The organism is Clostridium tanneri (genome assembly GCF_033659955.1).
In the GTDB taxonomy this organism is placed as follows: Bacteria; Bacillota; Clostridia; order Clostridiales; family Clostridiaceae; genus Clostridium_AM; species Clostridium_AM tanneri.
Window position 1 is genome coordinate 1 of sequence record NZ_JARUJP010000017.1, and the last position, 92,014, is coordinate 92,014.

Sequence of the window (92,014 nt, forward strand, 5' to 3'; positions counted from 1 at the left end):
GGGTATGTCTATAATTCTTGCTGCTTATAAATCAAGATTAACTGGAATGCCTGTAAAGTTCCCAATGGAAAGCTTCTCAACTATGGAAATGAAAAATATAGATAAGATCAAATAGAGGATTTAGATATGCTAAAAAAGATATTGGATACATTATCAACAAACGTTCTAATTTTTATTATAAATTTTATTATAAGTATATTTATAGCTAGAGCACTCGGACCGCAGGGGCAGGGGGAGATTACTTTTGTGTTACTAATACCTAACACTATGTATATGTTCTTATCAATAAATTATTTTGGCGATAATATTTATTTTTTAAGAAAAAAGATATTTTCCAATGAGAGTATTTTTTCAGCAAGCGTAATATTTTTCTTTATTCTATCAAGTCTAGAAATTTTTGCAGTATCTATATATGGAATTTTTAATATTGTTAGTAATTTTGTATTCATAATAATTTTTATAATTACTTTTAATTTAAATAATTTTATTGTGTCTTATTTATTTGGTATAGGGAAAATAATTTTTAGAAACAGGGTAATGTTTGGTCAGTCATTTATATATTTTATATTCATAATTATTTTATATTATGGTAATAAGCAGTATTTAAACGTAACAAATATATTAGTAATCCAATGTTTATTAAATATCTTTTCCTCAATAATATGTTTTTTTATAATCAAAAAAAGCTTTAATTGTAAAGTCGAATTTGCCTTTAAGCAATCAATGAAAATAATCAGAACTACATTAAGTATAAGCAGACTAAATTATATTTCTAATTTAGCCAACTTTTTAAATTATAGACTAGATCAGTGGATAATAGTTTTTTTATTAGGAAAACCTGACTTAGGTATATATTCTATAGCAGTTAACATAGCTGAGAAGTTTTGGATAATCCCAGACTCAATTGCGTCTGTAATATATCCTGAAATTGTAGGAAAAGATAATAATGAATTAAAAAGAATTATAAAAAAAATTGATAGAATAATAGTACAAAGTATTTTGCTCGGAACTATAGCTTGGATAATTTCATTGTTTATCTTTGACAAATTAGTGCTTATGGTATACGGTGATAGGTACTTTTCAGTTTCAAAGATTTTTAAAATTCTATTTCCATCAATAGTTTTATTTGCAATTGTAAAAGTTATAGCTGGTTTTTTTGCAGGTTTAGGAAGACCTGATATAAGAGTAAAAGCATCTATAATATCAACTGTTGTAAATGGTGGATTAAATTTAATTTTGATTCGTAGATATGGAATAAGTGGAGCAGCTATTTCTTCAACAGTTAGTTATGCATTGTATTCTATAATAATTTTACATAAATATATGATAGTTAGAAAGCAACCAGAAAGTTTTAAAGATACAATAGTTAACAATCTTATATGTAAATAGTTAGACTTCCAGTAAATTTAGTTATAATCAAGTTCGGGTATTTTTAGTATCATAAAGAGTGTTATGACCACAGAAAATAAACATATAAGCGGGACTTTGGTGTTAGTATAATATTGTAGACACAGAAAGCCGAACACTTTAAAATATAAGAAAGAAAAGGAAGTGTTTATAATGGCAAGAGGTCAAAAACAATATACAGAGGAATTTAAAAATACAATAGTAGAACTTTATAACTCAGGAAAGAACCTAGCAGAGTTAAGTAGTGAATATGCCATATCAAAATCAACAATAATTGGCTGGATAAAGAAAAATAAACCTATTTCTGTGGATAAAGATACAACTATAACAGCAGAAGAATATAAAAATTTATTAAAGAAAAATGCAAAGCTTGAAGAGGAGATTGAAATATTAAAAAAAGCTATGGGCATATTCGCAAGGAAATAACTACTGTATTTGAATTCATTACTAACAACAAGAAATATCATGATATTAAACTCATGTGTAAAGTTCTAAAGGTGTCTAGGAGCTCTTATTATAATTATTTAAATAAGAAGCCAAGCAATCGAGAATTAGAAAATAAAAAGATAGAAAAAGAAATCATAAATATCCACAAAATGAGTAAAAATCGTTATGGAGCACCAAAAATAAATAAATCACTAAAAGCATTGGGGATAACTATTAGTCTAAAGAGAACTCAACGTTTAATGAAGAAACTGGGGATAAAATCTATAATAATAAAAAAATTCAGACCATCACCATCCAAAAGGAAAATAGTAGAGCAAGAAAACGTTTTAAAAAGAAACTTTCAAACAACTACTATTAATGAAAAGTGGGTCACAGATATCACTTATATCCATACAATTAAAGACGGTTGGTGCTATTTAGCTTCAGTTATGGATTTGTATATTTGTATAGTAGAAAGATAATTGGGTATTCCATGTCTAAGTTTATTGATACCTCATTAGCTCTGCAGGCTGTAAAAAACGCCGTAAGGCTTCAGAAACCAACTAAGGCTTTAATCTTACATAGTGATTTAGGATGTCAATACACAAGCTTCGCTTTTAAGGAGTACATAGATAGTACTAAATTAATTACCCATTCCTTCAGTTCAAAAGGCTGCCCTTACGATAATGCTTGCATTGAGTCTTTTCATGCCTCTCTAAAAAAGGAGGAAGTCCATCTTGTTAAGTACTTTGACTTTGATACTGCAAGGCTAGCAATATTTGAATATATAGAAGCTTGGTACAACAGAAAAAGAATACATAGCAGCATTGGTTATATCTCACCACAAAAATGTGAAGATTTAGCTAGAAGAATTGCATAAAAAGTTCAACTTTTTGTGTCTAAGATATTGACATAGATCCACTTCAGTGATGAATAAGCTTTCAATTTACAAAAGTACAATAGTAGATTGTTGTAAGGAAAATAATATAATACCATAATAGATATATCGTCAGAGGAGAAAATTAAACTAAGTGCCTGTTTAAGCTTTGAATACTATAGATATCTGAAAATCTTCAGCTTCGCATGGTTATAGTGAAGAAACAAGAATTCAAATTAGAACTGCTTCAAAATCTAAGACAATAGAAGAAAAAATTATTACTAACAATATAATGAAAAAATTTTAAGCCCTTGAGAAATCAAGGGTTTTATTATAAAACATATTTTCAGGAATCTTATTAGACCAAGGAATAAGGTTCTCTAAGCTTTCGCTATCAGATATATCTATCTTTAATAGATTGTCAAACAAATAAAATAAGTAACTTTCTACAACTAGCTTATTAGCCTTGGCAGTTTCAACAATACTATAAATATTGCTACTTGCAGTGGCTCCTTTAGCAGTATTGGCAAAAAGGAAGTTCTTACGACCTATAACAAAAGGTTTAATTGCTCTTTTGGCAGCATTATTATCGACTTCTAAGGAACCATCTAGTAGCACATTTTTTAATCCTGGTAAATGCTTTTTAGCATAATCAAGGGCTTTACCTAGCGGACTTCTTGGAAGAGCATCTTTAATTTCTCTTTCAACATAGTCAATAAAGTCATCTATAAGCGGAGCTAGTTTCTCGGATCTTATTTTAAACCTAATATCATAATAATTTTCATCGCTTGAATAAGCTTCTCTAAGCTCTTTTTCAAGTTTATAAATTTGCTCACAATAATTAAAACCTATTACTCCTCTGGAACTTTTTAAGGCATGAGCTTGATCTAGTGCTTTGATAATCGTACAAAACTACTGGCTTTGAATTGATGCTACTCTCATGTGAAACTATCTATAACATAGTAGAAACAACGAAAGACAATAAGTTAGTAGTAGAAAAATTTTTTTATTCCATATGTCAATTCTCTGGTTCTTATCATTGGCTCTCTATGTAGGCCTATATAAACTATTCTAGGAGCAAAGGCATTATAGCAGTAAAGCCAACCATCCTTAGTACTTATAGTTTCTTTGGAATGAATTAGTACTTTAATACTATTTCAGCTATCCAGAGAAGATGATAAAGACAGTATCTAGCACCATTTTTGGGTATGTGGTATAATATTTTCGGATACACTATCAGTTTGGGTAAGGGGGATAAAATGGGAAGAATAAAAAAAGCAGTTATACCAGCAGCAGGTTTAGGAACTAGGTTTTTACCAGCAACAAAAGCTCAACCAAAAGAGATGCTTCCTATAGTGGATAAACCAACTATTCAATATATAGTGGAAGAGGCAGTACAATCTGGGATAGAAGAAATCCTAATAATTACTGGAAGAAATAAGAGATCTATAGAGGATCACTTTGATAAATCAGTAGAATTAGAACTTGAATTAGAAAACAATAATAAGAAAGAATTACTTGATATCATAAAGGACATAAGTAGTTTAGCTAATATATATTTTATAAGGCAAAAAGAACCAAGAGGCTTAGGTCATGCTATAAACTGTGCTAAAAGCTTTGTAGGAAGCGAACCTTTTGCTGTTATGTTAGGAGATGATATAGTAGATAGCAAGGAACCTTGTCTAAAGCAGCTGATAAATTGCTTTAATGAATATAAAACTTCTATATTAGGAGTCCAGCAAGTAGCAGATAGCGAAATATCTAAATATGGAATTATAAAAGATTTGATTATAGAAAATAGAGTTCATAAAGTTAAAGATTTAATAGAAAAGCCTAGCTTGGAAGAAGCACCTTCTAATATAGCCATTTTAGGAAGGTATATACTAATGCCAGAAATATTTGATATATTAGAGAACACTGAACCAGGGAAAGGAAACGAAATTCAGTTAACAGATGCACTTAAAACAATGTTATCTCATCAAGCTATTTATGCCTATGAATTTGAAGGAAAAAGGTATGATGTAGGAGATAAGTTAGGGTATTTACAAGCAACAATTGAAATGGCTTTAAAGAGACAGGACTTAAGGGGGCCATTTATGGCATATTTATCAGAACTGAGCAAGAGTGGTGCTTATCAAGAAGCTGCTAGTTCTAGAGTATAAAGATCACAGAGTAAAAACTATAGAAATTTATCGCAGATAAGTTTCTGTAGTTTTTAGTTTTATCTTTGGTTCTAAGAAACTACACTTGTTTTGTTGTAAAACATCTGATTTTCAGCAGCTAAAGTGTTAAAATTTAAGGCTAGAATCATTAAAAGTATTTCTAGAATTATGGTATACTCTAATTGACAATGCAAATTTTATGGAGGAATAAATATGTTTACATCTTTTAAAATAGCTACAAGATTTATAAGAAGCAGTAAAGTACAAACCTTTATTATAATCTTAGGAATTGCTATAGGGGTATCTGTGCAAGTTTTTATAGGACTGTTAAGTCAGGGACTTGAAAAAAGCCTTTTAGATAAAGTAACAGGAAGTTTAGTCCATATTACAGTTAATCCAAATAGCGGAAATATAGAGAACTGGCAGGATATAAAAGATAGGATAAAAAAGCAAGATGAAGGCATCAACATAGTAGCACCAGTAGCTGAAAAGAATGCTTTTGTAAAAGTTGGTGATAAAAAGGAAAATATACAAGTGAGAGGCTTTGTTCCTGAGGATATTAACTCCTTATACGATATAAAAAGTAAGATTTACTTGGGAAGTATGGTTAGTGAAAATGAACAGACTATCCTAGGTAAGGATTTAAAAAAGAAATTAGGAGTAAATGTAGGAGATAAAATAGAGGTAAATACTATTGATGGAAAGAAAACTGAACTTACAGTAGTTGGTTTTTATGATTTAGGAGCTGTTAAGATAAATAGTATTTGGGTTATAACAGATTTAAAAACAGCACAGGATTTATCTGGTAGTGGAGATAAAATTAGCTCTATAGAGATTTCTGTTAAAGATTCTTATAATGCAGATATTATCGGAGATAGGATACAAAAGCTACTTGGAAATAATGATTTTGTAGTTGAAAACTGGAAGGGACAGAATAAGTTTTTGGCTAGCGCCATGGTTGCTCAGAAGGTATGCTCAGTTATAATTCAGTTTTTTGTACTTCTTGCAGCTGTGCTAAGTATAATAAGTATACTCAACATAAGTGTAATACAGAAATATAAACAAATAGGAATTCTTAAGGCTATGGGCATAAAAGATGGTTCGGCAGCTCTTATATTTTTACTACAAGCTTTCATTTTAGGAGTAATAGGAACTGCAGTAGGTATCTTATTTACATACATGTATATAAAAGGCTTTAATAAATACATAGTTACTTCCGATGGAAAGCCTATTGTAAAAATACTTATAAACCATAACTTTATATTGGTTTCAGCTTTCATTGATATAGCTGCGTCTACCTTAGCTGCAGTGTTTCCAGCTTTTAAGTCCTTTAGACTAAATCCTGTAGAGGTAATAAAGAATGGATAATAGACTGAAATTTAAAAAAGCCATAGCTATAGTTTTATGTCTAATATGGATGTGGGTTATTTTTTATAATTCATCGAATACAGGAAAGGTTTCAAACGATAGGAGTTATGCAGTAGAGTCTTACTTGAAAAAGCAGTATAATAGGGCAAAAGAATTGCTTAATGCTTTTGATAAAGAAAAAACTATAAACAGCGTTAATGATAGCCAGCATAAAAACCAAGATAAAAAGGTTAGTTCAGACTATAAGCAGAAAACTTCTATCGTTAATAATGGTATAAAACAACAGGCTAATAAAAAGGACATAAATGTATTAATAAGAAAGAATGCTCATGCCTTTGAGTATTTAATATTGTCACTGCTAATAGGTAATTTGCTGTTTATTTTTGATTTTAAGGGAAGAAAGGCGATTATTTATATACTGTTTATTTGCTTGTTTTATTCTGTAACAGACGAGTTTCATCAGTTATTTGTACCTGGAAGAACATCTTCTGTAGTAGATGTTCTTATAGATTTTTTAGGAGCTGTTATAGGTACTACATTATTTTATTTAGGCTACTATTTCCTTAATAAACATCTGAATAAGTTATATAATCCTTTAAAGGAGAAGTCAAGTTAGCCCCATATTTTAAAAAATATGGGGGTGTAATCAATCTGAAAACCTACCTATTGGTAGGTTTTTACTATTTACTTAGCTTATCTAAAACTAGCACTTTATCACTACTATAGTCACCATCAATATCATTCTCATCGATGGTATCGTAAGCTGATTCAACTTCAATATAGGAGATATTGTTAACATCTAAACCTGGAACTTGTCCGTGAAGAATCAGTGAATTATGTTCCTTGTCAAATTCAAGTGTACCATCTGCTATGGATAAACTTGAATAGTTTTGATGTAAGAAGCTGCCTTCATCAACTTTATCTACTGATACTTGAACTCCATTTAAAAGAGGAAGTTCAATTTCTTTGTCTCCAGGAAACTTTGTATGGTTTGCCCATAATATATATTGATTTTTCCCATCGCTTATTTTAACTTCCCATGAATACTCAATGCGATTATCCGGTGTGCTAATACTATTAAACACTAATTTGTCTGGTATATGCCTTAAGGCTAATTTAGCGGTAACATCATTACCATCAAAAATAACTTCCCCGGACTTCAGATCAATAAACTCTTTCTTGTTCAAGTCTTCGTCACTAGTAAATACATATTTATTACCTATGTTACTTGAGCTTTCGGTTTTTATATTAAAATCCATCACCCTTTGTTGTTTCATAGCCTTTCCCTTTTTAGAGTGGGCAGCTGTATCTACTAATATTTTGTATGATTCACCAGGTTTATAGCCATTTTGTGGTGGTATAACAATAATACTCTTATTATCCGCTCCTAAACCTAAGGTTACGTTAATAGCATTCCCTTCTTTATCTAAAACCTTAATTCCTTTTTTAGTAAGATCATCAAAACCAACTTCATCAGTAAATGTAATTGTCCAAACTTTATTTGCATCTACCGTCTGGTTATTGTTAACTTGAAAAGCTTGTACTTTACCTGGGATTAAAAGAGTACCCCCAATTAAAGATGCTATAATAAAGCTTTTTAGTTTTGTCTTTAGCACTTAAATTCCCCCTTGTATCGTTAATAGAAAGATTATACCATAATAACCAAATAAACTAAATTACTACTTTTAGATTAAGGAATATATTGACACCCATTAATAAATTTTTTATAATTAGTATATGAATAGTTAATATGTTTACTATTTATATATTTACAATAAATATGCTAATAAATATAAAAATTCTTACATAGGAGGCGATCAGGTGGGGGAAACAGAAAATAAGAGCTTATCCCAATCAATAAGTGATAATTCTACTGAAATTGATTCGATGAGGTTAATTGAAGTAATAGTTAGGCTGGGAGGATCAATAGAACAGTTATTTGATAAGTTCTATAAAACCTTTAAGTTATCAAAACCGCAGTTTACTGCTCTTTATAAAATTTACCTAACTGAAGAGGAAGGAATTCAATTGTCTGTTCTTGGTGATCAAATGTCTGTAACAAGGGCAAATATCACATCTTTAGTGGACAGGATGGTTGCAAGAGGACTTATAAAAAGAATTACAAATGAAAATGACAGAAGAAGTATAAAGGCGGTAATAACAAAGGAAGGAATAGAGATTTTAGAAAAGGTACTCCCTGACAAGGAAGTATTTACTTCGGAAGTTCTAAACTTTTTATCAGACAAGGAGAAGGAACATTTTTATGAATTACTTATAAAGGTGGAGAAATACTTGATTGCAAATTATTTTAATAAGTAAAAGCATATGCCATCTCAATTTCTATTATGTTTTATACAGGGGGGTTTTTCATGAAACGCAAAAATATTGTACTAACAACATCTTTATTAGCAATGGTAAGTCTTTTTACAGCATGCTCCACTAATGTACGCAGTTTAACGGGAGATAAAGTAATAAAGCAAAGTAATGGACACCTAACAGTTCAGGGAAATGTAGAAACTAAAGAGGTAAATATAAATTCCAAAACCTCAGGAAGAATAACCGCAATAAATATAAAAGAGGGAGATAACGCTAAAGGTGGACAAGTTTTGATAACTATCGACAATAGCACTCTGCAAGCAAAAGAGGCTCAGACAGAGGCTCAAATTCAAGCAGCTACAGGGCAGAAAAAGGCGGCAGAAGCAGCAAAACAGGCAGCGGAGGCAGTACTTCAAAAGGCAAAAAACGGAGCAAGACCGGAAGAGCTTGCGCAGCTTAAGGCTCAATATGATTTGGCTAAGGTAACTTATGACAGGGTGAAAGCATTATCTGATCAACAATTTGTACCTCAAGCAGATCTTGATAAAGCTCAAACTCAATTCGAACTTGCAAAACAACAATATGAACTTGCAAAGAATGGAGCGAGGGCAGAGGATATAGCTGCAGCACAGGCTCAGGTAAGTCAGGCAGAGTCTACAATACAGGCAGCTGAAGGACAAATTAAGCAGGCCCAAGGTGGATTAAGTGAGGTTCAGACGTATATTAATGATACTACTATAACTGCACCATTAGATGGAATAATAACTCAATTAAATGTTGAAGTAGGAGAGTTAGTAACCCCAGGAATGCCTTTAGTTGTGTTAACTAATACAGCTGCACCTTGGATTGAGTGCAATGTGAAGGAAACAGATCTTTCAAAGGTTAAGTTAAATGGAGAGGTTTCTGTAAAGTTCTCAGCTTATCCTAATCAGCAGTTTAAAGGAAAGATAGTTAGAATAAATGAAAAGCCTGATTTTGCAGTTAAAAGAGCTACAAATGATAATGGTGAGTTTGATGTATTATCCTATGGTGTGAAAGTAGAGTTAACTAGTATAGATAAACCACTTCATGCGGGAATGACAGCTATTGTTGACTTTGGAAAGTGATGTGAGAATTAATCATGAATGAAAAGTTATTAAAGCTTATAGGTCTAGGTGTAAAAATTAAAAGCTTATTTTTTTCCTTCTTATTTGTACTTGGAATTCCTGTTATCTGCAGCTTTATATTAGGTTATCAAATGGAGCATCACCAGATTCAACATATTCCAACGGCTATTGTAGACCATGATAATTCTCAATTTAGCCAAATGCTTATCAAAGAAATAAAAACAAATGAAATATTTAACGTAACTAATTATAGCGATAGAGATGAGGATATTAAGACTTTAATAGAACAGGAGCAGATAAGAGTTGGAGTAATTATTCCAGAGAATTTTTCAAAGGACTTATTTAGTGGTAATGGACCTAGGGTACTTGTATTTTATGATGGCTCACAAATGTCCGTTACCAGTGCTGCCAAGGCAAGAATGAGTGAAATCTTACTTAGCATTAAAACTGGGTACCTGAAAAAGATAATGGAAGGAAAGCTTAACATAATGCCTGAGGTATCTCAAAACTACGTTCTTCCAATGTATTTTAATTATAGACTTTTAAACAATCCAACTAGAAACTATATAAACTTCCTTATTCCAGGAATGATTATCTCTATTATCCAGGTAAGCCTTGTAATGCTAGGAGTAGATATAGTTAGAAAGGATGAAAAAAGCTACTTATGGCTATGGCTGAAAGGGATCTTAGGAGGACTTTTCGGAGTAATTTCTATAGGAATAAGCCTAGGAGTTCAGTTTAAGTATTTTGATGTACCCTTTAGGGGAACAGCAGAGGGAGCTATCATATTGACCCTTTTATACTCTATAGGGTTAGTGAGCTATGGTGTCTTAGTAAGAACTATTTTGCCAGATAAAATAGCTGCTCTGCAGGTAGGAGCAATATCCATTCTGCCAACAACTATTTTAGCAGGTTTTACTTTCCCCGTTATGGGAATGCCAATCTTCTTTCAGAAACTGTCAGAATATCTTCCATTCTTGCACTATGGGGAGACTATGAGAGATTTGTGTTTAAAAAGCATTGGAATGGAATATATTCTGCCTCAAATACACTGGTTATTTAAGTTTGTATTATATATGTGGGTAGCAACCTTGGTCATCTTTATGTTAAAGAAGGTTGTTAAAAGGGAATATAATCGTATAAGAAGCAATAAAAATCAGCAGCAACAAGCCGAAGAGGTGATTCAAGCATGAAGAAAAAGCTACCTTTTAGAGTTAGACCAGTAACATTAAAGAATATTTTTTTACTTACTTTAGGACCAGTACTTTTTATTTCCCTTTTAGGATTGGTTTTTAGTAAAATTTTTGTTGAGGAAATCCCTATGGGGATTCTGGATATGGATAATTCCTCTATATCAAGAAATGTTGTGAAGCAGTTTGAAGAAACTTCAAAATTTAAGGTTGTTTATCGTGCTCAGACTGATGAAGAGCTCAATGAAGCTATAAAGACAAAAAAAGTTAGTGTAGGGCTTATTATACCTCATAATTTTGCTAAGGATGCAAATGCTATAAAAGCACCTAAAACTTTGTTATTAATAGATGAAACTAATATAGTAATAGGAAATAATGCCTTGTCCTATGGAAGTGAAATATTAAATACTATTAATGCTGGCATTCAGCTTAATGTTTTAGAGGCAAATAATATGGTGCCTTATGCAGCTCAAAAGTCTATAGGAGCGCTATCCTTTACGGAAAGGATACTTTACGATCCCCAGTTAAGTTATATGAGATACCTGCTTTATGCTATGATAGGAGCTGTTGTTCAGCAGGTGTATATTGGAGCCTTAGCACCAGTATTAATTGAAGAAAAACTAAGCATGGTAAAAATGAAGCTTCGTTCAAAGGAAGGAGTAAGAAAGCTTCTAAAAATTTCTTTGAAAATTTTAGTTTTTGCTACAATGGCAGCAGTAGGAGCTACTGGCAGTTTGTACGCAGCAGGAAAGTATTTTTATCTTCCACTTAAGGGAAGCTTAATAGATTATTTTATTCTTCTTACTGTATTTCTTTTAGATCTTACAGCTATATCCTTCGTCTTTGCCTTCGTATTTGATGCCATGGACCAATGCGTTCGGTTTAGTATGTTTTTATCTGTGCCTACATTCCTTACGGCAGGGTACGTATGGCCAGAGTATATGATGCCAGCAGGTTTCTTCAGTGTGGTGAAAAAGATATGGCCTTTGGTGTACTTTATTAATCCGCTGAAGACTATAAATTTAAAGGGCGTAGATTTTGCTGTTATTGCACCTTATGTGCAGGGCGGAATCTATTATGCACTATTTTGGCTGCCTGTAGGAGTAGGATTATACTTGTTTAAAATCTTTGGTTTTAAAGTTGTACAGAGAAAATTAATGAAGCCAAAGGAAAATGTAAGTGATTAATAATTAAAAGAGACTAGTAGATTATTCTAAATGACTACTAGTCTCTTTTAAAGACCGATAAAGTTATATAAAGCTATTTCTTAGGTAAAAGGGGAGATATACATAAAAATGGGCAAAGAAGTATAAAATATTATAACAATAAGTCTAATTATAAAAGCCAAGAGAATAATTTGCAGGAATAATAAGAAAAAGTTACTTCTATATAATATGTAAATTGATTTTACAAAATCATTATGATATATTAAACTAGTAAAATATAATGTAGAAATAGGTGTAGTTACTATCGAAGTTTGTAAGTGAGGTCTTTTATTAAGTAGTAACTATTGTGAAAGTATATTAATGAAGGAAACTTGGAGGTATAAAATGAAAAACAAAAAGCAAGAAGCTAATAGCAGTGGAAGTGTAAATAATGATAAATTATATGTATCTACGGTACTTTCGCTTTTAGATCATGATGAGAATGTAATGTCTGATGTTCAAAAAGAAATTTTAGAAGAGGAAATAGCAGAGCTTCCAAAAATAGTTGAAGGACAACTTAACGTAACTGGTATCTATGCTTATGATCAAGGTGAAAAATTTGAAATTAAAGCTTATATAAGAAATGGACTTTCAACAAAGGTCACTCTTGGAAAAGTTCCTTTTTATATATTAGATTCCAAAGATGAAGTATTAGGAAAGCAAATGTTTAATTTACAGTCTTTAGGGGAATTACCACCACATTCTGCAAGACCAGTAAAGCTTTACTTTGAAAAGAAGAATGTAAAAGTTGATGCTATACCAATTGATAACTGGAAGCTAGCTTTTGATTCAAGGCTAGAGGCTTCTAGAACTGTCAAAGTTCAATTTGAAGATTTACCAGAGGATATAGATATAGCTGATAAGCTTGTTTATGATAACTTCTTAAATGAAGTTCCAGATATTAACGAAGGGGAAATTTCTGTATCTACTTTTAGTATAGGAATACAGAAGAATGGAAACATTTTAGTTACACTAGTAGTAAGAAATGGTAACAACCAAGCTGTAAATATGGAGAAAATTCCTGTTACTTTAAAGGATCCTAATGGAACTGTAGTAAAATCAGAGCTATTTAAATTAGATAATTTTACAATCAGCCCTCTTAAGGCAAGAATCTGCAACCTTGTTTTCCCTACAGGGGTAAAAGTAGAAGAGGATATGGCTTTAAATAACTGGACTGTGTCCTTTAAATTAGAGGAGCTTGGAAGCAAAAGCTAAGTTTAGGATTACATCCATTAAAAAAGAACCGTCAGTAATGATGGTTTTTTTGTTTACCCGATGACTTAGAATTTTGTTTATAAACTAACAGTTAATAAATAGTTAAGAAAAAGTTAAGAAATATTACCATAAATGTAGATTATAATTGAAATGTAGAAATACGTTTGAGTTAATGATAAGCTTATGTAGTAGTTTGAATATTACTACAAAAAAGGAATTATAATCTAAGTAAGAGGGGAAAGAGTATGGGAGTAAAACTAAAGTCTATTAAGATTAAAAAAAAGGTAGTAATTATAGGAATTGTTGCCCTAGCTGTTATAGGCATGGGGGTATCATCCTATACAAAGGCAAAAAAAGCTAAAGTTAAAGAGGTAACTATATCTAAAGTGACAAAAAAGAAAGTTGTACAATCCGTATCTGCAGAGGGTAATGTAGAAGCGAATTACAGAAATGATATAGCACTAAATCCATCACAGAAGGTTGTGAAGGTTTTAGTGAGCGAAGGGCAGCAAGTAAAAAAAGGGGACATACTAGTAGAGCTTGATACATCTGAGTATGAAAATCAGCTTGAAAAATCAAGGTTGAGTTTAGCCAGTGCACAATCTACATTAAATCAGCTGCTTGGAACAGAAATAGCAGCAGATAGAAGTAATGCACAAAACGATTTGGCACAATCACAGATAACTCTTGAAAATGCACAAAGGAATTATGAACATCTAAGTAAGAAGTATAAGCAAAATCAAGAATTACTCAGCGGAGGACACATATCACAGAGTGACTTCGATGCTGCTAAAAAGGAGTTTGAAGATGCTTCTAATGCTGTCAAGTCTGCTAAAGCGACTTTATCAAAGTCACAGGTGGCTTATGGCAATGTAAACTCGTCTAATAACGATAAAGTAACCGCTCAAAGAAATCAAATTGCATCAGCACAGGCGGATATAGATAACTTTAATAAAAAGATAGAGGAAAGCAAGTTAAGAGCTAATACTGATGGAATAGTAATAAAAATGGATGCTAAGGAAAATCAATTTCCTAAGGCTGGGGATATGGTTATCGTAGATGATAATTCACTATATAAGATATCTGTAGACATGAATCAATATGATGCAGTAAAGGTTGTTAAGGCCCAGAAGGCAAATATTAAAGTAAAGGGCTCAGATAAAAAGTATACTGGTCAGGTAACAGATATAGGGGAAATGGCTCAGGCAAAAACTAATGGTGCGAATCAAGAATATAAGGTTAATATTAAGGTTACCATGGACAATCCTGATGATAAAGTGAAGGCTGGTTATGAAGCTGATTCAGAGATTGTAATAAATGAGAAGGACAACGTGCTTACAATTGGCTTTGATGGCATTAAAGATGAAAAAAGTACAGGTAAAAAATATGTTTATGTAGTAAACAAAGAGAATAAAATTGAGAAAAAATACATAAAAACTGGTATTGAGACAGAATATGATGTAGAAATCAAAGATGGCCTTAAAGAAGGAGATAGATATATTGTAAATCCTTCAGAAAACCTTCATGAGGGAGATGTGGTTACAGAAGGAGCAAAGAAAAGTGAGGGGACTAAAAAGTGATAATTAAGCTTGAAAATCTCGTTAAAGTATATGATACTGGAGCAATTCAATTAAAAGCTTTAAAAGGTGTAAATCTTGAAATAGAGGAAAAAGAATATGTGGCTATAATGGGGGCTTCCGGTTCAGGAAAATCTACATTGATGAACATACTAGGATGTTTAGACAAGCTTACTGAAGGCAAATATTATTTAGATGAAGTTGATATATCCTCTCTTGACGATAATAGTCTTGCTAGTATTAGAAACAAAAAGATAGGCTTTGTATTTCAGGCATTTAATCTGCTTCCGAAGCTTACTGCCATTGCTAATGTTGAACTGCCAATGATGTATGCAGGTTTGCCAAAGGCTGAAAGAGAAAGACGAGCAAAGATAGCTTTAGACAGAGTTGGACTTTCTGATAGAGTACATCATAAGCCAAATGAGTTATCGGGAGGACAGAAGCAAAGGGTAGCTATAGCAAGGGCTCTTGTAAATGATCCAACAATAATACTTGCAGACGAGCCTACAGGAAACTTAGATAGTAAATCCAGTGAGGAGATAATGGGTATTTTTCAGGAACTTAATGATGAAGGAGTAACTATAGTTATGGTTACCCATGAGCCTGATATAGCCCAGCATACTAAAAGAGCCATTGTCTTTAAGGATGGAAATATTATCTCAGACAATCTAGTGGAAGATAGAACTATAGTTAGGGGGTAAGGACAGTGAATATAATGGAAAGTTTTCAATCTGCACTGCAAAGTGTAAGATCAAATAAAATGAGGTCCTTCCTCACTATGCTCGGTATAATTATAGGAATATCTTCTGTAATTACAATAGTATCTATAGGTGATGGAGCAAAGCTTTATGTAACAAATCAATTTCAGGATATTGGTACTAATATAGTTAATGTTAAAATGAACTTTAACACAGATGAAGGGGTAAAAGAAAGAGACTATTATACTCTAGAGGATATGGATCTTTTAAAGGAAAAAGTACCTGAAATCACATCTGTTATAACTAACATTGGAGATATGGGCTCTCTGCAAACTGAAAATAATAAGTCAAAACGTATGTATGTTTCAGGAACCAATGCTGGATCTATGAAGTATTTTAATGTGAAAATAGCAAAAGGACGATATCTCAATGAAAATGATGTAGAGAGCATAAAGAATGTTGCAGTAATAGATGATAAAACTGCAATAAAACTTTTTGGTAATATTGATGCAGTAGGGGAAAGAGTAAAGATAAACGTTGAAGACAAAAGTATTAATGTAACTATCATAGGTGTGTCGGCGGATCCTAATGCTGCTCTTGGAGAATCTCTTAATCCTGATATGCCTGGAACTATGATAATTCCTATAACTATAGGAGAAAGAATATTTAAAGATACGAAAATATCAAGCTTAACAGTAACTCTTTCAGATATGAAGAATGCAGATCAGATAGGCACAAAGATACTAAGAATTCTTGAAAGTAAACATCAAAATAAAGGTAAGTATATTGTTGAGCAGGGATTCAAAGAGTTAGACCAGGTAAATAAGATGTTAAGTATGTTAACCTTAGGCCTTGGAGCTATAGCAGCTATATCTCTATTAGTTGGAGGTATAGGAGTTATGAACATAATGCTTGTATCTGTTACCGAAAGAACTAGGGAGATAGGTATAAGAAAAGCAATAGGAGCAAAGACAAGAGATATTAAGATACAGTTTCTTATGGAGTCAGTAATACTCTGCTTAATAGGGGGAGCTATCGGAACTATACTGGGGATATCCTTAGGCAAGCTTGCAAGCTCCTTTATGCACATACAGATTCCTATATCTATGAGGGTAATACTAATATCCTTTGGATTCTCATCAGCAGTTGGTATTTTCTTTGGAATGTATCCTGCAGGTAAAGCAGCGAAGCTTGATCCTATTGAAGCCTTGAGATATGAGTAGACAAACTAGGGACGGTTCACAATTTTTCAACAAAAAATAAGCTAGGGACGGTTTACAATTTTTTAACAAGAAAAACTAAGGGTGCTAAAAAATTGTGAACCGTCCCCAAATTCTTAAGGAATAAATTTAGCATTATAACCTAAAAGTGACTTTAAGTTTAAGGTGGTAACTTGTAAAATATTAAGTATAGTTGTCATTTTTTATTATATTTGTATATTCACCCTGTGATAAATTAATGGTATAATTACATAGTATGGAAATAGACATGATTTATCACATGAGGTGAACTATGCTAAAGTTATCGTTATTAGAATTTTTCCTAAGGCTTATTCCTGAAACATGCATACTAGTTTTATCTGCATATGCTTTTTCAGGCAAAAACATTGATAAGATAAATTTTTGTATATCTACTATATTACTATCGATAGCAACTTACTTAGTAAGGATGCTTCCAATTCATTTTGGAGTACATACAATAATACTTCTTATAATTTATGTTTTAATAACTATTAATATAAATAAAATTGACATCATTAAAGCAGTATCTGCTGGATTGACTTCAGCGACCATACTGTTTATTTGCGAGTGGATTAATGTTTTTATTATAACAAGTTTATTTAAAGTAAATGCTGAAAGTGCATTTAAAAATGCTTTTCTAAAAGTAATATATGGTATCCCATCTCTGCTGCTATTTGCTATAATTATTTTTGCAATATGGAGTAGAAATTCATACTCAAGAAAGGCTGGTACAAATGTTTCTAATAGAGAAGTTATCAAATAATTTAGCATTTAAGGTCGCTTCTACTCTAAACTTAGACAAGGATAAGAAAGAGATTATTGCCTATGGTGCATTTAACTTTATCCAAACAATTTGGTGCATCATTATGGTTATAATCCTTGGGATGATATTTAAGGTTCCACTAGAGGCTTTAGTTGTTTCCTTTAGTATTAGCATATTGAGAAAGTATTCTGGAGGAGCTCATTCTACCTCTCCTAATCGTTGTGCATTAATAGGTGCATTGGTATCAGTTGGACTAGCACTATTTGTAGAATATACCTATAAGTTAGTAAACTTAAGCTGGCTTATTACTATAATAGTAGTTGTTTTCCTATTTGCATACTATAATATTTACAAATATGCACCAGTAGATAGCCCAGCTAAGCCTATTGTGAAGGAGAAATCCAAACAACGTATGAAAAAAGGGTCAATTTTTACTGTTAATGTATTAGTTATTCTTGTAGCAACGTTATTAGTTGGCCACTTTATAATAGGAAATAATCAATATCTAGTAATTGCTATGTGCATTTGCTTAGGTGTTCTATGGCAGGTGTTAACACTTACACCGAAAGGGTATCTAGTGTTATCAAATATAGATACTTTCTTTGAAAAAATTATAAATATATTGGGGGGAAAAAAATGAAAAATTTTAAAATGAAGGCATTAAAGAGCATGATGGTACTAGCAGCATCATTGTGTACATTTTTTGCACTTTCAACTTCAGCGTCTGCATGTGGATGGGGATTTTATCAACCAGAGGAGCCAAAGTGCTTAAGAGAGGAATAGTATAAAGGCCGATTTTTCGGTCTTTATACTTATTGCTTACAAACTTAAAATACAATAGGTGTGCGAATATGAATGAAATCATTAATAATAGAAAGAAAAAAGTATATGAAATTATATCAATTGTGAAGTTAACCTCTCTGCTTTTCTGTGGCATCATAATTTTTAATAGATTCTCAAGGGTAGTAAGTTATGGATACATAGATGCAAATGACTACTTAAGTATGATCCCATTAGGAATGAGTATTTTAGTATTAGCACTAATTTATTTGGTTTGGGTATTTTTTTGGACAAGGAAAGTAAAGTTTAGTGGTATTAAGTGGTTACAAGTAATTGAGGATTTTATATTCATTTTATTATTTACAGTTCTAATAATTCTATCAAGGGCGTATATCAGTCAATATAAGTTATTGTTTTTATTTATTATCATAACAGCCACAATACAATCAAAGATGAGATACGGAATTATCGTAGCTGTTATATCATCTTCCATAGTACTAACTATTGATTTAATTTATGCAAAAGGTAAGATTATCAACAATTGCTTTGAAAATGACTTGATTTTATGTGGAATTTTCATATTAACAGCTTGGTTATTAGGGTATTATGTTAAAATTGAAAATGAGTATATTGATAAACTATCCAACCTAGCTAATATAGATGGATTAACTGAGGTTTATAATCACAGATTTTTTCAGGATGCTTTAAAAAGTATACTTGAAAAAGCAAAAGAGTCAAAATCTTCAGTTTCACTAATACTACTAGATATTGATTACTTTAAGCATTACAATGATTTAAATGGACATCAAAAAGGTGATGATGTTCTGAGGCAAATAGGCTATATACTAAATAATAATGTAAGAAAAGGCGATATAGTTGCTAGGTATGGTGGAGAAGAATTTGTCATTATACTGTCCAATACCGATGAAAAAACTTCAATTACTGTAGCTGAAAGAATTAGAGCAGAAGTGGAAAATTGGGAATTTGAAGGGGAAAAAAACCAACCTAATGGAAAAATTACAATATCAGTAGGAGTTTCAACTTTTCCTAGTAAAGCCAAAAATGAAGTGGAGTTAATTAACAGTGCTGATGATGCACTGTATAGGGCTAAATTCTTTAACAAGAATAGAGTGGAAACCTACCATTCTGTACTAGAAGAACTAAAGAAAGATATTGAAGAAGAGCACATAGACTTAATTACATCAATAAAAACCTTGATTAGTATAATAAATAATAAAGATAGGTATACATATGGACATATTGAGAGAGTTGTAATGTTTGCTAAGCTTTTGGCAAATAAGTTAGAACTTACTGATGAAGAAAAGAAAACTTTAAAGTATGGTGCTTATTTACATGATATAGGAAAGATAAGTATTGCAGAAGAAATATTAAATAAAAAGATGACGTTAACCAATGAAGAGTGGGAGATACTAAAGCACCACCCAGCAAATGGAGCTAATCTTATAAACTCTGTAGAGTCTTTAAAAGAGGTAATTCCTTTAATTTTATATCATCATGAAAGATATGACGGAAAAGGGTACCCATCTCAGCTAAAAAAAGAGGAGATTCCATATCTTTCCAGGGTGCTAACAGTGGTAGATAGCTTTGATGCAATGACATCCAATAGGCCTTATGGTCATAGAAAAAACTATGAAGAAGCTTTATTAGAAATCAGAAGGTGTTCAGGTACTCAATTTGATCCTGATATTGCAGAAAAGTTTATAGAAGTAGTTGAGGAAAACAAGGACAAGTTTGACAATTTGGTATCCTTTAATGAAAAATAGAGTATGTCCTCACTATAATATAGGCAATTAATAAGGGACTGTTGCATTAAGAATATACTATAATATATTGTGATAATTTTAAGTTTGTTAATTAATATATTGCATGTAAATTCCTTAGTGAGACAGGCCCTTATTATGTATTGCATGTTATTTTAAGCAGCTTTCAGCACAGACGTTTATCTATGTCTTTGTCTACGATTACCATCAAATCTTGGACTTAAGTTATCTCCAAAGTTGTCGTTTGGAGCGTTATTTTTATTATACTCTTCACCTGGGTAGATTTCTTTTCCATCATATCTACCTGAATTATTAGATTCATCGGTAGATTGGTTACCACTTTCTTTTGTTGCACTGCTTTCACCAGAACCACCAGTTTTAGCCTGGCTAAGTGCATCTTCTACTGCTTCCATTATTCCGTTACTTGTCCTAGTTGCACCGGATATGGTATCTACATCCGTTGATTGTGAATCTATAATTTCCTTAGGTATTGTATCAAAAGGGATTGTAGTATACCTAGGCGTTTCGTTATTTGATAATATTTGAACATCAGTAATTTTATCATTTTTTATTGTAACAGAAACCTTTAAATTCGGTCTGTAGCCGCGGCCTGTCCCTTCATAAGTTCCATCCTTATATTTTTTTCCTTCTGTGCTGCTTGTACTATTGTTATTTTCTGATATTGAATTCTCCGTTTTTGATAAGTTAGTATCGGTACTTAAAGCTACATTGCTTTTAGCAACAAGAATTGTTGATAAGGAGTATATAGCTATAAAGCTCAATATTATTGCACCGCTAACGAAAGCAGGGTTGACTTTTTTCCCTACTATTTTTAGTTCAGTATTGCTTCTAGGACAAGAACTTATACATTTCATACAATTTATACATTCCCCACTGTTTACAACATCTACTTCATAAAGCTTTATTCCCATGGAACAATTATTTGTACAGATTCGGCATTTGCCACACTTTTCTCTATTCTTATTTATTCTCAGAAGCCTAAGCTTAGAAGTTATAGAGAAGATAGCTCCTAGAGGACATAAGTACCTGCAGAAAAACCGTTCTATAAATATAGTGCCTACAACTATTAATGCTAGTATTCCAAAGCCTACTGGATATAAAAATATTGTTTCAGTGAACTCAGTAGACTGGGCAAAAGCATTCCAGGGGCTATAGCTATCAAGAGAGATGCCTTTTATCCATGCAAGAAATATTATAAACAACAAAACTACATATTTTAGATATTTTAATACTGAGTCTACTTTTTCCTTTACTATGAATTTCGTCTTAAATAATCTATTAGACAAAAGATAAATAATATCGTTGAAGGTACCAAAGGCGCAAATCCATCCACAAAAGAATCTGCCCAATAATATTGTTGCCGGTATAACTACAATTGCTTCCAGTAGTTGTGGAAGAGCTGCTGTAAAATTGAAATTACCTGAAGCAATCATTGAGTAAAGCTGCTTTAATTCACCAAAGGTTAAAGTGAATAAGCTAGGTAAGAAAAATAAAAATCCTATTTGGATAACAAATCTTAATACTTGAAGTTTAGATATTTTCTTCATATATTCGGACCCCCTTTAGTTAGTTCCATCAAGAATTCATTTTACCCTTAGATTGTTACAGTATAATTACAATTTAGTTATAATTTTGTCTAATTATATTTTGGATCTTTAAAAGAGCGATTAAAGAATAAAGTTATATGAAATGATACACATTGAAAAGAGTAATTGAGGTGTTATCTTTATTAGTAGTTTTGTATAGTGCATTAGGATAAACAATAAGCTTATCAGAGAGATTAGAAACAAGGTTTTTGCTTTTAAATAAATACCATTAGTGACATAATAAATGATTAACAAATAAACTTAAAAATATTTTTCTTTACCAGCAGCCTTGCATAATGCTAGAGTGAGAACGATTGTACCTATAATAAGCAATAATAAAACAAAGTATAAAAAAGTTTTCACTTTTAAATCTCCTTTTTAAATTATAATATGTTGAAATTCTTTCCTTAAATTTATTTTTTATACCTACTTAAGATTAAATAAGCAGGTGTTTTTTACAAGATTAATGTTAGAGCATTATCTTGTCCACATTATTCGGTAAAGTATTAGGTGCTCAACTAGAAAAAAAGGTGAAGCTAGATCAAAGTGAAGACATCTGATATGAATAGAAATTAAGAAAAGGGTAATAAAAAATAAGAGAAACTACAAGAATTTACAATAGGTAAATCCCTGTAGTTTTTAATCTAAATAAGTATTTTGCTAAGTTAAATTCAATGGTTGAAAGCACTTTATATAGTTAAAGTCTATCTAAAGTGCTTTTTAAATTTTAAAAATAGCAGTGCTCCTATTATAGAGCCAAGTATAATTCCGAGCAAAAAGGTACCTAAAAGAGACTTAATTAGTTGAGATAGTGACATAAATATCTTTGCTTCCATTAAAACACCTATAAGCAAAATTGATAATCACTAATATATTATTCAAGATACTTAAGATTTATTAATAGATTATAATAAATCCTAAGCTATGTATAAAAGTTATTATATTTCTCTGGTTTATTTGTCATCTATGGTTTATCCTATAATTGCTTTCTCTTCCCTCCATTTCAATTATATAGTCCTTACACATCTCAATAATTCTGCTTCCAACACCCTCATCAAAATACAGCAGTCTCTCTGAGGTAAACTCTGAAGACACAATAATGGGAAGGTTCTTCATGTACCTATAGTTAATTATTTCAAAGATTATATTTATATCCGATTCATTGATTTTACCCTTAAACAGATCGTCAATAATTAAAACCTCTGCAGATTTGTACTTTCTTATGCAGCTGGCATAGTATTCCTCGTCTAAAATGTTCTGTTTTAGTTTTAAGATTTCATCTCTATAGGACATATAAATTACATGAAGGCCCTTTGCTAAAAGGTTTAAGCCAATGGCAATGCTTAAATGGCTCTTTCCGCTGCCTACCTGTCCTAGAAAAGCTGCACTATTTTTTCTTGTAGCTCTTATGTTCTTAAAGTTTTTAAAGTAGTTTAGAGCAGTATTTTTTGCCTCCTCAGTGAATTGATTATAGGGCCTGTAGTTTGAGAAGGTAAGTCTGTTTTTTTCTGATTCTATTCCTGAGTTTTTCCACAGGGCACGGGTTTTGTCCATCTCTTTGCATTTGCAGAAAATTATCGTATCCTGGGCATTTATATTATGCTTTATTATAAAACCCTTTCCTAAACAAAGAGGACATTCTCCAATAGGGTTTTCTCTAGATACTGGAGAGAGTTCTTTGTTATTTATAGAGGAGGACTTCTTAGATAAGTCCTTCGATGTGGATGTCTGCTGGGTGATTTCCTCTTGGAGGCTTGTAGCCTGACCATTTACTGTGTTTTGCCGAAGTCTTTGTATAATAACATTTATCCTGCCAATACTTTTCTCTAGAGTATCCATCTATCCCATCTCCCTTATATTTTTTATAATCAGCAATAAATTTTTCTGCTGCTTCTGCAGTTTTTATGCCTTTATCCAGCCAGTTGTAAAGAACCTTTTCAGCGTACCTTAAGTTCCGTGCATTACTTTCTATGGACTGCTTAAGGGCAAGTATAATAAGCTCTGGCTCCTTAAATTCTTCTAGGAGAGAGTTGAATATTTCGAGTTCATAGGAGCTTGGCAGTCTTATATTACTGCTGTAAAAGTTTAGTACACTTTTAAGGGCACTATTTTTGTCATTAGCTTTTTCAAGGATATTTGGTTTTGGTAATGTCTCCTCAGGGGCCTTATTATCATTATCATTAACTTCTGTAGTAATATCTGTAGTATTATCTGGTATTGGTCTGTCAGAATCAGCCACATGGACTGTCATCTTTGAACAACCAATTCTTCAATTTCAACCCCTCCACTTATAATTCACTTATAATAGTTATTTATAATTCTTCAAAAAATATCTTTTTAGTTTTCCTAATGCTCTGCTTTTTCGCTTTACAACAGTGTTAACATTTATGTCTTCTTTAGCAGCATACTCTTTTAAGGATTTATTATTTAGGTAAAACCAATTAATAATTTCTCTTTCATCTTCAGGAAGATTATTAATAGCCTTTTTAAGCATAGCTATTTTTTCCTTTAAAAGAACAGTCTCTTCTAAATCCTCTGGTGAATGTAGTATTTCTATAAACTCTATGCCGTCTTTGTTCAAGCTGTTTAGGCTGCATTTAAAGTTTTCATCCCATTTCTTGCTTATGACTTTTCTTAACTCTTCATTAAAGGTATTTTTAATAACCTTTGCAGCAAAGATTGTAAAGTTAGCGCCTCTATCAGCTTGGTACTTATACACAGCTTTCACAAGAGACAGGCTGCCTATCTGTATTAAATCTTCTGTTTCATATCCATTTATGTAAATCTGTCTGGCATTTTTTAGAATAAGGGGCTTGTACAAATTTAATATTTTTTCTAAGGAGTCTTTATTACCCTTCTGTGCTTCCATAATTAAGACATCAATATTGTTTTTTATCATAACAACCACTCCCCACTTATATTAGAAGAAGTAAAACAGGGCAAAACCTCTATTATAGAAGTTCTGCCCTGTTTTTATCTTCCGACCTCTGAAGCTAGCAAGTTTTTTATAGTCACTGAAAGATCATTTATGCTTAAGGTGAGCGCTTCAAGTTTACTTTCTAATCTAACCAGCAGGTACACGGATACCGCAATGGGAAATCCCATATTACCTATCATAGTTAAAAGGTCTGTATTCATTTAATCACCTACTATATATCCCCAGTGCAAAAGATATTACACCGGGGAGTTTGTTATTTTAATGGGTTTATTTGACTTGAAGATCTGTAGTGCTCTTATCCACTATCTCTGCAGAGTCCTTAACTTTTAAGTCACCGCCGGTAGAGGTAAATATGTTTTTGGATATTATAAGATCCATGGCAGTTTTTACCTCTAGGTCAGTTACGTCTTCTCTGACGTTACTTACTCTAATTGCTGTTTTTTTACCTTCCTCATTTAAAAAGTTCATTACCAGTGTTTTACTCATTTACACAGCCCCCTTTTTATTTAGTTGATGGTGGACAGTTAAGGTAAGTTTATTAACTGTCCATTGATTCATTCTCTTAGTTTTTGGATAAGTACCCTTCTAAATGTTAGTTATTGAATTTTGATCTTCCCTTATAACTTCATCTAAAGTTTTGCCGATAAGCTTTTCTATTTCCTTTGCTACGTCAAAGAGATCTTGCTCTGCAGCAGAGGTTTTTATTTTTGAAAAGCTCTGCTTTTTCACTATTTCCTTTCCCTTTGAGTCCATCCCATCGATGTACTTAATGATTAATGAACTACTTAATTTTGTTGCTGTTGCAGCCATATTTATCAACTCCTTTCACCTAATATATACCGGGAATTTTTAAAAAGGTGACAGGATTCTTAAAAATAATTACAAACTCATGTTCTATATTTATTATACGGAACATAAGTTCTTATGTAAAGAGAATTCTTTCCCTAATTTTTGACATAAGTAAAGGAGAGTTTTTATTGTAAGGAGATGAAGCCTGAGAATTTTTAAAGGCTTGGTAATAGATTTAAAGGAAATATTTTAAGGGGTTGTCTTATACGCTGTAAGACAACCCCTTTCTCTTCTATTTAATTTCATCAAGATTTACATAAAAGTCTTCTGCATTAGCTTTTTCCTTTAGCAGACCTTTTTCTTGAAGCCAGTTTATATTGTTTTCCCAAACCTTCTTGTCTTGATATAAGAAAGGTTCGTCCTTTGATTCCATCTTAGGAAGAAGAATATCTATACTTTGTTTTTCCACTGCCTCTATAAGAGGGAAATTATCCTTTTGCTGATTATTTAGCAATATCTTTAAGGATTTATCAGGGTTATTTTTTGTGAATTCAAAACCTTTTTTTGCAGCCTTCATAAACTTTTTCAAGGTTTCAGGTTTTTCCTTTAAAGTTTTATCACTGGTAACAAAGACTTCTTCGTAATAATTAGGTACTCCATATTTAGATGGATCAAAGTAGTTTATTTCATGACCTTCATGCTGCATTACTGGAACTTCATGGTTTACAAGGCCCCCAGTTGTAGCATCTACCTTTTTTGTTACCATTGATGAAAGAAGTTCAAAGCCTACATCTATTACTTTTACAGAGTTTGGATCTCCCCCATCTGCTTTTACCATGGTTTTAACATATTCTGTATTTAAAGGATTTCCTGAAAATCCAATGGTTTTTCCAGATAAATCTTTAGGTGAATTTATATTTTTTTCCTTTAAGGATATTATTACGTTTAATGGTGTATGTACTATTGCTCCAATAGATTTTACTGGAACGTTTTCATTTGCTCTTGCAATTACTATATCTGGTTGATAGTAAATACCTAAGGTTGCTTTGCCTGCAGCTGGTAGTGAAAGTGGGTCTGTTGGGTTAGAAGGGTATTTGATATTAACCTTTAAGCCTTCTTCTTTAAAGTATCCATTTTCCATAGCTGCATATATAAAGGTATGTATTGCGTTTGGATACCAGTCCAGCACTAAGTCTACCTCCTCTAGTTTTTCTCCATTAGTTTTAGCTGCTTCTTTATTTGAGCAGCCTGCTGCCATAAAGGTTATAAATATAAAAGTTAATAATAGTGAGAGATATTTAAGTTTTTTCATTACTCGTTCCTCCATTTTATTATTTTATTTTCTAAGAGATTAATTATAAACACAAGGATAACTGCAGCAAGGGATAAAATCACTATTGGAGCAAAGACTGCTGCTCCATCTAACTGGGTCATCATCCTTTTACTAAAATAGCCAAGGCCCGATTGAGATCCAAGCCATTCACTGATGGCAGCACCTATTACACTAAGAGGCACTGCTATTTTTATTGCTGAAAAGAAATAGGGAAGGGCAGAGGGAAATTTTAATTTGATAAATATATCCCTTTTGCTTGCTCCATAAGTAATCAGCAGTTCCTCCATTTCCCTTTTAGTAGAACGAAGACCATCATATAAATTCACCGTTATAGGAAAGAAAGTAATAAGTATAGTTACTACCACCTTACTCCAAATGCTGTATCCAAACCAAAGCACGAATATCGGTGCCAAGGCAGTAATAGGTATGGTTTGAGTTACTACTACAATAGGATATATTGCCTTTTCTATTTTCTCATTTAAGCTCATGGTTATAGCTAGGCCTACACCTAAAACTATTGATATAGCAAGACCTATAAAAGTAACCAACAGTGTAGAGGGAAGATGTACTAAAAAGAGAGGTTCTCTCAAAAGCCAAATCTTTTCTACAATTCTACTGGGAGAAGGAAGTATGTACATAGCATCTATATATCTTGCTAGAGCCTCCCATATTATAAAAAATACAATACTTACAATTATTGATGATTTATATTTCTTCATAGTTCAATCCTCTGCTTTAATTCATTGACAAGTTCTTCTTTTATGCTAAGCATTTCAGGTTTACTTAACATATGCCTGTCCCTTGGGTAACCAAAAGGTACTACTACTTCCTTTAATTTAGTTATAGGCCTTTCGGAAACTACAAATATTTTATTAGATAAAAACAAAGCTTCTTCAACATCGTGGGTTATAAATAATATAGTTTTATTAAGCTTTGACCATTGATTTAAAAGCCATTCCTGCATGGAAAGCTTTGTTATGGCGTCTAAGGCACTAAAGGGTTCATCTAAAAGCATAACCTCTGCACCGGTAAGGAGAGTTCTTATAAAGGAAACTCTCTGTCTCATTCCTCCAGATAAATCCTTTGGGTACTTGTTTTTATAGTTGTCTAATCCAAAGGTTTTTAAAAATTCTTCAGCCTTCTTTTTTGCATCCTTTTGTTTTTTGTTACCTACTTCTAGGGGAAGGCAAGCGTTTTCTAAAATAGTTCTCCAGGGTATCAGCAGGTCACTTTGAGGCATATACCCTATAGGATCGCTAATAGTATTAATGTTGTTATCATTAATATAGATTTCTCCATTAGAGCTTCTTTCAAGTTTAGAAATCAATCTAAATATTGTGCTCTTACCACAGCCACTGGGACCTATTATGCTTATAAATTCACCTTTATTTACATTGAAGCTTAGGTCTTTTATAAGGGTATAGGAGTCCTCTTCGTATTTAAAGGTTACGTCACAAAACTTTAACATTAATAATTACATCTCCTTGTTATAAGACATATCCCAAAACATTGCTTCATATTTGCTGGTATTTATAAATATTTCTTTTAATCTTTCCTTATCCTTTGGTGAAAGATTTTCTGAAAGTTCATCTACTAAATCTATAAGCCATTTAGTACATCCCACATATTCCTTTGATATATATCCTCTAATCCATTCACCATAAAATTCGTGGTCTACAGCACCAGGGTTTTTGCTTAAGTTTCTGCCAATTTCTAAATAGCTCCACATACAAGCCAGTAGAGAAACGGATACCTCTGGCAGCCCGCCTATTTGTGACACAGCAAGCATGTAGTTGGTGTATGAGATATTTGCAAGAGAAGCCTTTGTATTTTCAATTTCTTCATAGGTAATGCCCAGTCTTTTCATATAGGAGCGGTGAATACTCATTTCTCCATTTAGAATGTTGTTCACCATGCTGGAAAAGCCCTGCATTATATCTTCTCTATCTGCCTTTACTATGCCTAATGCATAAACCTTGGCATAGTCTAGAAGGTATATGTAATCTTGAATCATGTAAAATTTAAACTTGTCTATTTCTAGAGTGCCATTGCCTATTCCCTTTACAAAAGGATGGGTATAATAGGATTCCCAAATTTCTTTAACGCTTTCATACAAGCTTTCTGAAAACTTCATATTAGTGCCTCCTAATTTATAAAAATTTGAAAAATAAAAAAGGTACAAACCAGAGGAGGTTTGTACCTATGTCTTTAAAACTATAAAGGTATTTTTAAAATACATGAAACCTCTTCCTACGCTGGCATTATCCAGATCAGGTTATAGGGTCAAAGAATTACATTCTTAATCTCAGCTGATAACATCAGCCCCCCTGGGATTGGTAAATTATTAAATTTTCCTACAAGGTCATATTACTACAATGAATTGGTAAGGTCAAGATATATTTGGGGACGGTTTGCAATTTTTCTTTAAGTTTCTAATTGATGAAAAATTGCAAACCGTCCCTTAATCCTTGAATAATTGTGGACAATGCCTTAGATTTTTATGATAGAATATAAATACTAAGGAAATATTATTTTGCGTCATGTCAGTATTATGTCGTAAAAAGCTATAAGTCATAATTAAAACTATTGGGGGTCACAGAAATTGAGAGATATTATACGACTAGAAAATATAAATAAAACTTATGGAAAAAATGCTAAGACTCATGTACTTCATGATATTAATTTATCAATAAAGGAAGGATCTTTTAATTCAATAATAGGGGCTTCCGGCAGTGGGAAAACTACTTTGCTAAATATAATAGGAACTTTAGATAAGCCTACTGATGGGCAGATTTACATAGATGGCAAAAGGACAGATAACATGAGTAGAAGGGCATTGGCAGGTCTTAGAAATAAGACCATAGGTTTCATATTCCAATTTCATTATTTATTGCCAGAGTTTAATGCTCTAGAAAATGTTCTTATGCCTCATACTATAAGCAAGTTTTTCTGTGGAAGAAAGACTAGGGAAAAAGCTGAAGAGCTTCTTGATCTGGTGCAGTTATCAGATTTTAAGAGTAAGAAAGTCTATGATTTGTCCGGTGGACAGCAGCAGAGGGTAGCTATTGCTAGGGCGCTTATGAACGAACCTAAGATTATACTGGCAGATGAACCTACAGGAAACCTAGATTCTAAGTCTGCTAAGGGAGTTTATGATATATTCAGGAATGTTAACAGAGAGTTTAATACTACTTTTGTAATTATAACTCACGATGATAGGATAGCAAAAAAGGCAGATAGAATAATAAAAATAAATGATGGTGTAGTTTTCGATGTAGATAGAAGTATAGAAAGGGAAAAGAAAGATGTTTGCATCCTTTAAAATAGCCTGGAGATTTTTGAAAAATAATAAGGCACAAACTTTAATTATAATATTAGGTATAGCAATAGGTGTATCAGTCCAAATATTTTTAGGACTTTTAAGTAAGGGTGTTGATGCAACATTGCTAGATAAAATTATAGGAAGCTCTTCTCATATAACAGTCTATTTTTCAAAGGGAGGAATGGAAGAATGGGAGAGTAAGAAGGAAAAAATTCAAGCCTTAGGCAGTGATATAAAAACTGTGCTGCCGGTGGCTGAACATCAGGTTTTTATAAAGTTGAAGGACATGAATGAGCCTGTTAGATTAAGAGGAATTACATCAAAAGAAGCTAATCTTTTATATAACTTAGAAGACAAAACCTACGAGGGAAAGATGATAAAGGAAGCTAAAGAGGCTTTGGTTGGCAGGGAGTTAAAGGAGAGATTAGACTTAAAACTCGGAGATAAGTTTAATATAGTAACTATTGATAACAAAAATTTAGAACTTACAGTGACAGGGTTTTATGATTTAGGTTCTGCTAAGCTTAATAGACAGTGGGTCTTTACAGATTTAAAGACCTCTCAGGATTTAATAGGATTTGGAAATAAAATAACTTCAATTGAAATATCTGCAGTTAACCCTTATAACGCAGATATCTTAGAGAAGAAGGTAGAGGAAAGTTTAAATAATAAAAACTTAAAAGTAGATAACTGGAAAAGTCAAAACAAGCTTTTAGTAAGTGGTATAATTGGACAAAGAGTTTGCACTATTATAATTCAGGTTTTCGTATTACTTGCAGCGGTGTTAAGTATAATGAGTATATTGGGAATAACAGCAACCCAAAAGTATAAGCAGATAGGAATATTAAAGGCTATGGGTGTAGAAGATAGTTCTGTAGCTAGTATTTTCTTTGTTCAAGCTTTTATATTAGGGGTAATTGCAACATTATTTGGAGTAGGGCTTAATATTATGTATATAAAGGCTTTTAATAGATACATAACTTTAGAAGGGAAGCCCTTGGTAGATATAGTTATTGACAACAAGTTCATAATAATATCCTCTTTAATTGATATAACTGCTTCAACCTTAGCGGCCTTTTTTCCGGCAGCAAAGTCCTATAGATTAAGTCCTGTTGAAGTTATAGGAGGACAGAATGCTTAAGTTTAGAAGTAACAATTTAATAGATATTAGTAGTGAAGACTTTACTGTCAATCATACACTGCTCTAGAATAGGAGCGTTGCTAAGGGCAGTTAAGTAAAGTGACGCCAAGATTCATATAGATAATAAGCAAAAATGGGAATCAGGAGTGATGTAATGAGTAAGATGAAAAATAAAAGAGGGTTTCTTATAGTTATTACTCTAATAACAATATTAATACTATCATTAGGAGCGTTATTTAGCTTAGTATCGTGGAATCATTCTTACGTTGTTCCAAAGGTAAAAGTATCCTTTGATCTTATTGATAAGGGAATAAAAGCTCAAAGCAAAGGTGTAATGGAACTTAATAATGATGAGCTAAATGGCATTATAGCTTTTTATTCTAGTGGAAAGAAGACTTATGATGACTTAACTATAAAGGGAATCCACGGAGAGATGTCTGGGGACAGTTTACAATTTTTCATACCTTCCAGCTATAAAGGTATTAGTTTTCTATTGCGTACAGAAGGAAACTTAGGATTCAAGGAAGGTAAAGCTCAGTATATTGTGAATAAGGTCTATTTAGGTAAGCTGCCTATTTCTAAGGACTTTGTTTTAAATAAGCTTAAAAATGTTATGACAGGGACTATGGCTGCAGATAACTCTAGCATTTATTTAGATTTAAGTAGTATGCCTGTTAAGATTAAAGATGTTAAGGTTAGGGGTAGTATACTTGTTGTGGAAGTAGAGAAGGTTTCAGGGATTTATGAGGAGAGATTAAAGTTTTTAGAGAATATGATAAAGGATTTTATTAAATAGAGGTATGGGGACAGTTCACAACTATTCGACAAGCAAGGGGACGGTCTACAATTATTCCATTGATGAATAATTGTAGACCGTCCCCTTGTTTTTGTTGTTGAATAGTTGTGAACTGTCCCACATAGACTTCACTATTTGATAGCAAAAAGGTTGTCTTATAAATTAATATTAATAACCTCATTATGTAATTTGTAGAAGAAAGTTATCGATTATTTTCTTAAAATATAGCACAAAGAGGCTTATATCAATGATTTCAGTCATTTGCATGCTTGTACCAAAATATGAAGGAATAAATTCATATTCCATTAGATGTGCAAGCTAGAAATTTCTTTGTATAGATAACTATATTCAAATGTAATACAATAAAACACGTAGCAGATACAAGATAATAACTAATAAAGAGAACAGTTTAGAAGATATTAAAAATTTTGTATGTAAAATATTAAATTATTAATATAATAAAAAAACTTAGGAGGAATCATTTAATGAATAAAAAAAGTATAGGTACAATTTCAGCAGTAGCTTTTGCAGCAATATTATTATCTAATTCAGCAACAGCGGTTAAGGTTTCAGCAGAGGAAGTAGTTGAAAGCAGGTTATTAAGAGCTGGAGGAGAGGATAGATACGGGACTTCTGTAAAAGTGTCTCAAATAGGCTGGTTAGATGGTACTAAGAATGTAATCATTGCTAGTGGAGAAGGTTACGCTGATGCTCTTTCTGCCGCGCCACTTGCCAAGGCGAAGGATGCACCGATACTTTTGACTGAGTCAAAAAGCTTAAACTCTCAAACTTTAGAGGAGCTTAAAAGATTAAATGATAAGGTTAAGATAGAGAATATATATGTTATTGGGGGAACTGGTTCAGTATCTGAGGGAGCTTATAATAAGTTGAAAAGTGAATTTGGCAATGCAAATGTAGACAGGTTATGGGGAAATGACAGATACGAAACTGCCGTTGCCGTTGCAGAAAAGTTAGGTGTAACAGATAAAATAGTTCTAGCATCTGGTGATGGTTATGCAGATGCACTATCAGCAGCGCCTATTGCAGCTATGAAGGGAATGCCAATTCTTCTAACAGAAAGCAAAGAACTTTCAAAGCCTACAGAGGAATTTATAAAGAAACATTCAAGTATAAATAAGACCTACGTAATAGGCGGAACTGCTTCCGTTGGTGATGCAACTAAAGACAAAGTGCCAGGGGCAGAAAGACTTGGAGGAGCAGATAGATTTGAAACAAATACAGTAGTAATGAATTATTTTGCTGAGGATTTTGACTTAACAGGAGTATTAACAGCTCTAGGAGAGGGTCCTACTGGAAATGAGTTTGCAGATGCTCTATCAGGAGCTGCTCTTGCAGGAAAAGCTAATTCTCCTATAATACTTGTGAACAAGGAAGTGCCAGAGACTACTAGGAACTTTATACAGTCCAGGCTCTCACCTAGCACTTATATATTAGCCATTGGTGGAGAGGGCGTTATATCAGATTCATTAATACTATCCATGAGTATAAATGCAGATTTCTTAGATGAAGCGGACAAAACTTACACAGATAACTATGATGGAAATGTAGATATTATAGCAGACAATGTAACTCTTAAGGGAAATGTAAAGGGTGACTTATATTTAGAAGGAAATAATGCTACTGTTTCTGACATAACTGTAGATGGGACTATCTATGTAAATCCAGGTGAGGATGGAATTGTAAATATTAAGTCAGTAACTGCAAAGAAGATAGTTGTACTTTCTGGAACAAAAGAAAACATCCATTTAGAAGATGTTAAAGCTGAGGTAGTTGGTCTTGAAATTGACAATGACACACAAACTAAACCAGATGAAAGTACAGGAGCAGTAAATGAAGTAGAAGATACAACGGTAGATTCAACTAAGCCAGATGTGATAGAAGATAATTCTAATCAAAATAGCACTGATGTAAAAGTTGAAGAGGAAACTCAAATCAATAATTAGAACTTTATGGGGACAGTCTACAATTATTACACATTTATTGTGTTAAAAATTGTAGACTGTCCCTTTTCTTTACGCAGATTTTTCATACTAAACTTAATTGCATTAAATAATTGTTTAAATTAAATGAGACTAATCTCTATAAATACCCTTGTATCTTTAGGGGACAGTCTACAATTATTTGCTAATTCACTATAGCTGAAAAGTTGTAAACTGTCCCCAGTATGTCCAAAGATGTCCACAAATAACTATTGTAACCCAAATTTACCAATGATATAATTACACTATCAGAGACAAGGGGGTATATAAAATGAACGTGAAAAAAATAGCTTGCTTACTGTCATTAAGCTTGTGCTTAAGTATTGGAGCAGGTGCAAAGGCTAAGGCAGCATTTACGCCGGAGAGGATATCGGGAGCAAATAGATATGACACTTCTGTTTCTATCTCAAAAAATGGATGGAATGCTACTTCAGACTATGCAGTAATTGCTAATGGGGAGGATTTCGGAGATGCGTTGAGTGCAGCACCTTTAGCAAAGAAATACAATGCTCCTATATTATTAGTTTCTAAAGATAAGTTGGACAATCAGTCAACAGTAGATAATGTAACTAGTGAGCTTTCAAGACTAAAAGTAAAGAAGGTATTCTTAATTGGAGGAACTGGTGCAGTATCAGAGGTTGTTGAGAACATAATTAAAAACAAAGGCATTGAGCTAGAGAGAATTGCTGGAAAAGATAGATATGATACTTCTATTGAAATTGCAAAAAAGGTAGGAGCTGATAAGGGAGTAGTTGTAGCTACTGGAGAAGATTTCCCAGATGCTTTATCTATGGCACCGATAGCAGCATCTAAAGGTATGCCGATAATATTAGTACCAAAGGATGAAGTGACTTCAGAACTAAAAGATTACCTAACAGAAAACAACAACATATCTAAAACCTATGTTATGGGTGGAAAAGATGTAATAAGTGATAAGGTATCAAAAGAATTTAAAAATGTAGAGAGAATTACAGGTAAGGATGAATATGAAAGAAACCTAAATACTTTAAATAAGTTCTCTAAGGATATGGACTATGATACAGTTTACTTAGCAAGCAGAACAGGATTTGCAGATGCTCTTTCTGGGTCAGCTCTAGCTGCATTAACTTATTCACCAATTATATTAGTTGGAGATAACGCACAAGCTAATGTTCAAAGTTATATTAATGATAAAACTAAAGACATTGGACAGGTGAATGTACTAGGTGGTGAAGGGGTTGTAAAACCAGCTGTATTAGAAGCATTACTGCCTGTTGCTAAAAATCAGACTATTAATAGCGGATTATTAAAGGCTTCTTTAAATCAAATGAACATTACTTCTATGCAAAGTGATAATACTTTGGGAGTAAATGTTACTGCAAAAGACCTTCCAAAGGAAGCGCAAGAAGTTGCTGATAAGGCAATTCCAGTAATAAATGATGCCAAAATGGGATTAAATATAAAACTTAATAGCAATAGTGCTAAAACTATAAGCAATGTTCAAGAAGATGTAACAATGCAAATAGCAGGAATGAACATAAATACTACAGTATGGGTAACTACAGATTTTTCAAGTAATCAGCCTAAGATTAAGGAAATTGTAGAAATTCCTGCGATGGCATCACCTTATCTTCCACCAGAATTAGCTGGAAAGAAGTATATGGTTATGGATCCTATAGCTATGAATAAGGAAACAGGAGTTCCAGCACCAGACTTCAATGGTTTAGTAAATTTCTCAAAGAATTTCCAACCACAATTCCAAAGTTTTATGCAAAAGTATTCAGAAAACTGGAATCCAGGGATTAAATTCATAAGTTATAAGGGATTGGCAAGAGTAGAAACTAAAGAAGGAATGAAGTATGCACAAACTTATCAATTGAAACTTGACGATATGAAATTAAAGGCTATATTAAATTATACTGCTAATGATTTTGTAACAAACAAGGAATATATGAATTTTGTTAAACAGTTCATGTTGTCTTGTGTTGATCTATCAGCAACACCAGATAAAGATGTTCAAAAGCAGCAGATAGAAAAGGTATTTAATGATATAGCAGCAAATCCACAGGAAGCTATGAAACAGATAGAAGTGTTCATGGATGCTATAAAGGATTTAAAAGTAATTGGAGATAAGGGAATTGACATAACATACAAGGTTTGTGATGGATATATTATCGAAGAAAGTGGAGTTGTAGATCTTCAACTTGACATTAAAAACTTTGTATCAGTTATGAGCAAATTAAGCAATAGTCCAGTAGATAACACTTCAGAGGATATTAAAGGTATGCTAGGTTTAGGATTTAACTATACTACTGAAAATTACAATATTAATAAGAACGTTAAGATAGAACTACCTAAGCTTACAAAGGAAAATTCCTTTAACTATGCTGACCTGTTGAAGGCAACAACTGGAGAGTAAGGGACAGTTAACAACTTTTCAACTATTTGAGACAACCTCCTGTTAGATGAAGAGTAGGTATTAGATTAGATAAGGTATTAAAAAGTTAAAAACTTTTTAGTACCTTATTTTTATGGGGAAAATTGTAAACCATCATTAAAGATGGTGAAAAGTTGTAGACCGTCCCTTAATTTGGTTATCAACTATTGTATTGTAGAAATATATTGTAGAAATATAATCATAAGTTCGAAATATCAAAAGTTGGGCGGAAAATAAAGCTAATAGTGAAGCAACAGTTATGTGGTATGGATTTTGCAGATAGATTATCTGCAGTACCTTTTACGCACCTATTATTTTTCCTAATGATTTTAAGAGAAGGAGATGCGCTTAAGTACCTGAGGATTAGAGGGGACCTTTATATAGAATCTCTAGGTGCAGTACTTGATAGCGTAACTGTAGATGGAGCTATTTATAAATTATTAGATTTTAATAAAGTAGGAAATGATGTATAATCTTAATAACATTAAATTTATAATTTTTTATGACAAAGGTTTAGGTTAAAATTATTAATTAAATAAAAATAAGAAGGAGGAAACAAATGAATAAGAAAAATAATTTAAAGCAGTATATTTCTTATGTAAAAAAGTGTAGAGCAAGTAGCATCTTTAATATAGTATTCTTAATGCTATTCTTTATAAGTAGCTTTTCATTTAATGTACAAGCTTCCACTACAGCTTTAGATGAGGCTAGAAGTATAATTAAAGAGAACTATATAAACCCTATACCAGATAGTATTTTAAATAGGTCCACTGTAGAGGAAATTGTAAAGGGGCTGAATGATCCTTATTCACAGTATTTCTCCAAGCAAGAAGAAGAAGATTTTGTGAACTCAATAGATAACAGAATGTATGGAATAGGAATACATGTACAAATGGTAGCTGAAGGGGTCAAGGTTCAGTCTGTAATTGAAAATTCTCCAGCTTATGATGCGGGTATTAAAGATGGAGATATAATAGTATCTGCCAATGGAAATTCTTTAGCAGGGTTGACAGCGGACCAAGCTACTTCCTATATCAAGGGAGAAGAAGGTACTATGGTTAACTTGGTAGTAAATAGAGGGGACGGTTCACAAGTTTTCGATGTTATGAGAAAAGAAATTAGTTTGCCAACAGTAACGGGAAAAATGCTTAATGACCAAACAGCGTATATAAACATATCATCTTTTGGCACCGACACTTCACAGTTATTTACAAAAAAACTTCAGGAACTTAAGATGAGGAATCCAGAGAACTATATAGTTGATTTGAGAGACAACGGTGGAGGATACATGTATTCGGCTCTAGAGATAGCTGGAAACTTTATTGGTGAAGAACCAGCGATAACCATAGAAAATAGAGATGGGGTTCGACAAAGATATTTAGCAGAGGCTAGTGAAAATGTTATTGACAAGCCAATTATTTTTCTTGTTAATGAATATACGGCAAGTGCCTCTGAAATATTGTCAGCAGCAGTTAAAGATTATAAAAAGGCGTTTTTTATAGGAACTACAACCTATGGAAAAGGGGTTGCTCAACAGATATTCCCGTTAACTGATGGCAGTTCAATTAAGCTAACGGTACAGAAATTTTATTCACCAATGCAGAATGAGATAAATAAAGTCGGCATATCTCCAGATTTTGAGGTTAAAGCTGACTATTCCTTAGCAGTTGCAGAATTATTTTCTGGGAAATATGTAAGTAATGTAGATAAAAGAGGATATGTGAAGGTAAGTGCTGGCGGAAAAGAATTTAATATAGATTTGAAATTAGCAAAAGATGAAAATCACTGGGCAGCATTTAAGTATATTATAGATAATGTTTCAAAAGAAGATGTCTATATAGGTACTGAGAATGGATGGGCAAAGGCTCCAGAAGATTATTTCAATAATATTTATAAGTTCTTATACGGTAATTACAAAACCTTTGAAACTCTAAAAAACGTAGACGAAAATAAGGTTTTCACTGTAACATTCAATAAATCCGTAAACATAGATACTATAAGACAATATACGGATATTGAGGTTATAGACTCAGAGACAGGCAAACGTGCAGCCTTTGATATTAATAAAGTTGATGACAGCAAAATAAGTTTAGCTCCAAAAGAAAGTCTAGAAAAGGGAAAGACTTACTATATAAAAATAAAAAATGTTATAAAGCCTTTTACTGTAAGAAATTAGGGTGAGATAATGGGGACAGTTTACAATTATTCACCTTTTAACTATAAAATAATAAGAAGAAAGAGAAAAACTATTGGCATTAAGATAACAGAGGAAGGTGAGATTGTTGTTATCTCTCCTTTAAATATTGATAAAAAAGTTATAGATGCTGTGGTTAAAAGTAAGGAAAAATGGATAAAAGGTAAGCTTACAGAAATAAATGAGGCAAGGCTTACTCACAAAAGCATAGAGTTTAAGTCAGGAGAAGAATTGCTTTATCTAGGAGAAAATATAGCTTTAGAGATTTTCCAAGCTAATATTATGGATTCTAGCATTTTAATTTCGGATAAGCTTATGAAGGTATTTATAGGTAGTAACCAAAGAAGCAAGGGGGAAAATATAAGAGATTTAGTAATAAACTTTTATAAAAAAGAGGCTAGGAGAATATTTTTAGAAAGAACTATTGCTTACAAGGACATAATTGGAGTATATCCAAAGCGAATAACAGTCAAAGATCAAAAAACTGTTTGGGGTAGCTGTTCATCTAAAGGAAACTTGAATTATAATTACAGACTTTTAATGGCCCCTATAGAAATTATTGATTATGTGGTAGTGCATGAATTATGTCATTTAAGGCACATGAATCACTCTAAGCAATATTGGGGCGTTGTCCAGTCAGTATTGCCGGATTATGAGGAACGAAGACAATGGCTTAAGGTTAATGGAAATAAACTCAGGATCTAAGGGACGGTTAACAATTATTTTTCATAGAATAATTGTTAACCGTCCCTTATTTTGATGAATTTAGTTAGATGGGTTAACCATTTTAATAGCTTGTCTTATAATTGCATAAATAAGTTTAATTTAAATTTTAAAGGGTTATAGGATTATTTTTGGTAGGTGAAAAATTTTTAAGCAGTTTTACTGTATTCAATAAAATCATTTATAATATCTTTATATCTCTCATCAGTACTTACTAGAGAAACTCCCTTTTCATATAGCCGCCAAATGTTAGAAGTTGTAGTGTTACCAATAACATCACAAATCCCAGTTAAGCTGAAGCCACATAAAGCTCTAAGTAAAAATACACATACTGATTTTAATTCTGAGTTTTTGTGTGTATATTTCGCATGTATACAGAAGGCTTTCTTGGTATATTTCGAAACGAAGTCCACAACATTTTCAGGCTTAAAATCTCTAATAAGCAAGTGCCTTTCTGCTACATAACACTGCTCTTTTTCTTCAAATTCTATTTCCTTTTCAATATCTGAACTTGTAGACCTAAGTACTAGTTCCAAGTATGTTTTTCTTGCCGTATTAATATTCTTACCAAAGCGTTCTAATATAAAGTTTATATTTATAATATCAGAAAATGGAGACTTATTTACTAGATAAGTTTTTAAACTGGAATAAGGATAGTCTTGTATATTATTAGTATACTCCTTTATATCCTTTGGATTACTATGTATATATACTGATGCAGTAACAGCATAAGCATCTTCTTCTATAGGCTTACTCTTAAATCTATCTGCAAATACATGACCATGCCTTTCATATTTTTTATTGTAATATTGAGCATAACTTTGATTAATTGACTTCATAAACTTGGAGATATCAGCACCATTATCACAAATCTCCAAGTGATAGTGCGTATCCATAAGTACAAATGAATAAACTAAAAATTTATTAGCTTTTTGATACTTTCTAACGATACTCATAAACTTATCTTTGTCACTAGACTCTCTAAAAAGCTGAATTTCACTTATACTTCTACTCATGATGTGATGTATGTGGCTTAAGCCCTTCTTACGAGCTGTTCTTGGCATTTAGTTTCACCCCTTTTATATGTTAATTAAATTATTGACATATTATAGTAATATAAACGTATATAATTAGATGTAAGATAATTAATTATTGTAATTACTCCATAGTATCCTGTGTTAATCAAAATAGAGTGGTATCAAAGAAAAGTTGTTAACCGTCCCCATTCCAGAACCCCAAAAGATTGTTAACTGTCCCATAATTTAGAGTCTGTCGTATAGACAATATTATGGATATAAAGTAAAATATAAAATAGTATCACTGTGAAAAGAAACTAAAATCAAGGAGAAAAAGTATGAGTTTGTATTCATTATTCGTAATAGCCTTAGCTCTTTCATTAGATGCCTTTGGCGTGGCGCTTTGTATAGGACTTAACAATGGAATAAAAAGAGGTACTAAGGTATTATTTGCAAGTTCATTTGGGTTTTTCCAGTTTCTATTTTCCTTAGTTGGAGCCTATGCTGGCTTTTTGTTTAATACATATATAGCATCAGTGCCAGAAATAATTGGTGGGGCACTAATAGCTATAGTTGGAGGAATGATGTTAAAAGAAGGGCTTGAAAGCAAGGATGAATGTCCGTTGATAAAACCAGGCATGTTTATAGTTTTGGGGATATCTGTAAGTATTGATGCCATGGTTATAGGGTTTACAGCTCTTGATAATATATCGAGTAACTTAGTAATTTTACAAAATACATTGTTTATAGGTTTTATAACTTTATTGATGTCAATGACAGCGTTTATTATTGCAAGGTATTTAAAAAGAATAACTGTGGTAAGCAAATATGCAGACTATATTGGCGGAATAATATTAATCATTTTTGGGATAAAAATTATGTTTTTTTAAAAATTTGGGGTGAAAGTATTGGAGATAGAACAATATTTAAGACAGCATGGTATAAAGGTTACAAAGGGAAGAATAGCGGTATTAGATATAATATGTAAAAGTGATGGTGCTGTAAGTGTAGAATATATTTTTGAAGAGTGCAAGAGGTGTGGTATGAATATTGATTTATCCACAGTTTATAGGTCTTTAGAGTTATTTGAAGGTAAGAATATTGTAGGTAAGTTTGATTTAGGAAAGGGAAAATACAGCTACGCATTAAAAAAAGAAGATCATAAGCATGTACTGCAGTGTAAGTTATGTCATAAGGAAGTTGAAATAGACTGTCCAATGCAACAAATCAAAGAATTAATTAAAGATAAGACTGGTTTTGTTTTTGATAAGGAAGAACTAGATATTAAACTAGAGGGAGTATGTGAGGAATGTAGAAAACAAGAATAGAAGGAGTTTCTATTCTTGTTAATCTAATTAGTATTCATTTTTTGCTGCAACTTCATCAGGATATACCTTTTTAACTTTCCATGTGCCGCGGCTGGTTTTCTCTAGAAATACGCTGTAGGCTACTTTTTTATGTGGAATCTTTTTTTCAGTTCCATCAATCTTAACTACAGCAACAGTGCCATTTGAAAAAGATAGATCAGAGGAACTTATTTGATACATTTTATATTCATTAAAAATCCCAGTAGTAAAATAATTTTCAACAGCATAGTTAATATCCTTACTTTTATTAGAAATGTAGGTGTATTTAATTAGCCCGCCAACTAGGACTACTGATAAGCAAAGTAATAAAAGTTTCCTCATAGCCTCACCCCTTTTGGGAAATATATCCAATACTATAATAACTAAATTTTATAAATAAGTAAATACTAAATACTATTAAATTGATTTAAGGCGGTGTTTATATATGGAATTTTCATCTTTAGTATTAATGGAAAAAGATAAAGAAACTGGTTTTATGGTAAAAGAATTAGGAAGTTATGAAGTTAGCGAAGGTGCAGAAAATATATCTAAAATGTTTTATGACGGCGAAAAAGTAAACGTATATTTTGATACAAATAAGGACGTTGAAGACTGGGAGTATTCTGCAATATTTGACTTATTTAACGAAGAGGAATTTGTAGAAAGTGGATATAATATAGAACAAGTTGACAGTGAATATAATCCAACTTGGTTAGTAAAGTTTGATTATGATGAAGAACATTCTGTTGTGGCTGAAAAGCTTAATAAATTATGTGCTTTAATAAGTACTTCTATTAGCAAAGTTATTGTAGATATAGAGGGAAAAGAGGAAGAATATAGGGAAGACTAAAGACTATAATTTATAGTGAAAATTGAAATAAATAATAAAAGTTCTCAAAAGATAAGTGTTAACTATTTAACTTTTTATGATATCATGTTATAGTTTAAAAGGAGAAAAGTTAGAAGTTCTAGGAAACTTTATTGAGGTGGAAAGATGAGGTTGGAGTATATAAGTAGAGTGAAGGAAGATGACACTCTAGGCAAAAGCATATTAACTAATGAAGGTCATGTCTTACTGAAGGCTGGTGTAAAATTAAATAATACTTACATAAATAAACTCAAGGAATTAGGAGTTTTCTATATTTATGTAGAAGATGATAGATTAGATGATGTAGATGTAGAAGATGAAAGGCTTTCTGAACTTAAACAATTAACCATAAGAAGCATGTCTCATGTTATGAAAAATGTACATAATTGTAATGGAAAACAACTTAAAGATTCCTTAAACTATGTTAAAGAAATGATAGATTATATAATAGATGTAGGGGATGTTAACAAAAGTCTTTATGATATAAAAACCCATGATAACTATACCTATGTTCATTCCTTAGATACCTGTATAATGGCTACGTTTCTAGGTATTAATTCAAGGCTAAATGAGTGGGAAGTAAAGGATCTAGGAATAGGAGCCATACTACATGATGTAGGCAAAACACAGATTTCTCTTAAGATATTGAACAAAGAAGGCAAGCTAACAGATGAAGAGTATAGTGAAATAAAGAAACACACAATATACGGTGCTGAAATTCTTAGAAAAAATTTTACAATACCGGATCCAATAATAAAGATTGTAGAGCAGCATCATGAAAGAGTTGACGGAAGAGGATACCCATACGGCTTGAGTTCAAATCAAATATCTAAATTTGCAAAAATTGTTTGTATCTGTGACGTATATGATGCAATAAGCAATGATAGATGTTACAGAAAGAAGTTTAGTCCAAATGATGCTTATGAGTTGATTCTTTCTGGAAGTGGTTCTAGTTTCGATGAAAAGCTAGTTAAAAACTTTAAAGATACTTTTTCTATTTATCCTTTGGGATGTTGTGTTAAGCTTTCAAATGGAGAAGAAGGGTATGTTATCAATCAAAATCAAGGATTTCCGGACAGGCCTGTTATAAGAGTTTTATATGATACAAAAACCAAAAGTCCTATATCTTTCTATGAGGTAGATTTATTAAAAAATCCAAGTATTGTCATAGTCGATATTGCATGATAAAGTATATGCACAACATAAAATAAACTAGTATACCAGTTTGTTTTTATGCTGTGCATTTTTATTTTATAAATTAAGGAGAAATTTTTTATGGATGTTTATATAAGAAAACTGATTCAAGAACTATTTAATAGATATGGATATAGAATTGTAGAATTTGGGGAAATAGCAGGACTCAGCAGTTCATGGGGAGTAGTAAAAAGCACAGGGGACGGTACACAATTATTCTTCTTTTCTGACTTAGAGAGCAATGACTCGCTAGATATTAACAAGGTAGTTCAGTACGCAGCTTACAATTTTCAATTAAAAAATATAAGGCCTATTCAGATTTTAGTAGATAAAAAGCTTCATTTGGAAATTGGAACAGATGGGGAAGGGTATTTAAATCATAAAATTTATCCACAATGTGAATTGATTTTAATTAACAATGTGGATAATAAAATATTATATTACAGTAAGGAATTGGAGAATGAGGTTCATGAGGTAGCAAACTCTATGGGGATTATGGAGAGTGAAAGAAACGAAATCTCAAAAACAGAAAAATCTATTATAACATATCTTCTAATAGGTGTAAATTTATTGGTTTACGCTATGACTGCTTATTTGTCAGGAAGCATAATGGATAGTGATATAAATGTGTTGATATTTTTAGGTGCAAAGGTTAATGAACTAATAAGCAGTGGTGAGTATTATAGACTACTTACCTGTATGTTTTTACATGGTGGAATTGCTCATATAGGTTTTAATATGTACGCTCTTAGTTCACTAGGGCCTCTAGTTGAAAGTGTATATGGAAAAATTAAATATATATTTATATACTTTTTAGCTGGTATAGTGTCATCAATCTTTAGTTATATGTTTTCTACAGACATTTCCGTTGGGGCTTCAGGAGCAATATTCGGCTTACTGGGAGCGGCCTTAGTTTTTGGCGTAAAGATGAAGAATGCAGTAGGAAAAAATTTTATGTTTAATATAGCTTCTGTTATTGTAGTTAACTTAATTTTAGGTTTCTCTATGCCTAATATAGATAACTTTGGGCATTTAGGTGGATTAATAGGTGGTATTGCTGTATCTTATTTTTTTATGAAGTCAGTTTAATATAAATGGGGACAGTTTACAACTATTCTCATATCTCAAATAATTGTTAACTGTCCCCAGACCTCAAGACTTCAAACCTTAGTTTAAAACTAAGTCCTCTGCATATAGTGTTTCTTTATCTAAAAGCATGTTTGTTATATTATCTAAGTTATTCTTTTCCTTCAGTAACAACTCTTTAACTTCCTCATATAGAGAATCAACTAACTCTTTAGATTCTTTAATAACATCATCTTGATTTAGGTTAAGTTCCATAAGTTCTTCCATGTTTAACAAACCTAAAGTTTCCCCCATACCATACTGAGTTATCATATTAAATACCATGCTTGTAATATGCTTTAAATCATTGTGAGCACCGGTAGTTATGCTTTCAGCACCAAATACAATTTCTTCAGCAGCTCTTCCACCAAGTAATACCATTATTCTTCTTCTTAGATAATCCTTAGTTTTGTACAAGCTATCCTCAGGAATACTTAAAGTATATCCACCAGCACCCTTAGTTGTTGGAATTATTGTTACCTTTGATACCTTTTCCTCTGGAAGGGCTTTTAAGGAAACAAGAGCATGTCCAGCTTCGTGATAAGCAGTTATCTTCTTATCAATATCCTTTATGTGAACTCTCTCTTTCTTTTCATATCCAGCCAATACAATAGAGTAAGCTTTATCAATATGGACATCTTCAATAGTTGGACTATTGTCTTTACATGCCAATATAGCAGCTTCGTTTATTAAGCTTTCCAGCTTAGCTCCTGAAAAGTAAGAAGTTTTGTGAGCCCATTCATTAATATTAACATCACCTACAGGCTTGTTTTTTAGGTGAAGATCAATAATTTTTTCTCTTGCACTTACATCTGGAAGCATTATTTCTACATGTCTATCAAATCTTCCTGGTCTTAAAAGGGCAGGATCTAGTATGTCCAATCTATTAGTAGCTGCCATTATAATTATACCTTCTTTTTCATTAAATCCAGACATCTCTGTAAGAAGTGCATTAAGTGTTTGGTCTCTTTCATCGGAACCACCAGTACCTCTAGCTCCATCTCTCTTCTTACCTATAGCATCAATCTCATCTATGAAAATAACAGCTTTACCAGTAGGATTATTTTTAGCTTTTTTAAACAACTGTCTTATACGGCTAGCACCAACCCCTACATAAACCTGTATAAAGTCTGAACCAGATACAGCATAGAACGGAACGCCAGCTTCACCAGCTACAGCCTTTGCAAGAAGAGTCTTTCCTGTTCCAGGCTCACCGTAGAGGATAATTCCCTTAGGCATTCTTGCACCATATTGTGCATATTTTTCTGGGTTCTTTAGAAAATCTACGATGTCCTTAACACTTTCCTTTGCCTCTTCATTTCCAGCAACATCTTTAAAGCTAAAGCCAGACTTTTCTACTGCAGTTGCATCTAGTGCATCTACGGAAAGCATTCTTTTAGAAGTAAGGGTAGATGATTTTATAACCATAGCCAATAAAGAAATTATTGAAGCTATTAAAACAGTTATAGCAATAATCTGTTTAGAATCAGTAGGTGTTTCTTCAGAAACAGTAATTCCCTTTGTCAACAATGTTTCCTTAAAATCGCTTGTTCTAGGGTTGTCTGTATCGTACATTTTACCATTAGTTAACTTAACTTTAATCTTTGGAGAAGGAGTTACGTACACCGTTGAAACGTTTTTACTAGACACATCCTTTAAAAATAACACATAGGATTTATATTCACTGGAACCAAAGCCAAGATTAAAGACTACTAAAGAAGCAATAGACAATATAGTAGTAATTATCGGTATAAGTATAAACTTATTCTTCATTCTATTTTTCAAGTTTGTTACCCCCCTAATAATTTTATTATTTTTTATATTAAAGTAATTGTTTTAGAACTCTATATGATGAATAATTGTGAACTGTCCCCAATATGGTATGTCTTATAAGAAATCACGATAAATTACGAGTTGTTACTGAAGGTCTTATCTAAATTACAATAATGATATTATAATATTTTTTATTTAAAGTCTAATGAAAATCATAAAATTTGCTAAAGTAATTTATGGTGCTTATGGGTAAAGTAATATAGAATGTCCTTATTGTATGCATATAATTGGATTTTACCAATAGCAGCTACCCCCTAAAATTTATAAATTGGCCTCTACACCTGCAGTAAAACAACCAAAGAGTATTAGCTAGCCTTAATTAGCTGAATAGTTGCAGACTGTCCCCAGTTAAGCTGTTAAATAATTGTGAACCGTCCCCTAAATACTTATTGCACATAAACTAATTTGTTGTATACTTTATTTATAAAGTGAAGAATTTTCCAGGGGACAAAAGGAGGACAAGATACTATGAAGGTTTCATCAACTAATTTAGTGCTAACTGAAGAAGATATATTAAGTATAATAGAAGAGTATATAGACATAGAAGGACTTGTAATAAATAGCATACAAATAAGGGAACTCATAACGGTAAAAGGAAGTTATAAGAGGAAAGTAACAATTCCTTTTACAGCTCAGATAGGCTTGGGAAACATACATGGAAATATAGTAAATTTAAAATTATTTTCGGTTAAAGTATCTAAAATAGGTATATTTAAAGGCATTAAAAATATTGCTCTAAAAAAGATACTTAGTCAATTTCAGGAATATGGAGTTAAAGTGGACAAGGATACTATTACTTTAGAGTTAGATACTGTATCTAAACTTGTACCGTACTTCTACTTTAAGCTGAAGGGTATAAGACTAGCCCAAGGCGTTATAGAAATAGAAGCACAGGATGTAATCTATTGTGAGAGAAAACCAATAGTCAATATGAAGAAAAATTGTGAACCGTCCCCAAGGAGACCCCTTCAGGATGAGTACAGCAAGGTTAGGGGAGAAATATTACGTAAGATTCCACATAAATATGACAGAGTTGTCCAATATGCAATGCTTATACCGGATATAACTGCACTGTTTTGGAGATTATTTAAAGATAGCAGAGTAAGTGTAAAGGTTAAAATAAAGGCAGCAGCAGTAATAGCTTACCTGGCAAGTCCCATAGATATTCTTCCAGATTTCATACCTTTAGTAGGAGGAATTGATGATGTAGCTATAGCTTTTTTTGGGCTGAATGCTATAATTAATGAAGTGCCAAAAGAGCTTATTTTACAAAATTGGCAGGGAGAAGAAAATATCATATTATTGACGCAATCTGCAGTTAGGCATATTTCTAAGATTGTTGGAAGCCAAAATGTTAACACTTTATTGTCCTTCATAAAAGAAATATTTGAGAGAGAGGACAAAAGGGTTAATATATAAAATATATTGAAGATAGGAGCAAGTGTTATGGCAAAGAAGGTTTATGCAATAAAGGAAGGCTTTAATTTTGAAAAAAATGAAAAAGTAGAGAATAAGATAGTTAACACTTGGGCAGAGTGTTTGAAATATGTAAAGGGCGTTAAAGGCGCTAAGTACAAAAGTTTTGAAGATATTAATGAAGCTAGGGCGTATCTAGAAGATGGAAACAAGTTATTAAAGAAATCAGAAGATAACTATCCAAAGGATTGCCTTCATGTTTATGTTGATGGAAGCTATAACATTAGCACAGAAAAATACTCCTATGGAGTTGTAGCAGTTAGAAATAATGTTGTTGAATATATTGAAAGCGGTTCAGCTAAGGATACCTCTCAAAAAAATATTAGACAGATAGCAGGAGAATTAGAAGGTGCAATTAAAGCGGTGCAATATGCGCTAAGCAAAGGTGATAAAAAAGTGGTTATATTTCATGATTATGAAGGAATCAGCCACCATGCTACAGGCTTTTGGGAGAGAAGAGAGGAGTCTTCAATACAATATTATAATAAGATGAATGAATTAATTAAATCTGGAATTGAAGTGATATTTGTAAAGGTAGATAGCCATACTGGAGATCTTTTTAATGAACTTGTAGATGAAAAGTGCAAAGAAAAACTATCCGTGACCTCAGATAAAGTTATAGAAAAATGGCTTCTAACCAATACTTTAAAAGTATCAAATGAAAATGTAAAAGAAGAGATTTTAAAAATAGCCCCTAAGGGAGAGAAAAATATAATAGTGTGTGATGAAAGTACATTACCAAAGGATAAAGCAACTACTGCTTCAGAAATAAATCATCAATTTAGCAATCTTATTAGTGAGTATAGGAAAAGCCCAGAAAGAGGGAGAGATCTAATACAAAACTTAAGTGAACAAGAGAAGACAAGGTTTATTACTTTTTTACTAGATTAAATAAAAACTATAATCTAAAGTCGTCATAGCTTAATTTGTTGTTATAGTTAACACTATCGAAGAAAAATACAACATTTTGTATAAAAAGGAAGCTGTTATATTTTTCTTTGTTTAATAAATGTAAAATTGCATATTCTATATATGAAGTATAAAAGCAAAAGGAGTGATTAGAATATGCGTGGAAAGTTTATAGCAGGAGCTATAGTTGGAGCAGCAGTTGGAATGATGATGATGCCAGACCTTGACAGATCAACAAAAAGAAAAATAAGAAGAACAGCAAAGTTTATGAAAAATGTAGCAGAGGATGCCTTTGATGGAATGAAAGGCAGAATGGGATAAAAATTTAACTATGATATATTATAAAACTGCGTACTTTAGCATCCTATCAGTGCCAAAGTACGCAGTTTTTCTATATAAAAATTATGTAGATATTGGGAGATTGTTGAAGAAAATGCCAATATAATGAAAAATATCACATTTTATTAAAAAATTTTATATTATGATTAAAAAAATATGTTATAATAAAATAAGCAACCTATAGTAATTTTTATCGAAGGGTTAAGTTTTTATCCATCTAATATGATAGGTAGTAAAGGAAGAGTGAGTTATGGAAATACTGTCTTTAGGAGAAAAGATAAAAAGAAGAAGAAAAGAACTTAATATGACTCTAAAAGATTTAGCAGGAGATAGGATAACTCCGGGACAAATTAGCCTTGTTGAATCTGGAAAATCAAATCCAAGTATGGACTTACTTGAGTATTTAGCAGAATCATTAAATACTTCAATTGAGTATCTTATGGAATCAGAGGAGACCCAGGCAGAAAAAATTTGCACTTACTTTGAAAATATCGCTGAATCTTATATAATCAATGAAGATTTGGGACAAGGGGAGCAGTATATAGAGAAGGCGTTATACTATGCGGAAAGATATAATCTTGAATATAGAAAGGCTAAAAATTTATATCTTAGAGGGATTATATATATGTCAAAGGACGAGTATGCGCTGGCACAGCAGTTTTTCCTCTCTGCCAATGTTATATTCATAAAGAATAACAACTATGAGGATACTATTAAGACCTTTATGAACTTAGGCAAAATCACTACGGAATTAAAGTCCTATCATTCATCTTCAGGCTATTTTCAGCAAGCGGAGAATGTTTATAATGAAAATGACATAGGAAATGATTTTTTATTAGGGCAGATATATTATCATATAGCTTCTATATATTTTAAACTAGAAAACGTAGATAAAGCTATAAACTATTCTTATCTTGCAAAAGAAAAATTTAGACAGATGGATAACAAAAAAGAATATGCAAAGACTCTCCTGCTTCTGTCTGAAGAATACAATAAAAAAGGCGATGTAGACAACGCTATTAAATACTCAAAGAAAACATTAAGTGTGTACAGAGAGATAGAGGATGTGGTAAATATTGCCAAAATAGAGAATAGCTTAGGTAAGTTATTCTGTGAATTTGATAATATTGAGGAGTCCTTTGTACACTTGAACAAAGCAAAGGAACTTAGGATGAAAATCAAGGATACTAGCATAGTCGAAACACTTGTAAGTATCTGTGAAAATTATATAAAACTTAAGGATGTTACAAACGCAAAAATAGTTCTTAGTGAAATAATGGACAGCATTACTGATGGTACTGACAAAGCATTAATAGATTATTATCTGCTTAAACACAGAGTGGACATGCTTCAGTCTGATCTTAAAGAAGCTGAAAATACTTTAATTATAGCTTTAACCTTCGTTAAAAATATGGATTACATAAAAGAAATTGCAGAAATATCTATCATGCTTGGAAAATTCTATATAGATAACGGTAGGGATAAAGATGCAGCTCAATACCTAAATGAGGGCGTGGAAACGTTTAAGAAGCTAGGGTTACTTAAAGATTCTTAATGTGTGGATAGGGTGAGGATTATGGAGATACTTTCTACTGGGGAAAAAATTAAAAGGGCAAGGATATATAAGGGATTAACCTTAAAAGACTTATGTGAAGAAAAGATATCTGTTTCGAAAATGAGCTGTATAGAAAATGGAAAAATTAAGCCGGAGGAATGGATATTAGATTTTATTGCAGAGAAACTACAGGTGGACCCAGATTACTTGAAGCAAGATATAAGAACTCAGTTAGTTAGAAATGTTGATGAGCTAAAAAAACAGCATTATTCAAAGGAATATGAGGAAATACTAGAGTATAACCTAAAGTATATAGAGGAATATTGTTATTATGATTTATCCTTCGAGGTTATACATTTGCTTTTTAATTATTATCTTGACCAAAACAAAATCGAAAAGATACATCTTATGATCTCAAAGTATTATGATTACTTACAAAAGTGCTTTACAGAAGATAGATCAGCTGTATATTATATGGATATAGCTAGATTCTTATTTAGTACTAAAGAATTTTCCCAAGCTGCTAGTTACTATAACAATGTTAGAAAAATCTCTAAATCTAGGGATAACTACGGTCTTCTTTCTAGGGCAACTTATAATGAAGCGGCTTGTTATTTAATGTTGGAAGATTACGATAAAGCTTATGAAATAGCAATAAGACTTATTGATTTAATGGATTACATAGAAACGGATATAAAGAAAGCAGAAGCTTATCATATGCTTGCTATGCTCTGTCTTAGAAGAAACAGGGATAAGTTTAGTGAATATGAACAAAAATCCTATGAATTATATAAAAGTGATCAGGTGCATAAAGCTCAGGCAATATACAATTATGCTGCGGTTATGTTTAGTGTAGGACTTAGGGATAAGGCTATAAACTACGTAAATAGAGCACTAAATTGTTATCCTAGAAATAATAAAGAGCTTCTTGTAGGCTTCATGCTTACCAATATTAATAAGCTTATTGAGAACAATGTATTAGAAAAAGCTCAAGGTATTTGTGATGAGGCACTAAATTATGCAATAGCCTTAGATAATATTATATTCGTTGAAAGGGCCTACTATTATAAAGCGTTGATACTGGAGAGGGAAGGCAATCTTAATTCGGCAGAAATGTATATGAATTTATCCTTAGATGCCCTTCTTAAGTTTGCAAGCAATAGCCAGATTTATAAAAGATATATGGAAATGGGAGATATGTACCATCGCATGGAAAATATTAACGAGTCTATAAAATATTTTAATTTTGCGATACAATTGGAAAAAAAGATGTAACTTATAAAATCACTATCAAATTAATGTGTTTTGATGGTGATTTTTTATTACCAGTAAAAGGTACATAGTTGTTGATAAAATTTTAATTTGATATAATTAACATAAGCTAACAAAAAAGGAGGGCTTAAACATGGCGATTTTGGTTTGCGGCGGTGCTGGATATATAGGAAGCCACATGGCAGCCTATTTGAAGGAACAGGGAGAGGATATAGTTATACTAGATAATCTGCAAAAGGGTCATGAGGCTGCAGTCCATAAAGTAGGAGAAAAGTTTTACTTTGGTGATTTGAGAGATAGAGCTTTTTTAGATAAGGTTTTTAGTGAAAATAAAATTCATGCAGTTATAGATTTTGCAGCAGATTCTTTAGTTGGGGAGAGTATGAATGAACCATTGAAATACTTCGAGAATAACGTTGGTGGAACAATAGGGCTATTAAACGCTATGAAAGATCACGGAGTAAAGTATATAGTATTTTCATCTACAGCAGCTACCTATGGAGAACCTGAGAATATTCCTATTATAGAAAGTGATAAAACTTTTCCTACAAACCCTTATGGAGAGTCAAAGCTTGCAGTGGAAAAGATTTTGAAGTGGTGTGATAATGCTTACGGTATAAAGTATACTGCTTTGAGATATTTTAATGCAGCTGGAGCCCATGTAAGTGGAACTATAGGAGAGCATCATAAGCAGGAAACTCACTTAATTCCTATAGTGCTACAGGTGGCATTGGGACAAAGGGATAAAATAATGATATACGGTGATGATTATAATACTGAAGATGGAAGTTGTATAAGAGACTACGTACACGTTACAGATTTAGCCTCAGCTCATTTACTGGCACTAAAAAGATTAGAAAAGGGCGGAGAAAGTGCTGTGTATAATCTTGGAAATGGAAAAGGTTTCTCTGTTAAAGAAGTCATAGAAGTTGCTAGAAAAGTTACAGGTAGGGAAATAAAGTCAGAGATTGCAGAGAGAAGGTCAGGAGATCCAGCAGTGCTAATAGCCTCCTCTGATAAAGCTAAAAAGGAGCTTGGATGGAAGCCACAGTATGATTCTCTTGAAACTATAATTGATACTGCCTGGAATTGGCACAAAACTCACCCAAAGGGATATGAGGATTAATTTCCATTAATGTTAGGACAATTCCTCCATCAGTGCTTTTATTTACTATAATATATTTGAACAATAAGGGTTAACATATGTAATAGAAAAGCTTAATTAATTCAGCATGACGGAAGAGGGTGACTTTATGAAAAAGTATTTTTCTATTACATGTGCAATTCTATTTTCTTTAATGATTTTTTCAACTGTTAACAAGAAAGTCTTAGCTTGCAATTCTAATGAAGTACAGGATAAAGCTATTCACCCAAAGGAGGTATTTCTAACCTTTGATGACGGTCCTAGTGAAAATAACACAAAGGAAATATTAAAGACTTTGAAGGATAACAATGTAAGAGCTACCTTCTTTATAGTGGGAATGAAAAGCGAGGAAAATCCTAAAATGTTGAAGGAATTAAGTGAAAGTGGAATGAGCATAGGCATACATACTTATTCTCATGATTATAAGATAATGTACAAAAGTTTAGAGGAGTACATTAAGGACTTTGAAAAGTGCAGGACTGTTATAAAAAATGTAACTGGGAGAGACCCTATTTCCTATATAAGGTTACCTGGTGGTTCTGACAACTTGGTTACAAGTAAAAGTAACCTAGAAAGTATAAAAAAAACTCTAAATGATAATGGCTTAAAATATGTTGATTGGAATGTATGTGCTGGAGATGCAGAAAGTACTCAAGTTACTGTTGAAAAGGTGAAAAATAACATAATAAGTCAGTGCAAGGATAAAAACTTTGCGGTGGTTTTAATGCATGATACTTACTATAAAAAATTTACTGCAGAAGCTCTTCCAGAGGTTATAAAGTACCTTCAAAAGGAAGGTTTTGTTTTTAGGACCTTTGACGATTTAACACCATCAGAGGAAGATAAGATGGTGAGAATGGGAATATTAAATAGAAAATAAAAAAGAGAAAAACCTTTTAAGAGGTTTTCCCTTTTATTTACTAAGCGACAAGAGAAGGGTTCTAAGAATCCTTCTTTTTGCTTTCTCTTTTAATAATAAATTCCTTTGCTCTAAGTTCTAAGCTGTCATCTAAAGGTGATAGATTTACTTCCTCATACTTGCTGCTTAAAGCAGTAGTTATAAGTCTGTCAGCTAGCTCTGGATTTTTAGAGAGAAGAGAGCCGTGAAAATAAGTACAGAAACAATTTTTAAATATACAACCTTCATAGCCGTCTTCACCATTATTGCCGTAACCGGCGATTACCTTACCAAGAGGCTTTAAATCTCCAATGTAAGTTCTTCCAGAGTGGTTTTCAAAGCCTACATAAGTTTCGTTAAATTCTTCATTGTGAATTACAGTGTTTCCAATGAAACGCGTATCTCCACCTTCTGTATATATATCCAGTATTCCAAGGCCATCTAGCTTTTCACCGTCAGGAGTGGTGTAATACTTTCCTAATAGTTGATACCCTCCACATATGCTTAGGAATACCTTTCCTTTTTCAATATACTCTGTTATTCCTTCTTTTTTGTTTTTGTCTAGATCTTCAGATACTATAGATTGCTCATAGTCCTGACCGCCGCCGAAAAAGGTTATATCATACTGATCTGAGTCAAAGGGATCTCCTAAGGATACGTTGAATACGTTGACCTTTATTCCCCTTTGTTCAGCTCTATATTTTAAAATAAGAATATTGCCTAAGTCACCATATACATTTAACAAGTCAGGGTATAAATGACATATGTTAAGTTCCATTTTAACGGCACCCCTTTACCATAATTTTTTTATATATCCTTTACTATTAAGGAATTTTCTAAAGTTTATCATAGCAGTATAAGTAGCAAGTATATAAACTTTATCTGTTTCACAACCTTTAATTTCCTCAAGTAATTTTTCGTATTCCTCACAAATTGTAAACTTTTCAGAAGGAAGACCAGCAACTTTAAGTCTTGTAGCCATATCATAAAGTCTTATTCCAGCTACCATTATTTTTTCAATACTAAGAGAGCTGAGCTTTTCAAAGTTAACGTCCCAGATCCAGGATACATCTCTTCCATCGGCATAGTTATCGTTCAATAATACTGCTAGGTCAAAGGTTCTTTTATCTAGGCTTATAGTATTTATAGCCTGATCATATCCTGCAGGATTTTTAACTAGGATTATTTTTACATCCTTACCCTCTATGTTTATGTTCTCCTGTCTTCCAAAGCTGCTTTGCTGACTCTTTAGAGAGTTAGCTATAACTTCGTTCTCAACGCCACAAACCTTAGATACAGAATATGCGCATAGAGCATTATATATATTGTAAGTTCCAGGTTGGTTTATGTAATATTCCTTTCCATTTATGACAACGAGAGAGCCTTCAGGAGTTTGTTCTTTAATTTCGTCTACAGTATAGTCAAGTGCAGGTCTCTTATATCCGCAGTCCTCGCAGTAGAAATCTCCTAGATGATTATATGTAAGATAGTTGTATTGATAAGGGCTTTTACACTTTTTACAGAATTTCGCATCTGCATTTAAATCTAAAACTTTGTTGTTATCTAGAGAAGTATTAAAGCCGTAGTAAATAGTTCTATTTGGCAGTCCTAAATCTCCTAAAAGGGATTCATCGCCATTTAAAACTAAATTTGATAGAGGAACCTTTTCTACACCCTGAAGAATCTTCTTAAGAGTAGTATAAACTTCACCATACCTGTCTAGCTGATCTCTAAAAAGATTTGTAATAGTTATTACCTCTGGAGTTACGTATTCAGTAAAAAACTGCACGTTAGCTTCATCACATTCAATAACAGCATATTTTGTCTCAGAACATCTGCTAAAAGAGAAATTCTCTACAAAACAAGAAACTATTCCAGGAAGCATATTAGCACCTGTATTATTTGTTATAACGTATTTTCCGCTGTCCTTAAGCATATTATATATCATACTTGTGGTTGTAGTTTTTCCGTTGGTGCCTGTTACAAGAAGCACCTTGTAATCTTTGCATACCGTCTTTAAAATATCCCTATCTAATTTTAAAGCAACCTTTCCAGGAAAATTACTTCCACCTTTAAACAAGGCTCTAGACAATTTTATTACTAACTTTGAAATTAATATACTAAAAAAAGATTTGATATTAATTTTCCACACCACCTTTTTATAAATAACAGATAGATTGTATAAACTAATCACGATACTTAAATATTATAATACATTATAACTTTTTTTACATCAACAAAATAAATGGGGACGGTTCACAATTATTCAAGATAAATGGGGACAGTTCACAATTTTTCAACATGGAGTAACGGGGGACAGTTTACAACTTTTTAACAATGCATATATCAGGGGAGGGGTTATAATTATTGAAATAGTTGTAGACCGTCCCCTATTAAAGGTTGAATAATTGCAGACTGTCCCCAAGAAGTGTAGAATAGTTGTGAACTGTCCCCAAAGGAGATGATTAGGTGAAAAAGGTTTTGAACATAGCCCACAGAGGCTTCAGTGGTATTTACCCTGAAAATACAATGCTTGCATTTAGGAAAGCAGTTGAGATACAATGTGATGGTGTGGAAACAGATGTACAGCTTACCAAAGACTGTATACCAGTTCTATGCCATGATGAGACCTTAGACAGAACTACTACAGGAAAGGGTTTCATAAAAGACTATACTTATAAAGAACTTTCTAAACTAGATGCAGGTATAAAGAGGGATAGAAAATTTAAAAGCTGTAGAATACCGACTTTAGATGAGTTTTTAGACTTTGCTAAGGATAAAAACATACTAATAAATATAGAACTAAAAAATAGTATAATACAATATCCATCACTGGAAGAAATAGTTATAGACAGAATATACAAATATAAGATGGAGAATAATTGTATACTATCATCCTTCAATCACTATTCAATGGTTAGGTGTAAGAAAATAGACAATAGGATAAAAACAGGGCTTTTATATAGTGAAATATTATACAGGCCAGAGAAATATGCAGAATATGTAGGAGCTGATGCACTTCATCCAGACTTTTCAACTCTTTACCATGATAACATTATTAAAGGAACGACGGAAAAAGGTATTCCTATAAATGTGTACACTGTTAATGAAGAAAAGGACATGATAAGTATGATAAACTTAGGGGTAAATGGTATAATTACTAACTATCATGATAAATTAAAAAGGATACTTTCAATACTGCATTTACCTTAAATATAAAGGACTAAGGACGTGATTACTCTGAAAAAAGGATATATTTATTCTATAGTGTCTGCTGTTCTTTTCGGAACAGCAGGGATATTTGTAAAGCTTGGCCATAACACAGGTCTTGACTCTGTAAGCTTGCTTACAGTTCAGTACATAATAGCAGTATCATTAATGTTTTTAACTGCGGTTTTAAAGGATAGAAAAAAGCTCCAGGTAACTAAAAAGCAACTATTAAATATGGCAGTACTGGGTGGAGTGGGGAATACCTTTATGACCATATTTTATTACATGGCCTTTGAATATTTACCAGTGGCTATGGTGACAATGCTTTTATTTACATATCCAATAATGGTTTTTATTTATTCTGTAGTATTTGGAAAGCAAAACATAAATAGAAAAAAGATTATGGCTATAGCAGCAGCCTTTCTAGGCTGTGTTTTGACGTTAAATATTTTATCTGGCGGATTTCAATATTCTATAAAGGGATTAATATTTGGGCTATTAAGCGCAGTTTTCTATGCTTTCATGAATTTGTATACAGAAAAGAAACTAGACAATGTAGACTCTCTATCGATTAATGCTTATTCTACCTTATTTTCTTTACTGATACTGATTTTATATAAACCACCTAAAATTTTATTTACTGGAGAAATAAAGCTTGAAGGCTTATTATACACAACTATACTTGCAATTATATGTGAAATAATACCTCTTACCTTATTGTATGAAGCGATATACCATATAGGAGCACTTAAGGTTTCCATAATAAGTAACCTAGAGATTCCAACTTCTATAATAGTGTCCTTTATATTCTTAAAGGAGGGTGTGTCAGTAACACAGATTCTAGGAGCTGTACTCATATTTTATGCTATACATTTAGTAAGACAGGAAGAAACTATGGTATCGAAAAAGGCATCTTAAAAATGAAGTATTATTGCAATTAATACATAATAAAAAAGCTCTTCACTTTTTATTAAAGTAAAGGGCTTTTTTATTTAAAAGTTATATTACTATTTTAGTATATCAAAACTATTGGTCAGTTAGATACCACCTTGGAAAAGGCACTAAATATGTTTAATATATTCAAATCTACTGAACAGTTAAAGCTCTGTTTGTAAAATTACCTATGATAGTATTTACTGGAGATATGGTTACAAAGGAGTTTGGCTCAATTTCACCTACAATGGATCTCAATGTGTTAAGCTGATTCTTTTGAATAACTAAATATATAAACTTTTTACTGCCACTAGAATACCCACCAACGGCATCTAAAACAGTAACACCTCTTACAAGTCTAGTTTTAATTTCATTTATCATAACTTCTGAATTCTCACAGATTATTACGCACTGTCTTGAAGAAGCAAGTCCCTCTTGAATGGCATCCATAGTTTTTGTTCTTACGAAACTCATTATAAGAGCATACATAACGGAGCTTGGACCCATTACAATTCCTACTAAAATATAAACTATAATGTCTTCGATTAATAGCAATTGTGAAAGCTGTAAGGACTTAAACTTGTTATTTATTATCTTAGCAGATATATCTAGACCACCAGTAGAGCCTTTAGCAATAAATATTAAAGAGGCTGCCACACCAAAAAGTACTCCACAGAATATAGATGAAAGTAATCTGTCTTCAAGAGCAGGTAGTTTAAAGAATAAATTCATGTTATCTAAGAGTATGGAACTCACAAATACCACGAAAACACTTCTTATTGTAAACTTTCTTCCTAAAAGTCTGTAACCAAAAATAAATAAAGGAACATTAATTAAAATAGTAGTCAGTCCAACTTTAGCACCAAATAAGTGATTTAGGGAAAGTGCTATACCAGTAACTCCGCCACTACCTATTCCACTAGGAATCATAAATGCATATGTAGTAAAAGCTGAAATAACGCTTCCAAGTATAATTAAAAAGTACTCTGTAATTCTATTTTTCACCTTGATAACCCTCCCGTAACAAATATTAATTTTGAAATTTAAAATTCATGCCTAAAAGATATTAGCATAAAATATGTTAATAAACAACAGGAGGAATATTAATAATTTGTTACCTTTTATCATTAAGGAATAATGTATACCTTTTCACCGGTTAATGAGACTTTAATGTACTAAATTTTTAAGTATTATCACAGATATTAAATATAAAAAATTAATTAACATACTAGCTTTGCAAGTCACAATGAGAAAAAATTGCAAAAATAATGTATCACATAACAAAAAGTATAGCATTATTGAGGTAAATACGTGGCAATGTGATATATCATTGAAAGTTGCAAAAGAAAATGACGGCAAATCAGGTTAAAAATAAAATTTTTCTTGCATTTTTCCCTCAGTGTTGTAATATATAAGTATAGACTACTAGGGGGGTAAATAATGAATATTAGCTTAGATTACTTAAATATTAATGATTATAAAAATTTGTATAGAAACTTATCCGTAGCTGAGTTAACAGAGTTTGCTGTTAAAAGAGGAGAAGGCGTATTATCGGATAAGGGAGCTTTAGTGGTATATACAGGAAAATACACAGGAAGATCTCCTAAAGATAGATTTATAGTAAAGCAAAAAAGCACTGAAGATAAAATAAATTGGGGAACAGTAAACCTACCTACAGATGAAAAGGTATTCAACAATTTGTATAATCAGGTTACTGAGTACCTAAAGGAAAAGGACCTATTTGTATTTGATGGCTTTGTAGGCGCTGCTAAGGAATATACTTTGCCTATAAGAGTAGTGTGCGAAAGAGCTTCACAGGCCTTATTTTCAAACCAGTTGTTTAGAAGACCAAGTGTTGTAGAGCTTATGGACTTTGCTCCAGAATTTAATATTATTGCTGCACCAGGCTTTAAGGCAAAGGGAGCAGAAGATGGAATAAACTCCGAAGCATTTATTATAGTAAATTTTGATAAAAAAATTGTATTAATTGGTGGAACTCAGTACTCAGGAGAAATAAAGAAATCTGTATTCTCAGTAATGAACTTCTTACTTCCAGAAAAAGGAGTTATGCCAATGCACTGCTCAGCTAATATAGGAGCTGACGGAAACACTGCAGTATTCTTTGGATTGTCAGGAACTGGAAAGACTACTCTATCTGCTGATCCTGAAAGAAACCTAATTGGTGACGATGAACACGGCTGGAGTGACAATGGTGTATTCAACTTTGAAGGCGGATGCTATGCAAAGGCTATAAAGCTTGATAAGGACAAGGAAAAAGAAATCTATAATGCTATAAAATTTGGTACAATACTAGAAAATGTTGAGCTTCATAGCAATAGAAAGCCAGATTATGATAGCAATAAATATACGGAAAATACAAGAGCGGCATACCCTCTTGAATATATAGAAAATATAGAGAAAAGTGGAACTGGTGGAAACCCGAACACGATAATATTCTTAACAGCAGATGCTTTTGGTGTAATGCCACCTATATCCAAGCTTTCTAAGGAAGCAGCTATGTACCATTTTATGTCAGGATATACAAGCAAAGTTGCAGGAACAGAGAGAGGTATAACAGAGCCTAAAGCTACTTTCTCAGCTTGCTTTGGAGAGCCTTTCATGCTTATGAACCCAACAGTATACGCTGAGCTTCTTGGAGAAAAAATAGATAAATACAATACAGAAGTTTATCTTGTTAATACAGGCTGGTTGAGTGGTGGATATGGTAAGGGAAGCAGAATAAAGCTTTCTTACACAAGAACTATGGTTAAGGCAGCCTTAGAAGGTAAGCTAAAGGATGTTAATTATGTTGAGCATCCAGTATTTAAAGTATTGATGCCAGAAGAATGTCCAGGAGTACCATCTGAGTTATTAAATCCTAAAAATACTTGGGAAGATAAGGAAGCTTACGATGTTAAAGCTTATGAGCTTGCAGATAAATTTAATGATAACTTTAAGAAATTTAATACGGTACCGGAAGAAATAGTTAAAGCAGCACCAAGAACGAAAACTGTTAACTATCTGTAGACAGGATTTTAAAATAAATATGTAAGTTGTTAAAAAACTTCGTTTTCGTAGAAACTAAAGAAAACGAGGTTTTTTCTTTAAAATGTAGTAGCTGCTAATAGAATATGTTAAAATAAAACTTTAGATTATGAAAATAAGTCAGGTTTCTTTAAGGTAGGTGCTATGATGAAGTTAGGGAAGATTGGGATGAGGACGATAAAAACCGCAATTTCAGTGTCAATTTGTGTAGAGTTGTCCAAGTTCTTTAATAGTGATTATATTTTTTATGCAGCAGTAGCAGCAGTAATGGCCATGCAAAATTCAGTTTCAGATTCCTTTAAAGCTGGGAAAAACAGAATGCTTGGAACAATAGTAGGTGCTTTTATCGGGCTTATATTTGCTATTATAAGTCCAGGAAACACAGCTCTTTCAGGAATAGGAATTATTATAATAATATACATTTGCAACTCTTTTAATTGGAAGAAGTCCGTAACCATATCCTGTACAGTATTCCTTGTAATTATGCTGAGCCTACAGGATAGAGGACCAGTTGCCTACAGTCTAAATAGGACCTTTGATACCTTTTTAGGTATTATAGTAGCAGTTTTGGTTAACTATTTCATATCTCCGCCAGAATATATCGGCAAGGTCTATGAGGCCCGTATTGCTATAGTAGACAGGATATTTACCTTTGTACAAGATAAACTTTGCAACAATAAGGAAATTGACTTACAAAGCATGAATGATGAGATTTCAAAGCTTGAAGAGATTCTTAAAATCTGTTTATCAGAGTTGAGAATAAAAAAACAGGAAGTACTAGGTATGGACAGGATAAAGAACAGTATTGAGGTTTGTAAAGATATATACATGCATTTAAAAATAACTGAATCTCTGAAAAAGGGTTATAGTTTAAATGAGGAAAATTACATAAAGGTAAAAGAGCTTTTTCAATGTGATATGGATATCGAAAAGAGCGGTGATGATATTAATAATATAGTATTTAATTATCACATAAGTAAAATAATAGAAGGCTTAAATCAACTAAAAAATATAGCTTAATACAGATTAAATCTCCTCTAAATTGTTAATAATATGATTAGTAACAATTTGGAGGAGATTTTATTTGAATATTAACAAACATACCATAATATTGCTTAATATTAGTTTGCTATTGGTGATAGTTATACTTTTAAATAAAGTGAGTTATGTACTGACACCTTTAAAAAGTGTCATAAATGTACTGCTTATACCTATGGTGATATCATTATTCCTATATTATGCATTAAGACCTGTAATAAAAAAGCTTGAAAGTAAGAATAAAAATAAGAGTATCCTAATAATTTTAACTATGCTAATATTTATATCTGCTTTATTCACAGTAATAGTTTTTGGTGGTGTAGCGGTAAAGAAGGAGTTCACAGGATCCTTTTCTTATAACATGGATTCTGTTCGTAATTATCTTACCACAGTGGATAATAGGTTAGGTGGAGTACTATCCCAGTTCCAGTTTACTCAGAATTTACTAGAAACATCAAGAGAAGCAATAGTAAAGATAGGCGGAAGTGCAGTAGGAATATTCTCTCAAATAGGAAGTATAGGAACCCAGGTTATACTAGTGCCGTTTATTCTATTTTATTTTTTAAAAGAAGACAAAAAGTTTGCAGAGTGGTCAATGCAAATAGTTCCTGTAAATTATAGAAACCAGATAAGGGATATGTTTATTCAAATAGACAGTGTACTATCTATTTATATATCAGGGCAATTAATGGTGGCAGTGATAATTGGTGTTTTAATGTATATTGGATATCTAATTATTGGAATGCCTAATGCTCTATTAATGGCTTTTTTTTCTATGATAACTTCTATTATACCATTTATAGGACCTTTTTTAGGTATAATACCGGCATTGTTTATCGCTTTAACTATAAACTGGGCAATGATAATAAAGATTATAGTAATATCTCTGGTTGTACAGCAAGTAGAAGGGAATTTGATAACTCCTAATATTATTGGAAACAAGTTAAATGTACATCCCTTAGCAGTAATTTTAATAGTAATTATAAGCGTAACTCTATTTGGAATCCTAGGCGCCTTTGTGGGCATTCCACTATTTGTTGTATTAAGCATAGCGGTAAAAAAAATATATGTAATATATACAATGAAGAAATTAAATATTAATAAATAGTTAAAATATTGATTTATACATAAATAAGCATAGGATTTATGATATTATTATAATGATATATTTTAAATATTTAGGAGGAATTATTAATGCAATCAGAACCTGAGCCGGGGAATATAACTTCCCAGCTGATTCTAATAGCTGTTTTAACATTAATTAATGCATTCTTTGCATCAGCAGAAATGGCTATAGTATCGTTAAACAAGAACAAGATAAAGCTTCTAGCAGAAGAAGGAAACAAAAAAGCACAGCTCTTAATAAAGCTTATGGAAGAGCCAACTAAGTTTTTATCTACTATACAGGTAGGTATAACCCTTGCTGGATTTTTCTCAAGTGCTTCTGCCGCTACCGGGCTATCAGATGATTTTGCCCATTACTTAAATGGTTTTGGCATACCGTATAGTGGACAAATAGCCCTAATAACAGTAACTATAATACTATCTTATATAACATTGGTATTTGGAGAGCTATTTCCAAAAAGAGTAGCACTGCAGAAGGCAGAGGCAATTGCAATGTTTTCTGTAAAACCTATAGCATATATCTCTAAAATAACTGTACCCTTTGTAAGACTACTTTCATCATCAACTAATATTTTGGTGAATTTATCAGGTCTAGATAAAGAAGGTCTGGATGAAAAGGTGTCAAAAGAGGAAATTAAGTCCATGGTGGAAGTTGGACAGGAACATGGAGTAATAAATGAAACTGAAAAAGAAATGATAAATAGTATATTTGAGTTCGACGATAAGTTGGCCTATGAGGTTATGACACCAAGAACTGATGTATATTTAATTGATATAGAAAAACCATTAAATGAATATTTAGATGAATTGATAGAAGAAAGATATTCAAGAGTACCTGTGTATGAAGGAGATAGTGATAACATTATAGGTATTCTTTATATGAAAGATTTCTTTGTTGAAGCTAGAAAACATGGTTTTGAAAATGTGGACATCAAAGGAATATTACATGTACCATATTTTGTTCCAGAAACAAAAAATATAGATGAGTTGTTTAAAGAACTTCAAGAGTCTAAAAATCACTTAGCAATATTGATAGACGAATACGGAGGCTTTTCAGGAATAGTATCCATAGAAGACCTTATAGAAGAGGTTATGGGAAATATTGAGGATGAATATGATGATGACGAACCAGAAATAAATAAAGTAGATGATGCTACTTTTTTAATAGATGGTATGCTTTCAATTAATGATTTTAATGAGTATTTCCATACCAATATTGAAAATGAGGGTTACGATACTATAAGCGGATTTATAATCGACCTTCTTGGACGTATACCTGAAAGTGCTGAAGAAGAAAATATAGAATATGAAAACTTTATATTTAATATTGAGGAACTTAAGGAAAAAAGAATTGAAAAGATAAGGATATGCATACAAGCAGAGGTTTAGCCTCTGCCTATATCATTGTATCAGCTATTTTAGGACACGGTACCAGATGTCTCTTATCAGTGTTAACTTTACCAAGGTTAATACTGATAAATATGAGGTATTTGGTACATTGTGTTTTAAGAAAAACTAAGCCGCCTATAAGGTGAGGGAATCTATATAACAATTACATATTGTATTGCTATTGTTAAAAATAGTATAATAAAAATTGTGCTATAAAATGAAATAAGAGAGTGAGTGTGAATAATGGAAATAATACTTATGCTTAAAGCAGCTATAATTGGTATAGTGGAAGGAATAACAGAATTTCTACCAGTATCTTCTACAGGACATATGATTATAGTAGGCAACTTAATTAACTTTCAAGCTCCAGCATACCCAAAAGAGTATGTTGATATGTTTGAAATAGTAATCCAACTTGGAGCTATACTTGCAATCGTAGTTTTATACTGGAATAAAATATTTAACTCATTAAAAAACCTTGCACCAGGCAAGTGGGGTTTTAAGCTATGGCTTAATGTTATCGTAGCTTTTATACCATCAGCTGTAGTAGGACTTTTACTTGATGATCTTATAAAGGCAAAGCTATTTAATGCTGTTACAGTAGCCTTTGCTCTTGTAGTTGGTGGATTTGTAATGATATTCATGGAGAATAAATTTAGAAGAGGAAATAAAACTAGAAGTATAGATGATGTAAACTTGGTACAAGCTTTTAAAATAGGATGTTTCCAGTGTCTTGCACTATGGCCGGGAATGTCAAGATCTGCATCTACTATAATGGGTGCTTGGATAAGTGGATTAAATAACTTTGCAGCAGCTGAGTTCTCCTTTTTCTTAGCTTTACCGACGATGGTAGCTGCTTCTGGATATTCATTGTTAAAAGTAAAAATTGCAATGGATACTACGCAAATCATCGCACTAGTAGTAGGTTTTGTTGTATCCTTCCTAGTAGCATTAGTAGTTGTTGAAAAGTTTCTAAATTTCTTAAAGAGAAAACCAATGAGGATATTTGCTATTTATAGAATATTTATTGGTATAATAATACTTGTTTTAGCTTTTACAAAGGTAATAACAGTATAGGATTTTGTACAATATTGTGTAGCAAATCCTTTAAGACACTAAATATCAGTGGGTTAAATAGAGGTGTAGTGTGTAGAAAGTTTCTAATCACTTATTAGAAGCCTTCTACACGCTACACCTCTATCTATATACCTGTTTTTAACATCATAAAAATTTCTGTTATATAAATACTGCCAATAAAAATGCGCCAATAGCATAATTAATAGAATAAAGTAGAGTTAATATAGTGCAGTATATTAAGTATTAGAATTATTAAATGATACGGTCATTTTAGTAAAATGGAGGAATTATATATGATTATTCAGTGGATACCTTTGTGTATTATTATATGCTTCATAGCATTTTCCTATTATAAACAGTATTCCCTTAGAATAAGACTTATCTTTTTAGGTGGTATTTTTATAATATCATTATTTTTAGCCACTCCCATACTTGGATTTTCCATTCTGACGCTTTTAGGGTTGCTTCTTATTGGAGAAATATGGATCATAGTGGCAGGGGTATTATTTATTGAGATAGTGATAAACAAAAAAAGTAGAGTACTAAGGATGATTTTAGGTATTATATCCTTAATTATATACCTTTATCTCCGCACTATGATTTAAAAGTGAAGCAAGAATGTAGTTGAACTAGCTCTTAAATGCTGCCATATCACTGATAGGCAAGTTTAGCTTGAAGAGAAGAGGCAGAGCATATACATGTATATAAAGTCCATATTAAGATATTTTTTAATTAAATAAAAATAAAAAAAGATGAGATATAAAATACCTCATCTTTTGGTGCTGAAGACCGGAATCGAACCGGTACGGGTTTTAAGGCCCGCAGGATTTTAAGTCCTGTGCGTCTGCCAGTTCCGCCACTTCAGCATATCTTCATCGACAAGATTTATTATATTAGAAAGATTTAATGAAGTCAATAGCAAAATAAGAAAAAGTTAGGGACAGTTCACAATTATTCCACAGATAAAGGGGACAGTTCACAATTTTTCGCTAGCATAATTAAAAATAAACCCTATTTGTAATGTGGAATAATTGTAGACTGTCCCCTAAGCTGCTGAAAAGTTGTGAACTGTCCCCATGTAAGAGTCTGTTGAAAAGTTGTGAACCGTCCCTATAGAATGTCGCTTACCTTCAAGTCTTCTCGAACAATTAGCTCGGCATCAGTTTTTTTAATAACTTCCTCTAGAGTAGTGCCTTGAGCTATTTCTCTTAGAACTAGTCCCTTATCAGTAACTTCCATAACTGCCAGTTCTGTAATAATCAAGTTTACTGCTTTAGCTGCAGAAAGAGGAAGGGCACATTTCTTTAAAATCTTAGAAGAACCATCCTTTGCAGTATGAGTCATAGTAGCTACAACCTTCTTAGCACCTACAAGCAAGTCCATAGCACCGCCAACTCCTGGACCATATTTTCCGTTGCCATAAGGTATTGCCCAGTTTGCTATATTTCCTTCCTGATCAACCTCTAGAGCACCTAGTATTGTCATGTCTACATGTCCCCCTCTTATAATTAGGAAAGAGGTAGCTAAATCAAATATAGAGCAGCCTGGTAATGTAGTTAATGGTGGGCCACCAGCACCACAGATGAATGGATTATCTTCGCCTTTTTTAGCGTTAGCACCGAAATTTAAAATTCCATTTTCCGATTGAAGGATAACCTTTACTCCTTCGGGAATATAGTTTCCTGCTAAAACTGGAACACCGAAGCCTAAGTTAACTACCATACCGTCTTTAAATTCTTGAGCAGCTCTTTTTGCTATTCTATTTTTCATATCCATTATGATACCCCCTTTATTTTAAACCGCCTATATTATTACACATTGCTCTCATCTTCTCACGATACTGTTCAAAGGAGTAGCCTACGCAGATAGCATCAATAAAAATTCCTGGAGTACCTACATCTTCTGGATTAATAGTGCCAGTTTCAACTATTTCTTCAACTTCAACAATTGTAACCGCTGCAGCGCCTGCCATTATAGGGTTTGTGTTTGGTGTTCCGCTGTAAACTAAGTTACCCATTTTGTCTGCCTTTTGAGCTTTGATTATAGCAACATTCGCTGTTAGAGGAGTTTCTAGCAAGTATTCTTTTCCAGCTACAGTTATTTTTTCTTTGCCTTCCTCAAGCAGTGTTCCAAGTCCAGTAGGAGTTAAAATTCCTCCAAGTCCAGCAGCAGCACAGCGAACCTTTTCTATAAAGCTGCCTTGAGGATAATATTCTACTTCAAGACTACCTGCCATATACTGTTTAACTGCAGTAGGATTAGTTCCTATATGAGAACCTATAAATTTCTTGACTAATCCCTTATCGAAAAGTAAGCCTATTTCACATCCACCACCAGGAAAGGAGTTTACTGCAGATAAAACTGTTAAATCCTTTATTCCTAGCTCTACTATCTTATCTACAGCCATTAATGGAGTGTTACAACCTAAAAATCCCCCAATCATAACACTTGAGCCATTTTTAACATATTTCTTTAGAGCTTCTTCCATACTTAAAATTTCAGGCATTTTTATATCCCCCTTATAAAACTTAATATCAGTTTCTTATATAAATTTACAAACAAAATTCTTAGAATTCAGATAGGGTTTTCGCCCTATGGAAAGGTTAGTCGTTTAAATATTTTCAATAAATAATAACATCCTACTTTCTCAGCAAACTCCTTAACTTTTCTGTTAAAATAGGAATAATCTCGCTGCAGTCTCCTACAATACCGTAGTCGGCATAATTAAATATAGCAGCATTAGGATCCTTATTTATTGCGATAACTGTTTCAGCAGTTTGCATACCTACAAGATACTGAACTGCACCACCAATACCACAACAAATCATAAGTTTTGGAGAAATTGTTTTACCGCTTTGTCCTATTTGTTTATCTTCGCCAATCCAGCCTTCATTTACAGCAGGTCTTGTACCTCCAACCATAGCTCCTAATACATCAGCTAGTGGATATAGCTTGTCGAAATTCTCTTTATTCTGCATGCCTCTGCCACCAGCTACAACGATAGAAGCATCTTCAATCTTCTCAGCAGAGGTAGTTTCTTTTACTGATTTAATTAGTGTTGTGAGAATATCAGTAGGATTTATAGATACAGTCTCAAAGACTTTGGAGCCTTTTCGTTTTAAATCTTTCTCTGGTGTTCCCAGTACCTTAGGCCTTACAGTAGCCATTTGAGGTCTGCGATTAGGACAAATAATCTCTACCATAATGTTTCCGCCGAAGGATGGTTTAGTTTGAATTAAGATACCGTCCTTATCTATTTCCAAGTCTATACAGTCAGCAGAAAGTCCAGTCTCTAGCCTAGTAGAAAGTCTAGGAGCTAGGTCTCTTCCTATAGTAGTAGCTCCGAAAAGCAAAATAGATGGTTTATGTTTATTAACGATTTGACGAATTGCTGAAGTGTAAGCATTTGTCTGGTAGGCTTTTAGGCTGCTATCTTCTACAATAACCACAGAATCTGCTCCATAGGAAATTAACTCATCAGATAAATGGGATACATTTTCTCCTAGCAGCAAGGCAGTTACCTTATCCTTTATTTTGTCTGCCATTATTCTAGATTTACCTAGCAGTTCAAGGGTTACCTCTTGAAGCTTACCTTCTCTTTGCTCTGCAAAAACCCATATGCCTTTATATTCATTTATCATTAGGGCCAACCTCCTTATTAAATCACTTTATCCTTTATTAATTTTTGGAGGAGTTTATCGCATAAGGCTTCTGCTTCTCCTTCAAATATTTCTGCTTTTCCCTTAGGCTGTGGTATATAAAGTCTGCATACTTGAGTAGGTGATCCATTTTGCCCTACTTTTTCTTCTGGCAGATCCAGGTCTTTTAAGTTCCAAACTGTGATTTTCTTTTTAGCAGCTTTCATAATATTTATTGGTTTTGTATATCTAGGAGTATTTATCTTATCTGTAATAGTTATCAGCACTGGCAGAGAAGCCTCAACTATTTCATAACCATCTTCAAGTTCCCTTCTAGCCTGTATTTTATTACCTAATATTTCTTCCTTTTCTACAAAGGTAATTTGAGCAATTTGAAGTCTTTCAGCTATACCAGGGCCTACCTGTCCAGTGTCTGCGTCTACTGCTTGTTTGCCGCAGAATATAATGTCTGTTTTATCCTGTAATTTTTCAATTGCCCTTGCTAAAACATAGCTTGTTGCTATAGTATCTGCACCGGCGAAGGCCCTGTCACTTAAAAGTACTGCTTCGTCACAGCCCATAGCCAGTGCTTCTCTTAAAATGCTCTCTGTTTGAGGAGGTCCCATACTAATTACAGTGACTTTACCTCCGTGACTTTCTTTAATTCTTAAGGCTTCCTCTAAGGCGTTTTTATCAAAGGGATTCATCACACTTTTGATGCCCTCTCTGTCTAAGTTATTTGTCTTTGGATTTATTTTTACTTCCATAGAATCTGGAACTTGTTTTATGCACACAACTATATTCAAAGCTATAGTACCTCCTCTCCTTTTGAAGTTTTTACTTAACCATGCTTCCGCCAATAACCATTCTTAAGATTTCTGATGTACCTTCGCCAATTTCAAGAATCTTAGCATCCCTTAAAAGTCTTTCTACAGGATATTCTCTGCTATAGCCATATCCACCGAAGACTTGAATAGCGTTTTTAGTAATCTTCATTGCAGCCTCAGCGGAGTATAATTTAGCCATAGCTGCTTCTAAGGAGAACCTTTCCTTACAATCTCTTTTAAAGGCTGCTGCATATACTAGATTTCTTGCTGCAGCAATTTCTGTAGCCATGTCTGCAATCATAAACTGAATTGCCTGGAATTTTCCTATATTCTTTCCAAAGGCTGTTCTTTGATTTGCGTATTTTATAGCTTCCTCCATGGCATGCTGAGCAATACCTACTCCAAAGGCGCCAACACCCATTCTTCCAGAGTCTAATGCTATCATAGCTATTTTAAAGCCCTGACCTTCTGAACCTAAAAGATTTTCCTTTGGTATCTTACAGTTATCAAATATTAATTCTCCAGTATCTGAGCCTCTTACTCCCATTTTGTCTTCCTTATCACCGATAATAAAACCAGGAGTTCCTTTTTCAACTATAAAAGCACTAATTCCCTTCACTCCTGCATCAGGGTTTGTTTTAGCAGCTATTATATAAACATCAGCAACACTGAAATTAGTTATCCATGCCTTACGTCCATTTAAAACATAATGATCTCCTTCAAGTTTAGCCATAGTTTGTATTCCGGCAGCATCGGAGCCAGCACAAGGTTCTGTTAAGCCGAAAGCTCCAAGTTTTTTACCAGATACTAAGTCAGGGAGATATTTTTTCTTTTGCTCCTCTGTTCCAAAAAGATGCATAGGGTTAGCACAAAGCATATGTGCATCTAAAGTGATTGCAACACTGGCACTTCCGCGACCAAGTTCTTCTAAAGTAATTGCTTCGCAAATTGCATCTGCTCCAGCACCGCCATACTCTTCAGGAAAAGGAATACCGAATATATCGTTTTCTCTCATCTTGTCGATAATATGCCAAGGAAATTCTCCCTTTTTATCCATTTCCCCATCATAAGGTGCTACTTCCTTTTCAGTAAATTCTCTAACCATATTTTTTATCATTTCCTGCTCAGTTGTAAGCTTAAAATTCATTTTATATACCCCCTAAATAGTGAATTATTAGTTATCCCGCTTTTATATATAGCAATACTTATGCCACCTTGTTAGTAAATTGAATTATCATATAAGATTGGACTAAGGAAAGTTGTCATTAAAGCCCTGTTTCACAGTCAGATATCATAAAAAATATTTTTAAAATAAGAGGTAGATTTGCGGAAAAGTTTAATTTAATTAACTTTTAATAAAAAGAGAAGATGTATAGATTATCAGACACTTTGTTAACGGTTTGTTTATTATAAAGAAAAAACACATGTCTATAAAATAAGACATGTGCAAAAGTTTCTACAGTATGTTAAGCTGTCAGTGAAGAAATATAACGAAATTGTTTCTACTGGCTTTGGAATTTGTTTTTAGCCCATAGATCTAATTGTTTAATTTTTTTACGACCTAAAGTAGATCCATAGATAATTAAAACAACTATTATAACAGTAAACAAATCTATCTTTCTAGAAGATATAAAGTTAACTATCCCCAATGTAACCTGTGGAATTACCCCTGTTAAAATAGTCAGCACGGTACCAACCTTAAAAAGAGCTGAGGAATTAAGGCCATATCTTGCATATAGCATAAAAAAAGTTGAAGACCAAGCAAGAACCTCTAAACATATTAATATTAGCCACTTATTTTCGATTATATAGTTCATAGAAAAACCTCCTTATAATTAATAAAACAAAAAAAGCCCAAGAGGAATTAAAAATAATCCTCCTGGGCTTTTATCCCACCGTGGTCACAGACATCCTGTGTGTTTTCTCTCGGACCAGACCAACTAAAAAGCTGCGGAACCCTAGAAAACATTGATAGTTCTTCAATTTTTCTTGATTATACTACAGTTTATTAAAAAACACAACAGGGTTAAATAAATATAATTTAATATATCAAAAGCTAAGATGATACTGGGTTAACTTTTGGTAGAGACTTGAGCGGTGAATTCCAAGTATTTTAGCTGCCTTTGCCTTGTTACCCTTGGTAGAGGCTAATGCCTTTTTTATGGCATTTATTTCTGCAAGAGTTATTGCATCTTTTAAGCATAGCACTTCCGTATCTTCTCTAGTAATTGCTACATCTTTACAGCTCTCTTTAAAATTTTCTAAAAAGGAGGTAGGTAAATCCTTAAGCTCAATTACATCTTTTTCACAGAAATTTACCCCTATTTCCAGCACATTATGAAGCTCACGGATATTTCCAGGCCAGTTATATCTTTTAAAAGTTTCTATAACCTCCTCAGAAACCCCTTTGATATTTAAATTTAGCTTATCATTGAACTCATTGACTATTTTCTGTGCTAAAGGAATAAGGTCATTTTTGGTTTCTCTTAAAGGAGGGACAGTAAGAGCTATAATATTAAGTCTGTAATATAAATCCTCCCTAAATTTATTTTGCTTCACCATTTCCTTTAAGTTCTTATTTGTAGCGGCTATAACCCTAACATCTAAGTCCAGTACATAATTTGCACCAACAGGCTGAACTTCTTTTTCTTGAAGGACTCTTAAAAGCTTAGTTTGCATAGAGAGAGGCATGTCTCCTATTTCATCTAAGAATATAGTTCCACCATTTGCCGCAGAGAATTTACCAGGTTTTCCCTCAGATTTTGCACCGGTGAAGGCTCCTTTTTCATAGCCGAAGAGCTCTGCTTCTAGGAGTTCTTTTGGAATAGCAGCACAGTTAATTCTTACAAAAGGACCATAGCGTCGGAGGCTATTGTTATGTATGGAATGAGCAACTAATTCCTTACCTGTGCCAGTCTCACCTGTAATTAAAACTGTAGAATCTGTCCTAGATACTTTTTTAGCCAGTTGCACCATTTCACTTCGCTTATCACTTACAGATATGATATTGGTGAAATCATATTTAGCCCCCTGAGTTCCATTGCACTTACCTTTGTAATATTTAAGTTCATTTTCCATCATATCAATCTTTTTTACAAGGGATTTTAATTCCTTTATGTCTCTAAATAGTATTTTTCCTATAGCACCTACTATTTCATCATCTTTAAAGATTGGTATACGCATAACTATCATTTTGTTTTTTCCTAGGTAGGCAAGTTCACCAATTTCTATTTTCCCTGTTTCTAGAATGTTTACTAATTTGCTGTCAGGAGATACTTCTAAAATATGTTTTCCTGTTATTTCTTCTGGCTTTGTTAACAAAAATCTAGCAAAGGAACTATTGACAGTAGTTATGATACCATCTTTATCTATTACTATAATACCTTCATAGGAATTTTCAAGCAGAGTGTTTAATGTATTCATGAGGGTTTCTGTATTTGTAAGTGGGTTAAATAAGTAATCTTCTTTATCCAATTAATACTCCTCCTCATAAGTTATATAAATTAATAATTACGTTTATAAGATATATATTCATAAGAGCAGCAAATCATTATATCTTTTAGGGGACACTCTACAATTTTTCGGCAATTAAAGGGACAGTTCACAATTATTCTGATATGTTGAATAATTGTGAACTGTCCCCAAAGGTATGAAAAAATACTAAGCTTTAGAGTTCGTATTTCTAAAAGAGTTTATTGTATGACCTATGTAGCTTAAAGTTTTCTCAGTTGCTTCTTCAGCGGTATAGCTGCATTGATGCTTTAGTACTCTATAAAGCATGCTGTGATAAATCAGCAAAATCATTTCATTAATTTCTTCTAAATCTTCCTCTTTTATAAAACCATCCTTGGCACATTTCTTTAAAATCGTTAAGTTTCTATCATATATTCTTTCACCTAGTAACATTGGAAGTAGCTCTTCTGACTGATTGCTTAGTTCATCAGAAAAAATATGAAAGTAGTTCCTAATTGAACTATTGGAAGGGTTCACCCCTTCTTCAAAAAAAAGATTATAGTATGCTCTTGGATTTTTGTATGAATGAAGACAAAAACATCTCCATATACCCATAAAAGTGTCTAAAGAATTGCTACAGCTATTAGTATAATTAGGAAGATCGTGAGCATAGTCCTCTAAATATTTTATTGAACTAAAAAATAATAGTTCATTTAAGTTACCAAAGTAGTTATAAATTGTAGCACTATTAAAGCCAGCTATATCAGAAACTTTTCTAATAGTAACAAACTCAATACCTTCTTCTTGTATTATTTTCTCAACTGCATCTATAAAATATTTCATCATACGTTTTCTTTGAATAGCCTTTTTATCCATTTCCATTGAAATCACCATCTTGTAAATATTTTACCATATTAGTAAACACAAATAATTATATCCTAGATTCGCATTTTTTGAAAGTAAAGCTTTCTTATTACGAAAAATAATAAATAGTATTAATAATTTCTATAATAAAAGTTTAGATTATACGCTCTTAACCTACAAAATAAATGACTTGAGGCTATTATTACATTTTTTAATAATAGCTATTTGTTATTGTTATAAAAATATAATCATGATTATAATATAATTGTGTTTACAAAATAGTCGCAATTATGATAATATTTAATCAAAGCAGTACTGTTAAATTATTGTATTAGTTACATGTCATAGTAAAATTGAAAACATTTATATTTATGTAGAAGGGGTGGGATATAAGTGAAATTAGAAATTGGAAATTTTTATGTAAAAGATATTGTTTTTGGAGAGAAGACCTCTTACAAAAATGGAATCTTAACAGTAAACAAGCAAGAGGCACTAGATTTTGTTTTAGAAGATGAACATATTACAGAGGCAGACTTATTAATTGTAAAGCCAGGAGATAAGGTTCGATTAGTTCCTGTAAAAGAGGCAATTGAGCCAAGGGTAAAAGTAAATGGCAATACCTTATTTCCAGGTGTTACAGGAGATGTGGTGGCCGTAGGTGATGGACGAACTCATGCACTTAAAGGCTGCAGCGTCTTAGTGGTTGGAAAGCACTGGGGAGGATTCCAGGATGGCTTAATAGATATGAGTGGAGAAGGGGCAAAATATACTTATTATTCTCAATTAAAGAATATTGTACTTGTAGGAGACACAGACGAGGACTTTGAGAAACATGAACAGCAGAAGAAGAATAAGGCCTTAAGATGGGCAGGACATAAATTAGCAGAGTTTATAGGAAACTGTGTTAAGGATTTAGAGCCAGAAGATATAGAGACTTTTGAATTAGAGCCAGTTATAAAGAGATCAAAAGAGGTTCAAGAATTGCCATCTGTTGTATTTGTAATGCAGCCTCAATCACAGATGGAGGAAATGGGATACAACGATTTAGTGTATGGATGGGATACAAATCATATGGTACCTACTTTTATGCATCCCAATGAAGTTTTAGATGGAGCTTTGATTTCAGGAAGTTTTATGCCTTGTTCATCAAAGTGGTCAACCTATGATTTTCAGAATAATCCAACCATTAAGAGACTTTATGCTGAACACGGAAAGACACTTAACTTTTTAGGGGTTATAATGTCTAATCTTAATGTAGCATTAGAACAAAAGAAACGTGCAGCTTTATTTGTTGCTCAAATGGCAAAATCCTTAGGAGCAGATGGGGCGATTGTTGCAGAAGAAGGTTATGGAAATCCTGATGCAGACTTTATAGCTTGCATAGTTGCACTAGAAGAGGCTGGAGTTAAAACCTGTGGTATTACTAACGAATGTACTGGAAGAGATGGAGAATCTCAGCCATTAGTATCCTTAGATATAAAAGCAGATGCTATTGTATCCACTGGAAACGTTTCAGAGTTAATAGAGCTTCCTCCTATGGAAACTGTTATAGGTGAACTACAATCTTTAGCTAGAGATGGTTTATCTGGAGGTTGGGCAAACGATGAAATTTTAGGACCTTCTGTTAGAGAAGACGGTTCAATTATTATGGAAAACAACGCAATGTTCTGCGGAGATCAAGCCTCAGGATGGTCACCAAAAACAATGAGAGAGTTTTAAGGAGGTGCAGTTTAGATGAAAAAAGCAATTTTATATATAAATCAATTCTTTGGACAGATAGGTGGAGAAGATAAAGCAGATTTTTCTCCAGAAATAAGAGAGGGTTTAGTTGGGCCAGCTTTAGAATTAAACAAACAACTAAAAGATGCAGAAGTTACCCACACAATAATATGTGGAGATAACTTCATGGGATCTAATGAAAAGGAAGCAGTAGAGACAATATTAGGATTCTTAGAAGGTAAGGAATTTGACATATTCTTTGCAGGCCCTGCATTCCAGGCTGGAAGATATGGAAATGCTTGTGGAGTTATATGCAAAGCTGTAAAAGAAAAATTTAATGTACCAGTTATATCTTCTATGCACATTGAAAACCCTGGTGTTGAAATGTTTAAGAAGGATGTGTATATATTCAAAGGCGGAAACAATGCTGGAAGAATGAGAAAAGACATAAAGGCAATGGCTGACTTTGGAAATAAAGTATTAAGTGGAGAGAAGCTTCTTTCTGCAGAAGAGGAAGGATATTACGGAAGAGGTAAGAGACATCAGGTTTGGCTTGAATCAGGAAAACCAGCTGCTGATAGAGTAGTGGAAATGATGTTAAAGAAATTAAAAGGTGAAGAGTTCCAAACTGAACTGCCTATTCCTAAGATGGATAGAGTGCCAATAGCACCAGCTATCAAGGATTTAAGTAAAGTGACTATAGCTTGTGTAACAACAGGAGGTATAGTTCCTGTGGACAACCCTGATAGAATACAATCTGCTTCAGCAACAAGATGGGGTAAATATAATGTATCACAATTAGATAGATTAGAGGGTGGAGTATATAAAACAATACATGCGGGATTTGACCCTGCAGCTGCTGATGCAGATCCAAATGTAATAGTTCCATTAGATGCCTTTAAAGCCTATGAAAAAGAAGGAAAAATGGGTAAGCTTCATGAGTATTTCTATTCCACTGTTGGAACTGGAACTACCCAAGGTGAAGCTGCAAGAATGGCAAGAGAAATTGTTGAAGATTTAAAAGCAGCCAATGTAGATGCAGTTGTACTAACTTCCACCTGAGGAACTTGTACACGTTGCGGTGCAACAATGGTAAAAGAAATTGAAAGAGCTGGATTCCCAGTTGTTCAAATGTGTAATCTTATTCCCGTAGCAACAACAGTAGGTTCAAATAGAATAGTACCGACTATTTCCATACCATATCCACTAGGAAACCCTGCAGATTCTAAAGAGGCACAGTGGAAGTTAAGATATCACAGAGTTGGTGTAGCTTTAGATGCTCTAGCAACTGATATTGAGGAGCAAACTGTTTTTAAAGTAAAAATCTAAATCGCTTACTCATTCGACGAAAGGAGAAGGAGTTTCATATAACTAAATAGGTCTTGTCAAAATGGATGAGACCTATTTTAGATTAGTTTTACGAAGGGGGGAAAATTAAATATGTCAAATGAACAAAAATCAAAAGACCGGTCGGTTCTGTATGTTTCTGCAGGTATAGCTCTGGTATTTGTAGCATTTAGTATAATTCTGCCATCTCAAATGGCCAAAGCAGCTAATGGTGTGTTAGCATTTTTAACTACTAATTTTGGTTGGCTATATCTTATATCAGTATCTGTCTTTACAGTGGTTATATTTACTATTGCTCTCAGCCGCTTTGGTAATATTAAGCTAGGATTGGATGATGAAAAACCGGAATTTACAAATTTCCAGTGGTTTACTATGCTATTTGGAGGTGGAATGGGCATCGGAATGGTTTTTTGGTCAATTGCTGAACCGATGGTTCACTATATGTCACCACCTGTAGGACAACCGGGGACTGAGCAAGCTATGCATGATGCCATGCGGATTGTATTTAATGACTTCGGTATTCATGTATGGATTATTTACGCCGTTTGCGGTTTAGCTCTGGCATATTTCCAGTATCGAAAAGGTCTTCCATGCCTAATCAGTTCAGCTTTTTACCCAATCCTTGGTGACCGTATTCGGGGACCTATCGGTAAAGCCATCGATGTAATAGCAGTATTTGCGACGATGTTTGGTGTAGCAACCAGCTTGGGACTGGGGGCTGGTCAGATTGCTACAGGAATACAATATATCTGGGGAATTAAAGCGACACCTGGTATTACTGCTATTGTTATCGCAATCATGACAGCGATATTTACTCTAGCCACCGTATCCGGACTGCATAAGGCGATGCAGGCTGTTGCTGACGTGAAGGTATGGCTTTCAATTGGATTTATGATATTTATTTTCCTCTTTGGTGGAATGGTATTTATACTAAATAATTTTACTCACACCCTTGGTGATTACATTCAAAACTTTATCGGACAGAGTCTGTGGATGGGCAATGTTGAATGGACTAAAGCCTGGCCGATATTCTATAGAGCTTGGTATATTGCCTGGGCAGCATTTGTAGGTCAGTTCATAGCACGTGTTTCCAGAGGACGTACTATTCGCGAATTCATACTTGCATCAGTGTTCCTGCCTTCTGGTTTCTGCCTCATATGGATTGCAATCTATGGGGGAGCTGCCTTTAATCTAGATGCATTGTCACAGGGTGCCATTCAGGCAGCTGTTAAAACCGATGTTTCCACCGCTTTATTTGCAACGTTGCAGCACCTACCACTTTATTTCATCACTGCGCCGCTAGCGATTATCCTGATCATCGCGTCTTTTGCAGGAGCTGCTAATTCAGCGACCTATGTACTGAGCATGCTGACATCGGGAGGAGATCTTAACCCAAGTAAAAAACTATGCGGGTTTTGGGGAATTGCCCAGGGGGCTGTCACTATAATGCTTATTCTAGTAGGGGGTACTGCTGCCATAAAGACACTCCAGACCGCTTCTATTGCTGCTGCCTTTCCATTCATGTTGATCATGCTCATTATGTGCTACAGCATATACAAGGCTCTTCGGGAAGAGCAAGTTAAAGAAGAAATAGTAGTATCTGAAAATGGTGAACTAAAAGCAGATTTATCTCAGTAGTAAGTAAATATTATTAAAATATTAAAAAAGAAGGTGTGGTATGAATAATATATATGACGTTATTATCTTAGGATCTGGACCGGCAGGACTTTCCGCTGGCTTGTATGCAGCAAGAGCTAGACTGAAAACCTTAATAATTGAAAGAGGTAAGGTAGGAGGACAAATCGTAATTACAGATGAGGTAGCCAATTATCCTGGATCAGTAAAAGATGCTACAGGCCCGAGCTTAATAGCTAGAATGGAAGAACAGGTTGAGCACTTCGGCGCTGAAAGAAAAAAGGACACTATAAAAGCAGTAGATTTTAGTGAAAAGATCAAGGTGTTGAAAGGTGAAAATGAGGAATATCAGGCTAAAACCGTAATTATTGCCACAGGGGCAGCACCTAGACATATTGGATGTCCTGGAGAAAATGAATTAATTGGTAAAGGAGTATCTTACTGTGCAACCTGTGATGCAGATTTCTTTCAGGATTTAGAGGTTTTTGTAGTTGGTGGGGGAGACTCTGCTATTGAAGAGGCTCTTTATCTAACAAAGTTTGCTAGAAAAGTTACAGTAGTTCATAGAAGAGATGAGCTAAGGGCTGCAAAGTCTATACAGGAAAAGGCCTTCAAAAATGAAAAGATTCATTTTATGTGGGATACTGTTGTCAGCGAAATAAAGGGTAATGGAATATTAGAATCAGCAGTATTTAAAAATACCAAAACTGGTGAAACTCACGAATACTTTGCTGATGAAGAGGATGGTACTTTCGGTATATTTGTTTTTACTGGATATCTACCAATAAACAATTTATTTAAGGAAAAAATCCAGATGAATGAAAGCGGATATATAATTACCAATGACAAAATGGAAACCAACATAGAAGGGGTATTTGCAGCTGGGGACATAAGAGAAAAGCCTTTAAGACAGGTTGTTACAGCAACAGCAGATGGGGCTATTGCTGCTGTACAAGCAGAAAAATATATAGAAAACAATTTTTAATAATATAACCTAATTTAATAAAAGAAAGGTGGCAGGTAATATGTTAATTGTAGATAAGGATAGCTTTAAGCCTGAAGTATTAGAAGCAGAGGGCTATGTTCTTGTAGACTATTTTGGAGATGGCTGTGTACCATGTCAAGCTTTAATGCCAGATGTAGAAGCATTAGCTGAAAAGTATGAAGGTAAAGTTAAGTTTTGCAAACTAAATACTACAAAGGCTAGAAGATTAGCAATATCCCAAAGAGTACTTGGACTTCCAACAATCTCTTTATATAAAAACGGAGAAAAAATTGGGGAAGTAGTAAAGGAAGATGCTACAAAAGAAAGTATTGATGCAATGATATCAAAGCATCTTTAATAAATAATAATTTAAAATAAGGAGGAAAAACAATGAGTTTATTAGAAGGTAAAAAAGTTATTATCATTGGAGACAGAGATGGTATACCTGCTCCAGCAATAGCTCAATGTTTAGACGGTACAGGAGCAGAAGTTGTATTTTCTTCAACAGAATGCTTTGTCTGAACAGCAGCAGGTGCAATGGATTTGGAAAATCAAAATAGGGTTAAAACATTAACAGAAAAATATGGTGCTGAAAATATGCTAGTAATATTAGGTGCCGCAGAAGCTGAAGCAGCAGGTTTAGCTGCTGAAACAGTTACAAATGGAGACCCTACTTTTGCAGGTCCATTGGCAGGAGTCCAGTTAGGACTAAGAGCTTATCATGTAGTAGAGCCAGAACTTAAAGAACTTGTTAATCCAGAAGTATATGATGAACAAATTGGAATGATGGAAATGGTTCTTGATGTAGATGGAATTATAGGAGAAATGTCTACAATGAGAAATGAATTCTGTAAGTTTCTTTAGTATGGAACCATAACACCGAAAGGTGACTTATCCTACGGATATCTCCCCGGATAAGTCACCTTTCTAGTTTGGATGTCTATACTAAATATTGTTAGAGTTTCAAGTAATATTAAAATCTCGGAGGTGTTAAAATGAATTATTCAGTAGTAAGAGGGGCAGGGTATGTCTTGGTACATACACCGGATATGGTGTTTCATAATGGGACTACTCAAACAACAGAAAGAATAGTCAATTCAGATTCAGAATATCTTAAAGAATTACCTAATCATCTCAGAAGTTTCCAAGAGGCTGTAAACTATTTGCCTAATCAGACCTATATAGGAAATATCAAGCCAGAAGACTTGAACAAATTTTCTTTGCCTTGGTGGGATAAAAAAGCTGAAGGTTCTTGCCGTTTTGGAAGATTCGGAGAGATTATGCCTCAGGATGAGTTTATAGCTTTACTTCAAATATGTGATGTATTTGATTTAGTATATCTTGAAAAATCTTTTGTAGAAACTATTAAAGAAAAGTTAAGCAATCACCCACTAGTTAATAGTTTACAGCTTTCTAAAACTAAAGAGGGAGTTGACTTGTCAGAAATAGAAATCCTTGTTAAAGAAAATGGTGCAGAAGGTTTATATAATAATGGTAAGTTAGTAGGTTGTGTAAAAAAAGCCCATGAAGTGGATGCTAACTTAGGTTCTCACACTATGCTTGAAAATCTAGCGGTAAAAGCTTCAGGAGCATTAGCTTTAATGAATCTAATTGAGAAGAACAACGTTAATGTGGAAGAAATTGAATATGTTATAGAGTGTTCAGAAGAAGCCTGTGGAGATATGAACCAAAGAGGTGGAGGAAACTTTGCAAAGTCAATAGCAGAAGCAGCAGGTTGTGTTAATTCAACTGGTGCTGACATGAGAGGCTTTTGTGCTGGACCAACTCATGCTTTAATAACAGCAGCTTCCTTAGTTCAGTCCGGAGTATATAAAAATGTAGCTATAGTAGGTGGAGGAGCAACTGCAAAATTAGGCATGAATGGTAAAGATCATGTGAAAAATAATATGCCTATTTTAGAAGATTGCTTAGGTGGTTTTGCAATATTAGTAGGCCCAAATGATGGAGTAAATCCTATATTAAGAACAGATATAGTTGGGAGACATACTGTGGGAACTGGCTCATCACCAGAAGCTGTAGTAAACTCCCTTATGTGTGCTCCTTTAGAGAAAATTAATATGAAAATGACTGATATAGACAAGTTCTCTGTTGAAATGCAAAATCCAGATATTACAAAGCCAGCTGGTGCTGGTGATGTGCCAGAAGCAAATTATAAGATGATTGCTGCATTAGCAGTTAAAAAGAAGCAATTGGATAGAAAAGATTTAAAGAATTTTGTTACCGAACATGGTATGCCAGGATGGGCTCCAACTCAAGGTCATATTCCTTCTGGAGTACCTTATGTGGGATTTGCAAAGGAGGCTTTAACAGAGGGAAATCTGAATAAAGTTATGATAGTAGGAAAAGGAAGTTTATTCTTAGGACGTATGACAAATTTATTTGATGGCGTTTCAATTATTATGGAAAGAAACACAGAAGAAACAAAAAAATCAGAAGAAGTCTTTTCTGAGGAAAAAATAGAACAGGTAATAGCAAAAGCAATGAGAAATTTAGCGTCACAACTAATGGAAGAATAGAGGTGATGATAATGGAAGAAAGCAGAGATGTGAAGCAGCTTATAGGTAAGACCTTTATGAAAATTGCGGATGCAATAGAGACTGGCAGTTTTGCCACTAAAATAAAAATTGGGGTAACAGTCCTAGGCAGTGAACACGGTGTTAATAATGTTGTAAGTGGAGCAGAATATGCAGCAAAAAAAGCAAAGGATTTTGATATAGTATTAATAGGTCCAAAGGTTGACACGAAGCTAGAAATTATCGAAGCAAACACTGAAGAAGAAATGTATAGAAAGATGGAAAATGCTATTGATGAAAAATACATACAGGCAGCAGTTACTATGCACTATGACTTTCCAATAGGAGTTTCAACAGTTGGAAGGGTAGTAACTCCAGGAATAGGTAAGCAAATGTTCTTAGCTACTACTACAGGCACTTCTTCAATGCATAGAACAGAGGCAATGGTTAAAAATGCATTATATGGTATTATAACTGCAAAGGCCATGGGTATTGAAAATCCTACTGTTGGAATCTTAAATTTGGATGGAGCAAGACAGGTAGAAAAGGCACTTAAGCAGTTAAATAGCAATGGATATAAAATAAATTTTGCAGAATCCATACGTGCAGATGGTGGTGCTGTAATGAGAGGAAATGATTTGCTTACAGCCACATCAGATGTTATGGTAGCAGATACACTAACAGGAAACCTATTAATGAAGATGTTTTCTTCATACACTACTGGAGGAAGCTATGAAGGCTTCGGATATGGGTATGGACCAGGAATTGGTGATGGTTATAACAGAACTATTCTAATTGTGTCCAGAGCATCTGGAGCACCTGTAATTGCCAATGCACTAGAATATGCAGCGGAATTAGTAAGGGGAGGACTTTCAAAAGTAGCTAACACTGAATTTGGGAAGGTTAAAGAAGCTCAATTTAACCAGGTGTTAAGCAGCTTAACCAAAGAAGTGAAACATGAAAGTGCTGAAGAAGACATTAAGGCACCGCCTCAGGAAGTAGCTACTGCTGTTATAACAGGTATAGATGTAATGGATATTGAAGCTGCAGAGAAAACCTTGTGGAAAGCAGGGATTTATGCAGAGAGCGGCATGGGCTGTACAGGCCCTATTATAAAGGTAAATGAGTTAAAGCTTGACCAGTCAAGAGAAGTATTGGTTAAGTCTGGAGTTTTGACTGACTAAATAGATTTTAAATTTTTGTTTAAACCCTTGCAGAGTCCATCATTAATAGAAAAACTATGGTAATGAAATATGAATTGATTATATGCATATTTAAGGTATATACTTAAGGTGGAATTAATGTAGGTTGATAAAGTATATGTGATGGATCTGTAAAAGGGGGAAAGTGTCATGTGGAAGTTATCACAGGAGGAATTTAAAGAGATATTAAACACTAGAAAACCAAAGGAAAGACTTATTTTAAAAGAGATAGAACTTTCTGATATGGATTTTACAAGCTGGAATTTATCTAATATTGATTTCTCTCTGAGTGCATTCCATCGAGTTAAGTTTGATGAGGCCAATCTAGAGTACAGTAGTGTTTCTAATACATTATTTGATGAATGTACCTTACGCAAGACGAATTTTCAACATGCAAATTTAGAATGTGCAGTTCTTCGGTATGCAGATATGTCAGGCTGTAACATTGAAGGCGCAAATTTATATGGTGCAGTGTTAGAGTATGCTAAATTGGATGGCATTATTTCTGATGAGAATACAAAATGGTTTCATTTACGTTGTCCAGAGAAGGGAGCCTTTCTTGGATATAAGAAATGTCTTAATGACCGCTTGGTACAACTTCTAATACCAGCAGATGCAAAGCGGACTTCTGCTACGTTACCTTCTTGTCGCTGCAACAGAGCAAAGGTGCTCACAATAAAAAGTTTCGACTATAAAGAAAGTTACATGGAAGCTTGGTCTTTGGTAGATGAGAATTTTGTTTACCGCGTAGGTCAGTGGGTAGAAGTAAAAGATTTTAATGAGGATCGATGGATGGACTCTACTAGGGGTATTCATTTTTGGATGACAAGAGAAGAAGCAAAAAACTATTAAAAGGAAAGAGTAAGGGCCGCCAGCGAGTACTATACTGGCAGGCCTTTTGTTTACTTTGTTTTTCTAAATTTCAATGGAGTTTGTCCATAAATCTTCTTAAACATTTTAGAAAAATTTGCAGAATAACTATAACCTACTTTATGAGCTATATCTTCAATACTTAAATCTGTTGTAGATAAAAGATTTGCAGCAACAGTCATTTTAATATTACTTGAATATTCACCAATGGACATATGATAATGCTTTGAAAATCCTGCCTTTAACTTTTGTTCATTTAAAAACACCATCTTGCTCAAAGCTCCAATGCTAGGAGGTTTGCTGTAATTTTTCTCTAAGATATCATGGGCTTTTTGAATAGCACGGATATCGGAGGAAGTTAGTTTAATCACCCTATCAGCACCAATATTGATGTTTCCGTAGTTAATCTGATTAGTAAAAGCATTTTCAGGAGACTTAGTAACCTCATTTATTAAAATAGCTATACACTCCAAAATTTTGCTTTCTAGATAAATACTATTTAGGGAATTTTCATTAGTTAAACTTTGTAACTGATGAATTATTTCTACAATCTCCAAGGGCAGATAAGTATAAGTATAATTTTTAATAAAAGAATCGAAGCCCATTATATTTGGAAAGTTAGGTTTTATTATTTCATTAAAATAACTCTCATATATAGTTATTTCCGTTCCATGAAAGTGCTGACCCTTTTTCCAGCTTTGTTTACCTCTTAGATTTTTTTCAATAACAAAGAAGGATGAAGGGGTAAAAGAGGACACTGGATTGTTTTCAATCTTAAATTCTGTAGCTCCTGTATAAACCACGCCAAAGCGCATTAGCAGCTCAGGATTATCAAAAGATAGATTAAAATCCTCAGATATTGTATAGTCTGCAATACCTAAATTATAATAACCATCTCTTGAATAACTAATTAAATGGCCAAGTTCAGGCCTATTTTTATTTGTATATAAGGTATAGTTCTTAGTTTCAATTTTATCAAAGGATAACTTTTCCAAAACTACAGATTTAAACTCTTCACTAGATCTTACTATCATAAAATTCCTCCTTTAATAACAAAATTATATTTAATAATTCCTAATTTTTCAAGGAAAAATAGTTAAATAAGATGTAAAAATAATTAAGTTAGATGCAGTTATTGTATTGAGAATGAAAATCATGTACAATTAGCTTTGTTAGAAAAAGAAGAATTTCATTGTCGAAAGGAAGATATAAAATGAAAAAAAATTCAGTATTAAAAACAGTTTTGCTTGCTTGTATGGCTTTAACCCTTTTTGTTGGTTGTTCACAACCTTCTGCTGTAAAAGAAGAAAAGAAGACTGTTACAGTAACAGATGTTAAAGGACAAGTTGAGATTCCAGAAAAACCTGAAAGAATAGTTGATTTAAGTGGTAATAGTGATATTTTATCAATTTTAGGATATAAGGTAATAGGAACTGCTAATAGTGATGCTTATGATTATACAAAGCTTCCTAAGTATTTAGAGAATACATTAAAAGGTGCCAAGATAATAGGATATAGCATGCAGGATACTATGGATGTTGAAGCAATAATGAATTTAAATCCAGACTTAATAGTAATATCAACAGTGCAAGAAAAAATGTATGATCAATTAAGTGCGATTGCTCCAACAGTAATGGTTAAACTAGAAGCTTTAAACTGGAAGGAAGACGTTAAGGCCTTAGCAAAAGTCTTTAATAAAGGAGAAGCTGCAAATACTTGGTTAACTAATTATGATAAAAAATCAAAGGAACTTGGAGATAAAATTAAAGAAGCTTATGGTAAAGACACAACCTATTTATCTTTCCTAGCTAGTGGCGGTCAATTCTACGTATTTGACGGAGCTGGTTTTGGTAGTGTTTTATATCAAGATATGGGCTTAGGTAAACCAGAGGGTATGCCGGCACAAAAGGATATAAGTTTACCAGTGCTAACTTATGAGGGATTAGCTTCAATAAAATCAGATTATATATTTATTATTGGAACAGGTGAGGATTTAAAATCCCTTGAGAAAAATGCAATATGGAACAGTTTGCCTGCAGTAAAAGAAGGTAAAGTTATCAAACTAGCTTCTTCACCTTACTTTGTACAAGGATATAGTTCAATAGGTAGACAAGTACTTTTAGATGAAATAATGGAGATGTTAAATGAAACAAAGCAGTAAAAATGCAATGACTTTTATAGTTTGCGGTGTTTTTATTCTAATGATCGGTGTATTCCTAGCTATAAGTCTAGGAGTCATCCATATTGGGATAACAGAAATATGGAATAGTATTTTTAATTATAGTGAAACCTTGGAACTTATGCTCATTAGAGACGTGCGTATTCCTAGGGCCCTAAGCGTGCTATTTACAGGCGGGATTTTGGGAGTAACGGGAGCTATGATTCAGGGAGTTACAAGAAATCCAATAGCAGAACCTTCACTTCTTGGAGTAAGCCAAGGAGCTACCTTAGTTGTGGCAATATTCTATGCTGCACAAATTACCATAAATACTACAAATGTTATGATAGCTTCGTTAATTGGAGCAGTATTTAGTGGAGCTATCGTACTAGGATTTACCTCTAGAAAATCAAATAATAGATCTATTACAAAAATACTTTTAGCAGGTACTGCCATGAGCACTTTCTTTATTTCCTTAACGACTATAGTAGGACTTTTATCAAATAGATCTCAATTTATTGCCTTTTGGGTTTCTGGAGGTTTTAGGAATGCAACTTGGGCAGATTTTTACCTAGTTGCAGTATTTGGAATTCTAGGTTTAATAATAGCCATCTTCCTATCCAAGAAAATAAATATTCTAAACTTAGGGGATGACGTGGCAATTAGCCTTGGAGAAAATCCAGAAAGAATAAGATTAATAACTTTTCTTGTTATGATACCAATGTGTGCAGCTGCAGTAGCTGTTGGAAAGAATATAGCTTTTGTTGGACTTATAGTTCCACAAATAGTGAGAAAGATATTTGGAGAAGATTATAGAAAAAATATACCTTTTTCTTTTTTATTAGGCTCTATACTTTTAGTCTATTCCGATATAGCTGCAAGAATGGTTTATAATCCTTATGAAACCCCAATTGGAATATTTACGGCCTTAATAGGAGTTCCATTCTTTATAGCTATGGCAAGGAAGGAGAGAGGTTAACATGAAAAGAAGACTTAGAATAACAGCCCTAGTATTATTTGTTTTATTATTACTGTCTTCTATTATGTATCTATGCTGGGGAACTTATAAAATAGCTCCTTTAGATAGTATAAAAACTCTACTAGGACAGGGAACTAAACTTCAAAATGCAGCAATTTTAAATCTTAGATTTCCCAGGATGCTAGTTGGAATTTCTGTTGGTATAGCCCTGTCTACAGCAGGAGCACTACTGCAGACTATAACAAAAAATGAACTTGCAGATCCAGGTATAATTGGCATCAATGCTGGAGCAGCAGTAGCAGCAGTCATATTTATTTCATTAAAAACTGTAAATTACTATAGTGTACTTGGACCTCTATCTGTTTATGTATTGCCTGTTATCGCTATTATAGGAGCAGGGATTTCAGCCTTTATAACTTATTACCTATCAGGTAGAAATGGGATTAAACCAAAACGATTGCTCCTTATAGGACTTGGAATAAACGCAGGGTTAAATGCCTTTATTACTTTCTTTACATTTAGGAGCGGAGTTGGTGATTATAATAGAGTATTAATTTGGACCTCGGGAAGCCTTTGGGGATCAGGGTGGAGCTATGCAAAAATAATAATTCCATTAGTTACCCTAATGTTTGTGATAGTATTGTTGAATTATAAAAAATTAGATGTTCTTAGTTTATCCGATGAACATTCAGTTGCTCTTGGTTTAAACTTAAATAAGGAAAGAAAGAAGTTTTTATCCTATGCAGTTATACTTGCTGGCGGCGCTACAGCCTTTGCAGGAAATGTGGGGTTTATTGGTTTAATATCTCCTCACATAGCAAGAAAGCTAGTTGGGCCTTATCATAAAAATTTCTTACCAATATCTGCACTTGTAAGTATAGTAATAATTTTAGTTGCAGATGCAGTTTCAAGAAATTTATTTTCTCCAATTGAAATACCAGTTGGAATTACGATTTCAATATTTGGAGTACCATATTTTATTTATTTAATGATGAAGGAGAAATAGATGGAAGCTATTAGTGTAAAGAATTTATCAGTAGCCTATGAAGATAATCTTATAATAGATAATATGAATCTTTCCATTCCAAAAGGTAAGATAAGTATTATTATAGGGGCAAATGGATGCGGGAAGTCAACTTTGCTAAAAACAATAGCAAGGGTAATAAAGCCCAAAAGCGGAGATATCTTTATAAATGAAAAAAATATTAAAATGCAAAAAGAGAAGCATATAGCAACCCAAGTAGCTTTTTTACCTCAAGGGCCAGTCTGTCCAAGTGGAATCACGGTAAAAGAATTAGTTGCCTTTGGAAGATTTCCACATCAAAGGATGATAGGCGGGCTCAAGTCTCATGATAAAGAAATTATAGATTGGGCAATAGAGGAAACAGGACTTAAGGATTTTGCAGATAGAGAAATAGATAACTTATCTGGAGGACAAAGACAAAGAGCTTGGATTGCAATGACCTTAGCTCAGGAAACAGATATAATCATGCTAGATGAGCCAACTACCTATTTAGATATGTCTTATCAGCTTGAAGTATTGCAAGTATTAGAGAAATTGAATAAGGAAAAAGGTATTACTATTGTTATGGTATTACATGAACTAAATAATGCCTGCAGATTTGCAAGCAATATTATCGGATTAAAAAAAGGTAAAGTTATTTGTGAAGGTATTCCTAAAGAGGCTATAACTAAAGAAAATTTAAAAGACATTTATGGGATTGAGGGTAAGTTACAATTAAGTGAAAACAAAAATTACCCTATTTGCATAGATTATGAACTTATAAGGTGTTAAGATGCAAAATAAAAACTTTGTTATAGTAGTTATTGGACAAGTAATATCCTTGTTTGGAAATGCAGTTCAAAGATTTTGTATGTCTTTATACATTTTAGACTTAACAGGAAATGCTGCTGTCTTTTCAACAATATTAGCAATTTCAACTGTTCCATACATACTATTTGCACCAATAGCAGGACTACTAGCAGACACAGTAAATAGAAAAAAGATAATGGTTTACCTTGATTTTTTTAGTAGCGCCTTAATGGCTGTGTATTCAATAATACTAATGAGTGGAAGAGATAATACCATAATAGTAGGAATCATAATGTTTATACTATCTATAGTTTATACTTTATATAGTCCCTCTGTTACAGCCTCTATTCCACAAATTGTTGAAAAGGAAAAATTAGCATCTGCTAATGGAATCATTCAACAAGTTGGAGCTGTAGTTAACTTAATTGGACCTATAATTGCCGGATTATTATATAGCTTTGTTGAAATAAAAGTAATAGTAATAATAAATGCTACTAGCTTTTTGCTATCAGCTATTTTAGAGATGTTTTTAGATATTCCAGATTTAGAAGCAAAAGAAAAATTTAAAAACCCTATTTCACAATCCATTAAGGAAATGAAAAAAAGTTTTACATACTTGAAACAAAAAAAGAAAATTGTACTTGGAATTATCCTTTCTTATGGGTTAACTAATATTTTTGTAGTACCAATTTTGACTGTTGTATCTCCTTATTTTATTAAATTAAAATTGAATATGTCTGCATCCGTATATGGTTTTGTTGAAGCAATATTTGTTTTAGGGATGATACTAGGCGGAATGCTTATAACCTTTAAACCTAAATTGTTTAAAATGAAAGCAATACATAAAACAATGTATCCTATGGTAATAGCTATTATAACTATGGGGGCAGCCACTTACTTAACTATGTCAAGCAAATCTGTTATTTTAGGACTTTATTCAGTAGGGGGGTTTGGAATAATGTTGTCTTTAGCTTTGTCTAATACAATATCCTTAACCTATGTTCAGCAAGAAGTAAAAGAAGATATGCTTGGAAAGGTAAGTGCTTTTTCCACTGCTGTTGCAACAGCTAGTGTTGCACCTGGTCAATTAATATATGGACAACTTATAAATATTAATCTAAGCCTTTATAATATCCTAATACTATCTTTTATTTTAAGTATAGGAGTAGTTGGTTTTATAAAATGGAATGTTAGAAAAATTTAATACTATCGGCAATAAAATGTACAATAGCTCCATACTAATAGTTTGGGGCTTTTTCACTTCTATCCGATGACTATTTGCCCTAATATTCATATTGGACTCTCTGTTTTTCTTCAAGTTGTACGTTGTCAGCGGCTATGTCTCTTTTGATGTATATTCTAGTTTTAACCTTAGTATAGAAAAACTTGTCCAGGCGTGTTCATATGCTAAATAGTAAGTATTTAAAAGAATATTAGTGGATTTCCGACATAAACTAAGTAAATCCAACTTATTATACCAATAAAGTATTATTAAAGGTGATAGAATAACATTCGTCGCTTGGATGAGCGGCAAGCAAACAAATTAAAATTAATACTAAAAAAGTGTTGACAAAGATTTGATTTGCATGATATTATATAGAAGCTGTCAGCAACGTAATAAGTTACAAAGCAGTAATAAATTACTAGTTGACTAGTTGATATGAAAATGATAAGATGTAAATCTAGTCGTTAACAAACGATATGATCCTTGAAAATTAAACAGAGGTAAAGATAAGTAAAACTTGTTTTTAAAATAAACCAGCAATTCTTTGAGTTACTTTTAAAGTAACAAAACAGTAATGAGTCACAAACTTTTAAATTGAGAGT

85 protein-coding genes, 1 tRNA gene, 1 pseudogene and 2 riboswitches are annotated in these 92,014 nt (G+C 32.9%); of the genes and pseudogenes, 58 read left to right on the top strand and 29 right to left on the bottom strand.

Going from position 1 to position 92,014, the window contains the following annotated elements:
* Positions 1–126 precede the first annotated feature (126 nt).
* Positions 127–1,389, top strand: a complete 1,263-nt coding sequence (locus tag P8V03_RS13645; RefSeq protein ID WP_318798530.1) for an oligosaccharide flippase family protein — start codon at positions 127–129, stop codon at positions 1,387–1,389.
* 171 nt (positions 1,390–1,560) lie between these two features.
* A pseudogene (locus tag P8V03_RS13650) lies at positions 1,561–2,713 on the top strand (IS3 family transposase).
* Positions 2,714–3,013: 300 nt separating this feature from the next.
* Here the strand turns inward: P8V03_RS13650 and P8V03_RS13655 are convergent.
* Entirely contained in the window at positions 3,014–3,613 is a 600-nt protein-coding gene (locus tag P8V03_RS13655; RefSeq protein WP_318798640.1) for an IS66 family transposase, read from the bottom strand.
* A gap of 356 nt (positions 3,614–3,969) precedes the next feature.
* On the opposite strand from P8V03_RS13655, the gene galU reads away from it, so the two are divergent.
* The 3 genes from galU to P8V03_RS13670 all read left to right on the top strand — a co-directional run bounded on the left by galU (position 3,970) and on the right by P8V03_RS13670 (position 6,856).
* A complete protein-coding gene (gene galU, locus P8V03_RS13660; RefSeq protein WP_318798532.1) occupies positions 3,970–4,872 on the top strand; it encodes a UTP--glucose-1-phosphate uridylyltransferase GalU in 903 nt (300 codons plus the stop codon).
* A 213-nt stretch (positions 4,873–5,085) separates the two neighbouring features.
* Positions 5,086–6,240 (top strand): ABC transporter permease, encoded by a 1,155-nt coding sequence (locus tag P8V03_RS13665; RefSeq protein WP_318798533.1) that lies wholly within the window; start codon positions 5,086–5,088, stop codon positions 6,238–6,240.
* Positions 6,233–6,856 carry a VanZ family protein gene (locus P8V03_RS13670; protein WP_318798535.1) on the top strand — a complete coding sequence of 208 codons (624 nt, stop codon included), beginning with the start codon at positions 6,233–6,235 and terminating at the stop codon, positions 6,854–6,856. Before P8V03_RS13665 ends, P8V03_RS13670 begins: the two co-directional genes overlap by 8 nt.
* Positions 6,857–6,920: 64 nt before the next feature.
* Here the strand turns inward: P8V03_RS13670 and P8V03_RS13675 are convergent, their stop codons facing one another.
* A complete protein-coding gene (locus P8V03_RS13675) occupies positions 6,921–7,856 on the bottom strand; it encodes a hypothetical protein (protein ID WP_318798536.1) in 936 nt (311 codons plus the stop codon).
* Positions 7,857–8,061: 205 nt separating this feature from the next.
* Here P8V03_RS13675 and P8V03_RS13680 point away from each other — a divergent pair, with 205 nt between their 5' ends.
* From P8V03_RS13680 to P8V03_RS13735, 12 genes are all read left to right on the top strand, one after another.
* Positions 8,062–8,559, top strand: a complete 498-nt coding sequence (locus tag P8V03_RS13680; protein ID WP_318798537.1) for a MarR family winged helix-turn-helix transcriptional regulator — start codon at positions 8,062–8,064, stop codon at positions 8,557–8,559.
* Between the two features lie 50 nt (positions 8,560–8,609).
* Positions 8,610–9,662 carry an HlyD family secretion protein gene (locus P8V03_RS13685; RefSeq protein WP_318798538.1) on the top strand — a complete coding sequence of 351 codons (1,053 nt, stop codon included), beginning with the start codon at positions 8,610–8,612 and terminating at the stop codon, positions 9,660–9,662.
* A gap of 14 nt (positions 9,663–9,676) precedes the next feature.
* Positions 9,677–10,855: an ABC transporter permease gene (locus tag P8V03_RS13690; RefSeq protein ID WP_318798540.1), complete on the top strand. Its 1,179-nt coding sequence runs from the start codon at positions 9,677–9,679 to the stop codon at positions 10,853–10,855.
* A complete protein-coding gene (locus tag P8V03_RS13695) occupies positions 10,852–12,039 on the top strand; it encodes an ABC transporter permease (RefSeq protein WP_318798541.1) in 1,188 nt (395 codons plus the stop codon). The genes P8V03_RS13690 and P8V03_RS13695 overlap by 4 nt, the downstream gene beginning before the upstream one ends.
* Before the next feature lie 363 nt (positions 12,040–12,402).
* Positions 12,403–13,272: an SLAP domain-containing protein gene (locus P8V03_RS13700; protein WP_318798543.1), complete on the top strand. Its 870-nt coding sequence runs from the start codon at positions 12,403–12,405 to the stop codon at positions 13,270–13,272.
* A 245-nt stretch (positions 13,273–13,517) separates the two neighbouring features.
* Complete coding sequence (locus P8V03_RS13705) at positions 13,518–14,852, top strand: efflux RND transporter periplasmic adaptor subunit (RefSeq protein WP_318798544.1); 1,335 nt, start codon at positions 13,518–13,520, stop codon at positions 14,850–14,852.
* Entirely contained in the window at positions 14,849–15,550 is a 702-nt protein-coding gene (locus P8V03_RS13710; protein ID WP_318798546.1) for an ABC transporter ATP-binding protein, read from the top strand. Before P8V03_RS13705 ends, P8V03_RS13710 begins: the two co-directional genes overlap by 4 nt.
* A 14-nt stretch (positions 15,551–15,564) precedes the next feature.
* Positions 15,565–16,770 (top strand): ABC transporter permease, encoded by a 1,206-nt coding sequence (locus P8V03_RS13715; RefSeq protein WP_318798641.1) that lies wholly within the window; start codon positions 15,565–15,567, stop codon positions 16,768–16,770.
* Between the two features lie 289 nt (positions 16,771–17,059).
* Positions 17,060–17,551: a hypothetical protein gene (locus tag P8V03_RS13720; protein WP_318798547.1), complete on the top strand. Its 492-nt coding sequence runs from the start codon at positions 17,060–17,062 to the stop codon at positions 17,549–17,551.
* Positions 17,523–18,191: an accessory gene regulator ArgB-like protein gene (locus tag P8V03_RS13725; protein ID WP_318798549.1), complete on the top strand. Its 669-nt coding sequence runs from the start codon at positions 17,523–17,525 to the stop codon at positions 18,189–18,191. The genes P8V03_RS13720 and P8V03_RS13725 overlap by 29 nt, the downstream gene beginning before the upstream one ends.
* Positions 18,188–18,334, top strand: coding sequence for a cyclic lactone autoinducer peptide (locus P8V03_RS13730; protein ID WP_428978979.1), 147 nt, complete (start codon positions 18,188–18,190; stop codon positions 18,332–18,334). The genes P8V03_RS13725 and P8V03_RS13730 overlap by 4 nt, the downstream gene beginning before the upstream one ends.
* A 68-nt stretch (positions 18,335–18,402) precedes the next feature.
* A complete protein-coding gene (locus P8V03_RS13735; protein ID WP_318798551.1) occupies positions 18,403–20,115 on the top strand; it encodes a bifunctional diguanylate cyclase/phosphohydrolase in 1,713 nt (570 codons plus the stop codon).
* A 176-nt stretch (positions 20,116–20,291) separates the two neighbouring features.
* On the opposite strand, the gene P8V03_RS13740 is transcribed toward P8V03_RS13735, so the two are convergent.
* The 11 genes from P8V03_RS13740 to tenA all read right to left on the bottom strand — a co-directional run bounded on the left by P8V03_RS13740 (position 20,292) and on the right by tenA (position 28,913).
* The gene (locus P8V03_RS13740) at positions 20,292–21,680 is read right to left on the bottom strand and encodes an FMN-binding protein (protein ID WP_318798553.1); all 1,389 of its coding nucleotides are present in this window, start codon (positions 21,678–21,680) and stop codon (positions 20,292–20,294) included.
* 999 nt (positions 21,681–22,679) lie between these two features.
* On the bottom strand, positions 22,680–23,537 hold the full coding sequence (locus P8V03_RS13745) for an ATP-binding protein (RefSeq protein WP_318798643.1): 858 nt from the start codon (positions 23,535–23,537) through the stop codon (positions 22,680–22,682).
* Entirely contained in the window at positions 23,422–23,970 is a 549-nt protein-coding gene (locus tag P8V03_RS13750; RefSeq protein WP_318798555.1) for a DnaD domain-containing protein, read from the bottom strand. The genes P8V03_RS13745 and P8V03_RS13750 overlap by 116 nt, the downstream gene beginning before the upstream one ends.
* A 57-nt stretch (positions 23,971–24,027) precedes the next feature.
* Positions 24,028–24,618 (bottom strand): sigma-70 family RNA polymerase sigma factor, encoded by a 591-nt coding sequence (locus tag P8V03_RS13755; protein ID WP_318798556.1) that lies wholly within the window; start codon positions 24,616–24,618, stop codon positions 24,028–24,030.
* 74 nt (positions 24,619–24,692) lie between these two features.
* Positions 24,693–24,857, bottom strand: coding sequence for a YvrJ family protein (locus tag P8V03_RS13760; protein WP_318798558.1), 165 nt, complete (start codon positions 24,855–24,857; stop codon positions 24,693–24,695).
* Positions 24,858–24,924: 67 nt separating this feature from the next.
* Positions 24,925–25,143, bottom strand: a complete 219-nt coding sequence (locus P8V03_RS13765) for a DUF2922 domain-containing protein (RefSeq protein WP_318798560.1) — start codon at positions 25,141–25,143, stop codon at positions 24,925–24,927.
* A 99-nt stretch (positions 25,144–25,242) separates the two neighbouring features.
* Positions 25,243–25,467 (bottom strand): DUF1659 domain-containing protein, encoded by a 225-nt coding sequence (locus tag P8V03_RS13770; protein ID WP_318798562.1) that lies wholly within the window; start codon positions 25,465–25,467, stop codon positions 25,243–25,245.
* A gap of 271 nt (positions 25,468–25,738) precedes the next feature.
* A complete protein-coding gene (locus P8V03_RS13775) occupies positions 25,739–26,758 on the bottom strand; it encodes an ABC transporter substrate-binding protein (protein WP_318798564.1) in 1,020 nt (339 codons plus the stop codon).
* A complete protein-coding gene (locus P8V03_RS13780) occupies positions 26,758–27,498 on the bottom strand; it encodes an ABC transporter permease (RefSeq protein WP_318798565.1) in 741 nt (246 codons plus the stop codon). The genes P8V03_RS13775 and P8V03_RS13780 overlap by 1 nt, the downstream gene beginning before the upstream one ends.
* On the bottom strand, positions 27,495–28,247 hold the full coding sequence (locus tag P8V03_RS13785; RefSeq protein ID WP_318798568.1) for an ABC transporter ATP-binding protein: 753 nt from the start codon (positions 28,245–28,247) through the stop codon (positions 27,495–27,497). Before P8V03_RS13785 ends, P8V03_RS13780 begins: the two co-directional genes overlap by 4 nt.
* Positions 28,248–28,253: 6 nt before the next feature.
* The gene (gene tenA, locus P8V03_RS13790) at positions 28,254–28,913 is read right to left on the bottom strand and encodes a thiaminase II (protein WP_318798569.1); all 660 of its coding nucleotides are present in this window, start codon (positions 28,911–28,913) and stop codon (positions 28,254–28,256) included.
* 96 nt (positions 28,914–29,009) lie between these two features.
* Positions 29,010–29,118, bottom strand: a riboswitch (TPP riboswitch).
* 263 nt (positions 29,119–29,381) lie between these two features.
* On the opposite strand from tenA, the gene P8V03_RS13795 reads away from it, so the two are divergent.
* The 8 genes from P8V03_RS13795 (at position 29,382) to P8V03_RS13830 (ending at position 39,353) form a co-directional block, all read left to right on the top strand.
* Positions 29,382–30,101 (top strand): ABC transporter ATP-binding protein, encoded by a 720-nt coding sequence (locus P8V03_RS13795; RefSeq protein ID WP_318798572.1) that lies wholly within the window; start codon positions 29,382–29,384, stop codon positions 30,099–30,101.
* Entirely contained in the window at positions 30,085–31,242 is a 1,158-nt protein-coding gene (locus P8V03_RS13800) for an ABC transporter permease (RefSeq protein ID WP_318798574.1), read from the top strand. Before P8V03_RS13795 ends, P8V03_RS13800 begins: the two co-directional genes overlap by 17 nt.
* A 154-nt stretch (positions 31,243–31,396) precedes the next feature.
* Positions 31,397–32,038, top strand: coding sequence for a hypothetical protein (locus P8V03_RS13805; RefSeq protein ID WP_318798577.1), 642 nt, complete (start codon positions 31,397–31,399; stop codon positions 32,036–32,038).
* 485 nt (positions 32,039–32,523) lie between these two features.
* On the top strand, positions 32,524–34,002 hold the full coding sequence (locus P8V03_RS13810; RefSeq protein ID WP_318798579.1) for a cell wall-binding repeat-containing protein: 1,479 nt from the start codon (positions 32,524–32,526) through the stop codon (positions 34,000–34,002).
* 307 nt (positions 34,003–34,309) lie between these two features.
* Positions 34,310–36,436, top strand: a complete 2,127-nt coding sequence (locus P8V03_RS13815) for a cell wall-binding repeat-containing protein (protein ID WP_318798580.1) — start codon at positions 34,310–34,312, stop codon at positions 36,434–36,436.
* A 263-nt stretch (positions 36,437–36,699) separates the two neighbouring features.
* Positions 36,700–36,927 (top strand): hypothetical protein, encoded by a 228-nt coding sequence (locus P8V03_RS13820; protein ID WP_318798582.1) that lies wholly within the window; start codon positions 36,700–36,702, stop codon positions 36,925–36,927.
* Positions 36,928–37,013: 86 nt separating this feature from the next.
* Positions 37,014–38,630 carry a S41 family peptidase gene (locus P8V03_RS13825; RefSeq protein WP_318798584.1) on the top strand — a complete coding sequence of 539 codons (1,617 nt, stop codon included), beginning with the start codon at positions 37,014–37,016 and terminating at the stop codon, positions 38,628–38,630.
* A gap of 9 nt (positions 38,631–38,639) precedes the next feature.
* On the top strand, positions 38,640–39,353 hold the full coding sequence (locus P8V03_RS13830; RefSeq protein ID WP_318798586.1) for a M48 family metallopeptidase: 714 nt from the start codon (positions 38,640–38,642) through the stop codon (positions 39,351–39,353).
* A gap of 167 nt (positions 39,354–39,520) precedes the next feature.
* On the opposite strand, the gene P8V03_RS13835 is transcribed toward P8V03_RS13830, so the two are convergent.
* A complete protein-coding gene (locus P8V03_RS13835; protein ID WP_318798588.1) occupies positions 39,521–40,435 on the bottom strand; it encodes a transposase in 915 nt (304 codons plus the stop codon).
* A gap of 290 nt (positions 40,436–40,725) precedes the next feature.
* On the opposite strand from P8V03_RS13835, the gene P8V03_RS13840 reads away from it, so the two are divergent.
* The gene (locus P8V03_RS13840; protein WP_318798590.1) at positions 40,726–41,277 is read left to right on the top strand and encodes a manganese efflux pump MntP; all 552 of its coding nucleotides are present in this window, start codon (positions 40,726–40,728) and stop codon (positions 41,275–41,277) included.
* A gap of 18 nt (positions 41,278–41,295) precedes the next feature.
* On the top strand, positions 41,296–41,715 hold the full coding sequence (locus P8V03_RS13845; RefSeq protein ID WP_428978980.1) for a Fur family transcriptional regulator: 420 nt from the start codon (positions 41,296–41,298) through the stop codon (positions 41,713–41,715).
* Positions 41,716–41,742: 27 nt separating this feature from the next.
* On the opposite strand, the gene P8V03_RS13850 is transcribed toward P8V03_RS13845, so the two are convergent.
* Complete coding sequence (locus tag P8V03_RS13850; RefSeq protein WP_318798594.1) at positions 41,743–42,075, bottom strand: hypothetical protein; 333 nt, start codon at positions 42,073–42,075, stop codon at positions 41,743–41,745.
* 103 nt (positions 42,076–42,178) lie between these two features.
* Here P8V03_RS13850 and P8V03_RS13855 point away from each other — a divergent pair, with 103 nt between their 5' ends.
* From P8V03_RS13855 to P8V03_RS13865, 3 genes are all read left to right on the top strand, one after another.
* Positions 42,179–42,583: a DUF6762 family protein gene (locus tag P8V03_RS13855; protein WP_318798596.1), complete on the top strand. Its 405-nt coding sequence runs from the start codon at positions 42,179–42,181 to the stop codon at positions 42,581–42,583.
* A gap of 144 nt (positions 42,584–42,727) precedes the next feature.
* On the top strand, positions 42,728–43,786 hold the full coding sequence (locus P8V03_RS13860) for an HD-GYP domain-containing protein (protein ID WP_318798598.1): 1,059 nt from the start codon (positions 42,728–42,730) through the stop codon (positions 43,784–43,786).
* 90 nt (positions 43,787–43,876) lie between these two features.
* Positions 43,877–44,884 carry a rhomboid family intramembrane serine protease gene (locus P8V03_RS13865; protein WP_318798600.1) on the top strand — a complete coding sequence of 336 codons (1,008 nt, stop codon included), beginning with the start codon at positions 43,877–43,879 and terminating at the stop codon, positions 44,882–44,884.
* A gap of 78 nt (positions 44,885–44,962) precedes the next feature.
* Here P8V03_RS13865 and P8V03_RS13870 read toward each other — a convergent pair whose 3' ends face one another.
* On the bottom strand, positions 44,963–46,693 hold the full coding sequence (locus P8V03_RS13870) for an ATP-dependent metallopeptidase FtsH/Yme1/Tma family protein (protein WP_318798645.1): 1,731 nt from the start codon (positions 46,691–46,693) through the stop codon (positions 44,963–44,965).
* A 528-nt stretch (positions 46,694–47,221) separates the two neighbouring features.
* Here P8V03_RS13870 and P8V03_RS13875 point away from each other — a divergent pair.
* The 7 genes from P8V03_RS13875 to P8V03_RS13905 all read left to right on the top strand — a co-directional run bounded on the left by P8V03_RS13875 (position 47,222) and on the right by P8V03_RS13905 (position 54,328).
* A complete protein-coding gene (locus tag P8V03_RS13875; protein WP_318798602.1) occupies positions 47,222–48,172 on the top strand; it encodes a YkvA family protein in 951 nt (316 codons plus the stop codon).
* A gap of 27 nt (positions 48,173–48,199) precedes the next feature.
* Positions 48,200–49,120, top strand: a complete 921-nt coding sequence (locus P8V03_RS13880) for a ribonuclease H family protein (protein WP_318798604.1) — start codon at positions 48,200–48,202, stop codon at positions 49,118–49,120.
* Between the two features lie 174 nt (positions 49,121–49,294).
* Entirely contained in the window at positions 49,295–49,459 is a 165-nt protein-coding gene (locus P8V03_RS13885; RefSeq protein ID WP_261673099.1) for a YtxH domain-containing protein, read from the top strand.
* A gap of 268 nt (positions 49,460–49,727) precedes the next feature.
* Positions 49,728–51,032: a helix-turn-helix transcriptional regulator gene (locus tag P8V03_RS13890; protein WP_318798606.1), complete on the top strand. Its 1,305-nt coding sequence runs from the start codon at positions 49,728–49,730 to the stop codon at positions 51,030–51,032.
* A 21-nt stretch (positions 51,033–51,053) separates the two neighbouring features.
* Positions 51,054–52,307: a helix-turn-helix domain-containing protein gene (locus P8V03_RS13895; protein ID WP_318798607.1), complete on the top strand. Its 1,254-nt coding sequence runs from the start codon at positions 51,054–51,056 to the stop codon at positions 52,305–52,307.
* 130 nt (positions 52,308–52,437) lie between these two features.
* On the top strand, positions 52,438–53,430 hold the full coding sequence (galE, locus tag P8V03_RS13900) for a UDP-glucose 4-epimerase GalE (RefSeq protein WP_318798609.1): 993 nt from the start codon (positions 52,438–52,440) through the stop codon (positions 53,428–53,430).
* A 127-nt stretch (positions 53,431–53,557) separates the two neighbouring features.
* Positions 53,558–54,328, top strand: coding sequence for a polysaccharide deacetylase family protein (locus tag P8V03_RS13905; RefSeq protein ID WP_318798610.1), 771 nt, complete (start codon positions 53,558–53,560; stop codon positions 54,326–54,328).
* Between the two features lie 61 nt (positions 54,329–54,389).
* On the opposite strand, the gene P8V03_RS13910 is transcribed toward P8V03_RS13905, so the two are convergent.
* Positions 54,390–55,124: a type 1 glutamine amidotransferase gene (locus tag P8V03_RS13910; RefSeq protein ID WP_318798611.1), complete on the bottom strand. Its 735-nt coding sequence runs from the start codon at positions 55,122–55,124 to the stop codon at positions 54,390–54,392.
* Positions 55,125–55,139: 15 nt separating this feature from the next.
* Entirely contained in the window at positions 55,140–56,498 is a 1,359-nt protein-coding gene (locus P8V03_RS13915) for a Mur ligase family protein (protein ID WP_318798612.1), read from the bottom strand.
* Positions 56,499–56,815: 317 nt separating this feature from the next.
* Here P8V03_RS13915 and P8V03_RS13920 point away from each other — a divergent pair, with 317 nt between their 5' ends.
* A complete protein-coding gene (locus tag P8V03_RS13920) occupies positions 56,816–57,559 on the top strand; it encodes a glycerophosphodiester phosphodiesterase (protein ID WP_318798613.1) in 744 nt (247 codons plus the stop codon).
* 18 nt (positions 57,560–57,577) lie between these two features.
* Positions 57,578–58,474 carry a DMT family transporter gene (locus P8V03_RS13925; protein ID WP_318798614.1) on the top strand — a complete coding sequence of 299 codons (897 nt, stop codon included), beginning with the start codon at positions 57,578–57,580 and terminating at the stop codon, positions 58,472–58,474.
* A gap of 168 nt (positions 58,475–58,642) precedes the next feature.
* Here P8V03_RS13925 and P8V03_RS13930 read toward each other — a convergent pair whose 3' ends face one another.
* On the bottom strand, positions 58,643–59,494 hold the full coding sequence (locus P8V03_RS13930; RefSeq protein WP_318798615.1) for a YitT family protein: 852 nt from the start codon (positions 59,492–59,494) through the stop codon (positions 58,643–58,645).
* A gap of 435 nt (positions 59,495–59,929) precedes the next feature.
* On the opposite strand from P8V03_RS13930, the gene pckA reads away from it, so the two are divergent.
* The 5 genes from pckA (at position 59,930) to P8V03_RS13955 (ending at position 66,163) form a co-directional block, all read left to right on the top strand.
* A complete protein-coding gene (gene pckA / locus P8V03_RS13935) occupies positions 59,930–61,516 on the top strand; it encodes a phosphoenolpyruvate carboxykinase (ATP) (protein ID WP_318798616.1) in 1,587 nt (528 codons plus the stop codon).
* Positions 61,517–61,702: 186 nt separating this feature from the next.
* Positions 61,703–62,554: an FUSC family protein gene (locus P8V03_RS13940; RefSeq protein ID WP_318798617.1), complete on the top strand. Its 852-nt coding sequence runs from the start codon at positions 61,703–61,705 to the stop codon at positions 62,552–62,554.
* A gap of 64 nt (positions 62,555–62,618) precedes the next feature.
* Complete coding sequence (locus P8V03_RS13945; protein WP_318798618.1) at positions 62,619–63,680, top strand: AI-2E family transporter; 1,062 nt, start codon at positions 62,619–62,621, stop codon at positions 63,678–63,680.
* A gap of 86 nt (positions 63,681–63,766) precedes the next feature.
* Positions 63,767–65,086, top strand: a complete 1,320-nt coding sequence (locus tag P8V03_RS13950; protein ID WP_261673111.1) for a hemolysin family protein — start codon at positions 63,767–63,769, stop codon at positions 65,084–65,086.
* Positions 65,087–65,329: 243 nt separating this feature from the next.
* A complete protein-coding gene (locus P8V03_RS13955) occupies positions 65,330–66,163 on the top strand; it encodes an undecaprenyl-diphosphate phosphatase (RefSeq protein ID WP_318798619.1) in 834 nt (277 codons plus the stop codon).
* Positions 66,164–66,940: 777 nt separating this feature from the next.
* Here the strand turns inward: P8V03_RS13955 and P8V03_RS13960 are convergent.
* From P8V03_RS13960 to P8V03_RS14000, 9 genes are all read right to left on the bottom strand, one after another.
* A tRNA-Leu gene (locus P8V03_RS13960) sits at positions 66,941–67,029 on the bottom strand.
* 244 nt (positions 67,030–67,273) lie between these two features.
* Positions 67,274–67,939 (bottom strand): 3-oxoacid CoA-transferase subunit B, encoded by a 666-nt coding sequence (locus tag P8V03_RS13965; RefSeq protein ID WP_318798620.1) that lies wholly within the window; start codon positions 67,937–67,939, stop codon positions 67,274–67,276.
* Between the two features lie 13 nt (positions 67,940–67,952).
* The gene (locus P8V03_RS13970; protein ID WP_318798621.1) at positions 67,953–68,669 is read right to left on the bottom strand and encodes a CoA transferase subunit A; all 717 of its coding nucleotides are present in this window, start codon (positions 68,667–68,669) and stop codon (positions 67,953–67,955) included.
* Positions 68,670–68,802: 133 nt separating this feature from the next.
* On the bottom strand, positions 68,803–69,804 hold the full coding sequence (locus P8V03_RS13975) for an electron transfer flavoprotein subunit alpha/FixB family protein (protein ID WP_318798622.1): 1,002 nt from the start codon (positions 69,802–69,804) through the stop codon (positions 68,803–68,805).
* Between the two features lie 17 nt (positions 69,805–69,821).
* Positions 69,822–70,607: an electron transfer flavoprotein subunit beta/FixA family protein gene (locus P8V03_RS13980; protein ID WP_318798623.1), complete on the bottom strand. Its 786-nt coding sequence runs from the start codon at positions 70,605–70,607 to the stop codon at positions 69,822–69,824.
* 31 nt (positions 70,608–70,638) lie between these two features.
* Positions 70,639–71,775 carry an acyl-CoA dehydrogenase family protein gene (locus P8V03_RS13985; protein WP_318798624.1) on the bottom strand — a complete coding sequence of 379 codons (1,137 nt, stop codon included), beginning with the start codon at positions 71,773–71,775 and terminating at the stop codon, positions 70,639–70,641.
* Between the two features lie 355 nt (positions 71,776–72,130).
* On the bottom strand, positions 72,131–72,445 hold the full coding sequence (locus P8V03_RS13990) for a hypothetical protein (RefSeq protein ID WP_261673118.1): 315 nt from the start codon (positions 72,443–72,445) through the stop codon (positions 72,131–72,133).
* Between the two features lie 57 nt (positions 72,446–72,502).
* Positions 72,503–72,601, bottom strand: a riboswitch (guanidine-I (ykkC/yxkD leader).
* 76 nt (positions 72,602–72,677) lie between these two features.
* Positions 72,678–74,102: a sigma-54 interaction domain-containing protein gene (locus P8V03_RS13995; protein ID WP_318798625.1), complete on the bottom strand. Its 1,425-nt coding sequence runs from the start codon at positions 74,100–74,102 to the stop codon at positions 72,678–72,680.
* A 186-nt stretch (positions 74,103–74,288) separates the two neighbouring features.
* Positions 74,289–74,963, bottom strand: coding sequence for a TetR/AcrR family transcriptional regulator (locus P8V03_RS14000; protein WP_318798626.1), 675 nt, complete (start codon positions 74,961–74,963; stop codon positions 74,289–74,291).
* A gap of 375 nt (positions 74,964–75,338) precedes the next feature.
* Between P8V03_RS14000 and P8V03_RS14005 the strand changes: the two genes are divergently transcribed.
* The 9 genes from P8V03_RS14005 (at position 75,339) to P8V03_RS14045 (ending at position 85,219) form a co-directional block, all read left to right on the top strand.
* Entirely contained in the window at positions 75,339–76,664 is a 1,326-nt protein-coding gene (locus P8V03_RS14005) for a glycine/sarcosine/betaine reductase component B subunit (protein ID WP_318798627.1), read from the top strand.
* Between the two features lie 15 nt (positions 76,665–76,679).
* Positions 76,680–77,993, top strand: coding sequence for a betaine reductase selenoprotein B (grdH, locus tag P8V03_RS14010; RefSeq protein ID WP_318798628.1), 1,314 nt, complete (start codon positions 76,680–76,682; stop codon positions 77,991–77,993).
* Positions 77,994–78,104: 111 nt separating this feature from the next.
* Positions 78,105–79,649 carry a glycine betaine uptake BCCT transporter gene (locus tag P8V03_RS14015; protein WP_318798629.1) on the top strand — a complete coding sequence of 515 codons (1,545 nt, stop codon included), beginning with the start codon at positions 78,105–78,107 and terminating at the stop codon, positions 79,647–79,649.
* Between the two features lie 40 nt (positions 79,650–79,689).
* Complete coding sequence (gene trxB, locus P8V03_RS14020; RefSeq protein ID WP_318798630.1) at positions 79,690–80,631, top strand: thioredoxin-disulfide reductase; 942 nt, start codon at positions 79,690–79,692, stop codon at positions 80,629–80,631.
* Positions 80,632–80,671: 40 nt separating this feature from the next.
* A complete protein-coding gene (trxA, locus tag P8V03_RS14025; RefSeq protein ID WP_318798631.1) occupies positions 80,672–80,989 on the top strand; it encodes a thioredoxin TrxA in 318 nt (105 codons plus the stop codon).
* A 32-nt stretch (positions 80,990–81,021) separates the two neighbouring features.
* Entirely contained in the window at positions 81,022–81,495 is a 474-nt protein-coding gene (grdA, locus tag P8V03_RS14030) for a glycine/sarcosine/betaine reductase complex selenoprotein A (protein WP_261673126.1), read from the top strand.
* A 131-nt stretch (positions 81,496–81,626) separates the two neighbouring features.
* A complete protein-coding gene (gene grdC, locus P8V03_RS14035) occupies positions 81,627–83,168 on the top strand; it encodes a glycine/sarcosine/betaine reductase complex component C subunit beta (RefSeq protein WP_318798632.1) in 1,542 nt (513 codons plus the stop codon).
* 5 nt (positions 83,169–83,173) lie between these two features.
* Positions 83,174–84,349, top strand: a complete 1,176-nt coding sequence (gene grdD, locus P8V03_RS14040) for a glycine/sarcosine/betaine reductase complex component C subunit alpha (RefSeq protein ID WP_428978981.1) — start codon at positions 83,174–83,176, stop codon at positions 84,347–84,349.
* Between the two features lie 168 nt (positions 84,350–84,517).
* Positions 84,518–85,219: a pentapeptide repeat-containing protein gene (locus P8V03_RS14045; protein WP_318798634.1), complete on the top strand. Its 702-nt coding sequence runs from the start codon at positions 84,518–84,520 to the stop codon at positions 85,217–85,219.
* A gap of 50 nt (positions 85,220–85,269) precedes the next feature.
* Here the strand turns inward: P8V03_RS14045 and P8V03_RS14050 are convergent, their stop codons facing one another.
* The gene (locus P8V03_RS14050) at positions 85,270–86,271 is read right to left on the bottom strand and encodes a helix-turn-helix domain-containing protein (protein WP_318798635.1); all 1,002 of its coding nucleotides are present in this window, start codon (positions 86,269–86,271) and stop codon (positions 85,270–85,272) included.
* A gap of 179 nt (positions 86,272–86,450) precedes the next feature.
* Here P8V03_RS14050 and P8V03_RS14055 point away from each other — a divergent pair, with 179 nt between their 5' ends.
* Genes P8V03_RS14055 through P8V03_RS14075 form a run of 5 tightly spaced genes read left to right on the top strand, consistent with a single transcriptional unit; the run spans position 86,451 to position 91,391 of the window.
* Positions 86,451–87,398 carry an ABC transporter substrate-binding protein gene (locus tag P8V03_RS14055; protein WP_318798636.1) on the top strand — a complete coding sequence of 316 codons (948 nt, stop codon included), beginning with the start codon at positions 86,451–86,453 and terminating at the stop codon, positions 87,396–87,398.
* A complete protein-coding gene (locus P8V03_RS14060) occupies positions 87,382–88,374 on the top strand; it encodes a FecCD family ABC transporter permease (protein WP_318798637.1) in 993 nt (330 codons plus the stop codon). Before P8V03_RS14055 ends, P8V03_RS14060 begins: the two co-directional genes overlap by 17 nt.
* Before the next feature lies 1 nt (position 88,375).
* Complete coding sequence (locus P8V03_RS14065; protein ID WP_318798638.1) at positions 88,376–89,380, top strand: FecCD family ABC transporter permease; 1,005 nt, start codon at positions 88,376–88,378, stop codon at positions 89,378–89,380.
* Entirely contained in the window at positions 89,381–90,169 is a 789-nt protein-coding gene (locus P8V03_RS14070; RefSeq protein ID WP_261673134.1) for an ABC transporter ATP-binding protein, read from the top strand.
* Position 90,170: 1 nt separating this feature from the next.
* Positions 90,171–91,391, top strand: coding sequence for an MFS transporter (locus P8V03_RS14075; RefSeq protein WP_318798639.1), 1,221 nt, complete (start codon positions 90,171–90,173; stop codon positions 91,389–91,391).
* The last annotated feature ends 623 nt before the right edge of the window (positions 91,392–92,014 follow it).

Bases quoted from the DNA above. Each gene is read 5' to 3' on its own strand.
- P8V03_RS13725 (WP_318798549.1), top strand. From the start codon at position 17,523: ATGTTTCTAATAGAGAAGTTATCAAATAATTTAGCATTTAAGGTCGCT.
- P8V03_RS13940 (WP_318798617.1), top strand. From the start codon at position 61,703: ATGAGGACGATAAAAACCGCAATTTCAGTGTCAATTTGTGTAGAGTTG.
- P8V03_RS13875 (WP_318798602.1), top strand. From the start codon at position 47,222: ATGAAGGTTTCATCAACTAATTTAGTGCTAACTGAAGAAGATATATTA.
- P8V03_RS13955 (WP_318798619.1), top strand. From the start codon at position 65,330: ATGGAAATAATACTTATGCTTAAAGCAGCTATAATTGGTATAGTGGAA.
- P8V03_RS13730 (WP_428978979.1), top strand. From the start codon at position 18,188: ATGAAAAATTTTAAAATGAAGGCATTAAAGAGCATGATGGTACTAGCA.
- P8V03_RS14070 (WP_261673134.1), top strand. From the start codon at position 89,381: ATGGAAGCTATTAGTGTAAAGAATTTATCAGTAGCCTATGAAGATAAT.
- P8V03_RS13885 (WP_261673099.1), top strand. From the start codon at position 49,295: ATGCGTGGAAAGTTTATAGCAGGAGCTATAGTTGGAGCAGCAGTTGGA.
- P8V03_RS13670 (WP_318798535.1), top strand. From the start codon at position 6,233: ATGGATAATAGACTGAAATTTAAAAAAGCCATAGCTATAGTTTTATGT.
- P8V03_RS13880 (WP_318798604.1), top strand. From the start codon at position 48,200: ATGGCAAAGAAGGTTTATGCAATAAAGGAAGGCTTTAATTTTGAAAAA.
- P8V03_RS13720 (WP_318798547.1), top strand. From the start codon at position 17,060: ATGCTAAAGTTATCGTTATTAGAATTTTTCCTAAGGCTTATTCCTGAA.
- P8V03_RS13905 (WP_318798610.1), top strand. From the start codon at position 53,558: ATGAAAAAGTATTTTTCTATTACATGTGCAATTCTATTTTCTTTAATG.
- P8V03_RS13860 (WP_318798598.1), top strand. From the start codon at position 42,728: ATGAGGTTGGAGTATATAAGTAGAGTGAAGGAAGATGACACTCTAGGC.
- P8V03_RS13695 (WP_318798541.1), top strand. From the start codon at position 10,852: ATGAAGAAAAAGCTACCTTTTAGAGTTAGACCAGTAACATTAAAGAAT.
- P8V03_RS13985 (WP_318798624.1), bottom strand. From the start codon at position 71,775: ATGAATTTTAAGCTTACAACTGAGCAGGAAATGATAAAAAATATGGTT.
- P8V03_RS13835 (WP_318798588.1), bottom strand. From the start codon at position 40,435: ATGCCAAGAACAGCTCGTAAGAAGGGCTTAAGCCACATACATCACATC.
- P8V03_RS13770 (WP_318798562.1), bottom strand. From the start codon at position 25,467: ATGGCTGCAACAGCAACAAAATTAAGTAGTTCATTAATCATTAAGTAC.
- P8V03_RS13645 (WP_318798530.1), top strand. From the start codon at position 127: ATGCTAAAAAAGATATTGGATACATTATCAACAAACGTTCTAATTTTT.
- P8V03_RS13690 (WP_318798540.1), top strand. From the start codon at position 9,677: ATGAATGAAAAGTTATTAAAGCTTATAGGTCTAGGTGTAAAAATTAAA.
- P8V03_RS13810 (WP_318798579.1), top strand. From the start codon at position 32,524: ATGAATAAAAAAAGTATAGGTACAATTTCAGCAGTAGCTTTTGCAGCA.
- P8V03_RS14060 (WP_318798637.1), top strand. From the start codon at position 87,382: ATGAAACAAAGCAGTAAAAATGCAATGACTTTTATAGTTTGCGGTGTT.
- P8V03_RS13855 (WP_318798596.1), top strand. From the start codon at position 42,179: ATGGAATTTTCATCTTTAGTATTAATGGAAAAAGATAAAGAAACTGGT.
- tenA (WP_318798569.1), bottom strand. From the start codon at position 28,913: ATGAAGTTTTCAGAAAGCTTGTATGAAAGCGTTAAAGAAATTTGGGAA.
- P8V03_RS14015 (WP_318798629.1), top strand. From the start codon at position 78,105: ATGTCAAATGAACAAAAATCAAAAGACCGGTCGGTTCTGTATGTTTCT.
- galU (WP_318798532.1), top strand. From the start codon at position 3,970: ATGGGAAGAATAAAAAAAGCAGTTATACCAGCAGCAGGTTTAGGAACT.
- P8V03_RS13685 (WP_318798538.1), top strand. From the start codon at position 8,610: ATGAAACGCAAAAATATTGTACTAACAACATCTTTATTAGCAATGGTA.
- P8V03_RS13750 (WP_318798555.1), bottom strand. From the start codon at position 23,970: ATGACAGTCCATGTGGCTGATTCTGACAGACCAATACCAGATAATACT.
- P8V03_RS13815 (WP_318798580.1), top strand. From the start codon at position 34,310: ATGAACGTGAAAAAAATAGCTTGCTTACTGTCATTAAGCTTGTGCTTA.
- P8V03_RS13775 (WP_318798564.1), bottom strand. From the start codon at position 26,758: ATGAAAAAACTTAAATATCTCTCACTATTATTAACTTTTATATTTATA.
- P8V03_RS13965 (WP_318798620.1), bottom strand. From the start codon at position 67,939: ATGGATATGAAAAATAGAATAGCAAAAAGAGCTGCTCAAGAATTTAAA.
- P8V03_RS13825 (WP_318798584.1), top strand. From the start codon at position 37,014: ATGAATAAGAAAAATAATTTAAAGCAGTATATTTCTTATGTAAAAAAG.
- P8V03_RS14075 (WP_318798639.1), top strand. From the start codon at position 90,171: ATGCAAAATAAAAACTTTGTTATAGTAGTTATTGGACAAGTAATATCC.
- trxA (WP_318798631.1), top strand. From the start codon at position 80,672: ATGTTAATTGTAGATAAGGATAGCTTTAAGCCTGAAGTATTAGAAGCA.
- P8V03_RS13800 (WP_318798574.1), top strand. From the start codon at position 30,085: ATGTTTGCATCCTTTAAAATAGCCTGGAGATTTTTGAAAAATAATAAG.
- P8V03_RS13700 (WP_318798543.1), top strand. From the start codon at position 12,403: ATGAAAAACAAAAAGCAAGAAGCTAATAGCAGTGGAAGTGTAAATAAT.
- P8V03_RS13850 (WP_318798594.1), bottom strand. From the start codon at position 42,075: ATGAGGAAACTTTTATTACTTTGCTTATCAGTAGTCCTAGTTGGCGGG.
- P8V03_RS13870 (WP_318798645.1), bottom strand. From the start codon at position 46,693: ATGAAGAATAAGTTTATACTTATACCGATAATTACTACTATATTGTCT.
- P8V03_RS13740 (WP_318798553.1), bottom strand. From the start codon at position 21,680: ATGAAGAAAATATCTAAACTTCAAGTATTAAGATTTGTTATCCAAATA.
- P8V03_RS13765 (WP_318798560.1), bottom strand. From the start codon at position 25,143: ATGAGTAAAACACTGGTAATGAACTTTTTAAATGAGGAAGGTAAAAAA.
- grdD (WP_428978981.1), top strand. From the start codon at position 83,174: ATGATAATGGAAGAAAGCAGAGATGTGAAGCAGCTTATAGGTAAGACC.
- P8V03_RS13755 (WP_318798556.1), bottom strand. From the start codon at position 24,618: ATGATAAAAAACAATATTGATGTCTTAATTATGGAAGCACAGAAGGGT.
- P8V03_RS13715 (WP_318798641.1), top strand. From the start codon at position 15,565: ATGGAAAGTTTTCAATCTGCACTGCAAAGTGTAAGATCAAATAAAATG.
- P8V03_RS13760 (WP_318798558.1), bottom strand. From the start codon at position 24,857: ATGAATACAGACCTTTTAACTATGATAGGTAATATGGGATTTCCCATT.
- P8V03_RS13805 (WP_318798577.1), top strand. From the start codon at position 31,397: ATGAGTAAGATGAAAAATAAAAGAGGGTTTCTTATAGTTATTACTCTA.
- P8V03_RS14045 (WP_318798634.1), top strand. From the start codon at position 84,518: ATGTGGAAGTTATCACAGGAGGAATTTAAAGAGATATTAAACACTAGA.
- P8V03_RS13990 (WP_261673118.1), bottom strand. From the start codon at position 72,445: ATGAACTATATAATCGAAAATAAGTGGCTAATATTAATATGTTTAGAG.
- P8V03_RS14055 (WP_318798636.1), top strand. From the start codon at position 86,451: ATGAAAAAAAATTCAGTATTAAAAACAGTTTTGCTTGCTTGTATGGCT.
- P8V03_RS13865 (WP_318798600.1), top strand. From the start codon at position 43,877: ATGGATGTTTATATAAGAAAACTGATTCAAGAACTATTTAATAGATAT.
- P8V03_RS13970 (WP_318798621.1), bottom strand. From the start codon at position 68,669: ATGCCTGAAATTTTAAGTATGGAAGAAGCTCTAAAGAAATATGTTAAA.
- P8V03_RS14065 (WP_318798638.1), top strand. From the start codon at position 88,376: ATGAAAAGAAGACTTAGAATAACAGCCCTAGTATTATTTGTTTTATTA.
- P8V03_RS13830 (WP_318798586.1), top strand. From the start codon at position 38,640: ATGGGGACAGTTTACAATTATTCACCTTTTAACTATAAAATAATAAGA.
- P8V03_RS13975 (WP_318798622.1), bottom strand. From the start codon at position 69,804: ATGATAAATGAATATAAAGGCATATGGGTTTTTGCAGAGCAAAGAGAA.
- grdC (WP_318798632.1), top strand. From the start codon at position 81,627: ATGAATTATTCAGTAGTAAGAGGGGCAGGGTATGTCTTGGTACATACA.
- P8V03_RS14050 (WP_318798635.1), bottom strand. From the start codon at position 86,271: ATGATAGTAAGATCTAGTGAAGAGTTTAAATCTGTAGTTTTGGAAAAG.
- P8V03_RS13785 (WP_318798568.1), bottom strand. From the start codon at position 28,247: ATGTTAAAGTTTTGTGACGTAACCTTTAAATACGAAGAGGACTCCTAT.
- pckA (WP_318798616.1), top strand. From the start codon at position 59,930: ATGAATATTAGCTTAGATTACTTAAATATTAATGATTATAAAAATTTG.
- trxB (WP_318798630.1), top strand. From the start codon at position 79,690: ATGAATAATATATATGACGTTATTATCTTAGGATCTGGACCGGCAGGA.
- P8V03_RS13950 (WP_261673111.1), top strand. From the start codon at position 63,767: ATGCAATCAGAACCTGAGCCGGGGAATATAACTTCCCAGCTGATTCTA.
- P8V03_RS13910 (WP_318798611.1), bottom strand. From the start codon at position 55,124: ATGGAACTTAACATATGTCATTTATACCCTGACTTGTTAAATGTATAT.
- P8V03_RS13665 (WP_318798533.1), top strand. From the start codon at position 5,086: ATGTTTACATCTTTTAAAATAGCTACAAGATTTATAAGAAGCAGTAAA.
- P8V03_RS13780 (WP_318798565.1), bottom strand. From the start codon at position 27,498: ATGAAGAAATATAAATCATCAATAATTGTAAGTATTGTATTTTTTATA.
- P8V03_RS13735 (WP_318798551.1), top strand. From the start codon at position 18,403: ATGAATGAAATCATTAATAATAGAAAGAAAAAAGTATATGAAATTATA.
- P8V03_RS13705 (WP_318798544.1), top strand. From the start codon at position 13,518: ATGGGAGTAAAACTAAAGTCTATTAAGATTAAAAAAAAGGTAGTAATT.
- galE (WP_318798609.1), top strand. From the start codon at position 52,438: ATGGCGATTTTGGTTTGCGGCGGTGCTGGATATATAGGAAGCCACATG.
- P8V03_RS13890 (WP_318798606.1), top strand. From the start codon at position 49,728: ATGGAAATACTGTCTTTAGGAGAAAAGATAAAAAGAAGAAGAAAAGAA.
- P8V03_RS13840 (WP_318798590.1), top strand. From the start codon at position 40,726: ATGAGTTTGTATTCATTATTCGTAATAGCCTTAGCTCTTTCATTAGAT.
- P8V03_RS14000 (WP_318798626.1), bottom strand. From the start codon at position 74,963: ATGGAAATGGATAAAAAGGCTATTCAAAGAAAACGTATGATGAAATAT.
- P8V03_RS13895 (WP_318798607.1), top strand. From the start codon at position 51,054: ATGGAGATACTTTCTACTGGGGAAAAAATTAAAAGGGCAAGGATATAT.